Here is an 82,684-nt window from a genome sequence, read left to right on the forward strand (position 1 = left end):
GACCGGCGCGATGTCGTAGGCGAACAGCGTGTGGCCGGCGTCGATCAGGTGCCCGGCCATCGGGCGCCCCATGATCCCCAAGCCGATGAATCCAACCTTCATGGGTCTCTCCTCAGGTCAAGCGGTGGCGGTTTCGGGTTGGTGGGCGCGCAGCCAGCCCAGCCCTTCGCTGGTGCCGCGGGCGGGCTTGTACTCGCAGCCGATCCAGCCCTGGTAGCCGAGCCGGTCGAGCGCCGCGAAGACGAAGGGGTAGTTGATCTCGCCGGTGCCCGGCTCGTTGCGGCCGGGGTTGTCGGCGACCTGCACGTGCGCGATCTTCGGCAGCAGGCGCTGGATGGTGGGGACGAGGTCCCCCTCCATGATCTGCATGTGGTAGACGTCGTACTGGATGAACAGGTTGTCCGACCCCACCGCGTCCAGCAGCCGCTCGGCCTGCGCCGTGGTGTTCAGGTGGAAGCCCGGGATGTCGCGGGTGTTGATCGGCTCGACCAGCAGGCGGATGCCCGCGGCCTTCAGCGCTTTGGCGGCGAAGGCCAGATTGTCCACCAGCGTGCGCTCCAGCGCGTCGGGCGACGCGCCGGCCGGCGTCTTGCCGACCAGGCAGTTGACCTGCGGGCAGCCGAGCGCCTTGGCGTACTCGATGGCCTTGCCGACGCCGTCCCGGAACTCGCCGACGCGGTCGGGGAGGATGGCAATGCCGCGCTCCCCGGCCTCCCAGTCGCCGGCCGGCAGGTTGTGCAGGACCTGCGCCAGACGGTGGCGCTCCAGCCGCTCGGCCAGGGCCTCCTTTTCGAAGGCGTAGGGGAACAGGTATTCCACCCCCTTGAAGCCGTCCTTCGCCGCCGCCGCGAAGCGGTCGAGGAAGCCGACCTCGTTGTAGAGCATGGTCAGGTTGGCTGCGAACTTGGGCATCTCGATCTCCCTGCCTTTTATGCGTTGACCAGCTGCGGTTCCTGAGCCGGGAGGTCGAGGACCTCCTCGAACTCGGTCACGTTGTTGATCTCCGTGCCCATGGCGATGTTGGTGACGCGCTCCAGGATGACCTCGACCACCACCGGCACCTGGAACTCGTCCATCCATTTCTCCGCCTGGGCGAAGGCCGAGGACAGGTCGTTCGGGTCGGTGACGCGGATCGCCTTGCAGCCCAGCCCCTCGGCCACCGCGACGTGGTCGACACCGTAGCCGTTGACCTCGGGCGCGTTGACGTTCTCGAAGCTCAGCTGGACCTGGAAGTCCATCTGGAAGGCGCGCTGCGCCTGCCGGATCAGGCCGAGGTAGGAGTTGTTCACCAGCACGTGGATGTACGGCAGCTTGAACTGCGCGCCCACCGCCAGCTCCTCGATCAGGAACTGGAAGTCGTAGTCGCCGGACAGCGCCACGATCTTGCGCTTCGGGTCGGCCACGCGGACGCCCAGCGCCGCCGGCAGCGTCCAGCCCAGCGGGCCGGCCTGGCCGCAGTTGATCCAGTTGCGCGCCTTGTAGACGTGCAGGAACTGCGCGCCGGCGATCTGCGACAGGCCGATGGTGCTGACGTAGCAGGTGTCGCGGCCGAAGGCGGCGTTCATCTCCTGGTAGACGCGCTGCGGCTTGATCGGCTTGTTGTCGAAGTCCGAGCGGCGCAGCATGGTGCGCTTGCGCGTCTGGCACTGCTTCACCCAGGCCGAGCGGTCCTTCAGCTTGCCGGCGGCCTTCCATTCCCTCGCCACCGTGACGAAGAGGTCGAGCGCGGCGCCCGCGTCGGACACGATGCCGAAGTCCGGCGTGAAGACGCGGCCGATCTGCGTCGGCTCGATGTCCACGTGCACGAACTTGCGGCCCTTGGTGTAGACGTCCACCGATCCGGTGTGCCGGTTGGCCCAGCGGTTGCCGATGCCGAGCACGAAGTCGGACTCCAGCATCGTCGCGTTGCCGTAGCGGTGGCTGGTCTGCAGCCCCACCATGCCGGCCATCAGCGGGTGGTCGTCGGGGATGGTGCCCCAGCCCATCAGCGTCGGGATGACCGGCACGCCGGTCAGCTCCGCGAACTCCACCAGGCGCTCGCCGGCGTCGGCGTTGATGATGCCGCCGCCCGCGACGATCAGCGGCCGCTCGGCCGCGTTCAGCATCTTCAGCGCCTTCTCGACCTGGGCGCGGGTGGCGGCCGGCTTGTAGACGGGCAGGGGGGTGTAGGTGTCGGGGTCGAACTCGATCTCCGCCATCTGCACGTCGATCGGCAGGTCGATCAGCACCGGGCCCGGACGGCCGGAGCGCATGACGTGGAACGCCTGCTGGAAGGCATAGGGGACCTGCCCCGGCTCCAGCACCGTCAGCGCCCACTTGGTCACCGGCTTGGCGATGTCGGGCACGTTGATGGCCTGGAAGTCCTCCTTGTGCAGGCGGGCGCGCGGCGCCTGGCCGGTGATGCACAGGATCGGGATGGAGTCGGCCGAGGCCGAGTAGAGGCCGGTGATCATGTCGGTGCCGGCCGGGCCGGAGGTGCCGACGCACACGCCGATGTTGCCGGCGTTGGCGCGGGTGTAGCCCTCGGCCATGTGGGAGGCGCCCTCGACGTGGCGCGCCAGGATGTGGCCGATCCGGCCGTTGGCCTGCAGCGCCGCGTAGAACGGGTTGATGGCCGCTCCGGGGACGCCGAAGCAGACGCTCACGCCTTCCTTCTCCAGGACGTGCACCGCCGCCTCAATTGCCCGCATCCTTGCCATGTCTCGTCTCCTCCTTTGGGCGACGGAATGCCGTCGCGTTGCCCAAGCTTTCGCCGGGAGACGTCCGTTGGGCAAACCAACGCGGAAATCTTTCCGCGTCGTGGAAAGCGCACCGAAAGTGGGGGTGCCCAAGGCCCCGCCGGCCTGCCATGGTGCCCGGATGAGCCGTTTGCCGACCCCTGCGCTGCTGGCGATCACCGACCGCCGGCAGGCGGCGCAGCCGCTTCCCGATCTTGCCGAGGCGCTGTTCGCCGCCGGCCTGCGCTGGCTGTCGCTGCGCGAGAAGGACCTGCTCGCCACGGAGCAGGCGGCGCTCGCCCGTGCGCTGGTGGCGCGGGCGCGGCGGTGGGGCGCGGTGGTGACGGTGCACGGCGACGGGGAGTTGGCGCGGGCGGCGGGGGCGGGCGGTGTCCACCTGCCGGACGGCGGCGATCCGGCGGCGGCGCGGCGGATCCTCGGCCCCGACGCGCTGGTCGGCGTGTCGGCGCACGGGATGGACGGGCTGCGGCGCGCGGCGGGGGCCGACTACGCCACCGTCTCGCCGGTGTTCGCCTCGGCCAGCAAGCCTGGGTACGGGCCGATCCTGGGTGTGGATGGCCTGCGACATTGTGTCGCTGCGGCCGACGTGCCGGTGCTGGCGCTGGGCGGAGTCGACGCGGCCGGGGCCCCGGCCTGCATGGCGGCGGGGGCGGCCGGGGTGGCGGTCATGGGGCCGCTGATGCGCGGTCCGGGCGGGCTGCCGGAGCTGCTGCGCGCGGTCGCCCGCTAGACCGCCGGCAGCGCTCTTCCGAGCGGCGCATCTGGACATTTCCGCGCCGAATGTGCATCTGGTATGGCAGATACGGGAAACAAGAATCGGCCCGCGTTCGGAGCCGCGGCGCAGCCGTGGGGCCTCGCCGGGGCGGCCATCAGCAGGGGACCAAGCGACGATGACTCCTCCGGCGCTCAACGTACAGCCGCTCGACACCGGGACGACCTTCCGCACCCAGGTCTACCACACGCTGAAGCAGGCCATCTCCGAGATGGACATCTACGACCATGAGTCGGAGATCCGCCTCGACGAGCGGCAGCTCAGCGACCTGCTGGGCGTGAGCCGCACGCCGATCCGCGAGGCGCTGACCCTGCTGGAGCAGGAGGGCTTCATCCGCCTGCTGCCGCGCCGCGGCATCTTCGTGATCCGCAAGACCAAGGCCGAGATCATCGAGATGGTCCAGGTCTGGGCGGCGCTGGAGAGCATGGCCGGCCGTCTCGTCGCCGAGAACGCCCCGGACGAGGACATTCGCACGCTGTGGGACCTGTTCCGCAACTTCGAGCAGCGCAGCCCGAAGGAGAACGTCGGCGAGTACTCGGAAGCCAACATCGCCTTCCACAAGAGCATCATCCGGCTCAGCGGCTCGAAGCTGATCCAGGAGATGACCGACAACCTGTTCATCCACATGCGGGCGATCCGCAAGCTGACCATCGGCCAGGAGGACCGCGCCGAGCGGTCGATCCACGACCACAAGGAAATCATCAAGGCGCTGGAGCGCCGCGACGCCGACCAGGCCGAGAAGCTGATCCGCGAGCACACCATCGGCTTGGCCAAGCACGTCGAGACGCACTGCGATTTTCTGAACTGACCTTTAGCCCCTCCCCCCCCTCGCGGGGGAGGGGTTGGGGAGAAGGGGAAGAAGCGTGGCCGGTTTCACCGGCGCCACCCTCTCCCCAACCCCTCTCCCATCGAGGGAGAGGGGCTTTGAGCTTACACCGGCTCCAGCAGTGACTTGCGGGCGGCGTCCACCAGCGGCGGCGTGCCGTCGTTCGGCGCGATGCTGATGACGCGCAGGGCGTTGGTGGCGCCCGGCGTGCCGAAGGGGACGCCGGCGGTCACCACCAGCGACTGCCCCGGAGCGCCGATCCCCTCCTGCGAGGCGACGAGGCTGGCGCGCTCGACCATCTCCGCGAAGCTCTCGATGTCGGCGCTGGTCCACACCGGGTGGATGCCCCAGCCGAGCGCCAGCCGGCGCGCCGTGTCGCGGCGGACGCTGAGGCCGAGGATCGGCACCGTCGGCCGTTCGCGCGAGGCGCGCAGCGCGGTCGAGCCGGTCGCGGTGAAGGTCACGATGCCGGCGGCGGAGATCGTCTCGGCGATCTGGCGCGCCGCGGCCGACAGCGCGTCGGGCGTGGTCGCCTCCGGGTTGGGATGCTCGCTGTCCATGATGCGGCGGTAGAGCGGGTCGCGCTCGACCCGGCGGACGATGCGGTCCATCATCGCCACCGCCTCCACCGGGAAGCTGCCCGAGGCGGACTCCGCCGACAGCATCACCGCGTCGGCGCCGTCGTACACGGCGTTCGCCACGTCGGACGCCTCGGCGCGGGTCGGGCTCGGCTCGCTGATCATGGATTCCAGCATCTGCGTGGCGACGATCACCGGCTTGCCGAGCTGGCGGCTCATGCGGATCATGCGCTTCTGCAGGCCGGGCACGTCCTCCGGCGGCAGCTCGACGCCGAGGTCGCCGCGCGCCACCATCACGGCGTCGGACAGCCGGATGATCTCGTGCAGGTGGGGCAGGGCGGCCGGCTTCTCGATCTTGGTCATGACGTGGGCGCGGTCACCGATCAGTTCGCGCGCCTCCAGGATGTCCTCGGGGCGCTGCACGAAGCTGAGGCCGATCCAGTCCACCCCCAGCGCCAGGCCGAAGCGCAGGTCGCTGCGGTCCTTCTCGGACAGGGCGCTGAGCGCCAGCGTGGCGCCGGGCACGTTCATGCCCTTGCGGTCGGAGAGGTTGCCGCCGACCAGCACCTCGGTCTCCGCGTGGTCCGGCCCGCAGCTCAGCACGCGCAGGCGGATGCGGCCGTCGTTCAGCAGCAGGTCGTGGCCGCGCTCGAGGCTCTGGAAGATCTCCGGGTGCGGCAGGCAGACCCGCCCGCCATCGCCCGGCGTGAGGTCGAGGTCGAGGCGGAAGCGGCCACCCGTCTTCAGGGCCACCGGCCCCTGCGCGAAGGTGCCGACGCGCAGCTTCGGCCCCTGGAGGTCGAGCAGCACGCCGATCGGCCGGCCGACCGTTTCCTCGACGGCGCGGATCTGGCGGTAGCGTTCGGCGTGCTCGGCCTGGGTGCCGTGGCTGGCGTTCAGGCGGAAGACGTCGACGCCGGCCTCCGCCAGCTCGAAGATCCGGCTGTAGGTCGAACTGGCCGGACCCAGCGTGGCGACGATCTTGGTGCTGCGGTTGCGCGGCATGGCGCCCTCCCCAACTCGTGATAGCGATTGGCGGTGATGGGGCGATGCTGAGGCCGCACGGCGGGAGGGGTCAACGAAACCGCCCGGCTTTTCCATATGATGGGAAAGCCCCCGCGGGCGCGTTGACCCCGTTGCGGCCGGCGTGTGGCAATCGCCCTGAACCACGCGAAGGACCGCCCGATGGCGCTGCCCGATCCCATTCCCTCCGCCAGCCTGATCCTGCTGCGCGACGCCGCGGAGGGGCTGGAGGTGTTCATGGTCCGGCGCCACGCCGGGCTGCGCTTCGCCGCCGGGGCCACGGTGTTCCCCGGCGGCCGGGTCGATCCGGAGGATCGCGCGCCGGACGGCTGGACGCTGGACGACGCGCCGGCGGCCGACCTGCCGCTCCGCCTCGCCGCCATCCGTGAGGCGTTCGAGGAGTGCGGCATCCTGCTGGTGCGCGAACCGCTGGACGGCGCGCGGCTGGCGGCGCTGCGGGCGCCATCGCCGCTCGGCTTCGGCCAGCGTCTGCGGGCGGCCGGCGTGCGGCCGGCCACCGGGGCTCTGGTGCCGTTCGCCCGCTGGATCACGCCGGAGACGGTGTGGCGGCGCTTCGACGCGACGTTTTTCCTAGCCCCGGCGCCGGCCGGGCAGGACGCGGTGGTGGACGGTGGCGAGGCGGTCGAGGGGCTCTGGGCCGCGCCGCGGGCGGTCCTGGAGGCGGACGAGGCCGGGCGCCTCTCGCTGGTGTTCGCCACCCGCATGAACCTGACGCGGCTGGCCGCGTGCCGGACGGTGCGCGAGGCGCTGGAGGCGGCGGCCCGCCACCAGCCGCTGGTCCCCATCCTGCCGCGCTTCGCCGACACCGCGGCGGGCCCTGTGCTGCGCATCCCGGAGGGCGCCGGCTACACCCCCACCGAGGTTGCCGCCGGCCTCGTCCGACTGGGCTGAGAGAAGGAGAGTTCCCATGACCTTGCTGCACGAGGGCAGCCGCCGGCGCTTCCGCCATTTTCCGCGCGTGGCCCGCTACGACGACGTGTTCGGGATGCAGCTGTTCGGCCTGACCGGCTGGAGCGGCAGCGGCAAGACGACTCTGCTCGCCAAGCTGCTGCCGGTGCTGATAGGGCGCGGCCTGCAGGTCTCGACGTTGAAGCACGCGCACAAGGGCTTCGACATCGACCACCCGGGCAAGGACAGCCACACCCATCGTCTGGCCGGCGCCACCGAGGTGCTGGTCAGCTCGCCGACGCGCTGGGCCCTCGTGCGCGAGCTGCGCGACGAGCCGGAGCCGACGCTGGAGGATCTGCTGGCCAAGCTCTCCCCGGTCGATCTGGTGCTGGTCGAGGGCTTCAAGCGCGATCGCCATCCGAAGCTGGAGGTGTGGCGACGGGAGGTCGGCAAGCCGCTGATCGCGCGCGACGATCCGAGCATCGTCGCAGTGGCCAGCGACGGCCCGGTGCCGGAGTCCCCCGTGCCGGTTCTCGACCTCGACGATGCGGAGGCCATCGCCGCGCTGGTGATGGAGCGGGCGATGCCGATCCGGCGGCGGGATGTGCGCGCGACGGAATGATCGTTCTGCCAAATGATTGAGCGGCTAACTGTTTGAGCGGCCGTAATTTTTCCGTCTTGCTGCTTTGCAGCATTTGCGCAGCTGGGTATGTGGCATGCCAGTGTAGGATCTCCTTGTTCAAACGATGGAGATCAGCCATGACGACCTCGACCCTCCCGCACCACGCCGGTTCCGCGCAGGCCACGCCGCACGCCGTCCAGGCGGTGCGCGAGTTCCTGATCGCCTGGTTCCAGGCCACCCCGGTGTACCTCGTCTACCGCGCTCTGACCCATTGAGCCGTCCCGCCGGGCGGACGCCGCGGAATGCGGCGCCGCCCGCTGTCGTTTCCGAAGCTTAGCCGCTACAATGCACCGCCTCTTCCGGGGTGGGGCGAAACAGACCCACCGCCGCCGGTGTTTGGCAATCCGTTGTTTCAAACGCTATTGGCTGACGGACAGCGATAGGTTCGCAAGGCATGTGGCAAGAGTCGGTGGATATGAACGACGTTGATAGCCTGAAATGCGTTGTCGGGTGGAGTTTGGGAGGTCTGGTCGCCAGCAGCGTCGTGATCGCTGCACTGATCCTGACGCCGCCGCCCGAGGGGGACGTGGTCACCGAGCGTGCCGTGGCCAGCTTGGACCAGCAGACCTGCAAGCGCATGATGGATACCTTCGTCGAGCAGTCCCGCTCGGGCGCGCAGATCATCTGGCTGTGGGCGGAGGAATCGACTCCGCGCGTCTTCGGCGCCGGCCCGTGGAGCAAGCAGCAGGTCGATCCCTCGGCGCCGCCGCGCCCCTACGCCTTCCACCCCGGCAGCCAGACCGCCCCGCCGCAGGCCTGCTCCTTCCCCGAGAACACGCTGCACATCGTTGCGGTCGAACCGGAGGCCCGCGCCGACACCTTCATCGGCGCCGGCCTGCAGTGAGCGGCGCCGCTCAGGCGCCGCAGGCCGCCCGATAGGCCTCCAGGGTCGAGCGCAGGTCGCTCGGGATCGGGATGGAGGCGAAATCGTCCAGCGCCGTCGCCACCACCGTCAGCCGCCCCGCCAGCCGCACGCTGCCCTCGATCTCGCCGGTGATGCCGATGGAGATCGAACTGCGGCCGATGCGCTCCACCCGCACGCCCAGGGTCAGCGTCTCCCCCATGCGGCTGGGGATGAGGAAGTCGCACTCCGCATGGACGATCGGCAAGCCGATCCGCCGCTCCAGGATCAGGTCGGCGTAGTTGATGCCCAGCCCGTGCGTGAACCAGTCCTCCACCACCCCGTTGAACATGTCGAAGTACACCGGGAAATAGACGATCCCGGCCGGGTCGGTGTGCGAGAAGCGGATCGGCCGCTGCACCCGGAAGGCGCCGGGCGGCAGCGGCCGGCGTCGGGCCTCGGCGTCGGGGGATGGGACCGGCGGTCCTAGGGTGTCGGGCATTATAGGCGCTTTCCCTGCACGCGTCGCGCATCGTTCGTTTGGCGAACAATAGCGCACCCTACACCATGTTGCAGTGCAAATCAGCAGCGAATCGCCGGCCGGCGGCTCTGTCAGCGGAACCGGGAACGGCGCGGCCGGCGGTTGCGCCGTCCGCGTGTTCGTAAGGGGGGGCGAATGCTTGATCGGCTATTAGTTCGCGTCCCCATCAAAAGCGCTTGCCAGGCATGTGGCATCTGGTATACCGTATCAACGATGCCAATGACGGCCAGGACGGCAGCGCCACGGCGCTCCGCCCGACGGCAAGGGGCAGAGACGTTTCGAGAGCAGTGCCATGACCTCGGGTATCGACATCGACCAGTTCGTGACGGCCATCGGCGACGCGATCATCGTGTCGGATGCCCGGGGCGCCATCACGGTCTGGAATCCGGCGGCTGAACGGATGTTCGGCTTCAGCCGGGACGAGGCCCTTGGCCGGTCGCTCGACCTCATCATCCCGGAGCGGCAGCGCCAGCGTCACTGGGACGGGTACGAGACGACCATGCGCACGGGGGAGACCCGCTACGGCACCCAGCTGCTGCGGGTCCCGGCGCTGCACAAGGACGGGCACACGCTCTCCATCGCGTTCACCGTCGCCCTGCTGCGCGGGGCCGACGGGGCGGTGACGGGAATCGTCGCCGTCGTCCGTGACGAGACCACCCGCTGGAACGAGGAGCGCGCCCTGCGCCGCCGCGTCGCCGAGCTGGAGTCCGCGTCCGGCTGAATCAACCGCGTTCGGCGCTGGGCATCGGCCCCCGGCGCCTCATCGCCAAAAAGCGACGGCTTTCTGGCTCCACCTCGGAAACCCCCGCCTGGGGGGCCGCTGAGAAGATCCATTAGGGAGTGAGACACACATGAGCAAGCCGCTGGATGGGATCAAGATCATCGATTTCACGCACGTCCAGGCCGGTCCCGCCTGCACGCAGCTGCTGGCATGGTACGGCGCCGACGTCATCAAGGTGGAGCGTCCGGGTGCCGGCGACGTCACCCGCACGCAGCTCCGCGACATCCCGGATGCGGACGCCCTCTATTTCACGATGCTGAACAGCAACAAGCGCTCCCTCACCCTCGACACCAAGACCAAGCAGGGCAAGGAAGTGCTGGAGAAGCTGATCCGGCAGTCCGACGTGCTGGTCGAGAACTTCGGCCCCGGCGCGCTCGACCGCATGGGCTTCACCTGGGACTACATCCGCGAGCTGAACCCGGGCATGATCGTCGCTTCGGTGAAGGGCTTCAGCGACGGCCACCACTACGAGGACCTGAAGGTCTACGAGAACGTCGCGCAGTGCGCCGGCGGCGCCGCCTCGACCACGGGCTTCTGGGATGGCCCGCCGACCGTCAGCGCCGCGGCGCTGGGCGACAGCAACACCGGCATGCACCTGGCCATCGGCATCCTGACCGCCCTCATGCACCGCCAGAAGACCGGCAAGGGCCAGAAGGTCGCCGTGTCGATGCAGGACGCGGTCATCAACCTTTGCCGCGTGAAGCTGCGCGACCAGCTGCGCCTCGACCGCGTCGGCTACCTTGAGGAGTACCCGCAGTACCCGCACGGTGAGTTCACCGACGTCGTTCCGCGCGGCGGCAACGCCGGCGGCGGCGGCCAGCCGGGCTGGGTCCTGAAGTGCAAGGGCTGGGAGACCGACCCGAACGCCTACATCTACTTCACCATCCAGGGCCACGCCTGGGCGCCGATCTGCAAGGCGCTGGGCCGGGAGGAGTGGATCGACGATCCGGCCTACAACACCCCGCGCGCCCGCCAGGACAAGATCTTCGACATCTTCGCCGTCATCGAGAACTGGCTGGCCGACAAGACCAAGTACGAGGCGGTCGACATCCTGCGCAAGTTCGACATTCCCTGCGCGCCGGTGTTGACCATGAAGGAGATCGCCGAGTGCCCGTCGCTGCGCAAGAGCGGCACCATCGTCGAGGTGGAGCACAAGCAGCGCGGCAACTACCTGACGGTCGGCAGCCCGATCAAGTTCTCCGACCTTAGGGTCGAAGTCACCGGGTCGCCGCTGCTCGGCGAGCACACCGACGAGGTCCTGGCCCAGCTTGGCTACAGCAAGGAGCAGATCGCCGAAATGCACGCCACCAAGGCGGTCTGACGGCAGTCTGACGGCCGGTACCCCGAACTACTGGCCACGGCGCGGCGCCTCCGAGAGGGGGCGCCGTTTCCGTTTTTCAGTCATTTTTCCTCGTCATCCCCGCGAAGGCGGAGATGACGAAAAAAGACAGGCTAAAGCTCTTCAAATCCACCCTAGCGCAGCCACTCCCGGACTTCGCGGATGCGCTGGTCGCCCTGTTGGGTGCGGGCGTAGGATTTGCCGTACTGGGTCTGGTACTCGCGCACGCAGCCCTCGCGGACCAGCTCCTCCAGCGCCGGGCGGACCACGGCCGGCTTCAGGTTGGTCGCCTGGGTGATGGCCAGCAGCGTGGCCGGGGGGATCGTGATGCTCGGCCCCGGTGTGGCGCGCAGCGTGGTGAGCGTTGTCCAGTTGACCGACAGCGGCGACATCATGCGAACGTCCCTCGGCTTATCCAGCGTCCGGGGTCGCCACCCGTCCGCGCTGCGCCGGTGGATTGGGAGGCCCCCAAGGGTTCAAGCATACGGTTTAAACCCGACCCCCGGTCAAGGGTTCCGCGCGCGCTCCAGCAGCGGGGCGACGGCGTCGAGCGCGCCGGTCAGCAGGATCTGCACGCCCACGCAGAACAGCAGGAAGGCGAACAGCCGGGTGACGATGCGCGCCCGCGTCTGGCCGAGCAGCGCCACCAGCCGGTCGGCCGAGCGGTAGGACAGCCAGATCAGCAGCGCGATGGCGACCGCCGCCGCCGACATGCCGACGAAGAACCGTCCCAGCGCCGCCGGGTCGGCCGGCCGGGTGGCGCCCAGCGCGATGGCGACGGAGATGGTGCCGGGCCCGGTGGTGAACGGCACGGTGAGCGGGAAGAAGGCCGACTCCTCGACGCTGCCGGCCGGCGTGGGCTGCTCCTGCGTGGCCTGCTCCTGCTTGCGGGCCTCGTGCGCCTCGGGCGCGGTGAGCAGGACCCAGGCGCGCTCCGCCACCACGAAACCGCCGGCGATGCGCAGCGCGGCCAGTGAGATCCCGAAGAAGTTCAGCACATAGGCGCCGGCCCACAGCGCCGTCAGCATGACCGCCGCCGAATAGGCGGCGACCAGCCGGGCCAGTTGCGCGCGTTCGCTCGCGGTGCGGCCGGCGGTCACCTGGCTGAAGATCAGCGCCATGGCGACCGGGTTGACGATCGAGAACAGCGCCGTGAACGCGAGCAGGAAGCTGTCCAGCATGACGAGTGGTGGTTCCCCGTGGCGTGTCCGGGCCCCATAAGGCCCGGCGCCAGGCCGGCCGTCAATCCGGCGCGTCGGTCGGCGGTGGCGCGGGCGGAGTCCCGCGACTCCATGCCCTGCCTTCCGGGTGGCGTGTTCTTCGCACTGTTAAGATTGTGTGTCAGAAAAATGATGTATAAGCTAAATATTGGCGGCTTCAAGGTGCTGATGATCTAAATATTGTAAACGCCTTATTCTGCCGTTATACGGATTTCGTCTTTGCATATTGGCCGGGCGGCGAGGAGCGCGCGCATGGAGACGGCATCCGAGGTGAAGCGGTACCGGAGCATCTGGATCTCCGACGTCCATCTGGGCACCCGCGGCTGCAAGGCGGAGTTCCTGCTGGACTTCCTCAAGCACAACGAATCGGACTACCTGTACCTGGTCGGCGACATCGTCGATGGCTGGCGGCTGAAGAAGGGTTGGTACTGGCCGCAGGCGCACAACGACGTGGTGCAGAAGGTGCTGCGCCGGGCGCGCAAGGGCGCCAAGGTCGTCTACATCCCCGGCAACCACGACGAGGGCGCGCGCGATTTCCTGGGCCTCGCCTTCGGCGGCGTCAAGGTTATGGAGGAGGCGGTGCACACCACCGCCGACGGCCGCCGCCTGCTGGTCACCCACGGCGACCAGTTTGACGCGGTGGTGAAGTACGCCAAGTGGCTCGCCATCGTCGGCGACCACGCCTACGTGGCGCTGCTGCACGTCAACACCGCCTTCAACTGGGCGCGGCGCAAGCTGGGCTTCGGCTACTGGTCGCTGTCCGCCTACCTGAAGCACAAGGCGAAGTCGGCGGTCGAGTACATCGGCGCCTACGAAACCACCCTGGTGGAGGAGGCGCAGCGGCGTGGCGTGGAGGGCATCGTCTGCGGCCACATCCACCACGCCGAACTGCGCGAGATGGAAGGGATCCTCTATTGCAACGACGGCGACTGGGTCGAATCCTGCACCGCGTTGGTCGAGCACGCCAGCGGTGCCCTGGAAATCCTGCACTGGGCGGAGATCATGCAGCGGCGGGAGAGCGCCCCGCTGCCGGAGCGGGCGGCGGCGTGAACATCCTGATCGTCACCGACGCCTGGCACCCGCAGGTGAACGGCGTCGTGCGCACCATCGCCACCGTGCGCGCCGAGCTGGAGGCCATGGGCCAGACCGTCGAGGTCATCGGCCCCGACCGCTTCCGCACCGTCCCCATGCCCTCCTACCCGGAGATCCGCCTCGCGCTCGGCGCCGGGCGCAGGCTGGCGTGGATGGTCGAGGCGTTGCGCCCCGACTGCATCCACATCGCCACCGAGGGGCCGCTGGGCTTCGCGGCGCGGCGCTGGTGCCTGAAGCGCGGCGTGCCGTTCACCACCGCCTACCACACGCGCTTCCCCGAGTACGTGCGCGACCGCCTGCCGGTGCCGCTGGCGCTGAGCTACGCGGTGGTGCGGCGCTTCCACCGGCCGTCCTCGGCGGTGATGGTGGCCACGCCGTCCATCGAGCGGGACCTGCGCGCCCGCGGCTTCGGGAACATCCGGCGCTGGACCCGCGGCGTCGACACCGAGCTGTTCCGCCCGCGCGCAAAGGGCTTTCTCGACCTGCCGCGGCCGGTCGCGCTGTACGTCGGCCGGGTGGCGGTGGAGAAGAACCTGGAGGAATTCCTGAAGCTGGACCTACCCGGCACCAAGGTGGTCGTCGGCGACGGGCCGGCCAGGGCGGACCTGGAGGCGCGGTATCCGGGCGTCGTCTGGGTCGGCGCCAAGCACGGCGAGGAGCTGGCGCAGCACTACGCGGCGGCGGACGTCTTCGTCTTCCCGTCGCGCACCGACACCTTCGGGCTGGTGCTGCTGGAGGCGCTGGCCTCCGGCGTGCCGGTCGCCGCCTACCCGGTGCCGGGGCCGCTCGACGTGGTGGACGGCTCCGGCGCCGGCTGCCTGGACGAGGACCTGAAGCGCGCGGTCGAAGGGGCGCTGGCCATCCCGCCGGAGCGCTGCCGGGACCACGCGCTGACCTTTTCCTGGCGGCGCTCGGCGGAGCAGTTCCTGGGCAACCTGCGGGCGTTTACCTGAGGCGGAGGGGCCTGATGCGTACGCACCGTCAGGTCACCTCGCTGCTGCGGTCGTCCTTCGGGCGCTCGTCGCTGGGCAGCTTGCCCTTGACCAGGAAACAGACGTTCTCGGCCACGTTGGTGGCGTGGTCGCCGACGCGCTCGATCGCCTTGGCGGCGAACAGCAGGTGCGTGCAGCCGGTGATCTGCTGCGGCGACTCCATCATGTAGGTCAGCAGCTCGCGGAACAGCGCGGTGTAGGCGTGGTCGACCTCGCCGTCGCGGTTGCGCACCGCGGTCGCCAACTCTGCGTTCCTGGTGGCATAGGCTGTCACCATGTCGCGGATCATGCCGAGCACGCTCTCGCCCATCCAGCCCAGTGACGGCACCGCCGGCGGCGGCACCGGCAGCGCGCCGATGGTCACCGCGCGCTTGGCGATGGTGCGGGCGAAGTCGCCCATCCGCTCGAGGTCGGAGGAGATGCGGAACGCCGCCACGATTTCCCGCAGGTCGCCGGCCATCGGCTGGCGCAGCGCCAGCAGGCGCACGGCCATGCTCTCCACCTGATGCTCCAGGCGGTCGATCTCGGCATCGCCGGCGATCACCGCCGCCGCCAGTTCCGCGTCGCCGGTGGTGATCGCCTTCATCGCGTCGGCGAACTGGCTCTCGGCCAGCCGGCCCATCCGCTCGATGGTCCCGCGCAGCGCGGTCAGCTCCTGGTCGAACGCGTGGATCGTGTGCTCGCTGCCCATCCGGCGCCTCGTCTGCTTGCCCGTAGCGCCCTGTATATGTCGTCGCGCCGTCCCAGGGCAATGCGCCGCCCTACGGCCGCGTTTATGGTTAATGTAGAATTAACCAAGAGGTGCGAGGGTTCGAAAGTCCGAACTTGAGAGCACTCGCCGCAAATGCCCCAAAACCGACTGACCGTGGTCCTGTCCGACGCCGCCGAGCATCATGTCTCCGGCGCCATGGCGGATCGCGAGCCCGCCCGCGAGCCCCCCCGCGAGCCCGACGTGCAGCTTGCCGCCATGGTGCCGCAGAGCGTCAAGCGCGCCGTGCGCCGCCGCGCCGAGGAGGAGGGCACCACGGTGCGCAGCGTCCTGTTGCGCGCGCTGAAGCTGGCCGGCATCGCGGAGGTGGACGACGCCGAGATCGCCGACCGCCGGGTCGCCGCCGGCGCGCTGCGGTCCGGCATCTGGCGTAACCAGCGGCGGTGAGCCGCCATCCCTGTTCTCCGGCATTCCTGGTCCGATGAGTCTTTTGAAGCGCTTGATGCTGCTGGTCGTCCTGGTCCTCGTGCCGGCGGCGGTGATCGAGATCGGCAACGAGTTCGAACTGCGCACCGCCCGTGAGGCGGAGGTGCACCAGACCACCGAGCGGCTGGCCGGCCTCATCGAGGCGGAGCAGGGCCGGATCGCTGAGGGCGTGCGGCAGGTGCTGCTGACGCTCGGCCGCACCGCCGCGGTGCGCGGCGGCGACGACGAGCGCTGCCAGGACCTGCTGGACCGGCTGGGCGCCGATTACCCCGCCCACATGGCGGTGCACATCGCCGGGCCGACCGGCGTGATCCGCTGCGCCACCGACGCGGCGGCGGTCGGCTTCTCCATCGCCGACCGCCCGCATTTCCGGATGGCGCTGGAGCACAACGGCTTCGTCGTCGGCGAGCACCTGCGCCAGCGCACCACCGGCCTGCCGGCGTTGCCCTTCGCGCTGCCCTTCCGCGACGCCAAGGGGCAGGACGGCGTGGCGACCGCGCTGCTCGACCTCGGCTGGCTGAAGTCCTACGTCGCCGGCAAGCCGCTGCCGGACGGCGCGCTGTTGCTGGTCGCCGACCGCAACGGCAGCCTGCTGGCCCGCGTGCCGGAGATCGGCGGCGCGGTCGGATCGCCGCTGCCGGAGCCGTTCCGGGACCTGCTGCGCGCCGGGGCGCCCGGCACCGTGGAACTGACCGGTTCGGACGGCGTGACGCGCGTCGTCGCGTTCCGGCCGGCGGCGGCGGGTATCGACGGGCTGTTCATCGCCGTGGGCATCGACAAGCAGGCGGCCACCGCGCCGATGCGCGCCGCCATGCACCGCGCGCTGGCGGTGATCGGCGGCGTGGCGCTGCTGACGCTGGCGGCGGCGTGGTGGGGCGCGGACTGTTTCGTGTACCGGCCGCTCGGCGCGCTGGCCGACGCCGCGCGGCGCTGGCGGGTCGGCGACCTGTCGGCGCGCACCGGGATCAGCGACGGGTCGGAGATCGGGCAGCTCGCCCGCGCCTTCGACGCCATGGCCGAGGACCTGCAGCACCAGACCACCGTGCGCGAGCAGGCCAACGCGCTCGCCCACAAGATGGCTGCGGTGCTGGCCAGCACCACCGACGGCGTCTTCGAGGTGGACCGCGGCTGGCGCATCACCTTCGTCAACGACCGCGCCCGCGCGCTGATCGCCGGCGATCGCGAGCTGGTCGGTCAACGGCTGTGGGACTCCTTCCCCGAGGCGGTCGGCAGCGTCTTCAGCCGCGAGTACGAGCGCGCCATGGCCGAGCAGGCGCCGGTCGAGTTCGAAGGCTTCTACCCGCCGCTGGGCGCATGGTTCGCGGTGCGCGCCTTCCCGTCGCAGGGCGGGCTGGCGGTGTTCTTCCAGGACATCACCGCGCGCAAGCAGGCCGACGCCGCGCTGCAGGCAGCCACCCGCGAGAAGAGCGAGCTGCTGGCGCGGCACGACGCGCTGCTGGCGCACGCGCCGGTCGGCTTCGCCTTCTTCGACGGCGCGCGCCGCTGCATCGGCGTCAACCCGGAACTGGCCCGCCTCACCGGCCGCGACGCCGGGGTGCTGATCGGACAGCCCGTCGAGGCGGTGCTGCCCGACAACGCGCTGGCGCTCGCCCCGGTCATCGAGCGGGTGTTCGCCAGCGGCGAGGCGGCGCAGACCCACGAGATCGTCGGCCTGGGTGATGCGGTGGGTGAAGAGTTGGGTGAGGGGCCGGACGGCGGGCGCCGGCACTGGCTGGCCAACGTCTACCCGGTCCGCGAGGAGGGCGCCGTCACCGCGGTGGGCGTCGTCGTGATGGAGGTCACCGAGCTGCGCGAGGCCGAGGCGGCACGGCGGTGCAGCGACGAGCGCGCCCGCTCGGTCTTCGCCCAGGCCGCCGTCGGCCTCGAGCGCGTGGCGCTGGACGGCCGCATCCTTGAGGCCAACGACAAGCTCGGCGCCATCCTCGGCTGCGCGCCGGAAGAGATCGCCGGCCGCTCGTTCCGCGACCTGACGCACCCCGACGACCGCGCCGCCGAGGAGGCGCTGCTCGACCACCTGCTGGTCGGCGACATCCCGAGCTACGCCGTGGAGAAGCGCTACCTGCGCAAGGACGGCAGCCCGGTATGGGTGCGCGTCACCTCCTCGCTGGCCCGCATCACCGGGACGGAGGAGGCCTACCGCATCTCCGTCGTCGAGGACATCGGCGAGCGCAAGGCCGCCGAGGCGGCGCTGCACCGCGCCAAGGAAGAGGCGGAGCGCGCCGACCTCGCCAAGACCAAGTTCCTGGCGGCGGCCAGCCACGACCTGCGCCAGCCCCTGCAGTCGCTGTTCTTCTTCACCGCCGCGCTGGGCGCGCAGGTCACCCCGAAGGGGACCGAGGTGCTGCGCAACCTGGAGCGCGGGCTGGACGCGCTGAAGGGGCTGCTGGACAGCCTGCTCGACGTGTCGCGCCTGGACGCCGGGCTGGTGGTGCCGGAGATCGAGGACTTCCCGGTCTCCGACGTGCTGGACGAGATCGGCGCGGCCACCGCGCCGGTCGCCGCCGCCAGGGGCCTGCTGTGGCGGGTGGCGCCGTGCACGGCGGTGGTGCGCAGCGACCGCACGCTGCTGTCGCGCATGCTGCGCAACCTCGTCGAGAACGCGGTGCGCTATACGGCGGACGGCGCGGTGGCGCTGGAGTGCCGGGTCGAAACCGACGCGCTGACCCTCACCGTGCGCGACAGCGGCATCGGAATCCCGCCCGACCAGCTAGAGCGGATCTGGGAGGAGTTCCACCAGGTCGGCAACCCGGAGCGCGACCGCACGCAGGGCCTCGGCCTCGGCCTCGCCATCGTGCGGCGCCTGTCGGATCTCCTGGGGCATCCGGTCGAGGTGCGCTCGGAGGTTGGGCGCGGGTCGGCGTTCCGCATCCGCGTGCCGCTCGGCGCCGCCATCGCCCGGCCGGCCTCCGCCACGCCGGCCGAGCCGCCGGCGAGCGGGGAAGGGCGCTTCGCCGTGCTGGTGGACGACGACGCCATCGTGCTGATGGGGCTGCAGGCGATCCTGACCGAGTGGGGCTACGACGTGCTGATCGCCGGCTCCGCCGACCAGGTGGTCGAGCGCCTGGAGGCCGACGGCCGGCGGCCGGACATCGTGGTGGCCGACTACCGCCTGCGCGAGGGGCGGGTGGGGACCGAGGCGATCCTGCGGGTGCGGGACCTGCGCGGCGCCGACATTCCCGGCGTCATCCTGACCGGCGAGACCGGCCCGGAATGCCAGCACGACGCGGCGCTCCACCACTTCACCGTGGTGCACAAGCCGGTCACCCCGCGTGAACTGGGTGCCGCGCTGGAGCGGCAGATGCACGCGGCGGAGTAGACAAGAAGCCCCTCCCCCCTTGCGGGGGAGGGGGTGGGGAGAGGGGGGCGCGGGCGAAGCCCGCAAGTTCCGCTTGCCACCCTCTCCCCAACCCCTCTCCCCTCAAGGGAGAGGGGCTTCCTCCGCCGTCTCGAACAGGCTTCCCTGCGTGCCGCCGAAATCCACCTGGATCACCGTCGAGCGCGCCATGATCGCGGCGCGGCCGGAGTCGGTCAGGCGGCAGACCAGCCAGTCGGGCTTCAGCGGGTTGTCGAACCAGCGCTCGGCCCATCCGGCGTCGATGCAGGCGCGGATGGTGCGCGGATTCACCCGCTGGCCGTTCTTGGTGAACAGCGGCAGCTTGCCGCCCGGCTGTTCCATGCCGCGGCGCAGCCACGCTGCCTGCTGGTCGCTGGGCGTGCGGCGGGAGCCGGAGGAGCGCGGCGCGGGCATGGCGGTCTCGGGAGGGGCTGTGGCAAAGTCGGGACATCCTAATCCGGAACCGTGAGCGGATCCATGGACCTCGTGTTCGCCTACGTCACCGCAAGCTCCCCCGACGAGGCCCGGCGCATCGGCCGCGCCCTGGTGGAGGAGCGGCTGGCCGCCTGCGTCAACATCCTGCCCGGCATGATCTCGATCTACCGCTGGCAGGGCGCCGTGGAGACCGCCGAGGAGACGGTGCTGATCGCCAAGACGCGCGCCGACCTGTTCGAGGCGCTGAGTGCGCGGGTGAAGGAACTGCACAGCTACGACGTGCCCTGCGTGGTCGAACTGCGCCTGGGGCGCGGCAACCCCGACTACCTCGGCTGGCTGGAAGCCGAGACCGCCTGACCTTCGGGTTGCATGACCGCCATGCGGCGGGCGCGGTTGCCGGTGCCCTGGACGCGTGCGACTTTTTGTCCGGATTCATCCGCACCCGGAGATGTTTATGACCGACCTGTCCGCCCGCCTGTCCGTCGGCTTCTCCTGGATCGGCCACACGATGATGCACATCGTGGCCGCGCTGTACCTCACCGTGGTGCTGGCGCTGGAGCGGGAGTGGAGCCTGCCCTACGACGACCTGATCCGGCTGTGGACGCTGGGCGCCCTGCTGATCGGGCTGGGCGCGCCGCTGGCCGGCTGGCTGGGCGACCGCTGGAGCGAGTCGCGGATGATGGCCGTCTTCTTCCTGATCACCGGCGCCGGGTCCGTCGCCAGCGGGCTGGCCGAGACGCCGGCGCAGATGACGGCGGCGCTGGCGGTGCTCGGCCTCGGCGCCTCGATCTACCATCCCGTGGGCATGGCGTGGATGGTCAAGAACGCCGTCAACCGCGGCAAGGCGCTGGGCTATCTCGGCCTGTTCGGCACCATCGGCATCGCCGTCGCCGCGGTGGTGGCCGGCGGCCTGACCGAGCTGTGGGGCTGGCGTTCGGCCTTCCTGATCCCCGGCGTGGTGTGCGTGCTGTTTGGTGTGGCGCTGGCGGCGTTGATCGGGCTCGGCCTGGTGCAGGACCGCAAGGGGGACCTGAAGCCGCAGGCCAAGCCGTCGCGCGGCGACGCGATGCGCGCCTTCTTCGTGCTGTCGGTCACCATGATCTGCGCCGGGCTGATGTTCAACGGCATGCAGGTGGTGCTGCCCAAGCTGTTCGAGACGCGGCTGGGCGCGATGCTGGGCGGCAGCACGCTGGGTGTCGGCGGGCTGGTCACCCTGGTCTATCTTCTGGCGGCGGTGCCGCAGCTGATCGGCGGGCACCTCGCCGACAAGTACCCGCTGAAGCTGATCTACGCCCTCTGCCTGATCCTGCAGGTGCCGATGATGGCCTGCATGGCGGTGCTCGGCGGGCTGCCGCTGGTGGTCGCGGCGGGGGCGGTGGTGATGGCCTCGCAGGTGCAGATCCCGGCGGAGAACCTGCTGCTCGCCCGCTACACGCCGGACAAGCACCGCGGCCTCGCGTTCGGCGCCAAGTTCATCCTGTCCTTCGGCGCCGGCCCGGTGGCGGTGCAGATGGTGGCGGCGTTCTACGAGCGCTTCGGCGAGTTCCAGGCGCTGTACCTGACGCTGACCGCCCTGGCGCTGCTGGCCTTCCTGGCGGCTCTGCTGCTGCCGACGGACCGTAAGGACGAGCCCGCGGCGCCGCCGGTGCCGGCCCCGGCGGAGTGAACGCTCCGAGCCGGAGGCGCGATCGCCGCCAGCGCTCCCTGGGGTTGCCGAATCGCGCCGGGCGCCGGCCCCTCCCCCGGCGGAACCGGGGAAGGGACCGTATGCCTCACGCCACGGCCGCCTTCAGCGCCTGATCGAGGTCGGCGATGATGTCGTCGGCGCTCTCGATGCCGATGGACAGGCGCACCACGTCCTGGCCGGCGCCGGCCTTGGCGAGGCCCTCCTCGGACAGCTGGCGGTGCGTGGTGGAGGCCGGGTGGATGATCAGCGAGCGGCTGTCGCCCAGATTGGCGACGTGGCTGAACAGCTGCACGGTCTCCACCACCTTCACGCCGGCCGCGTAGCCGCCCTTGACGCCGAAGGTGAAGACCGAGCCGGCGCCGCGCGGCAGGTATTTCTTCGCCAGCTGGTGGTACTTGGACGACTCCAGGCCGGCGTAGCTGACCCAGGCGACCGCCGGGTGCGTCTCCAGGAACTGCGCCACCTTCAGCGCGTTGGCGGCGTGCCGCTCCATGCGCAGGGCCAGCGTCTCGATGCCGTTCAGCGTCAGGAAGGCGTTCATCGGCGCCTGCGCCGGCCCGAGGTCGCGCAGGCCGACCGCGTGGCCGTGGATGGTGTAGGCGAGGTGGCCGAAGGTCTCGTGGAACTTCAGGCCGTGGTAGCCGGGCTCCGGCTCGGTCAGCGCCGGGTACTTGCCGCCCTTGCTCCAGTCGAACTTGCCCGAATCGATGATGACGCCGCCCAGCGAGGTGCCGTTGCCCGACAGGAACTTGGTGGTGGAGTGGATGACTAGCGTCGCGCCGTACTCGATCGGGCGGCACAGGTAGGGCGTGGCCAGCGTGTTGTCGACCACCAGCGGGATCTGCGCGTCGTCAGCGATCCTCGCCAGCGCCTCCAGGTCGGTCACCACGCCGCCGGGGTTGGCGAGGCTCTCGACGAAGATCGCCTTGGTCTTCGGCGTGATCGCCTTGCGCACCGCCTCGTGGTCGTCGGTGTCGACGAAGACGGCCTTCCAGCCGAAGGCGCGCGGGAAGCTGTTGGCGAACTGGTTGAGCGAGCCGCCGTACAGCTTGGTGGAGGCGATGAACTCGTCGCCCGGCGACAGCAGCGGGAACAGCGCCATCATCTGCGCCGAGTGGCCGGACGAGGTGCAGGTGGCGCCGACGCCGCCCTCCAGGTTGGCCAGCCGCTCCTCCAGCACCGCGACGGTGGGGTTGGTCAGGCGCGAGTAGATGAAGCCGAGCTTCTGCAGGTTGAACAGCGACGCCGCGTCGTCGATGTCGTCGAAGACGAAGGCGGTGGTCTGGTAGATCGGCGTCTGCCGGGCTCCGGTCGCCGGGTCGGGCGCGGCGCCCGCGTGGATGGCGCGGGTCTCGAAGCCGAAGGTCTTCTGCTCGCTCATGTCCTGTGCTTCCCCTGGTTGCTTGTTGTCGGTCCTGGCCGCCGTTTCCGTCCCATGTCGTCATGCCCGGGCTTGTCCCGGGCATCCACGTGCCTGGACTTCTGGGGAAGCCGTGGTGGCGTGGATGGCCGGGACGAGCCCGGCCATGACGGGAGGGCGGAAGGGGCGGCTACATCAGTTTCTTGAATGTCCTGGTGAGCTTCTGCTTCTTGGTCACGAGGACGTCGGAGTTGACGCCGATCCGGCCGATCTCGCCGAACAGGCGCTGGTATTCGATCTTCGGGCAGCGGTTCATGACCACCGTCAGCCCGGCCGCCTCGGCCCGCGCCGCCGCCTCGTCGTTGCGCACGCCGAGCTGCATCCACACCACCTTGGCGCCCGCGGTGATCGCCTCGTCGGTGACGCCGGCCGCGGCCTGGGCATTGCGGAACACGTCCACCATGTCGGGCGGGTGCGGCAGGTCCTTCAGGCTGGCGTGGACGGTCAGCCCCAGAACCTCCTGTCCGGCGATGCCGGGGTTGACCGGGTACACCGTGTAGCCCTTGTCGCGCAGGTACTTGGCAACGAAGTAGCTGGCCTTCACCGGGCTGGCCGAGAAGCCGACGATGGCCACCGAGCGCACGTCCTGCAGCACGCCGCGCAGGAACTCGTCGGTGTACGAATCGTGGTGGCTCAGGACCTCGCTCATCGGCCGCACCACACCGGCTCGCGCTTGCCCAGGAAGGCGTCGATGCCCTCGGCGGCGTCCTGCGCCAGCATGTTGCGGGTCATCACCTCGGCCGCGTAGGCATAGGCCTGTTCGGTCGGCAGTTCGAGCTGGCGGTAGAACGCCTCCTTGCCGATGGACAGCGTCAGCGGCGACTTCGACGCGATCTTCGCGGCCACCGTCTGGATGGCGGCGTCCAGGTATTCGGCCGGGACGATCTTGTTCACGAGGCCGATGCGCTCCGCCTCCTCCGCGGCGATCAGGTCGCCGAGCAGCAGCATCTCCATGGCCGCCTTGCGCCCCACCGCGCGGGACAGCGCCACCATCGGGGTCGAGCAGAACAGCCCGATGTTCACCCCCGGCGTGGCGAAGCGCGCGGTGTCCGCGGCGTAGGCGAGGTCGCAGCTGGCCACCAGCTGGCAGCCGGCCGCGGTGGCGATGCCGTGCACGCGGGCGATCACCGGCTGGCGGATCCGCGTGATGGTCATCATCAGCCGGGAGCACTGGGTGAACAGCGCCTCGTACGCCTCGCGCCGCGGGTCGGCGCGAATCTCCTTCAGGTCGTGGCCGGCGCAGAAGGCCGGGCCGGCGCCGGCCAGCACCACCACCGTGACCGACGGATCGGCGTCGATGGCGTCCAGCGCGGCCTGCAGCTCGGTCATCAGGCCGACGGACAGTGCGTTGCGCGCGGCCGGGCGGTTCAGCGTCAGCGTCGTCACGCCGCCCTGGTCATGGCGCAGGAGCAGGGGCGCGTCGGCGGCTTCGGCGGTGATGGCGGCGCTCATGGCTTGGATTCCTCCCGTTTTCCGTCTTGAGCCGGTGGCGGAGCTTACCCGCCGCCACGGCGCAACGGAACGGGCGCGTTGCGGTGGCTGCCATGAGAGCGCAGGAGGATGGCGAATTCAACGGGAAAATTGTGAAATCCGCCCGATATTTACGCATATATTTATGTTGAAATGGCGATGGTAGCCCGGTTGGGGAATTCCGTGACTCGCCCCCGCCCTTTCGGCCATGATGCTCATACTTTTGAGCATCCACCGTCCGGGGACCGGTCGTGCAGGTGAAGGACACCGTGCCGGGGGCCATCGACTGGCGCGCCATCTTCATGGACAGCCCCACCGCCACCTGCATCGTCGGGGCGGACGAGCGCATCGTCGTGGCCAACGCGGCCTTCGCCGCGCTGATCGGCCAAGACGCGGCCGATGCGCTGGCCGGGCTGCCGTTCGACCAGCTGACCCCGCTGCATGGGATCGAGGGCGCGCCGGCGTTCGGCGCGGACCGCGGCACCGCCTTCCTGGTGCGCGGCGACGGGGAGTGCCGCGACGTCACCTTCGCCGCACGGACGCTGCCGGACGGGTCGCGGCTGGTCACGCTGTCCGACGTGACCGAGGACAAGTGCTTCGTCTGCCAGATCTTCTCCAGCCGCGACAAGTTCCGCACCACCGTCGACGATCAGACGGAGCTGGTCTGCCGTTTCCAGCCCGACCTGACGGTCACCGTGGTCAACCGCGAACTGGCGGCGCTGTGCGGCACCACGCCGCGGGAGTTTGTCGCCGGCACGCTGCGCGACCACCTGCCGCCGGCCACCGTCGCGGCGACCGAGCGGTTCATCGCCGAGGCGGCGCCCGGCTGCGCCCCGGAGAGCAGCGAGGAGCCCTGGCAGAACCCCGACGGCAGCACGCGCTGGATCACCTGGCGCCGCCTCGCGGTGTTCGACGCCGGGGGGCGGCTGAGCGCGGTGCAGACGGTGGGCCGCGACACCACGCTGCGCCGGCTGGCCGAGGAGGAGCGCGTCCGCCTTGCCGCCATGATCAACCGCAGCCCGGTGGTGGGCGTGGTGTGGCGGACCGGGGGGCACCTGCCGGTGGAGTTCATCACCGACAACGCCGGCCGCCGCCTGCGCATCGCCGGTGCCCGGCTGATGGCGGACACCGGCGGCTTCCTCGACATCGTCCATCCGGACGACCGCGGCGCGTTCACCGCGTGGGTAGACGCCTGCCCGCAGGTCGGCGCGCCGTGGCAGATGCCGGTGCGCATCGTCAACGACGACGGCGAGACGCGCTGGGTGTCGGTCAGCGGCTGGCGCTCCGGCCCGGGACGGATGGAGGCGGTGCTGCTCGACATCACCGCGCAGCGCGCCGCCAGCATGGCGCTGCGCGAGCGCGAGCGCCGCTTCCGCGCCATCTTCGACCACACCTTCGAGTTCATCGGCCTGCTGGAGACCGACGGCCGGATGATCGAGGCGAACGAGACCGCGCTGGGCTTCATGGGCGTCAGCGAGGCCCAGGTGCGTGGCAGGCACTTCTGGGACACGCCCTGGTGGGCGCATTCGCCGGCCGACCAGGAGCGGCTGAAGGCCGCCGTCGCCCGCGCCGCCGGCGGGGCCTTCCTGCGCTTCGAGACGACGCACATGGGGCCGGACGGCGCGGTGATGCACGTCGATTTCTCGCTGCGGCCGATCTACGACGAGGAGGGCGCGGTCATCTACCTGCTGCCCGAGGGGCGCGACATCACCCACCTCAAGGACACCGAGGCGGCGCTGCTCGCCGCCAAGCGCGAGGCGGAGGCGGCCAACCGCTCCAAGACCAACTTCCTGGCGGTGATGAGCCACGAGCTGCGCACCCCGCTCAACGCCATCCTCGGCTATTCCGAGGTGATGCAGACCGAGCTGTTCGGCCCGGTGGGCAGCGAGCGCTACAAGGGCTACGTGGACGCCATCCACCTGTCCGGGCGCCATCTGCTGGGCATCATCGACGACATCCTGGAGGTGTCGCGAATCGAGCTGGGCGTGCTGGAGCTGAGCGAGGAGGTGCTGCCGGTCGGCGAACTGGTCAGCCGAAGCGCGCAGATCCTCACCAACCGCGCGGCCGAGGCGGGGGTGACGCTGGATTTCGACGTGCCGTGCCCGTTGCCGTGGCTGCGCTGCGATGCGCGCCGCGTGATCCAGATGCTGGTGAACCTCGCCTTCAACAGCCTGAAATTCACCCGGCGCGGCGGCACCGTGACCATCGCCGCGGCCGGGCGCCCGGACGGCGGCGTCGACCTGTCGGTGCGCGACACCGGCACCGGCATCGCGCCGGACGACCTCGGCAAGGTGTGGGAACCGTTCGGCCAGGCCGGCACCGCGCACACGCGGCCGGCCGGCGGGGTGGGGCTGGGCCTCAGCATCACCAAGGCGCTGATCGAGGCGCATGGCGGCACCATCAGTCTGCACAGCGAGCTTTACAAAGGCACCGCGGTCACGCTCTCCTTTCCCGCCGCACGCTGCGAGCATCGGGAGGAGCCGCAGGCCCTGCCGTTGCCGGTGGCGTGACCCGCCCCGCCGACCGAGAGCCCCGCATGACCAAGCCCGCCCCCACCGCCATCCCGATTCCCGAACTGGAGGAGCTGATCCGCGAAGGCGTGCCGCTGGTCGGCAACTTCGGAATCAGCATCGACGATCTGGTCGCCGGCCGCGTGCGCATGCGCATGCCCTACAAGACCGACTTCGTCCGCCCCGGCGGCACCGTGATGGGGCCGGCGATGTTCGGGCTGGCCGACGTGGCGTTGTACGCCGCGGTGCTCAGCGCCATCGGCCGGGTCGAACTGGCGGTGACCACCAGCATGACCATCAACTTCCTCAAGCGCCCGCCGCCCGTCGGCATGATCGCCGAGGGGCGCCTGCTGAAGCTCGGCAAGCGGCTGGCCTACGGCGAGGTGCTGCTGTTCTCCGACGACGGTTCGGAGGAGCCCGTGGCGCACGCCACCGGCACCTATTCCATCCCGCCGCACGATCCGGTGGCGCTCACGGTATCCGGGTACCGAGACGACGCGTAGTGCGGAAAAACACAGCGATATCAACGGCTTTTCGGCTGCGGTATGTAATTACCGCGATGTCAAGCCATTGATTTTGGCTGATCTTTTTTGCATTGACGCGCGGGTGCGAAACCCGTACAAAACCGGCCGCTTCGGCGCCGCGGGATTCGGCGGCCTGCCGATCCACGATTCACTCAACGAGTGTGGCGATGAAGACCTTCAATCTGACGCCGGCGACCATCGAGAAGAAGTGGTACGTCGTCGACGCCGACGGGCTGGTGCTCGGCCGGCTCGCCAGCATCCTGGCGAACATGCTGCGCGGCAAGCACAAGCCGACCTACACCCCTCACATGGACGGTGGCGACCACATCGTGGTCATCAACGCCGAGAAGGTGAAGCTGACCGGCAACAAGCGCAAGGACGACATCTTCTACTGGCACACCGGCTATCCGGGCGGCATCAAGGGCCGTTCCAAGGGCCAGATCCTCGATGGCAAGTACCCGGAGCGGGTCATCGAGAAGGCCGTGGAGCGCATGATCCCGCGCGGGCCGCTCGGCCGCAAGCAGATGTCCCATCTCAAGGTCTACAAGGGTGCGGTTCACCCGCACGAGGCGCAGCAGCCGGCCGTGCTGGACGTCGGCGCCCTGAACCCGAAGAATAAGCGGAGCGCGTAATCCTATGGCTCAGGTCACCACCACCCTCTCCAGCCTGAAGGATCTGCAGGGCTCGGGCGCCGCCGCCCCGGCCGGCGCCTCCGCCGAGATCGCGCAGCCGAAGCTCGACCAGTTCGGTCGCGCCTACGCCACCGGCAAGCGCAAGGACGCCGTCGCCCGCGTGTGGATCAAGCCGGGCTCCGGCAAGATCACCGTGAACGGCCGCGACCAGGAGGTCTACTTCGCCCGCCCGGTGCTGCGCATGATGATCGCCCAGCCGTTCGGCGTGACCGACCGTGCCGGCCAGTTCGACGTGCTGGTCACCGTGACCGGCGGCGGCCTGTCCGGCCAGGCCGGCGCGGTGCGCCACGGCATCTCGAAGGCGCTGACCTACTTCGAGCCGGCCCTGCGCCCGCCGCTGAAGGCCGCCGGCTTCCTGACCCGCGACGCCCGCGTCGTCGAGCGCAAGAAGTACGGCCGCGCGAAGGCGCGCCGCAGCTTCCAGTTCTCGAAGCGCTAAGCCCGCGACCCCGCGTTTATGGTACAGAAGGGGGCGTCCTGCGGGACGCCCCCTTTCTGTTTGTGCTCCTCCTTCACAGCAGGGAACCACCATGGCCACCAACGTCACCCCCGTCCGGATCGGTATCCTCGGCGCCAGCGGCTACACCGGCGCGGACCTCGTGCGCATGCTGCTGCGCCATCCGGCGGCGGAGATCCGCGCCCTGACCGCCGAACGGCAGGCCGGCAAGCCGATGGCCGAGGTGTTCCCGCACCTCCAGCACTACAAGCTGCCCGACCTCGTGAAGATCGAGGCGGTCAACTGGGACCAGCTCGACGTCGTGTTCTGCGCCCTGCCGCACGGCACCACGCAGGAGATCGTCGCCGGCATCCCCAACGGCATCAAGGTGGTGGACCTGTCCGCCGACTTCCGCCTGAGCGACCCGCACAGCTACGCCGAGTGGTACGGCCACGAGCACCGGGCGGTCGAGCTGCAGAAGGAGGTCGCCTACGGCCTGACCGAACTGAACCGGCAGGGTGTGCGCAAGGCGCGCGTCGTCGCCAACCCCGGCTGCTACCCGACCTGCTCGCTGCTGCCGCTGGCGCCGCTGCTGCTGGAGGAGATGATCGAGCCGGGCGGGATCGTCATCGACGCCAAGTCCGGCGTCTCCGGCGCCGGCCGCGACGCCAAGCAGCAGAACCTGTTCACCGAGGTGTCCGAGGGCTTCAACGCCTACGGCGTCGGCCACCACCGGCACATGCCGGAGATCGAGCAGGAGCTGCGCCTCGCCGCCGGCCGGCCGGTCACCGTGTCGTTCACGCCGCACCTCGTGCCGATGAACCGCGGCATGATGAGCACGATCTACGTCCGCATGGCCGACGGCGTCAGCGCCGACGACCTGCGCGAGACTCTCAAGGCGAAGTACGAAAGCGAGGCCTTCGTCGGCGTGACCGCGCCGGGCATCGCGCCGGCGACGCGGCACGTGCGCGGCTCGAACCACGCGCTGATCGGCGTCTTCGCCGACCGCACGCCGCGCGGCGCGATCATCGTGTCGGTCATCGACAACCTGGTGAAGGGGGCATCCGGCCAGGCGATCCAGAACATGAACGTCATGCTGGGGCTGGGCGAGACCACCGGCATCGACCAGGCGCCGATGTTCCCGTAAGGAGCCGACCCGCATGCCCGCGCTCATCCGGCCCTATCGCGGCGTCAAGCCGGCGATCGACCCGACGGCCTTCGTGGCCGAAACGGCGGTCGTCACCGGCGACGTGGTGATCGGGCCGGAGAGCGGAATCTGGTACGGCTGCGTCCTGCGCGGCGACGTCAACGAGATCCGAATCGGCGCGCGCACCAACCTCCAGGACGGCACGATCATCCACGTCGCCCGCCGCGGGCAGGGGACCTACATCGGCGACGATGTCACGGTCGGGCACATGGCACTGTTGCATGCCTGCACTCTGGAGAGTGGCTGCTTTGTCGGCATGAAGGCCTGCGTGATGGACGGAGCCCACGTCGAGTCGCGCGCCATGGTGGCTGCGGGGGCCCTGGTAACCCCCGGAAAGCGCGTGAAAAGCGGCTGGCTGTGGGTCGGAGCGCCCGCCAGACCGGTGCGGGAGCTGTCCGAGGCGGAGCTGGCCTACTTCCCTGTGTCCGCGATGCAATACTCTGAGCTTGCGAAAGAGTACCGAGACGGTTGAGACTGGCTTGGCCCTTGCCGTTCGGTGTAGTGTGGCGCCGGTGTCTCAGCCATTCCGCGGTGTTGAACGGCGGCGGCTAGGGCTTCCGGCGGAATAGGACGGAACGTCCTGTTCCATTACTGTGTTTGGGAAGCGCCGCCCAGGCGCACTGGTTTTCACTTCGGTGTACCGGGCGGAATTCCGGACGGTATGCACCACCACGGGATGCGTTCTCGAAACGAGAGAGTGAGGGGAGCAATGATGAAGTTTTCTATGGGTCTGGCCGCGGTGCCGGCCATGATCGTCGCCGGTGGCCTGATGGCCTCCCCGGCCCTGGCCCAGTCGGCTGCTGGTCAGGAGTGGTGCAACCCGGTGATCGGCTGGGGCAATGTCGCGGCCCGCACGGCGGACGGCGGCTACGTCATCCACCAGGACAGCTACAAGTGCGCCCCGACGACCGCCACGACCACGGCCACCCCGGTCGGCGGTCTGCAGCGCGAGTACCTGGTGTTCTTCGACTGGGATAAGTCGAACATCACCCCGGCCGCCGACCGCGTCCTGAGCGACATGGTCACCGCCGCCAAGGGCCAGGCCGTCCGCGTCCGCGTCGTCGGCCACACCGACACCTCGGGCAAGCCGAGCTACAACCAGAAGCTCTCGGTGCGTCGCGCCGAGTCGGTGAAGCGCGCGCTGGTCGCCAAGGGCATCCCGGCGAACGCCATCACCACCGAGGGCAAGGGCGAGACCGAGCTGCTGGTCAAGACCGGCGACAACGTCCGCGAGCCGTCGAACCGCCGCGCCCAGGTCCTGCCGACCGTCTCCCCGACGTCGTAAGGCACCTGCGGTCCGCCGCAAAGACAAAGGCCCCGGGAGTTTCCCGGGGCCTTTTGTTTTGGGCGCCTTCTCTTTGATCGTCATGCCCGGGCTTGTCCCGGGCATGACGGCCACGAAAGTGCTTACGACACCTTGGTCTTCACGTACGACCCCGGCGCCTCGTCCAGGACCTTCAGCTTGCCCTTGGCGGGGTCGCGGGCCGGGACCTTGCCGTTGGCGAAGCCGGACACCCACTCCTGCCAGGCCGGCCACCAGGAGCCGGGGTTCTGCTTGGAATCCTTCAGCCAGGCCTCGGAATCCTTCGGCAGCTTCTCGTTCGTCCAGTAGCAGTACTTTTCGGCCGCCGGCGGGTTGACGACGCCGGCGATGTGGCCCGACGCCGCCAGCACGAACTTGATCGGGCCGGTGAACAGCTGCGTGCCCTGGTAGGTCGACTTCCACGGCGCGATGTGGTCCTCGCGGGTGGAGAGGAAGAAGGCCGGAGTCTTGACCTTGCGCAGGTCGATCTTCTCGCCCTTCAGCGTCACGCCGCCCGGCTGGCACAGCAGGTTCTTCTGGTACATCGAGCGCAGGTAGAAGCTGTGCATCGCCGCCGGCATGCGCGTCGAGTCGCTGTTCCAGTACAGCAGGTCGAACGGGAACGGGTCCTTGCCGAGCAGGTAGTTGTTCACCACGAACGACCAGATCAGGTCGTTGGCGCGCAGCATGTTGAAGGTGGTCGCCATCTTGGCGCCATCCAGGTAGCCCTTCTCGGCCATCTGGCCTTCGATGAAGTTCAGCTGCTCCTCGTCGATGAAGACGGAGAGCTCGCCGGCCTCGGCGAAGTCCAGCATGGTGGTGAAGAAGGTCGCCGACTTGATGCGGTCGTCCTTCTTGGCCGCCATGTAGGCGAGGGTCGAGCCGAGCAGGGTGCCGCCCAGGCAGTAGCCGACGGCGTTGACGTCCTTCTCGCCGGTCTGCTTCTCGATGGCGTCGAGCGCGGCCAGCACGCCCTCGGTCATGTAGTCTTCAAAGGACTTCTGCGCCAGCTTCTCGTCCGGGTTGACCCAGGACAGCACGAAGACGGTGTGGCCCTGGTCCACCGCCCACTTCACGAAGCTGTTCTTCTCGCGCAGGTCGAGGATGTAGAACTTGTTGATCCAGGGCGGCACGATCATCAGCGGGCGCTTGGCGACGTCCGGCGTCGTCGGCGTGTACTGGACCAACTGCATCAGGTCGGTCTGGAAGACCACCTTGCCCGGAGTCGAGGCGATGTTCTTGCCGACCTGGAAGGCGTCGTAGTCGGTCATGGAGATGCGCAGCTCACCCTTGCCGCGCTCCAGGTCCTTCAGCAGGTGCTCCAGGCCCTTGACCAGGTTCTCGCCGCCGGTCTCCACGGTGGTGCGCAGCACCTCCGGGTTCGTCATGACGAAGTTGGAGGGCGCCATCGCATCGACGAACTGGCGGGTGTAGAAGTCCACCTTCTTGGCGGTGTGGTCGTCCAGGCCCTGGACGTCGTTGACCGTCGACTGCATCCACCGGGCGCTGAGCAGGTAGCTCTGCTTGATGAAGTCGAACAGAGTGTTCTCGTCCCAGGCCGAGTCCTTGAAACGACGGTCGTCCTTGGCCGGGGTGATGACCGGCTCGGCTTCCTGGCCCAGCAGGCGCTGCGTGGTGCGCTGCCACAGGGTCAGGTAGTCCTGCCACAGGGTCATCTGCGCCTTCATCAGCTTGGCCGGGTCGGCCATCATGCGCTTGGTCATCTCCAGGAAGGCGCTGCCGACGCCCATCGGATCCGGATTGGCGACGCCGCCGGCGCCGCCGTCGGCGGTCTGGCGGGCCAGGAAATCGGTGACCAGCTTCTGGCTCTGCTCGGCGATGCGGGTCATCGCCCGCGACAGCTCGACGGGATCGGGGAGCTTCACATCCGGGGCCTGGTTTTCGGCCATGGCGCAGTCCTTATCGTATCGTTTCGGCTTCAGGGACGCTGTTCAGAGGGTTATACAGTGCCGTACGGAATTTGAAACGGGGATCGTGTGGGGTTGCTGCATCTGCGAAGGATGCATCCTGCACTCATACACCCGGAGGATGAAGATTTTACGTCTTTCGGCCGAAGACAAGGCTGATCCAAAGGACAGGTTCGTGGAGTGAACGGAATGGCGAAGAGCAGGGCGGGCAAGGGGTTCATGGCGATCGGCGGCCTTGCGGCCCTGCTGGCGCTGGGCGGGTGCGGCGACCGGGTGCTGGACACCGGTCTGGTCGGATCGGTGTTCGGCGGCGGCCCGCCGCCCGACGCGCCGACCCCGATCCGCGGCATGAGCGGCGAGAACAAGACGTTCCCGAACCTGGCCACGGTGCCGCCGCGCCCGACCGACGTGCCGAGCCTCGAGCAGCGGCAGAAGGACATGACCGCGCTGGAGCAGGAGCGCGCCCAGGCGCGCGCCGCCGCGAAGGAGCTGGAAGAGAAGTACAAACCGGTGCCGGTCCCGCCGAAGCCGAAGGGCTGAGGCCGGGAGTCGGTTCTCAAAGGCCCCCGGCCTTTGGCGAGGAGCGCGAGGGGGCGCGCCCCTCGCATCCCTTGTGCAAACGCAACCTCCACAACGCGGCTGCGCGAAATTTGCCTCGCTAATCCGTGGGCGGGACGGTAGATAGGTGGTCCCGGTCCGCTCGCCTTTTCCTGGTCCAGCCCGCGGCCGGCGAAGGTCTCGGAGCGTCCATGAGCAGCGATTCGTCAGAGTTCCACCGCATCAAGCGCCTGCCGCCCTACGTCTTCGCGGAAGTCAACGCCATGAAGGCGCGCGCCCGCGCCGCCGGCGAGGACATCATCGACCTCGGCATGGGCAACCCCGACCAGCCCACCCCGCAGCACATCGTCGACAAGCTGGTCGAGACCGTCCAGAACCCGAAGACGCACCGCTACTCCAACTCCCGCGGCATCCCCGGCCTGCGCCGGGCGCACGCCGCCTATTACAAGCGGCGCTTCAACGTCGACCTCGACCCCGAGACCGAGACCATCGTCACCATCGGGTCCAAGGAAGGCCTGGCGAACCTCGCCAACGCCATCACCAGCCCCGGCGACACCATCCTGGTGCCGAACCCCAGCTACCCGATCCACCCCTTCGGCTTCGTGCTGGCCGGCGCCTCGATCCGCCACCTGCCGGTGGGCACCGAGGGTGGCAAGTCGCCGGACCTCGACGCCTTCATGAACCAGCTGGAGCGCGCGACGCGGCATTCCGTGCCGAAGCCGCTGGCGCTGGTGCTGAACTACCCGTCGAACCCGACGGCGCAGGTGGTTGGGCTGGACTTCTACCGGCCGATCGTCGAGTTCTGCCGCAAGCACCAGATCTATATCCTGTCCGACCTCGCCTACTCGGAGATCTATTTCGAGGGCGATCCGCCGCCGTCGATCCTGGAGATCCCGGAGGCGCGCGAGGTGGCCATCGAGTTCACCTCGATGTCCAAGACCTACAGCATGGCCGGCTGGCGCATCGGCTTCGCGTCGGGCAACAAGAAGCTCGTGGCCGCGCTGGCGCGCATCAAGTCGTACCTCGACTACGGCGCCTTCACGCCGATCCAGGTGGCCGCGGCGCACGCGCTGAACGGCCCGCAGGACTGCGTCGAGCAGATCCGCCAGATGTACAAGCAGCGCCGCGACGTGCTGATCGAGGGGCTGGCGCAGGCCGGCTGGCAGGTGCCGAGCCCGGCCGCCTCCATGTTCGCCTGGGCGCCGATCCCGCCGCAGTTCGCCCACCTCGGCTCGCTGGAGTTCTCCAAGCTGCTGATGCAGGAGGCCAAGGTGGCGGTGTCGCCGGGCATCGGCTTCGGCGAGTACGGCGATGGGCACGTCCGCCTCGGCCTCGTGGAGAACGTCCACCGCATCCGCCAGGCCACCCGCAACATCAAGGAGTTCTTCCGCTCCAACGCCGCCGGCGGCGCTGCGAGCGAGGATCCCGAGGTGCGCAAGCAGCTTTACAAAGAGGCAGGTCTCCCGTGACGGCTCCCCTCAAGATCGCGGTCGCCGGCCTGGGTACGGTCGGCGCCGGTGTGCTCAAGGTGCTGGCCGAGCACGGCGCGCTGATCGAGCAGCGCTGCGGCCGCCGCATCCAGGTGACGGCGGTCAGCGCCCGTGACCGCTCGAAGGACCGCGGCGTCGGCCTCTCCCACGTCCGCTGGTTCGAGGACCCGGTCGCCATGGCGGCGGCGCCCGACGTGGACGTGGTGGTCGAGCTGATCGGCGGCTCCGACGGGCCGGCCAAGGCCACCGTCGAGACGGCGCTGGAGCAGGGGCGTTCTGTGGTGACCGCCAACAAGGCGCTGCTCGCCAACCACGGCCCGGCCCTGGCCCACATGGCCGAGGGGCGCGGGCTGACGCTGGCGTTCGAGGCGTCGGTGGCCGGCGGCATCCCGGTGATCAAGGCGCTGCGCGAGGGCCTCGCCGCCAACCGGGTGACCGAGGTGCACGGCATCCTCAACGGCACCTGCAACTACATCCTCACCGAGATGCGGACCACGGGCCGCGAGTTCGCCGACGTGCTGGCCGAGGCGCAGGCGCTGGGTTACGCCGAGGCGGACCCGAGCTTCGACATCGACGGCATCGACGCGGCGCACAAGCTGGCGATCCTCACCTCGGTGGCGTTCGGCGTGCCGGTGGACTTCCAGAACGTCTACATTGAGGGCATCCGCCACGTCTCCGCGGTCGACCTGAAGTACGCCGAGGAGCTGGGCTACCGCATCAAGCTGCTGGGCATCGCCCGGCTGACCCGCAACGGCGTGGAACAGCGCGTGCACCCCTGCATGGTGCCGAAGGACGCCCCCATCGCCGCGGTGGACGGCGTGTTCAACGCCGTGGTGGCGCAGGGCGACTTCGTCGACCGCGTCTGGCTGGTCGGCCGCGGCGCCGGCGCCGGCCCGACCGCGTCGGCCGTGGTGGCCGACCTGGTGGACGTGGCGCGCGGGCGCAGCACGCCGACCTTCGGGGTGCCGGCGTCGCAGCTGGCGGCGCTCGACCCCTCGCCGATGGAGGGCCGGCAGGGGGCGTACTACGTCCGCCTCATGGTCGTCGACCGCCCCGGCGTGATAGCGGAAGTGGCCGCGGTGCTGCGGGACAACAACGTGTCGATGGAGAGCTTCCTGCAGCGCGGCCGGTCGCCCGGCGAGGCGGTGCCGGTGGTGCTCACCACCCACGACACCAACGAGGCGTCCATGCAGAAGGCCCTGGCGCAGATCGCGGCGCAGGCGGCCGTGCTGGAGCCGCCGCGCATGATCCGCATCGAGCAGTTCTAAGAACACGACACAACAAGACCGAGAGTTCGGGAGAACGACCAACATGCCACAAACTGTCGACCTGTCCGGCATGGACCGGAACCTGGCGCTCGAGGCCGTGCGCGTCACCGAGGCGGCGGCGCTGTCCGCGTCGCTGCTGATGGGCCGCGGCGACGAGAAGCTCGCCGACCAGGCCGCCGTCGACGCCATGCGCCAGGCGCTCAACACCCTCTACATCGACGGCACCGTCGTGATCGGCGAGGGCGAGCGCGACGAGGCGCCGATGCTCTACATCGGCGAGAAGGTCGGCGCCGGCCAGGGCCGCGGCCCGAAGGTCGACATCGCGCTCGACCCGCTGGAGGGCACCACCATCACCGCCAAGGGCGGCCCGAACGCGCTGGCCGTGGTGGCGATGGCCGACGAGGGCGGCTTCCTCAACGCCCCCGACGTCTACATGGACAAGATCGCCATCGGCGCCGGCCTGCCCGAGGGGCTGGTCGACCTGGACGAGACGCCGGCCAACAACCTCAAGGCGCTGGCCCGGGCCAAGGGCACCGAGGTCGAGGAACTGGTGGTCTGCATCCTCGACCGCCCGCGCCACGCCGAGCTGATCGCCCGCGTCCGCGAGGCGGGCGCGCGCATCATGCTGATCTCCGACGGCGACGTGTCGGGCGTGATCGCCACCAGCCAGCCGGACGCCGGCGTGGACATGTACGTCGGTTCCGGCGGTGCGCCGGAGGGCGTTCTGGCCGCCGCCGCGCTGCGCTGCATCGGCGGCCAGTTCCAGGGCCGCCTGCTGTTCCGCAACGACGACGAGAAGGCCCGCGCCGCCCGCTGGGGCGTCACGGACCTGACCAAGAAGTACAGCCTGACCGAACTGGCCAGCGGAAACGTGATGTTCGCCGCCACCGGCGTCACCACCGGCGCCATGCTGCGCGGCGTCCGCCGCTTCCCGGGCGGCGCGATCACGCATTCGGTGATCATGCGTTCGAAGTCGGGCACCGTGCGCTACATCGAGGCGCACCACAACTTCAAGCAGAAGCCGGGCGTCGCCAAGTAAGGCGCGAGCAGGGGAGGCGCTTGCCTCCCCTGCACCCCTCCGCCAGGGGCTTGGCCCTTGGATCCCGCTCGTCGGACCACGTCGCCGGCGCATCGCGCGGGCGCTTCGGCATGGCGTCAAAACGACCCTTGCGGCGGGCGTGACAAGACCGATACCTTGAGGGGTGCATCGATCAAACATCAGATCGGCTAGGATGTCCGTAAAGCAGGCCGCCCCCTTTGCCTCGCCGTCAGGAATTCTGGATGTTGCCAGGAGCAGAGGACGATGCCTGTAAACGTCGCCATCAATAAGCGCGCCAGCCAGAGTTCCTGGAACCCGGCCCTGGGCCCCCACGACGCAGCGCGCGCCGTGGACGGCCGCAAGACGGGCGGCTTCAGTTTCCAGACGGACCTCGAAAACGGCCCGTGGTGGCAAGTCGATCTCGGGCAGGTTTTCTTCCTGACGACCGTCGTCGTGTACAATCACGGCATCGCCGGAACCGCATCGGCGGAGCGCGCCAGGAGCCTGACGGTGCGGGTGTCCGCGGATGGCGTGACGTGGGAATCGATCCACGCTGGCGAGACCTCCTTCGGAGGGGTCGAGGACGGCAAGCCGCTCGTTGTGGACTGTGCGGGGCGCAAGGCGCGCTTCGTTCACCTTCAACTGCAGGGGCGGACCGTCCTGCATCTGGACGAGGTGGAGGTCTACGCCGAGGACATCCCGTTCCTGACGACACCGCTGGCCTCCCTTGGCCGGAAATATGGAACGGACAAGGTCCCGCATGGCTTCTGCGACATCTACGAGGCCGTCTTTTCGCCGATCAGGCTGCGCGTCACGAAGGTGCTCGAGATCGGGGTCTTCTTCGGCGCAAGCCTGAAGATGTGGCGGGACTGGTTCCCGCACGCCGTCGTTCACGGCGCCGATCATTTCACCGGCCACCAGGGGAACGGCCACGTCTTTCCCGATGCAGACGCCTTCCTTCGGGAGGTCTCGGCCGGCCTGCATCCGCGCATCGTCCTGCACACGCTGGATCAATCGCGGCGGGAGTGCATCGACGAATTCCGTGCGAAATTTCTCCAGGGGACTTTCGACATCATCGTCGATGACGCATCCCATTTGATGCGCGACCAGCAGTACACGCTCGCGAGCCTGTTCTGCCTGGTCAAGCCCGGGGGATACTTCGTGGTCGAGGATCTTCACACCTCGATCAGCGAGGGATACGACGTGGAGGAGGGCGGCGGCAACGGCACGCTGCAGATGATCGGCAGGGCGCTGGCCGGGCAAGGTTGGACGTCCAGGTACATGAGCGACGAGGATATGAAGTTCCTCGACCAATTCGTCGATCTCTCGCGGAGCGGCGTCTACCGCAGCGGCGACTCGCTGACCTGCGTGCTCCGGCGGCGGTCCGGCGGTCCGCGCGAGGCGGTTCCCGCCACCCGTCCCGGCGGTGTGGTGGTCATGAACTACGCGGCGACGGACGGGCACCAGCAGGCGGTGCAGCAGGCCCACATCGCCTGGGCGAAGACTTGGATTGCCGGATCGGGGGAGCGGGCGGACCTTGTGTGCTTCGGCCCCGACGCTCTGGACACCGATTTCGTCGAGAAGAATTCGCATTGGCTGTGGAAGCCCTGCATCATCGCGTCCATGTTGGCGACGACGGATGCTGAGTTCCTCGTCTGTTGCGACAGCGATTCAATCTTTCACAGGGATCTGGACGAAGCCATCGGCGCGCTGCGGTCGTCGGGGGCAAGGATGCTTGTTTTCGCTTCCGCCGAGCGCGACCGGATCGCGGCGACGGCCTCGGTGTGGCGGGTGTGCGACGAGACGAGGGAGTTCGCCGCCGAATGGCTGCGGCTCGTGCAGGACCCCGTCTTTGCTGCGGAGATCGCAAGCAGCGATGGCGAAGAGGCAGAGATGTTCGTCGAAGACCGTCGCGGCCAATCGATCTTCGGCATCCTGAGCAAGACGATGATGTTGAACGACGCTGGGGGATCTCCGTTGCTTCTCAGGGAGGATTTCGGGTCATGGATCGCCGGGCATCGGGTGGCCGACATCGTCAGAAACCCTCATCTGGCCTCCCCGGAGCAATCCGCGTCATCGAATGTCCGGTGCTGAATCCATGGGTGTGACGAATCCGGCCCTGCGCATCATCGCCAACATGGCCGTCGGCAAACTGTTCGGCGGGCAGGATCTGTCGATCATCGAACTTGGGTCGCAGGATGTGCATTGCCAGGACCAGTCCCTGTACAGGGGCCTGTTCGACGCGTTCGGCGTCGCTCCGTACGAGGAGGGGCGCTTCAACTATGGAGACTCGTCGCGCGCTTTGTTCCAGGCTCTCGGCTTCCGGTATCATTGCATCGATCTCGACGGTCGTGCGGACACCTTGGATTGGGATCTGAACGATGCGGTGTGCCCGGATGACTTCAAGGGACGGTTCACCCTGGTGACCAACCATGGCACCACGGAGCATCTTCTCGGGCAGCACAACGCCTTTCGGTTGATGCACGATCTGACGGCGCCGGGCGGCTTCATGATGCACACGCTTCCGTGCACCGGCGACGTCAATCATGGGTTCTTCCGGTACAGCCCGCTTTTCTTTCAGTGTCTGGCCGCGGCCAACGCGTACGAAACCGTTCATTTCTACCTGACCGACTTCAAGGCCATAGCCAGTTACGACAACGAAGGAAGCTTTCCGAGTTTCAGCTACATCATCGCCGTCCTGAAGAAGACCGGCGATTCGGCTTTTCGCATGCCTATGCAAATCTATGACAACGGAAAATATGTCTTGGAACGCAAAAGCAGCAAGGCGCAATAGCGTGGTCGGGCGCGAGCGCTGACGCACGGGGAGGCACGCGCCTGTCCTCGTCGGCATACCCGGGACAAGCCCGGGCAGCCAGTCTGGATGTGTGTTGGTTCGTTGGAACCGTTCTGTCGGTCCTTCCCGTTCCTGCCCCGCGCCTCCGTCAGAAGCTGCTCGTCAGCGACACCAGGAAGGTGCGCGGCGCGCCCGGGGTGATGTTGTTGTTGCTGTGCGCCGTGGCGTAGTACTTGCGATCGAACAGGTTCTGCACGTTCAGCTGCAGCTTCACCCCCTCGGTCACCTGCGCGTAGGCGGCGGCGTCGAACCGCGTGAAGCCGGGCAGCTTGACCGCGTTGTCGGCGGCAGCGTAGGCGCTGCTCTGGTGGATCACGCCGAGGCCGGCGCCGAACATCTTCGTGAACTGGTACTTGTTCCACAGCGACACCGTGTGCCGCGGCACCAGCGCCACCTCGGAACCGGCGAAGGCGCCCGCCGTGCGACTGGTGATCTCCGCCTTCTGCAGGGCGTAGCCGCCCATCACGCTCCACGCCTCGGTGATGTTGCCGGTCACCCCCAGCTCGAAGCCGCGCGAGCGCTGGCTGCCGGTCTGCACGGTCAGCGCCGGGTTGTTCGGGTCGGGCGCGCTGGTGTTGGTGCGGTCCAACTGGAACACCGCCGCCGTCAGCGACAGGTTCGGCCGCACGTCCCACTTGCCGCCGACCTCCAGGTTGCGGAACTTTTCCGGCTCCAGGCCTGCCGTCACGCCGGTCAGCGTCGTGAACTGGTCGCCCGAGCCCGGCAGGTACGACACGCTGTAGCTGGCATACAGCGACACCGGCTCGATCGGCTTGAACACCACGCCCAGGCGCGGCGACCACAGGCCGTCGGTGCGCTCCAGGTTCTGGCCGTTGCGGTTGTTGTGGTAGTCCACGTTGAAGCGGTCGTAGCGCAGGCCGGCGATCACCTGGATCTGCTCGGTCAGTTCGATCTGGTCCTGGACGTAGCCCGCCGCCACCGTGGCCACCGTGCGGCTGTCGGCGTCGGTCGCCGACTGGCGCCAGACCACCGGGACGAACACCGTGGGCGTGCGCAGCGGGGTGCTGAACGAGGTGGCGTTGCCGGGGAAGAAACCGGTGTTGCGGAACTGGTCGGTGCGCTGGCGGCCCAGCTCGACGCCGGCCAGCAGCTTGTGCTTCACCGGTCCGGTGGCCAGGTCGAACAGCAGGTCGGTCTGATTGAACAGGTTCTGCCGCTGGATGGCGTGGTTGTAGGCCGCCAGCGACACCTGGGTGCCCGCCGCGTTGACGGCGCCGGGGAAGACGTTCTGGTAGAACTTGTCGTAATCGGCGAAGCGGCTGCGGTTGCGGATGGTCACCGCGTCGGTGATCTCGTGCTCGATCAGCGCGTCCACCGTGTGCACGTTGGTCTCGGCGACGCTCAGCTCCGGATTGCCGAAGAAGGTCTTCACGTCGGTGTCCAGCGGCGCCCCGCGGAAGGACGGCACGCCGCGGTCCGCCGTGCGCTCGTCGTGCACGTACTCGTAGCTCAGCTTCAGCTTGGTGCGGTCGGTCGGCGTGAAGGTCACCGTCGGGTTGACGCCCCAGCGGTCGATGCGACCGTAGTCGCGATAGGTGCCGGACTTCTCGATCACCCCGTTGATGCGCGCGGCGAAGGTTTCGGTCAGCGCCTGGCCGAAGTCCGCGGTGGCGCGCTTGTTGCCGAAGGAACCGCCCTGCAGACCGATCTCGCGCACGGGGCGGCCGTCGGCCTCCTTCAGCACGCGGTTGATCACGCCGCCGCCGCCGCCGCGGCCGAAGATCATGGCGTTCGGGCCCTTCAGCGCCTCGACCCGTTCGACGTTGTAGAGGTCGCGGTAGTACTGCGCGTCGTCGCGCACGCCGTCGGTGAAGAAGTCGGCGGTGGTGCTCTGGCCGCGGATCACCAACTGGTCGCGGTTGCCCTCGCCCTGCGCGGCGGTGATGCCGGGGATGTAGCGCACCACGTCGGCAATGCCCTGCATCGCCTGATCCTTGATCGCCGGCGCGGTGACCACGCTGACCGACTGCGGCACGTCGCGCAGCGGCGTGTCGGTCTTGGTCGCGGTCGTCGTGCGCTTGGCGACGTAGCCCTCCGACGCGCGGCCCTTCAGCGTCGCGTCCTCGACCTTCACCGGGTCGAGGACGACCGGCGCCTGCGCCGTCTCCTCCGCGACCGCCGCCGCGCCGCACAGACAGACCACGGCCAGCGCCGTCGTCCGCAGCAACCCACCGCGCCGGGCCCGCCCGCCCGCCCCCTGGTTCGACGCCTCGATCCCGCCGATCAATCCCGTCATGTCCTGCCTCTCGCCGTGTCGTAACCGCATGTCATGCGATTGATAGGCATTCGCATGACATGCGGACGCATACCGGCTGGAGGCTGGCCGAGGCAACAGTTATTTGCAAATGCGTCGCAATTGCGAATTCGGGAGGGTGCTGCGCTGCGGCGCTGGACTCGCCGAAGCGGACGGCCGGATCGTCGTAGAGCATTGCTTGGTTGGGGAGACAACGGCGGCGGGCCCCTCGGGGCCTCAAAACACGAGGGGCCCGCCGTCGCCGGGGCATCACGCCGTGATGTCGATGCCCTGCGATCCGCGCGGCGCCATGGCCGCGAACAGGCTTTGCGCGCTGGTCAGATGACCGGTCTGCAGCGCGGAGCCGAGGTCGCCCAGCAGCTCCTTGAAGCGTTCGGCTGGAGAGGCGGCGGCGGTGGACGAGGTGGACGTCGCCGACGAGGTGCTGGACGAGGAGGACGATGACGACGAACTGGAGCTGCTGTCGCTGTCGTCCTCGAACAGTGAGTTGAGGGCATCGTAGGCCGACTGCGCACCCGACAGGTCGCCGGAGCTGAGCGACTGGGCGAGCTGCCCCATGGCGTCCTTCACCTCGTCGGACGGGCCCTGGCCGCCCGGCGGCGGTCCCGGAGGCGGGCCGCCCCGGCCGCCGGCGCCGCCGGGTCCACCCTGCGGCGGACCGGACGCGGCGAAGGCCTGCTGCACCTGGCTGATGTCGCCGGTCTTCAGCGCCGTGCCAACCTCGGACAGCATGGTGGACAGCGGGTCCTTGCTGCTGGTGCCGCTGGTGCTGCCCTGGCGCTTGCCGGCCGCCTTGGACAGCGAGTCGTAGGCTTTCTGCGCCGCCTCAAGGTCGTTGGACTCGAGCGCCTTCTTCAGCGTGTCGATGCCCTCGCGGATCTCCTTGCCCGGGCCGTGCGGGCGGCGCTGCTGCTGGTAGAGTTGCGATACGCTGGACGAGGATACGTCGGATATGGACATGGCGGACTCCTGCGATTTCCGCGGACGGTTGCGCCGTCCATCCCGGGGCGGCGCTCATCCGGTGATACGCACCGCCCTCACGCCTCCTGCGTGGCCTATTCGAAAATATATCTAAAATTTTACCGGAAGCCGGGGCCCGGGGGCGGGCCGGGCGGACCGTGACGCTGCGGGCGGAACTCGGCCATGCGGCGGCGGCCCTCCGGCGACATGGCGGCGGCGGCCTCGGCCAGCGAGGCCTGCACGCGCTGACGCAACGCGCGCTCCTGCTGGTCGGTGGTCTCGAACACCGCCATCAGCGCCTGGGGATCGAACGGTTCGGTCAGCAGGGCGGCACGCAGGCGCTGCGGGAAGGAATCGCGGACGTCGCGCTCGGCCCGGATGGTGGCGCGGTTGGCGTCCAACGCCCGATGCAGGATGGCGGCGTCCTCGGACGGCAGCGTCTCGGCGAGGCGCAGCAGGAAGCCCTCGGGCCCCGGCGGGCCGTGCGGCGGTGGCGGTGGACGGCCGACGTGCGAGACGGCCAGGCCGGCGAAGAAGAAGTTCACCGCCAGCGAGAGCATCAGCGCGACCGGCATCCAGCGCCGAAGGGTCGTTCGTGTCATTGGTCCCACGCGAGGGAAGGGGAGGACGAGGCGACGAGGGCGGTGAAGCCGGACTCCAGGGGCGCCGTGCTCCGCCACAGGGTGACGAGTTCGAGGTGGCCGAGCACGAAGCCGCACACCCCCATCAACGCCAGGAAGCCGGCGGCCGACCAGACGGAGCTGCGCGTGCTGCCGGCCGCGCCGGGGACCCAGGTGGTGGTCGGCGGCGGGTCGAGCCGGCGTTCGATGGCGGCCAGCACGCGCGCGGCGCTGGCGTCGTCCACCGCGGGGGCGGCGAGGTCCAGCCAGGCGTCGAGCACGCGGGCCTGGCCGAGCGCGCGCTGCGCCTCTTCGGAGGAGGCGAGCAGGGCGCGGGCAGCGGCGCGTTCGGCGGCGGGCCAGCGCTCGATCTCGGCGCCGCAGGCCTCGGCCAGATGGCGGAACCGGTCGATGTTCATCACGACTCCTCCCCGGACGATCCGATCAGCGGTTGCAGTTTGGCGCGCAGCACGCGGCGCGCCCTCACCAAGAGACTTTCCATGGCCGACACCGACACCTTCATGACCTCCGCCGCCTCGGCGCAGGTCAGTTCCTGATAATAGCAGAGGCTCAGCGCCGCCCGCTGCCGGTCGGGCAGGGCGGAGATCGCCGTGTCCACCGAGGCGGCAAGCTGCCGCTCCGCCACCGCCGCGTAGGCGTCGGGCGCGGGGGCGGGCAGGTCGTCGGCCTCCTCCAGCGGGGCGAAGCCGCGGCGGCGGCGGTAGTCGAGGCTGCGGTTGACAACGATGCGGTACAGCCAGGTGCCGAAGCTCGCCTCGCCGCCGCGCCAGCCCTCCGCGTGGCGCCAGACGCCCAGGAAGGCGTCCTGCACCACCTCCTCGGCGTCCTGCGCGTTGCCGACGACGCGCTGCGCCAGCGCCAGGCTGCGCTTCAGGTGCCGCCGGGTCAGGGTGGCGAAGGCCGCGCGATCGCCCGCCGCGACCTCGGCCATCAGGGCCTCGTCGCTGGGTTCCTCCCCGTCATCGCCGTTGCTCACAACCGCCAACCGCCGCCAACCCTCATGTTCGCCGCATCCTACACGGGCCATCGCCATCGACGACGACCCGTTAGACGCGGGCGGCGGACGACTCCTGCGCCGCCGCCCGGCATTTTTTGCCGAGCCTTCCCCCTGGTCCGGTACCTCTCCCGTCTGCTATGGCTTGCGCCCCCCTCCATGGCAGCATAGCGCGATGACCGACACCCCCTGCTTCCTCGACGTCCGCGCCTCGATCACGGGCAAGCGCTGGCAGGCGCGGGCCTTCGACGAGCGGCTGGCCTGGGCGCTGGCGCAGGGTCGCGGCCTGCCGGAGATCGTCGGGCGCGTGCTGGCGGCGCGCGGGGTGACGGAGGAGACCTGCGACGGCTTTCTCAACCCGACGCTCAAGGCGCTGATGCCCGACCCGTCGCGGTTTCGGGACATGGATGCGGCGGCGGCGCGCATCGCCCGGGCGGTGATGCAGGGCGAGAGCATCGCGGTGTTCGGCGACTACGACGTGGACGGCGCCACCTCGGCGGCGGTGCTGGTGCGCTTCCTGCGCGCGCTGGGCGTGGAGGCGCGCATCTACGTGCCCGACCGCATCGCCGAGGGCTACGGCCCGAACGCTCCGGCGCTGCTGCGCCTGCACGCCGAGGGGGTACGGCTGGTGGTCACGGTGGACTGCGGCGTCGCCTCCTTCGCGCCGCTGGAGGCGGCGGCGGTGGCGGGGCTGGACGTCGTCGTGCTCGACCACCACGCGGCCGAGCCGAGGCTGCCGCCGGCGGTGGCGGTGGTCAATCCCAACCGGTTGGACGAGGACGGGTCGTACCGCACGCTGTGCGCGGCGGGGGTGACCTTCCTGGCGGTGGTGGCGGTGAACCGCGCGCTGCGCGAGGCCGGCTTCTACGCGGGGCGCAACCCGCCGGACCTGCTGGAATGGCTGGACCTGGTGGCGCTGGGCACGGTGTGCGACGTGGTGCCGCTGACCGGGCTGAACCGCGCGCTGGTGGCTCAGGGGCTGAAGGTGATGGCGCGGCGCACCAACACCGGGCTGGCGGCGCTGGCCGACATCGCCGGGGTGAAGGAGCGGCCGGACGCCTACCACGCCGGCTACGTCCTGGGCCCCCGCGTGAACGCCGGCGGTCGCGTCGGCATGGCCGACCTGGGGGCGCGGCTGCTGTCCACCGACGATCCGGTGGAAGCGATGCAGCTGGCCCAGCGCCTCGAATCGCACAACGGCGAGCGCCGCGCCATCGAGGCCGCGGTTCTGCAGGACGCCATCGCACGCGTCGAGGCGCTGGCCGACCTGGAGGCGGAGTTGGTGTTCGTGGCTGGCGAGGGCTGGCACCCCGGGGTGGTCGGCATCGTCGCCTCGCGCCTGAAGGAGCGTTACAGCCGCCCGGCCTGCGTGGTGGCGCTGGAGACCCGTGACGACGGCACGGTGATCGGCAAGGCGTCGGGGCGCTCGGTGCGCGGGGTGGACCTGGGGGCGGCGGTGATCGCGGCGCGACAGGAGGGACTGCTGATCGCCGGCGGCGGCCACCGCATGGCGGCGGGCTTCACGGTTGCGGGCGACAGGCTGTCGGAGCTGCGGGTGTTCCTGACCGCACGAATCGCCGCGCAGGTGCAGGCTGCCCCGCTGGTGCCGACGCTGGAACTGGACGGCGCGCTGGCGGTGGGGGCGGCGACGCCGCAGTTGGTGGAGACGCTGTGCAAGCTGGGGCCCTTCGGCACGGGGAACGCGGAGCCGCGCTTCGCGCTGGCCGACGCGCGGATCGTGCGCGCCGACGTGGTGGGCGGGGCGCACGTGCGCTGCATCCTGTCGGGCAGCGACGGCGCGCGGTTAAAGGCGATCGCCTTCCGCTGCCTGGAGGGCGAACTGGGCAAGGCGCTGCTGACCGCGCAGGGGGCGCCGCTGCACTTGGCCGGTGTGCTGCGGGTGGACCGCTGGAACGGGGCGGAGGGCGTGCAGCTGCTGATCGACGACGCGGCGCGGCCGGGCGGATCGGGCGTGTGATGGAAAGATGAATTCTCTCCTTGATTTCCGGGCCGCCGGCCGTTAGTTCTCTGCCCGTCCACGCGGTCCCCATCGTCTAGAGGCCTAGGACACCGCCCTTTCACGGCGGCGACGCGGGTTCGACTCCCGCTGGGGACGCCATCTTTTCAATGGCTTAGCGTATGGGCCTGGGGAACTTCCCCAACTTTTCCCGAATATACGTGTTGAGACGAGCCGAGACGGCGGGGGACAAACACCCCTGCTCCACGTGCCTGGTTGCCGAGCCGGGGCGTCTGCCGGTGGCATACAGCAGCGCGCCGTGACGGGTTCTTTCCCGAACGGGAAAATATCTGCCATGGGGTGTCGGCTTGACCGACTCAAGCTGACGATGATGTGACGGTCGTCACTGCGTCGCACTGCCGTTCCAGCGATGGTCAGCATCAGCAAGGCGCAAAAGGCGCCGAGGCTCCTTCAGTTCACAGGCCGCTTCGCCCATTGGGTGAGAGCGGCCTTTCTGCGTGATGCGAGGCGGCTGAGGGCCGCCGCGCTTGTCCTGCCGATCTGCGGACGGCCTGCGGGTTTCGCGTCGGCCTGCACATCCTGCATCCGTGTCGATCAGCCGACATCATCGACAGAGTGTCTATCGAGTCGGGTGACGACACTGGTCGGCCCGGCGAGATAGTGCTTCTCGGGTCAGCAATGCGCCCCGGCCCCCGCTGCATTTCCTGCGGATCTGCTGGCAGATGGCGTATCAGGACTACCTAGAGGAGGCAGGGCGCTGAGGCGCCCTGCCTTGTCGATCACCTCTGGTAATTCCAGCTTCTGGGGCCGACAAGCGGCGGGATGCCGTACCTGAGGATGAAACTGAACTCTTGCAGCGTCGAATTTCCGCCAGCCACGGCATCGAGGTCCTGCTCCGACACCTCGCCGGTGGGGAGTGCCGACGGGAGAACCAGGTGCATCCGTGTCGGGGTGTCCTCAACCGCAACGACGGTGAGGCCGGGCGGCACGGTGAAGCCTTCCCCGGCGAGTACGGCGGCGGGATCGGCAAGGAGTCGCTCCCGGAACGACGGGTCGGTTTGGGCCTTCTCAAAAATGGCGGCCAGGGGATGCGCTGTTTCCGTCATGGGGAGCATGTCCTTGCTGCTGGTTGCCGCCGCGGCCGTGGTTCGGCGCGCGCCGTGGGGAACAGTAGCAACCCTCCAGCCGAGTCGCCCGTCAGCGCGTCTCATATACTTGCCCAGCCGTCTCAAGTTCGTCGGACGATAGCGCTTCGGTGCGGGAGCGAGCTTTGCGCCTCACGCTGGGTTCGGTGCGATCAACTCCGCCGAGTCGTTCCGCACGTTCCCCACCGCCTTGAACACCGGCCAGAGCCGGGTGAGTTCTGCCGGATCCCGGCCCGGTTCCCGGCGGGCCGTCCGGCAGCGCACCCTATTGAGGCTCCCCGACGCGTTGGAGCAGGACGACGTGCCGAAATTCGGCAGCGGACCGGTCACGCCGCCGCCACGCTCGGGAAACGGAACCAGACAAGCCCGTCGATCACGTCGGACTCGAGCACGATGACCCTCTTCAACAACCGCGGCCCCTATACCAGCCGCGCGGTGACCACCCCGCGCACCTCCGGCGGGCTGCTGCCTGGTGCGCGGAGGTGCGTTCCGGAATTCATGCGCTGGACGATGTCGGCGAACTTGCTGTTCACGGCTTCCCCTTGGCATCACCGAAGAAGTGCCCACCAGCTCCCTCAGCCGGTGGACCGGCTACTACGGTATAGCGGCACAGCTTCAACCGCTCTGTCTGATCCCGTGCGATCCGTTGCCGCGTCTCCGAGTCGGCGCGCTTTGCGGTCAGGCTGCCGGCGTGCTCGGTCAGCACAACGCTCAGCGTTACGGCCACGTGCTCCCAAGGCACGGCCTGCCCGTTGTGGAACACCGGCTGTGCGCGTCGCGCCAGTTCCCGGTACTGCTCCTTGATGGTGTCCGACATGCCGGCCCACACCTCGCCGGCCATCGTCATTGCTGCGCGCTCGATCTGGTCCATGGGTTCCCTCCGTGCTGAGGAGAGGAAGCTTAGATATGGAACGAATAGGGAACAATCGTCCCTTCAGCGGAGCGCCTTGACTCAACTCCGTTGCGGCCGGTCATAATTCTCGTACGAGTGGCGTAGGCCGATGCATATGCATACTGCAGTATGGGGAGAGGGATGAAGAGGACGGCGTTGGCTGTGTTGACAGCCGCAATGATGGCGAGCTGCGCATCCCCAGGCGGGCCCAGCGTCGTAAGGTACTGTGCCGGGCGGGATGGGTTCCCCTTTGAGACCAGATCCCCGAGTTGCGCCCCACTCGCCCGCGAGGTCACCTTCGCCGAATACCTATCGCTCAAGGAGCAGCGCGAGGCTGGGCGGCAGGTTTCGCCTGCAAGCCAAACGCCCGCAGTTGCTCAGAGCGCTGCCGCGCAACGAGCACAGGAGCCGCAGCCCCCGTCTTGGAAAGAACGTCGCGTCAAAGTCACGCCGACACTCCGGGCCGCCATTGAGGATGCGGTTAGGAACGGCCTTAAAGACCCTGAGTCGGCCCGTTTCAAGCATGCAGTAGCGTTCAGAGACAAGGATGGTGGTGTGTCCGCATGCGGCTTGGTCAACGCGAAGAACAGTTACGGCGGGTACACTGGGTTCACCGCCTATCGGGCCTTTGTCGCTGAAGCGAAAGGCAAGCATATAGGCGTCGGCGCGCTCCTAGCCGAGGGCAAGTATCCTCAGGTTTTCTATGAAGTTAACCCGATGTGCGACCCGAAGAATTGGTGATAGAGCCGTTGCGGGAGGATTGAGGGGATGGAAACGCGCGCGCTGCTAATCCAGTCTGAGGATGAAGCGTGGAACGTCCTTGAGAGGATCGCGGCCAATGCATTGGACCCGGCCGATTATCCAGGAGGCATTCACTTTTCTGACTGGTCGTGCGAGTTGATGCGCATTCCGCATGACCCAGTTCATTCGTCTATTACGACGCCAATGATGCGCGTCTTCCTTGATTACCAAGCCCAGATAAACAAAACATTCCGCACCGCACGCTATGGTGCCGGGTCAGGAAAAAAGCTGACTATCGAAGAAAAATTTGAAATTAACCTAAGGATAATTGTTTCTTCCGGAAGCTCAGTGTACAATGCTAAACCAAGAGAGCTTCTTGAAAAGCTTGCCAGCGAGGCCGTTGCTAAAATGGAGTCTAGGGACGTAGCAAAGGTCATCGTGATTTGTGCGCTAATAGCCGCGGTGGGCTATTTTGGACATAGCGCATTTGAGGCCTACTGGAAGGCCCAAGCCGACGCGAAAAAAGCGGAAATCGCCGCTGACGAGCGGGTGAAACTGTCAGAGCAAGAAACCAAGAGAGCGGAACTGTTGGCGCGCCTTGCCATGCAGAATGAGCAGGCGCGGGAAGTCGTGCAGCAGACAGAAACGGCCCACCGGGTGCTGCTCAAGGGCGCGGTCGTGGCCGGAGGTGCGCTGGTGCATGCCGTGAATGTCCCTGCTGAAGCCGCGGCGTCAGTCCTCGCGCAGCCGCGGCGCTCTGGGGCCGGGAGCCCGTTGGACGGTGACTATGAGGTGGAGAAGATCGCAGCGGCTGTCGATGGCGCATTTGCTGTGCAGGTAAAGGCTGCGCAGAGCGGCGCGGTGGTCAACGCTGAGGTGCGCGAACTCTTTGTCCCCAAGGACCAGATTGACTTGCTGTTTGGCTCCTTGCGCGACGGCCATCGTGTCTTCATTCGCATGAACACCTGGAAGGTCGGCGAGCAGGTAACGAACGCGGCCATTGTACGGGTGGAGCCTTGCGCTAGTGAATGAGCAGGCCTGAACCTGTGATGGCACCCTCTCTGCGGATCATGCCGAGATCGGCACGCCAGTAGGTTGGCAGCAAGGGCGTCCTGCGGGGCGCCCTTCGCATTTCTGGACCAAAGCGCTGTTGGAAGCGCAATGGTGCAGCGGGGTGAGCATGGCAGGGGGCAAGAGCCCGAAGCTATGAAGAGGCATATCAGTAGAGGAAGACGCCTGCGGATAGAGTGCGTGCTCACCAGAACCTCTGGCGGCACCTAACCAATACCAAGGTCAAGATGAGGTCAGGATATTTCCACCGAAAACATAAATGAATTGCCGAATACCCCCATCCTGACCGTCGAGGACATCGCTACGTTCCTGAGGTTGCCACGCTCTACAGCCTACAAGGCGTGCAAAGACGGGACTATCCCCTGCGTTAGGTTCGGCCGGCACATTAGGATCTCTCGCCAGAAGTTCCTTGACTGGCTCGCTTCCAAGTAGGCGCGGCTGACCATGGTAAGCGTCTACGTCACTCAACGTTCTGCGGAGGCGTTCTCCATCTGCCGCGGGCGGAGCTAACCTGCTGCATTAGCTTGGCTGCGCTGTTCGCCGCCTTGTCCAGGTCGGCGTGAATTGCGGCGCATGCCGGCTCAACGCCTCTATCAGCGCCAGCACCTCGGCCAACGGTGCGCCCGGCTCTCCGATCTCCCCCGCCGGTCCCCACATAGCCGCTATCAAGTCCAGCCGCGCCAGCACGTCGGCCGGCTTGTTGATCGGCGCGCGGCGAATGGAAGCGGCGAGTCGGAGGCCTTCGTTGGCGAGCTGCTGGGCGCGATGCTCCAGGACGGACAAGCCCGTTGCCTCACGGTGCCCCTGCGCGCGCTGCTGAGCGCTCTCTAGCGCGTCGGCAAGGGCGGTGGCGCGGTCAAGGTGCCGCTGCATCGCTGAGGGGTCCAGGCGCGCCCACGCGGGCGCTGGAGCGGCTAGGATCTCATCGGCGCTGGTGTAGCAGCGTCGGCCCCATATGACAGCCGGCGGCGGCCCGGCGTCGTTGACGGCGACGCTGTGCAGGTCAGCCAGCATCGCCGCGCGCTCCTCCTCGACGCGCCGCCACTCCTGCCACAACGACCATGCGTCGGCCGGCCCGTGCATGACTCACGTCCTACGATGGGACCGTGGGACAAAACGGCAACGCTTCCGCTTCCATCCGTGCGAGGTCAACCGAACGGGGTGGTGATGATGGACGGGTGCATGACGAACGCCGATCTGCGGACGCTGGGCTACTTGCCACCGGAGGGGCTGGCGGTGCCGACCGGCCCGCGGTTCCTGGTCGAGACGATGATCATGCAGGATGGCCCGCATGCCGAACTGCTGAGCGCCGCGCGGGACGCCCTGTGCGCCACCGCGGTGGGGCTCGGCTTCACGCCTGTGCTGAGCACCATGTGGGAAGACCTGGAGGCGCTGAACCGCGCCAACCTCGGATCGTGGCTGCCGTTGATGCGCCGGCCGGATGGCTCGGACTGGTTCTGGTTGGGCGCCGTCGATGACCGCGGTGAGGTATTGGGGACGCAGGGGGCTGCTCTGGTGGACTGCACCGCGGCCAGCTTCGGGGACCGACTGTCCGACCTGTCCTTCTTCAGCGGCCGGCCAGCACCCGGGGAACGGTGCTTCTGCGCCAGCCCCACGGCGTTCGAGACGACGGGGCGGGTAGCCTACGTCACCGCTGGCTGGACGCACCCCGATGCGCGTGGGCGCGGGCTGTTCCCACTGCTCGGCCGGCTGGTGCGCCTGGTGGCATGGGCGCGCTGGGCGCCGTCCTGGTGTGTGGGGATGGTATCCGACACGGTGGCCCCGCAGTGGAGCGAGGCGAAGGCCGGGCGTCGCTTCCTGGAACGGCGCCCAACCATCCTCTACCAGAACCCGGCCGTCGGCTTCGACTACCCTCCATACAGGCTGCTGCGCTTCTGCCGGGCCGGGGTGCTGCTGGACCTGCAGGAGGTGAGTGCCGCCGGGCACCGCATGAGGGGGAACGCGGCGGCGTGACCGTCGAGGGGCGGGAAGGGAAGTGCATCGCCTTGTGGCCCGGCTCACATCGGGCAGGGGGGCGGTTCGGTAGGGTTCGGTCATCGAGACAACGCGCCGGACACGCAGCGCCGGCCCCACCCAGGAGACCACACCATGATCCGCACTTCCCTGCTCGCCGGCTTCGCCACCCTCGCCCTGCTGTCGGCCCCGGCGCTGGCGCAGAACGTGTCGAACGTGTCGAACACCGCCGCGGGCGTCGGCAACGTCGCCACCCAGAACGTCACCACCATGCAGCGCGGCGGCGGCCTGTTCGGCGGCCCGAACGTCGCCAACGTCGCCAACACCGCGGCCGGCATCGGCAACACCGCCAGCCAAGGCGTCTTCGTCGGCCAGCGCTCGGGCGGCCTGTTCCCCGGCGGCTCGATGGCGAACGTGTCGAACACCGCGGCGGGCATCGGCAACACGGCGGCGCAGGGGGCGACGGTGCTCCAGCGCTCGGGCCGCCCCGGTGTCGCCTTCGGCGCGCCGAACCTCGCCAACGTCTCCAACCTGTCGGCCGGCATCGGCAACTTCGCTGGACAGGGCGCCCTCGTCCGCCAGCGCTGAGCATCGGGTCACGTCTGTCCCCTCCCTGACCTTGGCCCCGACCGGTTCGCCCGGCCGGGGCCTTCTCTTTGCCTGCCGACCATCGGCTAAAGTTGGACGCAGCTCAGCACGGCACGTCGGCCGTCCGATGCCTTCCAGCCGATCAGCGAGTGCAGGTAGACCAGCGGCGAGGCGTGGCCAAACAGACGGACCCGATTGACGAGCGGGCGGCCGGTGTCGATGGCCTCGGCATAACTGGTGTTCATGCTGTCCCCGAAGTCGGCGCGCTCATCCACCGTGACGGGCCGCCCGAGGTTCTCGCGGCCCCACGCCCGGCCCATCACACTGACGGTCGGTTCCCCGACGTAGCGCCAGGTCAGCGGCCCGCCTGGGTCGGAGGCGATCAGCACGCACCTAGACAGCAGCCCGGTGCGCTTCAGGAAGTCGAAGATCGGCGGACAGAGGGTCGAGTGCCGTCCGCACTCCACGGCCACGGCCTGCATCCAGTCGTTCGCCACATGCACCGGCTGGCGCTCCAGTTCGGCGTGCACGCGGGCGGGGCGCTGGGCGCTCCGCTGCGGAAAGGTGAGGACGGCGCTCATGCCGCGCGTTCCTTTCGGTAGGCGTCGGCCATGGCGGTGTAGATGGCCCGCGCCTGTTCGGCGCTGACGCCGGTCGCGGTGGCAGCCTCCACCATGCGGGCGGTGGGCACCTGGGGCATGCAGAGGGGCTTTGGGGCTTCCGCTTCGAAAGCTGCGACGGTATCGGCGAAGGTGTCGAACTGGGTGCTGGTCTGCGGGGCCGCCGCGATGTGGTCCACCTCCCCAACGAGTTTCCACAGCATCCGCTCGCGACAGTCAGTCAGTAGCTCGGCCGGCATGTCGGCGCCTTCGATAACAGCTGCGTCGGCCTCCTGGCTCTCGTGGAAACCTCGAAACAGCAAGCGCAGCTTGACCGCGATCCCCGCCGCCGTGCGGGCCGGGGTCGCCTCTATGCGGTCTTCCGTGGCGTACGATGCCTCGTACGCGGCATCCCGCTCCGGCGTGTCTCCCTCGGGCAACGTGTCGATGAACCGGAATTGCTGTTTGTAGGTTTCCCACAGGTTCAGCAACTCGGCATCGGGGGATGCTCCGTCCTGCGCCGGGGCGATGGACAGGGCGGCGAGGGCGACGGTGGTATCGCCCCCGGCGAGGATCTGGAGCGCGGGGAACATGCGCAGCGCGTCCAGGGCCAGTCCGCGATGCAGCGCGGCGTCTTCCGCCTCGTCATCTTCGGCCGGCGGGGGAAGGCTGATACTCGCGCTGCCGGCGGGGGCCTCGCCGTGCTCGATCTGCCAGAGAAGGTAGATTTTCACGGCAAGTCCGAGTGCGGACTGGGCCGGCGTACTGGCGAGCGCGCGAGCCGCGTCCGAGTGTGCAGCCACCGCCGCTTCAAACTCGGGATCATCGTCCGGGGTGCTGCGCAGTTCGTCGCACCGCTTGCTGGCCTCGATCCACTTGCGGAGCGCGGCGAGGACTTCGGAGTCCGCCGTCGTGTCGGTGATCAAGGTGCCCGCCGCGAGCCGGGCAATATCCGCGGCGACGACGTTGAGTTCGTTGGCTGTGATCTCGAAGGCGCCGGCCCCCAGAATTGGACACGTGATCCTTTCCATCTTCGCCAGCACGTCACCGAACGTGACGGCGGGGGTGGTGAGCATGGTGTCGATGATGCGGCCCCACTCGGCGCTATTGGCCGCGCGCTGCCGCCCTTCTTCGCTGTCTTCGTTCTCGTCCCGGTCGGCGCTGGCATCGTTCCAATCCAGCAGCTCGCGCACGCGGTCGGCGGCCTCTTGGAAGGTCATGCCGAGCACCGGAATGGTGCTGGTGGCATGCTGGGGCGATGGGGCAGTGGATGTGGCGGGATCGACCGGCGTCAGATCGCCCGCGAGGCCGCGAAGGTAGTCCGCGAACCGATCCGCCCAGACAGAGTGTTTCGCCTCGTGCTGTATGGCGTGGATGGCGTCTTCCGTCACTTGGCACAGCCCAAGGTACAGGAGTATTGCCCCTTTCTCGGGGGCGGTCAGGCGGCGGAAAAGGGACGCAGCCTTGCGCTCGTCCCCGGTCAACCCGTCCATGCTGTTCGGCACCGTGTCGTCGGCGTTGTCCGGCGCGTGGGCGTCTTGAGCACGAGCGAGCGCGGCGGCGACATCGGCGGAAAGGCTATAGACCAGTTCCGAGCCGGCGGAGCGCAGCACGGCGGCCACGGTTTCGCGGGCGCCAGCGAAAAGCCGGGTTTGCTCGTCGGTCAGCAGACTAGGGGCACCAGTGGAGGGCTGAGCGTGCAGGTAGTCCAGTAGCGCGTATACGTCGCGCATGGTGCGGGGGGGCTCCGCCGCCGCAACGGCGTGCCGGAACTTGTTGCCGATGCTGACGGCTTCTTCGGCCGCGGCATTCTCCTCCGCCTCGGTTGCCGCTGCCCCATAGCGCTTGTCATTCTCAGCGTCCGCAGTGCGGAACGCTTCCCACGCAGCAGAGAAGGGACCGGCGCGGCCCAGCAACAAGCGACGGAGAGGGGACGTGGGGCTCTCGCCTTTCGGCGGGGTTGCAGGATGGTGCTGTTCGGTCATCGTGTCGGCTCCGGGCGCGAATGCCCGTGCGAACTCCGCGGCAGCGGGGTGCGTGGCACTCGTGCGTTTCTGTTTTGGTTGGGCCTCTCCCGCTCCCGTAGCTTCCCGTTGATCTGCGGACGTCGGGTGGCGCGTGGAGAGATGTGTATCTGTCATTGCCGTCTCCGTGAGCTTGGCATTTTCCACTAACCTGTGCGCATCAGAAGTACTGGTGTGCGCAAGGCGATGGATGCTGGAGCACCGTGGGCGGCGTTGTATTGTGCGTTAGCTTCAGTTACGGAAGTCGGATCTCCATTTGCTGTCGGGGCAATAGATATTTGGCCGCGTTGGATTAGCGGACGCCCCTTGGATTAGGTGTCGATGGACACGCTGACGGTGGAGCGCTCTTCGACACAGCTGGCGCCGCGGCCGTTCTCGCGCAGTACGGCGCGGATGGAGGCGGACAGGTCGCGCAGCGTCTCCCGGATCGGGTTCGGGGTCGTGTGCAGCCGCTTCGGATCGGACAGCAGGTCGTCCAGCGTGTCGGCGGTGGCGCGCAGCATTAGGGCGAAGCGCTCGGCCGGATCGGCGGGGGTGACGTGCGTCATGGGCTCCACCTCCAGCGTGCCGTGCGGGTTGATGCCGGCGTCCTCCAGGGCCTCGGCCAAGCCGATGACGTGCGGGGCGGTGGCGCCGTCGCGTTCCTCCAGCATCGCGAGCACGGACCCGAGCTGACGAAGCACCTTCGGCAGGGCGGCCACCATGTTCGCCAGTTCGGCGCGGCGCGGGCCGGTCACGGAGACGGTGCCGAAGTCGTGGAAAGCCACGTTCACGCACTCGTCCCGGTGCACGACCACCGGGCGCGGCGGGATCTCGGGAGCGACGGCGGGCCTGGGGCAGATGGCGTTCATGCGCGGTTCCCCCTGGTTTGCATGGTGGCGCGGATGGCGTGGTACTCGTAGCGGTCGGCGCTCACCCGGCGCTGGGTGAGGATCACCTGTCCGATGCGGGCGGCCTCCAGGTATGCGGCGGCCTTGCCGCACACCTCGGCGGAGCGCTGGCGGTCGGTGGACAGGTTGCCAGTGTGGTAGACAGTGCGGGTTCCGGCCGGCTGACGGAGGATCGCAGCGGCGGCGGTGTCGAACGCGCGCCCCACCTCGTTCTTGCACAGGGACGCGGGCAGCGGGTCGAAGCCGTCGAACAGCGGGAGCATGGCGCGAGTCATCGGCGGGGCCTTGTGGTGTTGAGGTTGGAAGTGGCGGCCATCGTCACGCCACCTCTTCCAGGCGGCGCAGCTCGCGGTTGGCGAGGTCGAGACGGCGGATCCCTTCGCGGCCCAGCCGGTCGCAATGCTCCAAGTCACGGATTTGCGCCTTCAGGGTGGCGATGCGCTCGGCGGCGCGCTCGCGGGCCTGCTGTTCCAGCGTGGCGCGGAATGCCTCCCGCCGGGCCTCACGCTCCGCCCGCTCCTTGGCCTGGGCGTACAGCCGGCGCAACGCGAGGGCAAACGCCTCCCGGTAGGTCTGGTGGATGCCATACATGCCGCGCTCGCGGCGGGCGATGGTGTGGGCGGTGCGGAAGAGAGAGCTGCGGTCGATCATGGTCGGTTGCCTTATCGCCAGATCACATTTATAGTGTAACCTGCCATTAGCGATGAGGCAACATCAAAAATGCCACCTGACACCAAAAAATCCGTCCAAGCCGATCAATGTCGTGCGGCGCGAGCGCTGCTCGGTTGGTCGCAGGACGATCTCGAACGCGAAGCCGGGGTGGCAAAGAAGACCATCGCGGATTTCGAGCGTGGCGCTAGAACCCCCTATCCGCGCACCCTCGCCGACATTCGCAGCGCGTTTGAGCGTGCTGGGCTTGAGGTGATTGATCCCAATGGCGGCGGTGCTGGCGTGCGCTGGCGAGAAAACCCGGCCAATGGAGGAGCGAATGAGCAACCTGCATGAGAAGCCGATGCGCGAGCGGTTGGCGCGGTGGGTCCGGTCCTCGGCTCCAGCCGTCGTTTCGGGTGCAACGATGCCCGAAGAGGTGGTTGATGCCCTGCTCGACGTGATGCTCTCGGCTCCCGACGGCTCGTTGATCTACGAAGCCGGCCGCGGGGAGCTGCCGTCGAGAAGCGCCGAGGAGGCGAAAGCCGTCTTCGTCGCTATGATTGAGGCCATCAAAGCGGGCGCTTCATGAGCCGTACCCCTCCCATAGCCATCGGCGACCGCTTCGTCCGCGTCGGCCAGCCCGACAAGGTGTTTGTCGTCACTGCACTCCGGGATAAGCCGGGGTTCCCGCCTCATGTGGAACTACGGCTGCAAGGGGATGGCGGCCCGATCCTGCTCGGCGTCTCGGCGCTGACCGACCGCAGCCTTTATCAGCGGGTACAGCTGTGAAGCCAATTCCCTCCAACATCCAGGTCGAAGAGACTGGCCCTCAGAAGTTCATGCTGACGGTGACGTTCGACGGCCAGCGCTTCGAGTGCGGTACCTACATCAGCCGGCCGGCGGCCATGCAGGCAGGACGGCTGTTCGTCCAGCGCAAGGAAGGCGAGGCAGCCGGATCGCGCACCCGGCCGAAGCGCGGGAGGGGGTGAGGGCGTGGGGTCCACCTCCGAAGACGACGGCGGGGGCGGCGTGACTGACCGGAGCCACGCAGATTGGTCGAGCCTGATGGCCGAACTGAAAGCCGCGACGGGCGCCGATGCGGCGCTCGATCAGGCCATCGCCGAAGCGTTCCAGGCGCCACCCGCCGACTACACCGAGTCCGTGGAGCGTTGCCGCGCTCTGGTGGTGTCGGTCCTGCCGGGCTGGCACCTGCATCTCGGCTACGGCGTGTCCGGCATCCTCCCCTATGCCGAACTCAGCAACGGCGACCAGCGGCACGTGGCCGAGGCGCCCACGGTACCCTTGGCGGTCCTGCGGGCGCTGGTGGCGAGCCGGGAGAACGACACCGTTTGAAGGCCCACGATTGCCGGTTCACCGTCAGGCGGCGCGGGAAATCGCCTCAATGGACATTCGGAGTTGGTCCGCCTTCCCGCCACGAATGACATATTGGAAGTGACGCTGGCGCCGCTCTGGTTCCGGACGCAGTCGAGGCGCCTTCGGCCGCTTCGCTGGAGCCTCCGCGGCGCCACCTGCGAGTGGCAGTTCTCCCTGTGCCGGAAGCGGCGGCAATCGGTTGAAATGGAAGCGAAACTGGCGCTCGTCCTCGACACGGGGACGGCGCCGCACCGGCGGACGTTGCGCAACAGCCCGTTCAAGGTTGAGGGCGAGCAGACGGGCGAGCACCTCCTCGTCCGCAAGATCCGCCGGCCAGCCGTAGGCGGCAGCCACCGCCGCGTCCAAGTCCGCGTGCGCTGCCCGCAGCCAGTCGGGCATGGTGTTGTAGAGGTTGGTCAGTGTTCGGGCCTTCAGTGCCGCGGCAGCCTTGGTGTTGCGCGGGACGATGCGATCAGGAAAGCCGGGCATCACCTCCGGCACCCGCTCCACGAGATCGGAGGGATTGAGCCACGCCTCGCGCAGGTCGTTCAGCCGCCGAGCAGCCTCGGCGATGGCCCGTGCCTGTGGTTCGCCAGCATAGGCGGCGGCCGGACGGTCAAGTGTCAGCCCATCGGGGAAGGGGAAGGTTTCGAAGGTCGTCGAGGGCGTGTAACGAGGATCGTTGCCTTTCCCCAACCAAGTGCATTGCCGCAGCGACCACAGCTCGTGGAAGCGGCTATGTAGGATGCCGAACGTAGTGTCGTCATCGCGGGCAAAGACGATGAGCTGACAATCCGGAACTAAAATATGATCGAGCCATGTGAACAGCCTGTGCTTCGCAACACGTGCGGTCGCAATGAACCGCGGCAATCCAATAAGTGCTGATCGCATTTGTGGTCTAGGCTTGACGAAGTGCCACCATTTTGGTGCGTATGCCGCCCGTGGATTGCAAAGCCGCCGCTCACGCTCGACAGATCGAAGATGCTCGAACGGCATCTCGTAGAGCGCCGCCTCACGTTCGCCCAAGCTGACACCGAAGTCGATGATCCAGCGGTCACGCGGCCGACGTGTGATATCGAGGCCATTGACCCAGGGACGAACTACGTCGGCGTTCCGGCGTCCGTTCGGGTTGATGGGCTGGTCAAGCATTCTGCGCGCCGTCGCGCCATCGATGTCAAACGCACCGCCCTTTGTGGTCGCCATGAATGCGATCCCGCGGTTCTCGGTCAGCCGCTTTGCCGTGGTCAAGTCTGCCGCCCCGCCGGTCAGGTCGGAAAAGATCTCCGTTACGGCTTGGCCGTTCATCCGCGGGGTCTCGCTAGAGCCCTTTTGACCGAAGCAGATCAGCGACACCCGCACCGCGGCGCCATCCTGTTCCCAGGGCTCGTCCGGCCACGCTTCGAAGATTGTGCCGGTGTCGCGGATGCGGTCGAGCACCGCCCGGTTGGCGCCGCCGCGGATCGAGTTGGTGGCGACCAATCCGGCACGCTGGACAGTGGCGTCGGCGATCATCGAGCGTGCCTTCTCGAACCAATAGCAAACGAGGTCAGCGGCGTCTGGCACGCGGTCACCGTAGACGGAGCGGATGCGCGTTGTCTCGCCCTCGCCAAGAGCACGCAGCATCGCCTTGTTTCCAAGGAAGGGTGGGTTGCCGATGATCACGTCGGCCACCGGCCACGGCGCTTCTGCGCCGAACTCGGTCAACAGTGCGTTGCGGTACTCCACCGTCTCAAGAGGCTTCAGCACTGGGTTCCTGGGCAGCGGAGCACCGTGGCGATGGCGCCACTGGATCTCGCCGATCCAGACCGAGGCGCGGGCCAGTTCCACCGCCAGGGGATTGACCTCGATACCCTTCACCGCCTCCGGCCCGATCAGCGCGAAGGCGCGTCCGAAGCCCATCGCCTCGCCCTGCACCAGCACTTCGTGCTCTAGGTCCTTCAGCGCCATCAGCGCGAGATAGAGGAAGTTGCCGGAGCCGCAGGCGGGGTCTAGCACGCGGAATGTTCGCAACCGCTCCAGATAGGCGTTGTAGGAGGCCTCGGCCAAGCGCCGGGCGCGGCGCTGTCCGGTCAAGGTGCCGGCGGCGCGTTCGGCGTCAAGATGGCGGCGGATCTCCGCCTGCTCCTTCTCCCAGGCCCCGCGCAGCGGGCGGATCACTACCGGTTCGATTAGCCGGCGGATGATCGCGGCAGGGGTGTAGTAGATGCCGACAGCACCCAGCGACCGGCCGGCGGCGTCACGCTGCTCGATGGCACGGGCCAACTCGCCGCGCCGCTCCGGGGTCAGGCCGCGCTCAAACAGCGTGCCCATGATCGCCGGGTCGATGTCCGACCAGTCAAGCGTCGCCGCCTCCTGCACCGCGGCGATGTCGGCCGCGTCCAGCGGCAGGGCGGTGGCGTCGTCGAACAGACCGCCATTGAACCACTGCACCTCCTCGAAGCCAACCTCGCCGCCGGACTTCATCGCCGCGAACAGCTGCGCTGCCCGGTCGGCGAAGCGGTCGGGGTGCTGGGCGGCACTGTCCAGCATGCGCGAGAACAGGCGGTTGTGCAGCAGCCCCACGCTTTCGGCGAACATGCAGAAGACAAGGCGGATCAGGAAGTGCGCCACCTCGCCAGGCGCATGGCCGCGGCGTTCTAGCCGGGTGGCCAGCGCGGCGAAGCGTGCCGCAGCTTCCGCTGTCAGCGCCTCGCGCGTGCGGGTCGGGCGCAGCCGGTCAGGCTCGCAGAACGCCCATTTTAGGATCAGCCGCTTAGCCGGGTCGAGAAGGTCGGCCGGGCCGATCTCGTGCACCTCGGACACGACGTACGTCCAGTTAGTGTGCACGCGAAAGTGACGCAGGTCGCAGGTGATCAGCAATGGCGGGTTGCCGAGCGCCGGGGCGTAGCGTTGAAGCTGGGCGAACGCTTTGTCGAGGTCTTCGCCGGGGCTCTTGTACTCCCAGGCGAAGCGATCTTTGCGCCAGACGTCGGCCCATCCTGGCCGACCGCCGACCTGCGCCACCCGCCGTTCGAAGCAGTAGGTCTCACCGGTGGGGTCGGCGTTCGTTGGCGTTGGCTCATCAAGAAGCCGGCAGAGGTCGGCAAAATGATCGTGAGCCGCCTGCTTTTCGTTGAGGGTCGATGTCCCCCACTTGCCGACGAACTCTTCTGGCGTCATGGCAACCAGCCCTCCGAATACGGCGCTGAGAGTGCGATGACTAAAGATGCTCAAGAGTTCGCCGGGCGGGCGTCAAGGCCGGGCTCAAGGACACTATATATCGGAAAAATTACGGTCATATGCTACCATAAGGAGACTGAAATGAAATCGGCCCAGCATAATTGAGAGTAAAAAGCGAGCGACTCGGAGCTTAATGGGTTATTGGTTGCGGCGTATCCCGCTATGGGTGTGGAGGCAGCCTTGCGCGCCGCCATTGTATAATTCATCCTGTTGGAGTGGGCGGAGACCGCGTCGGTTAGCTCAGCCCCACAGGATCCGGAGGCCACGTTGTCTAAGATCTCTGGCAAGCCAACCTTGCGACCGAAGCCGGGCGTTTCGCCCAAGCCGGCTGGAACGTTCCTCGAAGATCGCGATCTGCTGTCGTGGCCAGAGTTCCAGGCGTTCTATCGAGATGTCGCGAAGCAGGGAGCGCCCGTCGCGACGTTCAAGGTGGCCAGCGGTCAAACCTTCGATGTCGTTTGCGCCCGCCGGCCCGTTGATCCGCCCGACGATGACGACGAACGGGCAGCGCTGGGCATGGGGTATGAAATCCTGCTGATGTTCGGAGCCATCGCCCAAGACGACGGTCACTGCTACGCCGCTCTCGGCCTCTACGTCTCGGACAATCTGCAGACCGTGCGCGAAAAGAGCCTGGAGGTGGACGTGAACCACAGGCGTCGCCGCATCGGCGGTGGGCTGTTCGCTGCGGCGGTGCGGAGCGTGGAGGCGCAACTCGGGAAGTCGCTGGCGCTGAGCAACGTCTTCTCGCCGGCCGGCAAGCAGTTCGCCGAATGGGCGCGGACGTCGGGCATTATTTGATGCGTCGGGGGGGCTATGGTCGGGGCGCCCCCTTCCAACCTACCGGAGGGCGGCAGGCGGGCTTCTCAGTGCAATCGGCCTTAGGACATTCACAGGCTGGAAACCGGCAGTCGTCACCGTTTACGGCTGTCGCATCGACGGCCATCTGATAGCGGGTTCCGTGCATCAGCTTCGGCCCCCGCGTGCTGCAGCGCTCGTACTGTTCCACCATGCTGCGAAGCTTCGCCAGCAAACCCCGCTGGGCATCGACGTCCGTGCTCATGCCTGCCTCCGCGACCGTGGGTTCAAGGGAGGTCGGGGTGGGCTTGTTCGGGATCCAGCATGCAGCAGGTGTAGCGCCTCGATCTGTGGAGATGCCTCGTTCTGTGATGAGCGTTTCTTTACCCCAAGCCCACGTCGCCGGCCGCCAGCGGCTCCATGAAGTGCTCATGCTGCGCGTGGTCGAGTGTCGCGCCGATCAGCCACGCCAACTCGTCGGCCTGCGCCTGGTCAAGCGGATAGCTGCCGATGGCCTCTGGATCGGTCGCTGGCACGTTGGCGATTGCCGCAGCTCGCCACACTGAGGTGCGCGGGATCGGGTAGCTAACCGCCATGCCGTCGGTGGAGCGGTGGTATCCAGTAAGCCGATGTTCCATGCGGTCCTCCTGAGGCGCCTGGGAGCGCCAACCGACTATGATCCTCACGCAACGGAGCGCCTCGGCGTAGTCGGCGATGCCCGGTGCATACCGGCGCAGTTCGGCCACGGCGGGCCACTCCCCGCGCTCGCTGTAGACCTGCTGAATGATGGCGGCTTCTTCGGGCGTGACCATGAACATGGCGGGGAAGCTATCACAAGAAGGCCGGCGGATGTGCGCCAGCATTGTGGTAGCCGCCAGGAATGCGCCCTTGTCCTCTGTATCGCGTGGTATGCGTCTTAACGGCTACGACCACGCTTCCGACTCCACCCCTCTCGGTTATCGGCGCATACTCGCCCATGGGCTGCGCTGGTGCGCGGCTTTACGCATCAGCGCTGTGTGGGTGAATGGCGGAGGTGGCGATGCGGTGCATCTTGGCTGTTACGGCACTTGTTGTGCTGGCCGGATGCCAAGGTGCGGGCTACACACCGGGCGATATCTACTCGTTCGACTGCTCGGCTTCGCCAATCAAGAGCAGTTGGTCGAACGCCTACACTCCGAGCTACGAGCAGTGCTACCGCGCAACATTCGGCGGCATCGACACGGCTGGGCACGGGTACGTGCACCCGTTCCAGATCCCCGGAGGGGATGCGGTCATCGTCTACTCGGAGGCGTCGCCGGGTACGTACCTGACCCAGCGAGACCCGCAGAACGTCGCGAGCATGAGCAAGACCATAGCCGATGGCGCGAGCAACTGGTCGCGACCCTATCGGATGACGGCCGGCGAGAAGCCGTACAGCTTCGCGAACTTCCAAATGGACAGCCGCCCCTGCATCGCGTTCGTCGGGTATGACGCGCCGGCGGGCTGGGCGCCAGGTTTCCGCAGAATGGTCAGCGGCTATGCATGCGCGAACCGATTGAAGCAGGAAGACGCCGTGCGGCTGCTGGAGAGCATGAGCTACGACGTGGCGCGGACCACCAGCGCCGAGCTGAGGCCCTTTACCCCTCCGCCTCCCAAAGCGCCCAAGACTCCTCAGCCGTCGGTCGTCGCCCCCGCCAGCGCCACCCTGTCGCCGTCCATCGACCAGCGCCTGACCGCCCTGAAGGATCTTCACGAACGCAAGCTGATCACGTCGGCCGAGTACGAGGCGAAGCGCAAGGAGATCCTGGACAAACTGTGACGGATTGAAGGGCGGACGGCTTGCCCACTCTGGCGCCGTTAGGGGAACTTGCCCCCGCTGACTGATCCCGCTCCGAACAACTGCTTCAGTTCATCAATCATGGGGCGCCCCGGAGGAGACGGCGGTAAGGGCGCCGCCGGAGTGCGCAGACGAAGCGTGCGGTTGAGGGTATCAAACAGGGAAGAGTCCCCTCCACCCGATGGGGACCCCTGGTCGGCGCCACCAGCTGGGGCATCGTTTGACGCTTGCTCGCCTGTCATCGCCTCAAGGCCACTGGTGAGCCAGCCACCAAGCGTTGCCGCGACTGCCGGGCCATGGGTGGCCACTAGGCCGAGCGCCGGGTTGATGGCGCCGAGCACCGTAGAGGCGAAGTTCCTACCGTCGAACTTGTTGGCCAGAGTGACGGTAAGGGCCTGCTTCGGATCGGTGAGGAAGGCCGCCAAGCTGCCTGCCGTCTGCGGCCCCATGCTGCCGTAGACCCCATCGCGCGCTTCGGTCGTGGGGGCATTCAAGCCGATGGCGGCGTTGGCGCTCATGCTGCCTACACCAGGGTCGCCCATGCCCCAGCCGCCGCCGTAGTCGGCGTTGGCGCCCGTCGTGTTGCCGGCGTTCGCCGTGCCCGTCGCCGCGTTGGCGCTGCCAACGCCAGCCATGCCGCCGGAGTTGTCGCCGTCGCCATCGCCGCCGTCGCTTTCTCCGCCCGCGCCCCCTTCTCCTCCTTCACCGCCATCGTCGAAGTGCGGTAGCCCCGTTACCGGATCTGGTCTGCCGCTGCCGCCGGCCTCCAGCAGCATCCGATATTCCTGCGGGTTGATGTGCGCCAGGATGGTATCTTGGCCGCCCATGCTGTTCTGCTGGCCGAGCGCCTGGAGGATCTGCGCGAACGCGCGCATATCCGGCTGTTGCTCCGCCCCCGCCCCGAACAGCGCAGCAAGATCGCTTCCGTACATGCCCTGCGCCTCGGCTCCAGTCGAAGCAGCTGTAGGCCCCATGTATGGCATGCTCTGAGGGTCGGCTCCCATAAGAGCGGCCAAGTCGGAGTGCGGTTGCATGAAGCCCATCGCGGCATTCCCTTCCGGTCAGCGGACAATCGCCCGTCAATCAGGCGGAGTTCGCTAAATTATACCATGGTTATTCGTGCTTGAAAAGTAACTGCTTCTTGATAAATGGCGGAACTGAACGGAATTGTTTGAATAACGGTGCTGTGATGTATTTTGTCTGCCGACGGATACCAGACCTGTGAGAAAAGATATCGTCACTTTTCCTAGAAATGCTGAAAATACGCGGTTGTTGCGGCGCGTCTTGATTGCGCATACGGTGACTGTTGGGCATAATGTCTGACGTATGTCGGACAATGGACTGTGACGATGCCTGATAGTGATCGCTGGACAGTGCGCGGGGTGTCTCCGCTGGCGCGTCAGCGTGCGACGGCAGCGGCCCGGGCGGCACGCATGCCTGTGGGCTCATGGTTGGTCGCGGTCATTGCGAACGCGGCGGCATTGGCGCCCGGCGGTGGGGATCTGGCTGAGCGGATGGCGCGTCTGGAAGACGACGTGTCGGTCCTGAAGCGTCGGGTGCGGGGGCGCTGATGGCTGCTGAAAAATCAGCCGGGAAGCAGCGTGGACGCCCATTCCAGAAAGGCCAATCGGGCAACCCGGCTGGCAAGCCCAAAGGCACCCGTCACAAGGCGACGCTGGCTGCTGAGGCGCTGCTTGACGGTGAGGCGGAGATGATCACTCGGAAGGCCATCGACATGGCGAAGGAAGGCGACAGCGTGGCGCTACGCCTAGTGCTGGAGCGGGTGCTGCCGCCACGAAAGGAGCGGCCCGTGGCCTTCCAGATGCCAGTGATGAACGCCGCAGAGGACGCAGCGAAGGCGATGGCGGCGCTCGTGGCTGCCGTCGCCGCTGGTGATCTCACGCCAACGGAAGGGTCGGCACTGGCCGGCATGGTCGAGACCTTCCGGCGGACCCTGGAAACCACAGAATTGGAGCGGCGCTTGGCCGCGTTGGAAGCGAGGACGGACAATGCATAGGAACATGCTGGGTCGGTTGAGCCGGCTTGAAGGGCAGCGCGGGCGCGCTGGTGATCTCACCGAGTGGTCTGATGGAGCGGGCGGAACCGTCCTACTCTCGCAGGATCAGCTCCGCGTCCATATCGGAGATTTGCAGGGGATGGGGCGCCCGCGCCCTGGCTGCCACGCGCATAGCGTGGCTGTGCAGGGAGGTGCTGCGTCATGAGGCTTCGGGAGCGGCTTGCAAAGCTGGAGGCGGCACACACGACTGTTCCGACCGCGGAAGAGAGCCTTTTCGCTCTGGAGCGGCTGACGAGCCCGCCGGCCGGCTACACCGACACGGACAGGCGTATGGATGAGGCGTCGTTGCGAGCCTGGGAAGCTGCGGCGATAGCGGCAGGGCTCGGCTGAACGCGACAGCCGGAGAGTTCCGCGACCAGTACGCGCGTGAAGGCGGCGGCCGTACACCGCGCTTCCTAGGCATGTCCAATCTGGTAGGAGCCCCTGGCGTCCATTGCTTGCCCGAGAATGTGCCCGCGGAACAGGATCGCTGCCACCCACGTCCGCGCCGTATCTGCCGGGACACCTTGCTTGGTGAGCTTTTCGGCAAGCCGAATGCTGTAGATGCGCATTGCCGCAACCGTGGCCGGCTCCGACAGTCCGCGCACCATGCGAGCGTAAGTGTTGGCGGCCTCTTCAAACGGGATGAGGGTAGGTGTGCCGGCATCTCGGTATTGCTGGGCTTCGGCGATGGCTTCGGCTGCGGTGGTATCTACTACCTCCGGCCCCAATGGCATGATCAGAGGCCCGAACTTCGGTGCAAACGTGGCGGCAAGCAAAGGGGCGTACCGCTCAATATCGCCTCGCACGTCGGCGACGGTCCAGGGGCCGCCGCGCAGCGCCAGTTGAGCGGCGACGTAGAGGCGCAGGCAGTGGAGGTGCTGAGCTGTGCCGAGGTTGGCGTGAGTCATCGTTTTTCGATCCCTTAGTTCGTCGCCCAGGTCATGCGTCGGCGCGCTGCCGCAATGAGGTCTCCGGCGAGGTTGAGAGCGCGGAGCGGGGACAGTTCAACCGCGGTCGCGTCGCCGTTCTGGGCGAAGATCCCGAGCGCCAGCGGCTCGCCGTCCACGTCACGCACCCGGAGCCGGGCCTGCGTCGGGTCGGGCTGGTCGATCCGGTCGGCGTCGATGGCGTCAATGCCGGTCTGAACGTCAGCGAGGATGCGGAGGAAACCCGGCGCGAGGTGATCGCCTAGCGCGATCTCGCCAATGATGGCGCTGCGCTCCTCCTCCAGGCGGCGGCGCAAATCCGCAACGACTGCGGGTACGGTGGTCATGCTGCTGAACTCCTCGGGGTATCGGCCTGTAGGCGGGCGAGGCAGGAAAGGATGTTCCGGCGGTTTCGAGATGGGATCGCGACCAGTTCAGCCCATGCCCGGCGGTCGGCCTCTCCGCTGGCGTCCGCCTCGGCCGCTGCTAGTGCGCGGGTGAAGGGGTGTTTCGCCCCGGCGAAGCATTGGCTGAATGCACGGAGCGCTCGCAGCCGCGCCAGCCGTTCGGCAGGGTCCAGGCCCGGCGCCCACGGGCCGAAGGACTCCGGGGAGGTGAGGGTGTCAGCCTGCATGGCTCATCCCCTCCGCCACCGCAGCGGCGTGGCACTTGGTACTGTCGAACGCTGTCCGCATCATGGAACGAACCGCATCCCATCCACCGACCGGCCAACCGCGCGCATCCATGTCGAGTTCGCCCCGCTCACCGCGGGAGGTCAGCTCCTCGGCGGCGTCCTCGTAGCCGTTGGCGAGGCACCGCGACACCTCGTGGAGGTCGCCCATGGTCATGGTGGCTTTACCGCGGGGCCGGTTCTGGCACGCCCAAGCACGGCGGAAGATCACGGCACGCCGCGCGCTCACCGCGGCCCATGCCTCGCCGTTCCATAGGGCCGCTGCCCACGCGGGGAGTTCGTCGGGGGTGAGGCAGAAGCTTACCGCCAGCGCGGCGGCGTCGTAGCTGCCAGCCGGCGGAGCCTTGACGCCGTACCGCTCCGACAGCTTGGCGTCCAGAGCAGCGCGGTTGAGTTGGCGCACCTCATCGGCGTAGCGGTGGGCGGCTTCCTCCCGCTCGCGCTCTGCCGCCAGCCGTTCCAGCTGGTGAGCGGCCTTGAGCAACGTACGGCGCCCCCCCTCAACCTCTTCGCACGCGGTGGCGAGTTCGGCCACGGTGGGGAGGAAGCGGCAACGGCGGGACACAATGCGCCGGGCTTCGCGGAGCACGTCAGCGGGCCAGTTGCACGCCTCGCCGTTCAGCGCTGCCAAGTAGATTGCCGGGTTGGCTGGGGCGGTAGGGTACGAGCCTACGAGTGCCATAACCTCCGACTGCGCTTCGCGCTCGGCGGCGCTGGGCGCCGCAAGGGCGGTCGTAATCTCTTCCTGGATCACGGCGAGGGTCGCGGTGGGGATTAGGTGCGCAGGCTCACGGCCGGTCTCGGAGAAGGCCAGCAAGTCGGCTTCGTGCTTCCTGGTGACGGTCAGAAGATCGGAGCGGGTGGCGACGGCGCGCGGCGCCGCAACGGCAATGGCGTTCACTTGAACATCTCCCGGAAATGAGCGGCGGCGGGGTCGTCGGAGAAGACCTTGGCGGCGGCGTCCATCACGTTCGGCTTGCCGGTGGGGTAATGGCGCGGCGCGGCATGGGTGGGGCCGGCGTCGTCAAGCCAGCACTCGTCCCGAAGCCAGTTGTTCGGCTTCTTGATGTATTGGCGGGGCGTTCCCTCCGTCTCGACACGGGCGGCGTAGCGCATGATGCCGGCCAGCAGATCGGCGGCACTCGCCTTCTTGCGGGCCTTCAGGTAGGCGGTGCGGGCGGCCGCAGGGGCTTCCTTGCGAGGGGCCTGCGCATACCACACCTGAAACTCCGCCTCGATGTCGGCCGCTTCTGCCTTGGGCTTGGCTGCGCGCTTCTTCGTCTCAAGCGGGATCACCACGCTATCGCCGAACAGCCCATGTTTACCCTCACTATTCCCTGACGATTGTTTATTACTATTTGGCGGCACGTGGTGCCGGGGGGTGGCGGCACGCGGTGCCGGGGTTCCCGGCATGGTGTGCCGGGCGGCGTGCTGTGCCGGGCGGCACGTGGTGCCGGGGGTGGAAAGCGCTTTAAGGTCTATGCGGTACTCACGCGCACGGTGGCGGCCTGGGTCCTCATCAGCCACCTTCACCAGCACACCCACGGCCTCCAGGTCGCGGAAGGAGTTGCGAACCGTCCTCACACCGATGCCGCAGTCAGTCGCTACTCGCCCGATGGTCGGATAGATCCCGGTGCCGTCGTCGCTGGCAAAGCATGCCAACCTGGCGAGCACGTACTTGGTCAACCCTTCTATCTCGCGGGGGCTGTTCCACACCTTTTCCAGCACCGACACGCTCATGCGCCGGTCCTCCGGTCCAGGTTCTCGAACGTCTGGCGGCGCCCGTCGAAGAACAGTCGGGCGGTACCGATCTCGCCTTGACGGTTCTTCGCAACGATCACCTCGCCGACGTTGCGGGCGGCGTCGCGCTGGGCCTCCCACGCGCTGTATCGGTCGTTGAACTTGCCAACCGCCTCGTCCGGCCGGCGCTGGGGCTCGCTGCGTTCCAGGTAGTATTCGGGCCGATAAACGAACATCACCACGTCCGCATCCTGCTCGATGGCGCCGCTGTCGCGCAGGTCCGAGAGTTGGGGGCGCTTGTCCTCCCGCGACTCCACGGCGCGCGAGAGCTGGCACAGCAGCAGGACCGGGATTTCCAGTTCCTTGGCGGTCTCCTTGAGTGCCTTCGTCACCTCCTCGACCTGATGCACCTTGTTCGCGGTCGCGCCGGACGGAGACACCAAGCCGAGGTAATCGACCGTCAGCAGACCAAGCCCATGCTTCCGCTTGTGGGCGCGAGCGCGGGCGCGGATCTGCCCAGCGGTCAACCCGCCTTCGTCGTCCACCGTCAGGCGCAATCCCGCATAGTGCTGCTGGGCGGCCTCCAGTTCGGCGAGCTGCGACGGGTGCAGGGGACGGCGCTGGTCCTGCATGCTGATGCCGGTGCGGCGGGCGTAGAGGCGCAACCCGAGCTGCGCGCGGCTCATTTCGAGCGACTGGAACCGGGTCTCGTGTCCCTGCGACGCGGCGTTGACGGTCATCGTCAGCGCCAGCGCCGTTTTGCCCATGGACGGGCGTCCGGCAAGAATGATGAGGTCGGCCGGCTGCAACCCGCCGGTGAGCCGGTCCAGGTCGGCTAGGCCGGTGGCAACCCCAGAGACACCGTTAACCGCGGCCTGGGCGCGCTGGATCGTGTCCCACGCGGCGGCTAGGGTGGCCTTCAGGTCGGCGGCCTTGCGGTGGCTGCTGCCGGCCTCCAGGATCTCGGCAAGCGCTCCCTCGGCCTGGGCCACGATTGCCGTAGCGCTGGCGTCCAGGTCGGTGCGGCGGGCTTCCGCGCTGAGCCAGGCGGCGAACTCGACAAGCTGCCGGCGGTGGCGCAGTTCCCGGACGCGCTGGGCATAGTGCGGGGCCTCCGAAGCCGTCACATACGCTTCGTGAAGGCTCACCAGATACTTGCGCGGACCCCCGTCCGGAGCGAACACCGGAGCGTCGCTCAACGCATCCACGACGGTCAGATAATTGACCGGCTTGCCGGCCTCGGCGAGTTCCAGCGCCACGGCGAACACCGCGCCGTGGTCAGGGTCGTGGAAGTCCTCCGGGCTCACCTTGCCGATCACCCGGTTGATCGCGCCGGGGCTGAACAGAAGGCAGCCTAACAACGCCTGCTCGATCTGCTCGTTGTGGGGAAGGTCGTGCGGGGTCATCGCGGCGCCCTCGTGTTGATCGTCTCGGCAATGTCCTCCAGGCGGTTGGCGATGCGGCGTGCCTCGGCCTGCTGGTGGCGCGGCAGTGCGTCCACGTAGGCGTACAGGTCTTCCACAATGCCGAAGAGGAGTTGCAATGGCGTCGGCTTCCGGGGTGGCGTGCGGTGGATCGGCCGGGCGCCGAAGGTGGGGCGAATGATTGTCCCGGTCATGCCATACCAACCGCGCCGATGCCGGCCAACTCGGCGACCATGCGCGCGGTTGACACTGAGAAGCCAAACCGCTGGCGTAGCATCCGAATTGCGATATGTTGCGACAACGGATGAATTTCGGTATCTTCGGCCTGTTCCACTCGCTGCCCGAAGATCACCGCCACCGCCGGGGCTCCGACCCCCCGGCGGTATGGCATTTTCCTGGCCATGAGCTTACGCAGCCTCCGTGGTGGGGAGGCCGTGCACGTAGGCCTTCAAGCTATCGAACAAGACGAGGGTAGTCTTGCCCTGCTTACGGATCTGGATAGCGCCGGCTTGGATGCCCCGGTACAGGCCAGAGCGCGACAAACCGGAGACTTGGACAGCGACCGGGACGCGGACGGCGATGGGTTCGATAACGCTGTCGCGGGGAAAAGGGGTGATAACCGGCTGAGCGGTCAGCGTGGCGGTGGACGCCGATGACAGGGCGTTGTGCTTCATATGCCGCATCTCCATCTTGTCCCCGTAGACGGCGGGGGATGTTGGTGATGGAGACAGTGAGCCCTATGAAATGGTGAGCATGATATTTGCCAACTATTGGGCATCTTATTGGAGCATGTATTGGTACACATGCTCCAATACGGGATAGTCAGGCCTCAAGGGACCGCTTCATCAACACGTTGATCCGTCGCCGCAGCGACTGCAATCGGCCTTCTGACGCCCTTTCTCCCCCAACCTGACGTGCGATTTCTGACTTGTTGACAGGCTCGCCACGTGGCCATTCGGCCAGGATAGCTAGGATTGCATCGTCGTCTCGTCCTCCTCCGGGGTTTCCCGCCGTGCGAACCGAAAGTCCGGTTAGGTCTACGTTTTGGTGTGCGTGATGCCCAGAGCCATTACCTGCATCGGGATCTGTGCTCGAAGACGAGGCTGACCCGGCATGGGGCTGTTGGGTGCCAGACGTTTCGTTGCGCCAAACGGTCACGTTGCGATATGTGGCCCCGTCGTCGGCTACAGCGGTATTTCTAGGCAGGTTTGGAACCGTGAGCCCGCGCCATGTCGCGCGCTCGATGGGGCCGGGGAGCGCGGCGCCCATGGCGCCTGTGCACGCGGACAGCAGTTCACCAGAGCGGAGCATGCCGAGAGCACGGCGTTGCAACTCGATTATGGTCCGGTACCGTTCTCGGAGCACGGCGTCACGGTGCGCGCGTGCCGGCGCTGAAAGCGTAGCTGGCATGGGTTTCGCGCCAATTCCGTCAGGGGTGGTCAGTTCGCCCAAGGCAGTTGTCGCTGCGTCGGTGAACCGCGCATCAATGTAGGCGAGGGCTTCGGGCGTCGCGGCGAGGCGCCAAGCGTATTCGAGGGGAAGTGCATCCTCTTCAGTGTCCCCACTCGGGTACTCAAAAGCGCGTCCGCTTGGCCGGGTGCAAAGGGGCCATCGCTCCATGACGGACGAAGGGCTGAGGTGAACGCCGAACCATTCGCGCCGGCCGGCGATGATATGGCCGGGGTCTCGCGCATCAACGGCAGCAGTCAGCCAGACTTCCGAGGGGATGGTTTCAAGCGTTGCGGTGGTATCGTCCTCCGGGCGCCCCATGGCGCGTAGTTCTCCCCTGATCAGGGAATTGTCCAGATCTCGGGCGGCGTCGGCGTACGCGCGTTCTGCAGCCTTGATCGCTTCTGAGGGGGGATCTGTCTTGTAGACGGCGGCTGCGGCCTCCCGGATAGTGCGTGGGAAGGTGGGTAGAGTGAATGTAACCAGACCGGACCGCCGAAAATCAGGATTGGCCATATAGCGGCGCTGGTCCTCGGTTGCGGTGTTGCAGCCTCCCCACGCGATGTAGGCACAAGCGTCCTGCCTGCTCCATCGGTCATGCAGGACGGCTGTAGTTACTGGCTCATCTTTGGACACGCGCGCCTCCGCTCGGTCGCTCCGCAAGGTGGGATCGGCGCGGCGGGGAAGGTGCGGTGCCTCCGGTTCCCTGCGTCCAGGTAGCCGCGCCGACATCATGTGCCCGCCGTCGCGGGCAGCGTTCAACGGTTCAGGCTGGACACCTTCGTCTCCTCCACGATGCCGAGCGGCGTGAAGGCTCGGATGCTGTCGCGGATGTAGGAGCGCGATAGGTGGCCATAGTGCTTCTCGACCATGCGAGTGTCCGCGTGCCCGAGGTTCTTGGCAACGACCATCAGTGGCACCCCGTCCATGACCATCAGCGAGGCATAGGTGTGGCGGAGGATGTGGAACGATGCCGCCGGTTTGATCTTGCCGGCCGTGCAGGCTTCCCGGATCGGTCGCTGCTGGTAGTCGCGGCGCCAGCGCGTGCCGTTCTCGCGGGTCAGGATCGGCTCGTCACCGGCCTTGCCGGCCACCGCTGTCTTGAAGAACTTCACGCCCTCGTCGGTCAGCTCGATGTGGCGCGCCTTCCCGGCCTTGGAGGCGCGCACCAGCACCGTGCCGGCGTCGGGGTTGAAGTCGGCGGCCTGCAGCGCGGCCAACTCACTGTAGCGCGCGCCGGTCAGCAGGGCGGCCTGCACCAGCTTGCGGAAATCCGGAGGGCTGGCGTTCACTAGCCTGGTGCACTCGGCGCGGGCGAGATAACGGACGCGCGCCGCATCGGCCTCGCGGTACGGCTTCACCTTCCGCCACGCCTCGTCCGAGGTCACGCCCGTCTCGTCGGAGTGCTGCCACGCATGGTTCAGCGCGGCCTTCAGGACGTTAAGGGTCCGGTTGGCGGTGGCCCGGCGACGGCGGATCGCTTCGGGGTCGTTGGTGTCGATCTTGCGCGCTTTCTGCTCCGTGGCGGTCTTCTTCGTGCGCAGGCGCGGCGGGGCGGCGGCGACACCGTCCAGCCACTCCTTCAGCTTCTTGGCGGTCAGTCGCTTCACCTCAAGGTCGCCGAGTTGCGGCAAGATCAGCGCGTTGATGCGGGTCTCGGTCTCCTTGGCCGACTTTCCTCCGCGGTGCCGGTAGTCGTCCAGGTAGTCGGCCATGCACCGTTGGACCGTGTAGGGCAGGGCAGGGTCTGGTTCGCCGGCCGCTTGCCGTGCGGCGCGTTCGGCCGCCTCCTTCTCCTCACGCGCCCGCCGCTCGAACCACTCACGCGCCTTGGCCTGCGCCTGGGCGAAGCTCAACACCTCGACGCCGTCGGCATCCCGGATATCGTCCGCGGTGCCAAGCTTGGCCTCCTCGTACTTCCCGGCGCCGAGGAAGCGGCGAGCGGTCCAGGAGCCGCCGCGGGCGCCCTTGTAGTAGCCGAGATGCCGGCCTGGATCGATCTGGCGGTAATAGGGCTTCTTCGCCACCGCCAGCTTGGCCCGCGCGGCGCGCGTGCCGAGGTTGGCGTCTTGAACCGTGCGGGCCATCGGCTTCCCCAACTTCCCCAACTCTTCCCCAATATACAGTTGGGGAAGTTCGGGGACAATGGGGGATGGAACACTTCACGAACTATAGGGTTTGTAACGGGTACAGCCATCCCTCGCCGTCTCCGGATGTGGCAAGAATATGGCGTAGTGACCCTTTCACGGCGGCGACAGGGGTTCGAATCCCCTTGGGGACGCCACTTCCTCCGTGGTTTTGGTCCACGGACGGCCCGACCTCCGACATCGACGGATAATCAAGCGGCACGCCCAGCGGCGATGCCGCTCGACGCGTTTGCGCGTCCGTCTCGGCGCGCGCAACTACCGTGCGCGTGGTCCGGCGCGAGGCTCCGCGCCCGGCGCCCGCGCGCCGTCCCGCGCCGCCGCGCAAACCCCTCACCCCTCGGTGGACAGGACTTCCCCGCACCGCGCCAGGTCTCGCGCCACGCGGGCGCAGCGCGCACGCTGCGCCCCGGCCCGTGCCCGATCCGGAGCGTCGACGCATCACCGGCGCCCCGATCCCACCCCGCCGCCCCCGAGCAACCGGACCACCGGTCACGCCATGGCGGCCGGCGGCCCGGGCGCCATGGCGCTAGCGGTCACCGCCCCAACGGATGCGGGGCCTTTTGGAGTGATGCGGACAGGAGAGCGTCATGAAGACTATAGGCAAGCCGTCCGGAGCCGGGCCGACGCCCGCACCCGAGGTGGTGGTGACGCGGCCCGCGCCACGCGGCGCGGGACCGGCGGCCCGCGCCGAACGACCCACGCCGATCGCCCCGGAGTCGTTGCCGTCCGGCGTTCAGCGCCGCGGCGACGGGCAATACCGGGCGCGCAAGGTGCTCGACGGGGTGCGCTTCGGCCGGACCTTCGCCACCGCGCGCGACGCGGAGGACTGGCTCAAGGCGGTCGAGGTCGACCATCGCCGCGGCGTGTTCCAGGACCGCCGGGAGGCGGAACGGACCACCCTGGGGGAGATTCTCAAACGCTACGCGACCGAGCAGCTTGGCGACGGATCGGAGAAGCTGGGCGCCATCGAGGAGCGGACCGGGCATCTGCCGACGGTCCTCGCGGATCCGGTGTGCCGGGTCACCATGGCCAACCTGCAGAAGACGCATGTTGCGGCGTTTCGTGACCGCATGGCGCGCGCCGGCTACGCGAAGGGCACGATCGTGCGCCGGCTCAACCTGCTCGCCACCATCATCGGCCACGCGATGCGGGAGTGGGGCATCAACATAGCGAGCAACCCCGCGACCGCGGGCGTGGTTCGCCGGCCCCGCTTCGCCGACCGCAAGCGCGAGCGGTGTTTGGTCGGTGACGAGGAGGCGCGGCTCGTCGCCGCGGCGGAACGCTCCCGTCATCGCTGGGACGCCCCGCTGATCCGCTGGGGCATCGCGCAGGGCATGCGGCTGGGGGAATCAACCGCCCTGATCTGGGAGGACCTCGACGAGGAGCGGCGGACCGTGCGCGTGTATGGCCGGCACCGCCGGGGCACCAAGGGTGGCGAGCGCGTCGAGGTGCGGCCCCTGATGCCCGAGGCCCTGGAGATCCTGCGGCACCTCCCGCGTGGTGGCGCCAAGGACCGCGTCTTCCCGACCGACCCCAAGGCCTTCACCGTCCGTTTCCGTCGTCTGGTGCAGGCCTTGGGCGTCGCTGATCTGCGCTACCACGACCTGCGGCATGAGGCGACGACCCGTCTGGCGCGCCGGTTTCCCAACCCCCTCGATTTGATGCGCGTCACCGGTCATAAGGACCTGAAAAGCCTGCGGCGATACTACAACGTCGATGCGGCGGAGCTCGCCGCGCGGGCGGCGGAGGGCGCCCCCTCGGCTGGGTGCCGCACGGGGGCGCGTGCGCGCCGCTTCCACAGCGTCGCGGTTCCGCGGCCGCGGGGCGCCGGCGGACCGCAGCGCGGTGCGCCGGCGCTACCGCATTGTGCGCGCGGCGGGCGCACGCTATGGACGACCGCGGCCGTGATGTCGCCGACCCTCACCCCACGCGTGCGCCTCGCCTGGAGAGCTTCGTGCCTTTTCTTCCCGTTGACGACCTCGACACACCCGGCGGGCGCTTGTGGGCGCAGATCTGGGTCATCTCCTGCATCACTTGGTCCCGCACGGCGCGCAAGCGGTCGATGCGCGGGCGCAGCACGGCCGAACGCTGGGGGACCGCTAGGGATGAGCGGGCGCGGCGCGACTTTCACATCGTCCTGGCCACCACCATGCGCGGCCTTGTCGAGGAGGCTGGCCGGCCGCTGACGCTCTGGAGCAAACATCCGTGGTCCGACATCGACGCGCGGATCGGCCGGGAGATCGACCAGGCGACCATCGCGACCTGGTTTCAGGAGAAGGGTGGGTTCCTCGGCGTGGCGGACGCGCCGTCGCGCGCGGCGCTCAACATGCTGCGCCACCAGCGCTTCGGCAAGTCGTTCGCCGCCGGCTTGATCATGACCCTGCTGTTGCGCATGCATGTCCATCACCGCTCGGTGTTGCGGGGCGGCAGCAGCGTTGGCAAGGCGATCAGCATCCTGACGGAGTTCGACCTGCCGCACGTGCCGAGCAGCGCCAAAGCCCTCTGGACGGCGTGGCGCGAGCATGGCCACGCCGCGCATCTCTGCGCGGCCTTCGCCGACACCTTCCTGTCGACGGTCGCGCGCAACAACGCCACGGTTGGAATGGATCCGGCGGCGACCGCGGACGCCATCATCGGTGACCTGGTCCACGCGACCTACGCGGATATCGAAGAGTTTCTGTCGCTGGCGCTGCTGTATCAGAATTTCGGCCTACACACCGTGCCGAACGCGCGAGATTGGTCCTGGCTCGATGAGAGCGCAATCTGGCGCGTTCCGCAGACTGGTCAGGTTCGCCCGCTTCGTTGGCGACCGCGGCCGCTTCCGCCCAAGCTGCTGCAAGTGGCAATGGAGAAGCAGGAGTGGCACGCCGAGGACGTGGCAGCGCGGCGCAAGAAGGCCGATTACCAGAGCTGGGGCGTCGAAGACATGTGACGCGGGTGCAGTGTGGGCCGCGCTCGGATTGTCGCGCTGACGAGCCGACGGCCTCGCCGTGCCCTCGCTAGGGCAGCAGGAGGCTGAGCACCTCCAAGCCGCCATTCACGTTGCCTGGGTCAAGCGGGTATCGGTCCTGCGGCTGCAGCAGGTTGAGGTACGCGGCGGGGGTCGTTCCAAACATCCCTTCCTCGTCGCGTGTGTAGGCTTTGTAGCAGTAGCCGTTCGACACAAGCACCACCCGGCATGACGGGAACTGCCTTGCGTAGCCTCGGGCCTGCTCGGGCGCGTAGTCGAGACCCTGGCTGAAGCCCTTCGTCTCGATGATGAGCGCGCATTCGTCCTGCCCGTTGCCCCGAAACGGGCGCAGGAAGCACGCGAGATCCGCGCGCCCGGTCCCTGGCACCGGCAGTTCAATCTTGATCTGTTGCTCGGCCCATCCGAGAGCCAGGAGCAGCGGTACGATCAGAAACGTCCTCGTCTCGTGCTCTCGGACCTGCGCCCAATCGAGATTGTCGTAGTAGTAGCTGGCCAGAAGGCGGATGCGGTTAAGGGCGACCGTCAGTTCTTCGGCCGCGCCGGGGCGCAGCCCACTGCGAATCAGAAAGCGCAGGATCGTCGTGTCCTCAACGTCCTTGGTGGGACCGGGCTCTGGGACCGGCGGCGGCGCCTTCGGGGCGCTTGAGAGGATCTGGTCGGCAACATCCCGGATGGTGCGCTGGTGGACACGCTGGATCGTCGTCCGTGTCAGACCGCTCACCGGTACCGGCTGGGTCGGGACGCGCCAGTTGACATGGCAGTACGCCTCCAGGTTCCAGCCGTCGAAGTCGCACAGCCAAGCCTTGTCACCAATCCCGGAATGCTGACCGTTCCGCGCCACGACCTCCCCGACGGCCAGGATCTCGGACATCCCGCGCTTCAAGATCACGACGTCGCCAGGCTGGACCTCCGTCATCGTCCGGCAGTGCCCCTGACCACCGACGAACGCCATCCCGAAACGGAGGAAGGCGTCGGCGTAGGTCCGGCCCTCAGAGCCGGCAGCGATCTGCCAGTAGCTCCGGTTGTGCCCCAACGGAGCCAATGGCGCCACGGGAACTGGCGCTGGTGCGAGAGCCGTGGTCAACTGCGTGCTCCTCGGGGAATGTGGCGGACACTGGGGAGGGTGTGCGGTTCAATTGCCCATGTTACTCGCTACGGCATCATTTGGAACGGCCATGCCGCATGCCTCAACCGTCCCGATCCTGCCGTCATCAGCGGAGCACCAGCTGCCGGTCCTTCGCGCGTAGACGGTGACGGGTGCTCTGCGCAAGGTTGGCGTCGGCGGCCACCACACGCAGCCGCGCGCTCCGGTGATGGTAGCCACACCACTGCGCTTCGATGGCCTTGTCCACGAAGCGCGTGCGCGTCTGGCCGTCGGCGGGCGCGTCCATCATGCTTGGCTTGATCGCGATGCTGTTGGCCGACAGGAACGTTTCGACCAGCACCTGGAAAGTCATCGGCGGTGCGTGGTCCACGTGCGCCTCACTGGGGCTGATCCTCGCGCCCATTGCGGCACAGCGCACTCGGCCGCCAGCACGGCGTGCAGCAGTGCCGCGTCGGTGCCGGCGATCGTCGCGCCGGGCACGGCGCTGTTGAGGATGCCGCGCAACCGCTCGACGGCGGCGGCCTGGGTGGGGAAGGTCTCCGTCCCCAGCGTGATGGGTGACTTGCGGGTCATGGTCGAGGTTCCTTCGGGCCCTCAGGTCGACGCATCGGCCGGCGGGACGTTGGCGTCCTGCGTGATGTCGGATTCTGGCACGATGGACGGGGCTTCCGGCACAGCGGGTTTTGGCACGCTGGCGCTCCAGCGCGCGAGCAGCTGGCGCTTCTGGTCCTGGTTGGCCTTCTTCTCGGCATCCAGCCAAGCCCGAAACGACGTGGAGATCTCTTGGGCGCTGACGGCAAGCCGGTCCAGGAACGTCGAGCGGTCCTTGGGGCGGCTGAAGAACCCGTCCTCCAGCGGAAGGTTGACCGCCGCCTCCAGCAGGGCGCCGATAGTGCCCTCATCGGCCGCGATGTATCCCGGTCTGAAGTCCTGGACGATGGCGTCCAGACCCTCCCGCGTGAGGATGTCGGCCGGCGCCGCCATCAGGGCCCCCAGCCCGCTGCGGGTCAGGCGCTCGATCTCCTCGAGATCGTACCAGTCCAGGCTGTACCGGGGATCGGGCTTGAATCCCTGGAGATCCAGGGGGCGTTCGGGGGCGATCCGGTATTCGAGGTCGCGTTTGGCCCAGTTGTGTCCATTTGGGTAGTCCGGATAGCCTGAGGACACGTCCGGCATGTTGAGGCTCATGTTGAGCAGCGTGCCAACGACCGCAGGCCCGCGGTTCAAACGGGCGTGCATGTTGTTGGCCGCCATGACCAGAACGTAGGGAAAGCGGAGCAGGTAGGGCTCGGGCACTTCGTTCCGGTGCGACACGCCGATTGCCAGGGTGACGTGCTTGCCGAATGCGATCTCCGCCGGCTCCCAGTCACGGCCGCGGCGACGCATCGTACCGCGGACACGGTCGAAGATCTGGATGAACAGCGGCACCGATGGCCAAGTGGTTGTCTCGTGGCGCGGCTGATGACTGTCGCTGTAGGTCCAGCGATCGTCGTAGTATTCAACACCATGCCGGCGCATGTCGGCGAAGCACGCCATCAGATCGTACTCGCGGGAGATGCTGCCGACAGCCTCGCGGATCAGGTCGTAGAGCCAGTCGGAGACGTTCTCCTCCGGTGCCGGCGTCGTGCGCACCCGCGGGTCGAGGCTGGTGCCGTCCACCAGGTCGAGCACGGCGCGATCGGTGTCGAAGCGGCCGAGTTGGGCGGCGGCTTCGGCCAATCGGAGGTATTGCCAAGCCTGCTGGCTGAGATCACCAAGGATGGCTGGCGTTGTCTCGCCGCGGACCACGTACTTTGACAGGACGGCCGATGACGCCGTGTTTCGGATGCCGGCCCGCTGTACGATTTCGCCCGGCTTGGCCCCATGCTGCTTGGCCGTATCGATGAGAACGGCAAGGTTGCGGGCAAGACGCTCGCGGGACTGGAGAGCCTTGACCTTCTCGTGCTTGAGAATGGCGCGGGCCTCGTCGGCGAGACCACGATCGACTTGGGCCTCGCGCTCGGTGAGGCTCGCCTGCTTCTGCGTCGGCCCCACCGCCGAGGTGTCGGCCGGTTGCTTATGGGTGTCGTTGCTCATGACGAAGATCCTTACGGACGGCGGCGCTGCTGGCCAGGACGGGGGCAATTGGAGCGACGGGAACCGGGACGGCCCCGCGAGCCAGAACCGCAGTACCGACGACCGCGGCGGGCTGCAGGTGCATGACGGTGCGCACCGCGCCGTCGGCGGCGATCACCACCGCCAGTCGGCGCAGCCGCTCCAACTCTTGCCGGTTGACCCCTGCGGCGACCAGCTCAGCCAAGCCTTCGCGGCTCACGGTGAGGCAGACGGAGCCGTCGCCAACGGGCACCACTCGGTCGGCGAATTCGATGTGACGTTCCAGGCGGGGTCCGGGGACCCCGCGCTGCTGGAGACGTCTGCTGGCGTGTTTGGTGACGTGCATGGTGGAGGAGTTCCCTCGTGCTGATGCGGCCCATCGCCGCTGACCTGGAACATAAGCTCCCCCATCGCGAAGCACGTTACACGATCTGCCAAGACTACAGCAGAAACGAGAGTAAGCTGAGCCGCCTAATGCGGGCAAGCCAGCCGCCACGGTCCGGGTATTCATGACCGCACATTTCCGCCAAGCCGTTCGCGGGGTTCCGAGTAATATCAGGCGCACTGGCGAAGAAGGTGCCACCGGTAAGCTCAGGTTCTACAAAGATGCTACATCCAGACAGGTGACGCTTGGCGGAGCCGGCGTTTGGCGGACCGCGAACCCGCGCCGCTGGCGCAATACCGCCGGTGCTCGCTGCGGATTGTCAGGATCGCGAAAGTCCTCACCGCCCTGTGGTGAGGACTTTCCCAGCTGTGTGCCGGAATCGCGTTGAACGCCGGACTGGATCATGTTCATCCGTACGGCACGAGCACTAACGCGATACGGCTGGTGACGAGGCAGAACGCATCAGCAGGAGCTTATGAGGTGTCGTTCTCTTTTTTGCTTGATGCTGTCGGGTACCTAAAATGCGGGTTCTGCTAATTGCTTGGGGAGAGAGCATCGCCTTGTGGAAAGCGCCCGAGAGAGACTCTGGGGGGCAACTCGCAGTAGGTGGCCGCCCCGTCTTCTCCGCAGCTTTGGCCATTCTGCACGGCCATGCGGTCATTGGGCCCAGTAGACGCGCTTCGCGGGCATCGAGCACCAAGCTGGCGCCGGTCGGCACGGCGCTGCCCGCGAGGCCGCCGGTAACACGCTTTTTTCTCCGGAGGGAACCCCCGCGCGGTGGCTGCTTCTCGACTTCGGCTAACCCATTGTACTTTCAAGGAGTTATATGGCGCTGGTAACGCAAGTTATTTAAGGATACATCCAGCTCTATCTCGTTCATCAGCTACGCGACGATCTGAATATTTTCAATACATTACGAGGCAATGTGTTACCGAATGAGGTTACAACGCCGCGGCTGTGTTACCGGGTGGAGAAAATCGGCTCCATTTTTGGCAGAACAGGGCCCTCTCGTCGGAGAGCCAAATTCCGCTGTTTTGCGGCACAATTGCGCCGAAAAACCGCATCAACCCTCGTGTTATGCCTGTGCTGGGTGTGTGTCGACACATATGGCGGCACACACCCAGCACAGGCGTCCAATGGCTGTGTTTTTGTGCCCATCTATCTGTTTTTCTTTAGAAAACAGGATGACGCACAGAGGATCAGAGCTGTGTCGTGCTCTGTGTCGATCGGTGTGTTCCGCTGTGTCAGTTGGACTGTGTCGGTCTTGACCTGCCCCCCTGAACCCGCTCCAGCCCCTATGTGAAGGCTGGGCACTCAGGAGGAGGAAGGAATGGCCCGTCGGAAGCGGCATACCCCCGAGC

Annotated in this window: 86 protein-coding genes and 1 tRNA gene; 43 read left to right on the plus strand and 44 right to left on the minus strand. The window is 67.9% G+C overall.

Features of this window, described 5'->3' with window-relative positions; all coding sequences use genetic code 11:
• The 3 genes from ACRWK7_RS05775 to gcl all read right to left on the minus strand — a co-directional run.
• On the minus strand, nucleotides 1-102 hold a 102-nt coding region (locus ACRWK7_RS05775; RefSeq protein ID WP_431855329.1), incomplete at its 3' end, for an NAD(P)-binding domain-containing protein.
• 15 nt (nucleotides 103-117) lie between these two features.
• Nucleotides 118-912 carry a hydroxypyruvate isomerase gene (hyi, locus tag ACRWK7_RS05780; protein ID WP_431855245.1) on the minus strand — a complete coding sequence of 265 codons (795 nt, stop codon included), beginning with the start codon at nucleotides 910-912 and terminating at the stop codon, nucleotides 118-120.
• Nucleotides 913-929: 17 nt separating this feature from the next.
• Complete coding sequence (gene gcl / locus ACRWK7_RS05785) at nucleotides 930-2,699, minus strand: glyoxylate carboligase (RefSeq protein WP_431855246.1); 1,770 nt, start codon at nucleotides 2,697-2,699, stop codon at nucleotides 930-932.
• A gap of 160 nt (nucleotides 2,700-2,859) precedes the next feature.
• Here gcl and ACRWK7_RS05790 point away from each other — a divergent pair, with 160 nt between their 5' ends.
• Together ACRWK7_RS05790 and ACRWK7_RS05795 are read left to right on the plus strand one after the other, a co-directional pair.
• Entirely contained in the window at nucleotides 2,860-3,468 is a 609-nt protein-coding gene (locus ACRWK7_RS05790; protein WP_431855247.1) for a thiamine phosphate synthase, read from the plus strand.
• A 160-nt stretch (nucleotides 3,469-3,628) separates the two neighbouring features.
• On the plus strand, nucleotides 3,629-4,318 hold the full coding sequence (locus ACRWK7_RS05795) for a GntR family transcriptional regulator (protein WP_431855248.1): 690 nt from the start codon (nucleotides 3,629-3,631) through the stop codon (nucleotides 4,316-4,318).
• 122 nt (nucleotides 4,319-4,440) lie between these two features.
• Here ACRWK7_RS05795 and pyk read toward each other — a convergent pair whose 3' ends face one another.
• Nucleotides 4,441-5,919, minus strand: coding sequence for a pyruvate kinase (gene pyk, locus ACRWK7_RS05800; protein WP_431855249.1), 1,479 nt, complete (start codon nucleotides 5,917-5,919; stop codon nucleotides 4,441-4,443).
• Nucleotides 5,920-6,063: 144 nt separating this feature from the next.
• Between pyk and ACRWK7_RS05805 the strand changes: the two genes are divergently transcribed.
• The 4 genes from ACRWK7_RS05805 to ACRWK7_RS05820 all read left to right on the plus strand — a co-directional run bounded on the left by ACRWK7_RS05805 (nucleotide 6,064) and on the right by ACRWK7_RS05820 (nucleotide 8,372).
• A complete protein-coding gene (locus ACRWK7_RS05805) occupies nucleotides 6,064-6,849 on the plus strand; it encodes an NUDIX hydrolase (RefSeq protein WP_431855250.1) in 786 nt (261 codons plus the stop codon).
• Nucleotides 6,850-6,943: 94 nt separating this feature from the next.
• Nucleotides 6,944-7,468, plus strand: coding sequence for a molybdopterin-guanine dinucleotide biosynthesis protein B (gene mobB, locus ACRWK7_RS05810; RefSeq protein ID WP_431855330.1), 525 nt, complete (start codon nucleotides 6,944-6,946; stop codon nucleotides 7,466-7,468).
• A gap of 137 nt (nucleotides 7,469-7,605) precedes the next feature.
• Nucleotides 7,606-7,743, plus strand: a complete 138-nt coding sequence (locus ACRWK7_RS05815) for a hypothetical protein (RefSeq protein ID WP_431855251.1) — start codon at nucleotides 7,606-7,608, stop codon at nucleotides 7,741-7,743.
• A gap of 200 nt (nucleotides 7,744-7,943) precedes the next feature.
• Nucleotides 7,944-8,372, plus strand: a complete 429-nt coding sequence (locus tag ACRWK7_RS05820; RefSeq protein WP_431855252.1) for a hypothetical protein — start codon at nucleotides 7,944-7,946, stop codon at nucleotides 8,370-8,372.
• A gap of 10 nt (nucleotides 8,373-8,382) precedes the next feature.
• Here ACRWK7_RS05820 and ACRWK7_RS05825 read toward each other — a convergent pair whose 3' ends face one another.
• Nucleotides 8,383-8,871 (minus strand): acyl-CoA thioesterase, encoded by a 489-nt coding sequence (locus ACRWK7_RS05825; protein WP_431855254.1) that lies wholly within the window; start codon nucleotides 8,869-8,871, stop codon nucleotides 8,383-8,385.
• A gap of 331 nt (nucleotides 8,872-9,202) precedes the next feature.
• Here ACRWK7_RS05825 and ACRWK7_RS05830 point away from each other — a divergent pair, with 331 nt between their 5' ends.
• On the plus strand, nucleotides 9,203-9,631 hold the full coding sequence (locus ACRWK7_RS05830; RefSeq protein WP_431855255.1) for a PAS domain-containing protein: 429 nt from the start codon (nucleotides 9,203-9,205) through the stop codon (nucleotides 9,629-9,631).
• 130 nt (nucleotides 9,632-9,761) lie between these two features.
• Nucleotides 9,762-11,012, plus strand: coding sequence for a formyl-CoA transferase (frc, locus tag ACRWK7_RS05835; protein WP_431855256.1), 1,251 nt, complete (start codon nucleotides 9,762-9,764; stop codon nucleotides 11,010-11,012).
• Between the two features lie 152 nt (nucleotides 11,013-11,164).
• Here the strand turns inward: frc and ACRWK7_RS05840 are convergent, their stop codons facing one another.
• Both ACRWK7_RS05840 and ACRWK7_RS05845 read right to left on the minus strand, forming a co-directional pair.
• Nucleotides 11,165-11,425 carry a hypothetical protein gene (locus tag ACRWK7_RS05840; protein ID WP_431855257.1) on the minus strand — a complete coding sequence of 87 codons (261 nt, stop codon included), beginning with the start codon at nucleotides 11,423-11,425 and terminating at the stop codon, nucleotides 11,165-11,167.
• A gap of 111 nt (nucleotides 11,426-11,536) precedes the next feature.
• Entirely contained in the window at nucleotides 11,537-12,211 is a 675-nt protein-coding gene (locus tag ACRWK7_RS05845) for a MarC family protein (RefSeq protein ID WP_431855258.1), read from the minus strand.
• A 291-nt stretch (nucleotides 12,212-12,502) separates the two neighbouring features.
• Between ACRWK7_RS05845 and ACRWK7_RS05850 the strand changes: the two genes are divergently transcribed.
• Nucleotides 12,503-13,300, plus strand: a complete 798-nt coding sequence (locus ACRWK7_RS05850) for a UDP-2,3-diacylglucosamine diphosphatase (protein WP_431855259.1) — start codon at nucleotides 12,503-12,505, stop codon at nucleotides 13,298-13,300.
• Nucleotides 13,297-14,295 (plus strand): glycosyltransferase family 4 protein, encoded by a 999-nt coding sequence (locus ACRWK7_RS05855; RefSeq protein ID WP_431855260.1) that lies wholly within the window; start codon nucleotides 13,297-13,299, stop codon nucleotides 14,293-14,295. Before ACRWK7_RS05850 ends, ACRWK7_RS05855 begins: the two co-directional genes overlap by 4 nt.
• Before the next feature lie 28 nt (nucleotides 14,296-14,323).
• Here the strand turns inward: ACRWK7_RS05855 and phoU are convergent, their stop codons facing one another.
• Complete coding sequence (gene phoU, locus ACRWK7_RS05860) at nucleotides 14,324-15,025, minus strand: phosphate signaling complex protein PhoU (RefSeq protein WP_431855261.1); 702 nt, start codon at nucleotides 15,023-15,025, stop codon at nucleotides 14,324-14,326.
• 153 nt (nucleotides 15,026-15,178) lie between these two features.
• Here phoU and ACRWK7_RS05865 point away from each other — a divergent pair, with 153 nt between their 5' ends.
• A complete protein-coding gene (locus ACRWK7_RS05865) occupies nucleotides 15,179-15,490 on the plus strand; it encodes a hypothetical protein (protein WP_431855262.1) in 312 nt (103 codons plus the stop codon).
• A gap of 55 nt (nucleotides 15,491-15,545) precedes the next feature.
• Nucleotides 15,546-18,866 carry a PAS domain S-box protein gene (locus ACRWK7_RS05870; protein WP_431855263.1) on the plus strand — a complete coding sequence of 1,107 codons (3,321 nt, stop codon included), beginning with the start codon at nucleotides 15,546-15,548 and terminating at the stop codon, nucleotides 18,864-18,866.
• Between the two features lie 102 nt (nucleotides 18,867-18,968).
• Here the strand turns inward: ACRWK7_RS05870 and ACRWK7_RS05875 are convergent, their stop codons facing one another.
• Nucleotides 18,969-19,298, minus strand: coding sequence for a hypothetical protein (locus ACRWK7_RS05875; protein ID WP_431855264.1), 330 nt, complete (start codon nucleotides 19,296-19,298; stop codon nucleotides 18,969-18,971).
• 63 nt (nucleotides 19,299-19,361) lie between these two features.
• On the opposite strand from ACRWK7_RS05875, the gene cutA reads away from it, so the two are divergent.
• Both cutA and ACRWK7_RS05885 read left to right on the plus strand, forming a co-directional pair.
• A complete protein-coding gene (gene cutA, locus ACRWK7_RS05880) occupies nucleotides 19,362-19,676 on the plus strand; it encodes a divalent-cation tolerance protein CutA (protein ID WP_431855265.1) in 315 nt (104 codons plus the stop codon).
• A gap of 97 nt (nucleotides 19,677-19,773) precedes the next feature.
• Nucleotides 19,774-20,985 (plus strand): MFS transporter, encoded by a 1,212-nt coding sequence (locus ACRWK7_RS05885; RefSeq protein WP_431855266.1) that lies wholly within the window; start codon nucleotides 19,774-19,776, stop codon nucleotides 20,983-20,985.
• 106 nt (nucleotides 20,986-21,091) lie between these two features.
• Here ACRWK7_RS05885 and ACRWK7_RS05890 read toward each other — a convergent pair whose 3' ends face one another.
• From ACRWK7_RS05890 to ACRWK7_RS05900, 3 genes are all read right to left on the minus strand, one after another.
• Entirely contained in the window at nucleotides 21,092-22,387 is a 1,296-nt protein-coding gene (locus ACRWK7_RS05890) for an O-acetylhomoserine aminocarboxypropyltransferase (RefSeq protein WP_431855267.1), read from the minus strand.
• A gap of 169 nt (nucleotides 22,388-22,556) precedes the next feature.
• Entirely contained in the window at nucleotides 22,557-23,075 is a 519-nt protein-coding gene (locus ACRWK7_RS05895) for a CoA-binding protein (protein ID WP_431855268.1), read from the minus strand.
• Entirely contained in the window at nucleotides 23,072-23,878 is an 807-nt protein-coding gene (locus ACRWK7_RS05900; protein ID WP_431855269.1) for an enoyl-CoA hydratase, read from the minus strand. Before ACRWK7_RS05900 ends, ACRWK7_RS05895 begins: the two co-directional genes overlap by 4 nt.
• Nucleotides 23,879-24,147: 269 nt before the next feature.
• Between ACRWK7_RS05900 and ACRWK7_RS05905 the strand changes: the two genes are divergently transcribed.
• The 7 genes from ACRWK7_RS05905 (at nucleotide 24,148) to ACRWK7_RS05935 (ending at nucleotide 30,550) form a co-directional block, all read left to right on the plus strand.
• On the plus strand, nucleotides 24,148-26,406 hold the full coding sequence (locus ACRWK7_RS05905; protein ID WP_431855270.1) for a PAS domain-containing sensor histidine kinase: 2,259 nt from the start codon (nucleotides 24,148-24,150) through the stop codon (nucleotides 26,404-26,406).
• Between the two features lie 26 nt (nucleotides 26,407-26,432).
• Entirely contained in the window at nucleotides 26,433-26,909 is a 477-nt protein-coding gene (locus tag ACRWK7_RS05910) for a PaaI family thioesterase (protein WP_431855271.1), read from the plus strand.
• A gap of 188 nt (nucleotides 26,910-27,097) precedes the next feature.
• The gene (gene rplM / locus ACRWK7_RS05915; protein WP_109122544.1) at nucleotides 27,098-27,562 is read left to right on the plus strand and encodes a 50S ribosomal protein L13; all 465 of its coding nucleotides are present in this window, start codon (nucleotides 27,098-27,100) and stop codon (nucleotides 27,560-27,562) included.
• 4 nt (nucleotides 27,563-27,566) lie between these two features.
• Entirely contained in the window at nucleotides 27,567-28,061 is a 495-nt protein-coding gene (rpsI, locus tag ACRWK7_RS05920) for a 30S ribosomal protein S9 (protein ID WP_431855272.1), read from the plus strand.
• Nucleotides 28,062-28,152: 91 nt separating this feature from the next.
• Nucleotides 28,153-29,205 (plus strand): N-acetyl-gamma-glutamyl-phosphate reductase, encoded by a 1,053-nt coding sequence (argC, locus tag ACRWK7_RS05925; RefSeq protein ID WP_431855273.1) that lies wholly within the window; start codon nucleotides 28,153-28,155, stop codon nucleotides 29,203-29,205.
• A gap of 13 nt (nucleotides 29,206-29,218) precedes the next feature.
• Nucleotides 29,219-29,737 carry a gamma carbonic anhydrase family protein gene (locus ACRWK7_RS05930; protein WP_431855274.1) on the plus strand — a complete coding sequence of 173 codons (519 nt, stop codon included), beginning with the start codon at nucleotides 29,219-29,221 and terminating at the stop codon, nucleotides 29,735-29,737.
• A gap of 237 nt (nucleotides 29,738-29,974) precedes the next feature.
• Nucleotides 29,975-30,550, plus strand: a complete 576-nt coding sequence (locus ACRWK7_RS05935; protein WP_431855275.1) for an OmpA family protein — start codon at nucleotides 29,975-29,977, stop codon at nucleotides 30,548-30,550.
• Nucleotides 30,551-30,672: 122 nt separating this feature from the next.
• Here the strand turns inward: ACRWK7_RS05935 and ACRWK7_RS05940 are convergent, their stop codons facing one another.
• The gene (locus ACRWK7_RS05940; RefSeq protein ID WP_431855276.1) at nucleotides 30,673-32,478 is read right to left on the minus strand and encodes a PHA/PHB synthase family protein; all 1,806 of its coding nucleotides are present in this window, start codon (nucleotides 32,476-32,478) and stop codon (nucleotides 30,673-30,675) included.
• A gap of 207 nt (nucleotides 32,479-32,685) precedes the next feature.
• On the opposite strand from ACRWK7_RS05940, the gene ACRWK7_RS05945 reads away from it, so the two are divergent.
• The 6 genes from ACRWK7_RS05945 (at nucleotide 32,686) to ACRWK7_RS05970 (ending at nucleotide 39,645) form a co-directional block, all read left to right on the plus strand.
• A complete protein-coding gene (locus ACRWK7_RS05945) occupies nucleotides 32,686-33,036 on the plus strand; it encodes a hypothetical protein (RefSeq protein ID WP_431855277.1) in 351 nt (116 codons plus the stop codon).
• Between the two features lie 209 nt (nucleotides 33,037-33,245).
• Complete coding sequence (locus ACRWK7_RS05950; RefSeq protein WP_431855278.1) at nucleotides 33,246-34,523, plus strand: LL-diaminopimelate aminotransferase; 1,278 nt, start codon at nucleotides 33,246-33,248, stop codon at nucleotides 34,521-34,523.
• Nucleotides 34,520-35,812: a homoserine dehydrogenase gene (locus tag ACRWK7_RS05955; RefSeq protein WP_431855279.1), complete on the plus strand. Its 1,293-nt coding sequence runs from the start codon at nucleotides 34,520-34,522 to the stop codon at nucleotides 35,810-35,812. The genes ACRWK7_RS05950 and ACRWK7_RS05955 overlap by 4 nt, the downstream gene beginning before the upstream one ends.
• A gap of 70 nt (nucleotides 35,813-35,882) precedes the next feature.
• Nucleotides 35,883-36,851, plus strand: coding sequence for a class II fructose-bisphosphatase (gene glpX / locus ACRWK7_RS05960; protein WP_431855331.1), 969 nt, complete (start codon nucleotides 35,883-35,885; stop codon nucleotides 36,849-36,851).
• A gap of 264 nt (nucleotides 36,852-37,115) precedes the next feature.
• The gene (locus ACRWK7_RS05965; protein WP_431855280.1) at nucleotides 37,116-38,945 is read left to right on the plus strand and encodes a discoidin domain-containing protein; all 1,830 of its coding nucleotides are present in this window, start codon (nucleotides 37,116-37,118) and stop codon (nucleotides 38,943-38,945) included.
• 4 nt (nucleotides 38,946-38,949) lie between these two features.
• On the plus strand, nucleotides 38,950-39,645 hold the full coding sequence (locus ACRWK7_RS05970) for a hypothetical protein (RefSeq protein WP_431855281.1): 696 nt from the start codon (nucleotides 38,950-38,952) through the stop codon (nucleotides 39,643-39,645).
• A 148-nt stretch (nucleotides 39,646-39,793) separates the two neighbouring features.
• On the opposite strand, the gene ACRWK7_RS05975 is transcribed toward ACRWK7_RS05970, so the two are convergent.
• The 5 genes from ACRWK7_RS05975 to ACRWK7_RS05995 all read right to left on the minus strand — a co-directional run bounded on the left by ACRWK7_RS05975 (nucleotide 39,794) and on the right by ACRWK7_RS05995 (nucleotide 44,557).
• Complete coding sequence (locus ACRWK7_RS05975; protein WP_431855282.1) at nucleotides 39,794-41,962, minus strand: TonB-dependent receptor; 2,169 nt, start codon at nucleotides 41,960-41,962, stop codon at nucleotides 39,794-39,796.
• A gap of 267 nt (nucleotides 41,963-42,229) precedes the next feature.
• Nucleotides 42,230-42,940, minus strand: a complete 711-nt coding sequence (locus ACRWK7_RS05980) for a hypothetical protein (RefSeq protein ID WP_431855283.1) — start codon at nucleotides 42,938-42,940, stop codon at nucleotides 42,230-42,232.
• Between the two features lie 119 nt (nucleotides 42,941-43,059).
• Nucleotides 43,060-43,542: a periplasmic heavy metal sensor gene (locus ACRWK7_RS05985; protein WP_431855284.1), complete on the minus strand. Its 483-nt coding sequence runs from the start codon at nucleotides 43,540-43,542 to the stop codon at nucleotides 43,060-43,062.
• Nucleotides 43,539-43,979, minus strand: a complete 441-nt coding sequence (locus ACRWK7_RS05990; protein ID WP_431855285.1) for a hypothetical protein — start codon at nucleotides 43,977-43,979, stop codon at nucleotides 43,539-43,541. Before ACRWK7_RS05990 ends, ACRWK7_RS05985 begins: the two co-directional genes overlap by 4 nt.
• Nucleotides 43,979-44,557: an RNA polymerase sigma factor gene (locus ACRWK7_RS05995; protein ID WP_431855286.1), complete on the minus strand. Its 579-nt coding sequence runs from the start codon at nucleotides 44,555-44,557 to the stop codon at nucleotides 43,979-43,981. The genes ACRWK7_RS05990 and ACRWK7_RS05995 overlap by 1 nt, the downstream gene beginning before the upstream one ends.
• Before the next feature lie 193 nt (nucleotides 44,558-44,750).
• On the opposite strand from ACRWK7_RS05995, the gene recJ reads away from it, so the two are divergent.
• A complete protein-coding gene (recJ, locus tag ACRWK7_RS06000; protein ID WP_431855287.1) occupies nucleotides 44,751-46,553 on the plus strand; it encodes a single-stranded-DNA-specific exonuclease RecJ in 1,803 nt (600 codons plus the stop codon).
• A 65-nt stretch (nucleotides 46,554-46,618) separates the two neighbouring features.
• A tRNA-Glu gene (locus ACRWK7_RS06005) sits at nucleotides 46,619-46,694 on the plus strand.
• A 638-nt stretch (nucleotides 46,695-47,332) separates the two neighbouring features.
• Here ACRWK7_RS06005 and ACRWK7_RS06010 read toward each other — a convergent pair.
• The gene (locus ACRWK7_RS06010) at nucleotides 47,333-47,659 is read right to left on the minus strand and encodes an NHLP leader peptide family RiPP precursor (RefSeq protein ID WP_431855288.1); all 327 of its coding nucleotides are present in this window, start codon (nucleotides 47,657-47,659) and stop codon (nucleotides 47,333-47,335) included.
• Between the two features lie 568 nt (nucleotides 47,660-48,227).
• Nucleotides 48,228-48,569 carry a hypothetical protein gene (locus tag ACRWK7_RS06015; protein WP_431855289.1) on the minus strand — a complete coding sequence of 114 codons (342 nt, stop codon included), beginning with the start codon at nucleotides 48,567-48,569 and terminating at the stop codon, nucleotides 48,228-48,230.
• Between the two features lie 789 nt (nucleotides 48,570-49,358).
• On the opposite strand from ACRWK7_RS06015, the gene ACRWK7_RS06020 reads away from it, so the two are divergent.
• Together ACRWK7_RS06020 and ACRWK7_RS06025 are read left to right on the plus strand one after the other, a co-directional pair.
• The gene (locus ACRWK7_RS06020) at nucleotides 49,359-50,363 is read left to right on the plus strand and encodes a hypothetical protein (RefSeq protein WP_431855290.1); all 1,005 of its coding nucleotides are present in this window, start codon (nucleotides 49,359-49,361) and stop codon (nucleotides 50,361-50,363) included.
• A gap of 303 nt (nucleotides 50,364-50,666) precedes the next feature.
• Complete coding sequence (locus tag ACRWK7_RS06025) at nucleotides 50,667-50,834, plus strand: helix-turn-helix domain-containing protein (protein WP_431855291.1); 168 nt, start codon at nucleotides 50,667-50,669, stop codon at nucleotides 50,832-50,834.
• A gap of 87 nt (nucleotides 50,835-50,921) precedes the next feature.
• Here ACRWK7_RS06025 and ACRWK7_RS06030 read toward each other — a convergent pair whose 3' ends face one another.
• A complete protein-coding gene (locus tag ACRWK7_RS06030; protein ID WP_431855292.1) occupies nucleotides 50,922-51,485 on the minus strand; it encodes a hypothetical protein in 564 nt (187 codons plus the stop codon).
• Nucleotides 51,486-51,584: 99 nt separating this feature from the next.
• Here ACRWK7_RS06030 and ACRWK7_RS06035 point away from each other — a divergent pair, with 99 nt between their 5' ends.
• Nucleotides 51,585-52,376 carry a hypothetical protein gene (locus ACRWK7_RS06035; protein ID WP_431855293.1) on the plus strand — a complete coding sequence of 264 codons (792 nt, stop codon included), beginning with the start codon at nucleotides 51,585-51,587 and terminating at the stop codon, nucleotides 52,374-52,376.
• Nucleotides 52,377-52,511: 135 nt separating this feature from the next.
• Complete coding sequence (locus tag ACRWK7_RS06040; RefSeq protein WP_431855294.1) at nucleotides 52,512-52,964, plus strand: hypothetical protein; 453 nt, start codon at nucleotides 52,512-52,514, stop codon at nucleotides 52,962-52,964.
• Between the two features lie 86 nt (nucleotides 52,965-53,050).
• Here ACRWK7_RS06040 and ACRWK7_RS06045 read toward each other — a convergent pair whose 3' ends face one another.
• The 5 genes from ACRWK7_RS06045 to ACRWK7_RS06065 form a co-directional block, all read right to left on the minus strand.
• A complete protein-coding gene (locus ACRWK7_RS06045; RefSeq protein ID WP_431855295.1) occupies nucleotides 53,051-53,545 on the minus strand; it encodes a hypothetical protein in 495 nt (164 codons plus the stop codon).
• Nucleotides 53,542-55,548 (minus strand): hypothetical protein, encoded by a 2,007-nt coding sequence (locus ACRWK7_RS06050; protein WP_431855296.1) that lies wholly within the window; start codon nucleotides 55,546-55,548, stop codon nucleotides 53,542-53,544. The genes ACRWK7_RS06045 and ACRWK7_RS06050 overlap by 4 nt, the downstream gene beginning before the upstream one ends.
• A gap of 350 nt (nucleotides 55,549-55,898) precedes the next feature.
• Nucleotides 55,899-56,438: a hypothetical protein gene (locus ACRWK7_RS06055; protein ID WP_431855297.1), complete on the minus strand. Its 540-nt coding sequence runs from the start codon at nucleotides 56,436-56,438 to the stop codon at nucleotides 55,899-55,901.
• Nucleotides 56,435-56,740 (minus strand): hypothetical protein, encoded by a 306-nt coding sequence (locus ACRWK7_RS06060; protein ID WP_431855298.1) that lies wholly within the window; start codon nucleotides 56,738-56,740, stop codon nucleotides 56,435-56,437. The genes ACRWK7_RS06055 and ACRWK7_RS06060 overlap by 4 nt, the downstream gene beginning before the upstream one ends.
• Before the next feature lie 55 nt (nucleotides 56,741-56,795).
• A complete protein-coding gene (locus ACRWK7_RS06065; protein WP_431855299.1) occupies nucleotides 56,796-57,128 on the minus strand; it encodes a hypothetical protein in 333 nt (110 codons plus the stop codon).
• Between the two features lie 69 nt (nucleotides 57,129-57,197).
• Between ACRWK7_RS06065 and ACRWK7_RS06070 the strand changes: the two genes are divergently transcribed.
• The 5 genes from ACRWK7_RS06070 (at nucleotide 57,198) to ACRWK7_RS06090 (ending at nucleotide 58,481) form a co-directional block, all read left to right on the plus strand.
• On the plus strand, nucleotides 57,198-57,482 hold the full coding sequence (locus ACRWK7_RS06070; protein WP_431855300.1) for a helix-turn-helix domain-containing protein: 285 nt from the start codon (nucleotides 57,198-57,200) through the stop codon (nucleotides 57,480-57,482).
• Nucleotides 57,466-57,717 carry a hypothetical protein gene (locus ACRWK7_RS06075; protein ID WP_431855301.1) on the plus strand — a complete coding sequence of 84 codons (252 nt, stop codon included), beginning with the start codon at nucleotides 57,466-57,468 and terminating at the stop codon, nucleotides 57,715-57,717. Before ACRWK7_RS06070 ends, ACRWK7_RS06075 begins: the two co-directional genes overlap by 17 nt.
• A complete protein-coding gene (locus ACRWK7_RS06080; RefSeq protein ID WP_431855302.1) occupies nucleotides 57,714-57,917 on the plus strand; it encodes a hypothetical protein in 204 nt (67 codons plus the stop codon). Before ACRWK7_RS06075 ends, ACRWK7_RS06080 begins: the two co-directional genes overlap by 4 nt.
• A 50-nt stretch (nucleotides 57,918-57,967) precedes the next feature.
• A complete protein-coding gene (locus ACRWK7_RS06085; protein WP_431855303.1) occupies nucleotides 57,968-58,117 on the plus strand; it encodes a hypothetical protein in 150 nt (49 codons plus the stop codon).
• Nucleotides 58,118-58,193: 76 nt separating this feature from the next.
• Nucleotides 58,194-58,481, plus strand: coding sequence for a hypothetical protein (locus ACRWK7_RS06090; RefSeq protein ID WP_431855304.1), 288 nt, complete (start codon nucleotides 58,194-58,196; stop codon nucleotides 58,479-58,481).
• 24 nt (nucleotides 58,482-58,505) lie between these two features.
• Here the strand turns inward: ACRWK7_RS06090 and ACRWK7_RS06095 are convergent, their stop codons facing one another.
• On the minus strand, nucleotides 58,506-61,661 hold the full coding sequence (locus ACRWK7_RS06095; RefSeq protein WP_431855305.1) for a class I SAM-dependent DNA methyltransferase: 3,156 nt from the start codon (nucleotides 61,659-61,661) through the stop codon (nucleotides 58,506-58,508).
• A gap of 327 nt (nucleotides 61,662-61,988) precedes the next feature.
• Here ACRWK7_RS06095 and ACRWK7_RS06100 point away from each other — a divergent pair, with 327 nt between their 5' ends.
• Nucleotides 61,989-62,519 (plus strand): hypothetical protein, encoded by a 531-nt coding sequence (locus ACRWK7_RS06100; protein ID WP_431855306.1) that lies wholly within the window; start codon nucleotides 61,989-61,991, stop codon nucleotides 62,517-62,519.
• A gap of 380 nt (nucleotides 62,520-62,899) precedes the next feature.
• Here ACRWK7_RS06100 and ACRWK7_RS06105 read toward each other — a convergent pair whose 3' ends face one another.
• Nucleotides 62,900-63,379: a DUF7683 domain-containing protein gene (locus ACRWK7_RS06105; RefSeq protein ID WP_431855307.1), complete on the minus strand. Its 480-nt coding sequence runs from the start codon at nucleotides 63,377-63,379 to the stop codon at nucleotides 62,900-62,902.
• Nucleotides 63,380-63,555: 176 nt separating this feature from the next.
• On the opposite strand from ACRWK7_RS06105, the gene ACRWK7_RS06110 reads away from it, so the two are divergent.
• Nucleotides 63,556-64,314, plus strand: a complete 759-nt coding sequence (locus tag ACRWK7_RS06110) for an SHOCT domain-containing protein (RefSeq protein WP_431855308.1) — start codon at nucleotides 63,556-63,558, stop codon at nucleotides 64,312-64,314.
• A 38-nt stretch (nucleotides 64,315-64,352) separates the two neighbouring features.
• Here the strand turns inward: ACRWK7_RS06110 and ACRWK7_RS06115 are convergent, their stop codons facing one another.
• Entirely contained in the window at nucleotides 64,353-65,264 is a 912-nt protein-coding gene (locus ACRWK7_RS06115) for a hypothetical protein (RefSeq protein ID WP_431855309.1), read from the minus strand.
• Between the two features lie 638 nt (nucleotides 65,265-65,902).
• Between ACRWK7_RS06115 and ACRWK7_RS06120 the strand changes: the two genes are divergently transcribed.
• Nucleotides 65,903-66,349, plus strand: coding sequence for a DUF5681 domain-containing protein (locus ACRWK7_RS06120; RefSeq protein WP_431855310.1), 447 nt, complete (start codon nucleotides 65,903-65,905; stop codon nucleotides 66,347-66,349).
• A 455-nt stretch (nucleotides 66,350-66,804) separates the two neighbouring features.
• On the opposite strand, the gene ACRWK7_RS06125 is transcribed toward ACRWK7_RS06120, so the two are convergent.
• From ACRWK7_RS06125 to ACRWK7_RS06170, 10 genes are all read right to left on the minus strand, one after another.
• Nucleotides 66,805-67,299 carry a hypothetical protein gene (locus tag ACRWK7_RS06125; RefSeq protein ID WP_431855311.1) on the minus strand — a complete coding sequence of 165 codons (495 nt, stop codon included), beginning with the start codon at nucleotides 67,297-67,299 and terminating at the stop codon, nucleotides 66,805-66,807.
• Between the two features lie 14 nt (nucleotides 67,300-67,313).
• Complete coding sequence (locus ACRWK7_RS06130; RefSeq protein WP_431855312.1) at nucleotides 67,314-67,664, minus strand: hypothetical protein; 351 nt, start codon at nucleotides 67,662-67,664, stop codon at nucleotides 67,314-67,316.
• Between the two features lie 276 nt (nucleotides 67,665-67,940).
• On the minus strand, nucleotides 67,941-68,909 hold the full coding sequence (locus ACRWK7_RS06135; protein ID WP_431855313.1) for a hypothetical protein: 969 nt from the start codon (nucleotides 68,907-68,909) through the stop codon (nucleotides 67,941-67,943).
• Nucleotides 68,906-69,748: a hypothetical protein gene (locus tag ACRWK7_RS06140; protein WP_431855314.1), complete on the minus strand. Its 843-nt coding sequence runs from the start codon at nucleotides 69,746-69,748 to the stop codon at nucleotides 68,906-68,908. The genes ACRWK7_RS06135 and ACRWK7_RS06140 overlap by 4 nt, the downstream gene beginning before the upstream one ends.
• Nucleotides 69,745-71,154 (minus strand): replicative DNA helicase, encoded by a 1,410-nt coding sequence (gene dnaB, locus ACRWK7_RS06145; RefSeq protein WP_431855315.1) that lies wholly within the window; start codon nucleotides 71,152-71,154, stop codon nucleotides 69,745-69,747. Before dnaB ends, ACRWK7_RS06140 begins: the two co-directional genes overlap by 4 nt.
• Nucleotides 71,151-71,366: a hypothetical protein gene (locus tag ACRWK7_RS06150; RefSeq protein ID WP_431855316.1), complete on the minus strand. Its 216-nt coding sequence runs from the start codon at nucleotides 71,364-71,366 to the stop codon at nucleotides 71,151-71,153. The genes dnaB and ACRWK7_RS06150 overlap by 4 nt, the downstream gene beginning before the upstream one ends.
• The gene (locus ACRWK7_RS06155) at nucleotides 71,363-71,530 is read right to left on the minus strand and encodes a hypothetical protein (protein WP_431855317.1); all 168 of its coding nucleotides are present in this window, start codon (nucleotides 71,528-71,530) and stop codon (nucleotides 71,363-71,365) included. Before ACRWK7_RS06155 ends, ACRWK7_RS06150 begins: the two co-directional genes overlap by 4 nt.
• A gap of 49 nt (nucleotides 71,531-71,579) precedes the next feature.
• On the minus strand, nucleotides 71,580-71,846 hold the full coding sequence (locus tag ACRWK7_RS06160; protein ID WP_431855318.1) for a hypothetical protein: 267 nt from the start codon (nucleotides 71,844-71,846) through the stop codon (nucleotides 71,580-71,582).
• A gap of 148 nt (nucleotides 71,847-71,994) precedes the next feature.
• Nucleotides 71,995-73,257 carry a hypothetical protein gene (locus ACRWK7_RS06165; protein ID WP_431855319.1) on the minus strand — a complete coding sequence of 421 codons (1,263 nt, stop codon included), beginning with the start codon at nucleotides 73,255-73,257 and terminating at the stop codon, nucleotides 71,995-71,997.
• A 122-nt stretch (nucleotides 73,258-73,379) separates the two neighbouring features.
• Nucleotides 73,380-74,708: a tyrosine-type recombinase/integrase gene (locus ACRWK7_RS06170; RefSeq protein WP_431855320.1), complete on the minus strand. Its 1,329-nt coding sequence runs from the start codon at nucleotides 74,706-74,708 to the stop codon at nucleotides 73,380-73,382.
• A gap of 647 nt (nucleotides 74,709-75,355) precedes the next feature.
• Here ACRWK7_RS06170 and ACRWK7_RS06175 point away from each other — a divergent pair.
• Both ACRWK7_RS06175 and ACRWK7_RS06180 read left to right on the plus strand, forming a co-directional pair.
• Complete coding sequence (locus tag ACRWK7_RS06175) at nucleotides 75,356-76,954, plus strand: tyrosine-type recombinase/integrase (protein ID WP_431855321.1); 1,599 nt, start codon at nucleotides 75,356-75,358, stop codon at nucleotides 76,952-76,954.
• Nucleotides 76,918-77,700, plus strand: a complete 783-nt coding sequence (locus ACRWK7_RS06180) for a hypothetical protein (protein WP_431855323.1) — start codon at nucleotides 76,918-76,920, stop codon at nucleotides 77,698-77,700. The genes ACRWK7_RS06175 and ACRWK7_RS06180 overlap by 37 nt, the downstream gene beginning before the upstream one ends.
• 67 nt (nucleotides 77,701-77,767) lie before the next feature.
• Here ACRWK7_RS06180 and ACRWK7_RS06185 read toward each other — a convergent pair whose 3' ends face one another.
• The 5 genes from ACRWK7_RS06185 to ACRWK7_RS06205 form a co-directional block, all read right to left on the minus strand.
• Complete coding sequence (locus ACRWK7_RS06185) at nucleotides 77,768-78,823, minus strand: hypothetical protein (RefSeq protein WP_431855324.1); 1,056 nt, start codon at nucleotides 78,821-78,823, stop codon at nucleotides 77,768-77,770.
• A 127-nt stretch (nucleotides 78,824-78,950) separates the two neighbouring features.
• Nucleotides 78,951-79,214 (minus strand): hypothetical protein, encoded by a 264-nt coding sequence (locus tag ACRWK7_RS06190; RefSeq protein ID WP_431855325.1) that lies wholly within the window; start codon nucleotides 79,212-79,214, stop codon nucleotides 78,951-78,953.
• Nucleotides 79,193-79,417 (minus strand): hypothetical protein, encoded by a 225-nt coding sequence (locus ACRWK7_RS06195; RefSeq protein WP_431855326.1) that lies wholly within the window; start codon nucleotides 79,415-79,417, stop codon nucleotides 79,193-79,195. Before ACRWK7_RS06195 ends, ACRWK7_RS06190 begins: the two co-directional genes overlap by 22 nt.
• Nucleotides 79,418-79,438: 21 nt before the next feature.
• Nucleotides 79,439-80,920, minus strand: coding sequence for a hypothetical protein (locus tag ACRWK7_RS06200; RefSeq protein WP_431855327.1), 1,482 nt, complete (start codon nucleotides 80,918-80,920; stop codon nucleotides 79,439-79,441).
• Nucleotides 80,901-81,284: a hypothetical protein gene (locus ACRWK7_RS06205; RefSeq protein ID WP_431855328.1), complete on the minus strand. Its 384-nt coding sequence runs from the start codon at nucleotides 81,282-81,284 to the stop codon at nucleotides 80,901-80,903. Before ACRWK7_RS06205 ends, ACRWK7_RS06200 begins: the two co-directional genes overlap by 20 nt.
• Nucleotides 81,285-82,684: the final 1,400 nt, after the last annotated feature.

The sequence above is a fragment of the Azospirillum sp. genome, assembly GCF_050789165.1.

What these genes read in the sequence shown, in the direction of transcription:
- hyi (WP_431855245.1), bottom strand. Translation starts at nt 912, where the DNA reads ATGCCCAAGTTCGCAGCCAACCTGACCATGCTCTACAACGAGGTCGGC.
- gcl (WP_431855246.1), bottom strand. Translation starts at nt 2,699, where the DNA reads ATGGCAAGGATGCGGGCAATTGAGGCGGCGGTGCACGTCCTGGAGAAG.
- ACRWK7_RS05790 (WP_431855247.1), top strand. Translation starts at nt 2,860, where the DNA reads ATGAGCCGTTTGCCGACCCCTGCGCTGCTGGCGATCACCGACCGCCGG.
- ACRWK7_RS05795 (WP_431855248.1), top strand. Translation starts at nt 3,629, where the DNA reads ATGACTCCTCCGGCGCTCAACGTACAGCCGCTCGACACCGGGACGACC.
- pyk (WP_431855249.1), bottom strand. Translation starts at nt 5,919, where the DNA reads ATGCCGCGCAACCGCAGCACCAAGATCGTCGCCACGCTGGGTCCGGCC.
- mobB (WP_431855330.1), top strand. Translation starts at nt 6,944, where the DNA reads ATGCAGCTGTTCGGCCTGACCGGCTGGAGCGGCAGCGGCAAGACGACT.
- ACRWK7_RS05815 (WP_431855251.1), top strand. Translation starts at nt 7,606, where the DNA reads ATGACGACCTCGACCCTCCCGCACCACGCCGGTTCCGCGCAGGCCACG.
- ACRWK7_RS05820 (WP_431855252.1), top strand. Translation starts at nt 7,944, where the DNA reads ATGAACGACGTTGATAGCCTGAAATGCGTTGTCGGGTGGAGTTTGGGA.
- ACRWK7_RS05825 (WP_431855254.1), bottom strand. Translation starts at nt 8,871, where the DNA reads ATGCCCGACACCCTAGGACCGCCGGTCCCATCCCCCGACGCCGAGGCC.
- ACRWK7_RS05830 (WP_431855255.1), top strand. Translation starts at nt 9,203, where the DNA reads ATGACCTCGGGTATCGACATCGACCAGTTCGTGACGGCCATCGGCGAC.
- frc (WP_431855256.1), top strand. Translation starts at nt 9,762, where the DNA reads ATGAGCAAGCCGCTGGATGGGATCAAGATCATCGATTTCACGCACGTC.
- ACRWK7_RS05840 (WP_431855257.1), bottom strand. Translation starts at nt 11,425, where the DNA reads ATGATGTCGCCGCTGTCGGTCAACTGGACAACGCTCACCACGCTGCGC.
- ACRWK7_RS05845 (WP_431855258.1), bottom strand. Translation starts at nt 12,211, where the DNA reads ATGCTGGACAGCTTCCTGCTCGCGTTCACGGCGCTGTTCTCGATCGTC.
- ACRWK7_RS05850 (WP_431855259.1), top strand. Translation starts at nt 12,503, where the DNA reads ATGGAGACGGCATCCGAGGTGAAGCGGTACCGGAGCATCTGGATCTCC.
- phoU (WP_431855261.1), bottom strand. Translation starts at nt 15,025, where the DNA reads ATGGGCAGCGAGCACACGATCCACGCGTTCGACCAGGAGCTGACCGCG.
- ACRWK7_RS05865 (WP_431855262.1), top strand. Translation starts at nt 15,179, where the DNA reads ATGCCCCAAAACCGACTGACCGTGGTCCTGTCCGACGCCGCCGAGCAT.
- ACRWK7_RS05870 (WP_431855263.1), top strand. Translation starts at nt 15,546, where the DNA reads ATGCTGCTGGTCGTCCTGGTCCTCGTGCCGGCGGCGGTGATCGAGATC.
- ACRWK7_RS05875 (WP_431855264.1), bottom strand. Translation starts at nt 19,298, where the DNA reads ATGCCCGCGCCGCGCTCCTCCGGCTCCCGCCGCACGCCCAGCGACCAG.
- cutA (WP_431855265.1), top strand. Translation starts at nt 19,362, where the DNA reads ATGGACCTCGTGTTCGCCTACGTCACCGCAAGCTCCCCCGACGAGGCC.
- ACRWK7_RS05885 (WP_431855266.1), top strand. Translation starts at nt 19,774, where the DNA reads ATGACCGACCTGTCCGCCCGCCTGTCCGTCGGCTTCTCCTGGATCGGC.
- ACRWK7_RS05890 (WP_431855267.1), bottom strand. Translation starts at nt 22,387, where the DNA reads ATGAGCGAGCAGAAGACCTTCGGCTTCGAGACCCGCGCCATCCACGCG.
- ACRWK7_RS05895 (WP_431855268.1), bottom strand. Translation starts at nt 23,075, where the DNA reads ATGAGCGAGGTCCTGAGCCACCACGATTCGTACACCGACGAGTTCCTG.
- ACRWK7_RS05900 (WP_431855269.1), bottom strand. Translation starts at nt 23,878, where the DNA reads ATGAGCGCCGCCATCACCGCCGAAGCCGCCGACGCGCCCCTGCTCCTG.
- ACRWK7_RS05910 (WP_431855271.1), top strand. Translation starts at nt 26,433, where the DNA reads ATGACCAAGCCCGCCCCCACCGCCATCCCGATTCCCGAACTGGAGGAG.
- rplM (WP_109122544.1), top strand. Translation starts at nt 27,098, where the DNA reads ATGAAGACCTTCAATCTGACGCCGGCGACCATCGAGAAGAAGTGGTAC.
- rpsI (WP_431855272.1), top strand. Translation starts at nt 27,567, where the DNA reads ATGGCTCAGGTCACCACCACCCTCTCCAGCCTGAAGGATCTGCAGGGC.
- argC (WP_431855273.1), top strand. Translation starts at nt 28,153, where the DNA reads ATGGCCACCAACGTCACCCCCGTCCGGATCGGTATCCTCGGCGCCAGC.
- ACRWK7_RS05930 (WP_431855274.1), top strand. Translation starts at nt 29,219, where the DNA reads ATGCCCGCGCTCATCCGGCCCTATCGCGGCGTCAAGCCGGCGATCGAC.
- ACRWK7_RS05935 (WP_431855275.1), top strand. Translation starts at nt 29,975, where the DNA reads ATGATGAAGTTTTCTATGGGTCTGGCCGCGGTGCCGGCCATGATCGTC.
- ACRWK7_RS05940 (WP_431855276.1), bottom strand. Translation starts at nt 32,478, where the DNA reads ATGGCCGAAAACCAGGCCCCGGATGTGAAGCTCCCCGATCCCGTCGAG.
- ACRWK7_RS05945 (WP_431855277.1), top strand. Translation starts at nt 32,686, where the DNA reads ATGGCGAAGAGCAGGGCGGGCAAGGGGTTCATGGCGATCGGCGGCCTT.
- ACRWK7_RS05950 (WP_431855278.1), top strand. Translation starts at nt 33,246, where the DNA reads ATGAGCAGCGATTCGTCAGAGTTCCACCGCATCAAGCGCCTGCCGCCC.
- glpX (WP_431855331.1), top strand. Translation starts at nt 35,883, where the DNA reads ATGGACCGGAACCTGGCGCTCGAGGCCGTGCGCGTCACCGAGGCGGCG.
- ACRWK7_RS05965 (WP_431855280.1), top strand. Translation starts at nt 37,116, where the DNA reads ATGCCTGTAAACGTCGCCATCAATAAGCGCGCCAGCCAGAGTTCCTGG.
- ACRWK7_RS05970 (WP_431855281.1), top strand. Translation starts at nt 38,950, where the DNA reads ATGGGTGTGACGAATCCGGCCCTGCGCATCATCGCCAACATGGCCGTC.
- ACRWK7_RS05975 (WP_431855282.1), bottom strand. Translation starts at nt 41,962, where the DNA reads ATGACGGGATTGATCGGCGGGATCGAGGCGTCGAACCAGGGGGCGGGC.
- ACRWK7_RS05980 (WP_431855283.1), bottom strand. Translation starts at nt 42,940, where the DNA reads ATGTCCATATCCGACGTATCCTCGTCCAGCGTATCGCAACTCTACCAG.
- ACRWK7_RS05985 (WP_431855284.1), bottom strand. Translation starts at nt 43,542, where the DNA reads ATGACACGAACGACCCTTCGGCGCTGGATGCCGGTCGCGCTGATGCTC.
- ACRWK7_RS05990 (WP_431855285.1), bottom strand. Translation starts at nt 43,979, where the DNA reads ATGAACATCGACCGGTTCCGCCATCTGGCCGAGGCCTGCGGCGCCGAG.
- recJ (WP_431855287.1), top strand. Translation starts at nt 44,751, where the DNA reads ATGACCGACACCCCCTGCTTCCTCGACGTCCGCGCCTCGATCACGGGC.
- ACRWK7_RS06010 (WP_431855288.1), bottom strand. Translation starts at nt 47,659, where the DNA reads ATGACGGAAACAGCGCATCCCCTGGCCGCCATTTTTGAGAAGGCCCAA.
- ACRWK7_RS06015 (WP_431855289.1), bottom strand. Translation starts at nt 48,569, where the DNA reads ATGGACCAGATCGAGCGCGCAGCAATGACGATGGCCGGCGAGGTGTGG.
- ACRWK7_RS06020 (WP_431855290.1), top strand. Translation starts at nt 49,359, where the DNA reads ATGGAAACGCGCGCGCTGCTAATCCAGTCTGAGGATGAAGCGTGGAAC.
- ACRWK7_RS06030 (WP_431855292.1), bottom strand. Translation starts at nt 51,485, where the DNA reads ATGCACGGGCCGGCCGACGCATGGTCGTTGTGGCAGGAGTGGCGGCGC.
- ACRWK7_RS06035 (WP_431855293.1), top strand. Translation starts at nt 51,585, where the DNA reads ATGACGAACGCCGATCTGCGGACGCTGGGCTACTTGCCACCGGAGGGG.
- ACRWK7_RS06040 (WP_431855294.1), top strand. Translation starts at nt 52,512, where the DNA reads ATGATCCGCACTTCCCTGCTCGCCGGCTTCGCCACCCTCGCCCTGCTG.
- ACRWK7_RS06045 (WP_431855295.1), bottom strand. Translation starts at nt 53,545, where the DNA reads ATGAGCGCCGTCCTCACCTTTCCGCAGCGGAGCGCCCAGCGCCCCGCC.
- ACRWK7_RS06050 (WP_431855296.1), bottom strand. Translation starts at nt 55,548, where the DNA reads ATGACCGAACAGCACCATCCTGCAACCCCGCCGAAAGGCGAGAGCCCC.
- ACRWK7_RS06055 (WP_431855297.1), bottom strand. Translation starts at nt 56,438, where the DNA reads ATGAACGCCATCTGCCCCAGGCCCGCCGTCGCTCCCGAGATCCCGCCG.
- ACRWK7_RS06060 (WP_431855298.1), bottom strand. Translation starts at nt 56,740, where the DNA reads ATGCTCCCGCTGTTCGACGGCTTCGACCCGCTGCCCGCGTCCCTGTGC.
- ACRWK7_RS06065 (WP_431855299.1), bottom strand. Translation starts at nt 57,128, where the DNA reads ATGATCGACCGCAGCTCTCTCTTCCGCACCGCCCACACCATCGCCCGC.
- ACRWK7_RS06070 (WP_431855300.1), top strand. Translation starts at nt 57,198, where the DNA reads ATGCCACCTGACACCAAAAAATCCGTCCAAGCCGATCAATGTCGTGCG.
- ACRWK7_RS06075 (WP_431855301.1), top strand. Translation starts at nt 57,466, where the DNA reads ATGAGCAACCTGCATGAGAAGCCGATGCGCGAGCGGTTGGCGCGGTGG.
- ACRWK7_RS06080 (WP_431855302.1), top strand. Translation starts at nt 57,714, where the DNA reads ATGAGCCGTACCCCTCCCATAGCCATCGGCGACCGCTTCGTCCGCGTC.
- ACRWK7_RS06085 (WP_431855303.1), top strand. Translation starts at nt 57,968, where the DNA reads ATGCTGACGGTGACGTTCGACGGCCAGCGCTTCGAGTGCGGTACCTAC.
- ACRWK7_RS06090 (WP_431855304.1), top strand. Translation starts at nt 58,194, where the DNA reads ATGGCCGAACTGAAAGCCGCGACGGGCGCCGATGCGGCGCTCGATCAG.
- ACRWK7_RS06095 (WP_431855305.1), bottom strand. Translation starts at nt 61,661, where the DNA reads ATGACGCCAGAAGAGTTCGTCGGCAAGTGGGGGACATCGACCCTCAAC.
- ACRWK7_RS06105 (WP_431855307.1), bottom strand. Translation starts at nt 63,379, where the DNA reads ATGCTGGCGCACATCCGCCGGCCTTCTTGTGATAGCTTCCCCGCCATG.
- ACRWK7_RS06110 (WP_431855308.1), top strand. Translation starts at nt 63,556, where the DNA reads ATGCGGTGCATCTTGGCTGTTACGGCACTTGTTGTGCTGGCCGGATGC.
- ACRWK7_RS06115 (WP_431855309.1), bottom strand. Translation starts at nt 65,264, where the DNA reads ATGTACGGAAGCGATCTTGCTGCGCTGTTCGGGGCGGGGGCGGAGCAA.
- ACRWK7_RS06120 (WP_431855310.1), top strand. Translation starts at nt 65,903, where the DNA reads ATGGCTGCTGAAAAATCAGCCGGGAAGCAGCGTGGACGCCCATTCCAG.
- ACRWK7_RS06125 (WP_431855311.1), bottom strand. Translation starts at nt 67,299, where the DNA reads ATGACTCACGCCAACCTCGGCACAGCTCAGCACCTCCACTGCCTGCGC.
- ACRWK7_RS06130 (WP_431855312.1), bottom strand. Translation starts at nt 67,664, where the DNA reads ATGACCACCGTACCCGCAGTCGTTGCGGATTTGCGCCGCCGCCTGGAG.
- ACRWK7_RS06140 (WP_431855314.1), bottom strand. Translation starts at nt 69,748, where the DNA reads ATGAGCGTGTCGGTGCTGGAAAAGGTGTGGAACAGCCCCCGCGAGATA.
- dnaB (WP_431855315.1), bottom strand. Translation starts at nt 71,154, where the DNA reads ATGACCCCGCACGACCTTCCCCACAACGAGCAGATCGAGCAGGCGTTG.
- ACRWK7_RS06150 (WP_431855316.1), bottom strand. Translation starts at nt 71,366, where the DNA reads ATGACCGGGACAATCATTCGCCCCACCTTCGGCGCCCGGCCGATCCAC.
- ACRWK7_RS06160 (WP_431855318.1), bottom strand. Translation starts at nt 71,846, where the DNA reads ATGAAGCACAACGCCCTGTCATCGGCGTCCACCGCCACGCTGACCGCT.
- ACRWK7_RS06170 (WP_431855320.1), bottom strand. Translation starts at nt 74,708, where the DNA reads ATGGCCCGCACGGTTCAAGACGCCAACCTCGGCACGCGCGCCGCGCGG.
- ACRWK7_RS06175 (WP_431855321.1), top strand. Translation starts at nt 75,356, where the DNA reads ATGAAGACTATAGGCAAGCCGTCCGGAGCCGGGCCGACGCCCGCACCC.
- ACRWK7_RS06180 (WP_431855323.1), top strand. Translation starts at nt 76,918, where the DNA reads ATGCGCGGCCTTGTCGAGGAGGCTGGCCGGCCGCTGACGCTCTGGAGC.
- ACRWK7_RS06195 (WP_431855326.1), bottom strand. Translation starts at nt 79,417, where the DNA reads ATGACCCGCAAGTCACCCATCACGCTGGGGACGGAGACCTTCCCCACC.
- ACRWK7_RS06200 (WP_431855327.1), bottom strand. Translation starts at nt 80,920, where the DNA reads ATGAGCAACGACACCCATAAGCAACCGGCCGACACCTCGGCGGTGGGG.
- ACRWK7_RS06205 (WP_431855328.1), bottom strand. Translation starts at nt 81,284, where the DNA reads ATGCACGTCACCAAACACGCCAGCAGACGTCTCCAGCAGCGCGGGGTC.